Annotated in this window: 116 protein-coding genes (2 of these 116 running past the window's edge); 26 read left to right on the plus strand and 90 right to left on the minus strand. The window is 34.9% G+C overall.

Translation table 11 applies throughout. From position 1 onward, the window contains the following. Nucleotides 1–619, plus strand: partial view of a twin-arginine translocase subunit TatC gene (gene tatC, locus ACTF54_RS02980; protein WP_347197149.1) — the 3' portion only. Its footprint begins 221 nt before the window's first position; 619 of the gene's 840 nt are visible here — the last part of the coding sequence; its start codon lies beyond the left edge, outside the window; its stop codon occupies nt 617–619. A 1-nt stretch (nt 620) separates the two neighbouring features. Further along, complete coding sequence (locus ACTF54_RS02985) at nt 621–977, plus strand: carboxymuconolactone decarboxylase family protein (RefSeq protein WP_438968714.1); 357 nt, start codon at nt 621–623, stop codon at nt 975–977. A gap of 101 nt (nt 978–1,078) precedes the next feature. Here ACTF54_RS02985 and ACTF54_RS02990 read toward each other — a convergent pair whose 3' ends face one another. The 18 genes from ACTF54_RS02990 to ACTF54_RS03075 all read right to left on the minus strand — a co-directional run bounded on the left by ACTF54_RS02990 (nt 1,079) and on the right by ACTF54_RS03075 (nt 19,828). Continuing rightward, a complete protein-coding gene (locus tag ACTF54_RS02990; RefSeq protein ID WP_438968715.1) occupies nt 1,079–2,152 on the minus strand; it encodes a glycosyltransferase in 1,074 nt (357 codons plus the stop codon). Continuing rightward, nucleotides 2,149–3,318, minus strand: a complete 1,170-nt coding sequence (locus ACTF54_RS02995) for a glycosyltransferase family 4 protein (protein WP_438968716.1) — start codon at nt 3,316–3,318, stop codon at nt 2,149–2,151. Before ACTF54_RS02995 ends, ACTF54_RS02990 begins: the two co-directional genes overlap by 4 nt. Then, nucleotides 3,315–4,310 (minus strand): glycosyltransferase family 2 protein, encoded by a 996-nt coding sequence (locus ACTF54_RS03000; protein ID WP_438968717.1) that lies wholly within the window; start codon nt 4,308–4,310, stop codon nt 3,315–3,317. Before ACTF54_RS03000 ends, ACTF54_RS02995 begins: the two co-directional genes overlap by 4 nt. A 14-nt stretch (nt 4,311–4,324) precedes the next feature. Beyond that, complete coding sequence (locus tag ACTF54_RS03005) at nt 4,325–5,839, minus strand: glycosyltransferase family 2 protein (protein ID WP_438968718.1); 1,515 nt, start codon at nt 5,837–5,839, stop codon at nt 4,325–4,327. Next, nucleotides 5,836–6,969, minus strand: coding sequence for a glycosyltransferase family 4 protein (locus ACTF54_RS03010; RefSeq protein WP_438968719.1), 1,134 nt, complete (start codon nt 6,967–6,969; stop codon nt 5,836–5,838). The genes ACTF54_RS03005 and ACTF54_RS03010 overlap by 4 nt, the downstream gene beginning before the upstream one ends. Further along, a complete protein-coding gene (locus ACTF54_RS03015; protein WP_438968720.1) occupies nt 6,969–8,363 on the minus strand; it encodes a UDP-glycosyltransferase in 1,395 nt (464 codons plus the stop codon). The genes ACTF54_RS03010 and ACTF54_RS03015 overlap by 1 nt, the downstream gene beginning before the upstream one ends. After that, nucleotides 8,353–9,054 carry an acylneuraminate cytidylyltransferase family protein gene (locus tag ACTF54_RS03020; protein WP_438968721.1) on the minus strand — a complete coding sequence of 234 codons (702 nt, stop codon included), beginning with the start codon at nt 9,052–9,054 and terminating at the stop codon, nt 8,353–8,355. Before ACTF54_RS03020 ends, ACTF54_RS03015 begins: the two co-directional genes overlap by 11 nt. Further along, on the minus strand, nt 9,054–10,205 hold the full coding sequence (gene neuC / locus ACTF54_RS03025; protein WP_438968722.1) for a UDP-N-acetylglucosamine 2-epimerase: 1,152 nt from the start codon (nt 10,203–10,205) through the stop codon (nt 9,054–9,056). The genes ACTF54_RS03020 and neuC overlap by 1 nt, the downstream gene beginning before the upstream one ends. After that, nucleotides 10,202–11,200, minus strand: coding sequence for an N-acetylneuraminate synthase family protein (locus tag ACTF54_RS03030; RefSeq protein ID WP_438968723.1), 999 nt, complete (start codon nt 11,198–11,200; stop codon nt 10,202–10,204). Before ACTF54_RS03030 ends, neuC begins: the two co-directional genes overlap by 4 nt. A 2-nt stretch (nt 11,201–11,202) precedes the next feature. Further along, nucleotides 11,203–12,225: a glycosyltransferase family A protein gene (locus ACTF54_RS03035; protein ID WP_438968724.1), complete on the minus strand. Its 1,023-nt coding sequence runs from the start codon at nt 12,223–12,225 to the stop codon at nt 11,203–11,205. A 9-nt stretch (nt 12,226–12,234) separates the two neighbouring features. Beyond that, the gene (locus tag ACTF54_RS03040) at nt 12,235–13,152 is read right to left on the minus strand and encodes an NAD-dependent epimerase/dehydratase family protein (RefSeq protein WP_438968725.1); all 918 of its coding nucleotides are present in this window, start codon (nt 13,150–13,152) and stop codon (nt 12,235–12,237) included. Then, entirely contained in the window at nt 13,118–14,299 is a 1,182-nt protein-coding gene (locus ACTF54_RS03045; protein WP_438968726.1) for a glycosyltransferase family 4 protein, read from the minus strand. The genes ACTF54_RS03040 and ACTF54_RS03045 overlap by 35 nt, the downstream gene beginning before the upstream one ends. Next, nucleotides 14,292–15,356 carry a glycosyltransferase family 2 protein gene (locus ACTF54_RS03050; RefSeq protein WP_438968727.1) on the minus strand — a complete coding sequence of 355 codons (1,065 nt, stop codon included), beginning with the start codon at nt 15,354–15,356 and terminating at the stop codon, nt 14,292–14,294. The genes ACTF54_RS03045 and ACTF54_RS03050 overlap by 8 nt, the downstream gene beginning before the upstream one ends. A gap of 143 nt (nt 15,357–15,499) precedes the next feature. Then, complete coding sequence (locus ACTF54_RS03055; RefSeq protein ID WP_438968728.1) at nt 15,500–16,300, minus strand: glycosyltransferase family 2 protein; 801 nt, start codon at nt 16,298–16,300, stop codon at nt 15,500–15,502. Then, entirely contained in the window at nt 16,293–17,255 is a 963-nt protein-coding gene (locus ACTF54_RS03060) for a glycosyltransferase family 2 protein (protein ID WP_438968729.1), read from the minus strand. Before ACTF54_RS03060 ends, ACTF54_RS03055 begins: the two co-directional genes overlap by 8 nt. Next, nucleotides 17,245–18,225: a glycosyltransferase family 2 protein gene (locus ACTF54_RS03065; RefSeq protein WP_438968730.1), complete on the minus strand. Its 981-nt coding sequence runs from the start codon at nt 18,223–18,225 to the stop codon at nt 17,245–17,247. The genes ACTF54_RS03060 and ACTF54_RS03065 overlap by 11 nt, the downstream gene beginning before the upstream one ends. Further along, on the minus strand, nt 18,213–19,061 hold the full coding sequence (locus tag ACTF54_RS03070) for a glycosyltransferase family 2 protein (RefSeq protein WP_438968731.1): 849 nt from the start codon (nt 19,059–19,061) through the stop codon (nt 18,213–18,215). The genes ACTF54_RS03065 and ACTF54_RS03070 overlap by 13 nt, the downstream gene beginning before the upstream one ends. A 2-nt stretch (nt 19,062–19,063) precedes the next feature. Continuing rightward, nucleotides 19,064–19,828 (minus strand): glycosyltransferase family 2 protein, encoded by a 765-nt coding sequence (locus ACTF54_RS03075; RefSeq protein ID WP_438968732.1) that lies wholly within the window; start codon nt 19,826–19,828, stop codon nt 19,064–19,066. 167 nt (nt 19,829–19,995) lie between these two features. On the opposite strand from ACTF54_RS03075, the gene ACTF54_RS03080 reads away from it, so the two are divergent. Next, nucleotides 19,996–20,739 carry an FkbM family methyltransferase gene (locus tag ACTF54_RS03080; RefSeq protein ID WP_438968733.1) on the plus strand — a complete coding sequence of 248 codons (744 nt, stop codon included), beginning with the start codon at nt 19,996–19,998 and terminating at the stop codon, nt 20,737–20,739. On the opposite strand, the gene ACTF54_RS03085 is transcribed toward ACTF54_RS03080, so the two are convergent. From ACTF54_RS03085 to ACTF54_RS03105, 5 genes are all read right to left on the minus strand, one after another. Continuing rightward, complete coding sequence (locus ACTF54_RS03085) at nt 20,729–21,595, minus strand: FkbM family methyltransferase (protein WP_438968734.1); 867 nt, start codon at nt 21,593–21,595, stop codon at nt 20,729–20,731. The genes ACTF54_RS03080 and ACTF54_RS03085 overlap by 11 nt on opposite strands. 15 nt (nt 21,596–21,610) lie before the next feature. Beyond that, on the minus strand, nt 21,611–22,903 hold the full coding sequence (locus ACTF54_RS03090; RefSeq protein ID WP_438968735.1) for an ABC transporter ATP-binding protein: 1,293 nt from the start codon (nt 22,901–22,903) through the stop codon (nt 21,611–21,613). Then, nucleotides 22,903–23,760 (minus strand): ABC transporter permease, encoded by an 858-nt coding sequence (locus ACTF54_RS03095; protein ID WP_438968736.1) that lies wholly within the window; start codon nt 23,758–23,760, stop codon nt 22,903–22,905. Before ACTF54_RS03095 ends, ACTF54_RS03090 begins: the two co-directional genes overlap by 1 nt. Nucleotides 23,761–23,945: 185 nt before the next feature. Next, on the minus strand, nt 23,946–26,393 hold the full coding sequence (locus tag ACTF54_RS03100) for a polysaccharide biosynthesis tyrosine autokinase (RefSeq protein ID WP_438968737.1): 2,448 nt from the start codon (nt 26,391–26,393) through the stop codon (nt 23,946–23,948). Between the two features lies 1 nt (nt 26,394). Next, complete coding sequence (locus tag ACTF54_RS03105) at nt 26,395–27,219, minus strand: polysaccharide biosynthesis/export family protein (protein ID WP_438968738.1); 825 nt, start codon at nt 27,217–27,219, stop codon at nt 26,395–26,397. Between the two features lie 220 nt (nt 27,220–27,439). Between ACTF54_RS03105 and ACTF54_RS03110 the strand changes: the two genes are divergently transcribed. Beyond that, the gene (locus tag ACTF54_RS03110; protein WP_438968739.1) at nt 27,440–29,323 is read left to right on the plus strand and encodes an ABC-F family ATP-binding cassette domain-containing protein; all 1,884 of its coding nucleotides are present in this window, start codon (nt 27,440–27,442) and stop codon (nt 29,321–29,323) included. Between the two features lie 76 nt (nt 29,324–29,399). Here the strand turns inward: ACTF54_RS03110 and rimO are convergent, their stop codons facing one another. From rimO to guaB, 12 genes are all read right to left on the minus strand, one after another. Further along, nucleotides 29,400–30,707: a 30S ribosomal protein S12 methylthiotransferase RimO gene (gene rimO / locus ACTF54_RS03115; RefSeq protein ID WP_347197127.1), complete on the minus strand. Its 1,308-nt coding sequence runs from the start codon at nt 30,705–30,707 to the stop codon at nt 29,400–29,402. Nucleotides 30,708–31,240: 533 nt separating this feature from the next. Further along, entirely contained in the window at nt 31,241–31,852 is a 612-nt protein-coding gene (locus ACTF54_RS03120) for a DUF1684 domain-containing protein (RefSeq protein WP_347197553.1), read from the minus strand. A gap of 13 nt (nt 31,853–31,865) precedes the next feature. Continuing rightward, nucleotides 31,866–32,201 carry a hypothetical protein gene (locus ACTF54_RS03125; protein WP_347197552.1) on the minus strand — a complete coding sequence of 112 codons (336 nt, stop codon included), beginning with the start codon at nt 32,199–32,201 and terminating at the stop codon, nt 31,866–31,868. A gap of 35 nt (nt 32,202–32,236) precedes the next feature. Beyond that, a complete protein-coding gene (locus ACTF54_RS03130) occupies nt 32,237–33,835 on the minus strand; it encodes an amidase family protein (RefSeq protein WP_438968740.1) in 1,599 nt (532 codons plus the stop codon). Nucleotides 33,836–33,918: 83 nt separating this feature from the next. Next, complete coding sequence (gene ftsY, locus ACTF54_RS03135; RefSeq protein WP_347197550.1) at nt 33,919–34,872, minus strand: signal recognition particle-docking protein FtsY; 954 nt, start codon at nt 34,870–34,872, stop codon at nt 33,919–33,921. Between the two features lie 203 nt (nt 34,873–35,075). Then, a complete protein-coding gene (locus tag ACTF54_RS03140; protein WP_347197549.1) occupies nt 35,076–35,228 on the minus strand; it encodes a DUF4295 domain-containing protein in 153 nt (50 codons plus the stop codon). 7 nt (nt 35,229–35,235) lie between these two features. Then, the gene (gene rpmG, locus ACTF54_RS03145; RefSeq protein ID WP_347197548.1) at nt 35,236–35,421 is read right to left on the minus strand and encodes a 50S ribosomal protein L33; all 186 of its coding nucleotides are present in this window, start codon (nt 35,419–35,421) and stop codon (nt 35,236–35,238) included. A 20-nt stretch (nt 35,422–35,441) separates the two neighbouring features. After that, on the minus strand, nt 35,442–35,681 hold the full coding sequence (gene rpmB / locus ACTF54_RS03150; protein WP_347197547.1) for a 50S ribosomal protein L28: 240 nt from the start codon (nt 35,679–35,681) through the stop codon (nt 35,442–35,444). Between the two features lie 59 nt (nt 35,682–35,740). Beyond that, nucleotides 35,741–36,997, minus strand: coding sequence for a CinA family nicotinamide mononucleotide deamidase-related protein (locus ACTF54_RS03155; RefSeq protein ID WP_347202083.1), 1,257 nt, complete (start codon nt 36,995–36,997; stop codon nt 35,741–35,743). After that, nucleotides 36,998–37,333, minus strand: coding sequence for an Hpt domain-containing protein (locus ACTF54_RS03160; RefSeq protein ID WP_438968741.1), 336 nt, complete (start codon nt 37,331–37,333; stop codon nt 36,998–37,000). Then, on the minus strand, nt 37,330–37,944 hold the full coding sequence (locus ACTF54_RS03165) for a fumarylacetoacetate hydrolase family protein (protein ID WP_347195593.1): 615 nt from the start codon (nt 37,942–37,944) through the stop codon (nt 37,330–37,332). Before ACTF54_RS03165 ends, ACTF54_RS03160 begins: the two co-directional genes overlap by 4 nt. Before the next feature lie 3 nt (nt 37,945–37,947). After that, on the minus strand, nt 37,948–39,420 hold the full coding sequence (gene guaB / locus ACTF54_RS03170) for an IMP dehydrogenase (protein ID WP_347195592.1): 1,473 nt from the start codon (nt 39,418–39,420) through the stop codon (nt 37,948–37,950). 149 nt (nt 39,421–39,569) lie between these two features. Between guaB and ACTF54_RS03175 the strand changes: the two genes are divergently transcribed. Beyond that, a complete protein-coding gene (locus ACTF54_RS03175) occupies nt 39,570–40,508 on the plus strand; it encodes a DNA topoisomerase IB (protein WP_347195591.1) in 939 nt (312 codons plus the stop codon). Between the two features lie 173 nt (nt 40,509–40,681). Here ACTF54_RS03175 and ACTF54_RS03180 read toward each other — a convergent pair whose 3' ends face one another. The 3 genes from ACTF54_RS03180 to ACTF54_RS03190 form a co-directional block, all read right to left on the minus strand. Continuing rightward, nucleotides 40,682–41,116: a PH domain-containing protein gene (locus tag ACTF54_RS03180; protein WP_347195590.1), complete on the minus strand. Its 435-nt coding sequence runs from the start codon at nt 41,114–41,116 to the stop codon at nt 40,682–40,684. Nucleotides 41,117–41,132: 16 nt separating this feature from the next. Continuing rightward, complete coding sequence (locus tag ACTF54_RS03185) at nt 41,133–43,568, minus strand: hypothetical protein (protein WP_438968742.1); 2,436 nt, start codon at nt 43,566–43,568, stop codon at nt 41,133–41,135. A gap of 64 nt (nt 43,569–43,632) precedes the next feature. Further along, nucleotides 43,633–44,232 (minus strand): ribonuclease HII, encoded by a 600-nt coding sequence (locus ACTF54_RS03190; RefSeq protein ID WP_347195588.1) that lies wholly within the window; start codon nt 44,230–44,232, stop codon nt 43,633–43,635. A gap of 196 nt (nt 44,233–44,428) precedes the next feature. Between ACTF54_RS03190 and ACTF54_RS03195 the strand changes: the two genes are divergently transcribed. From ACTF54_RS03195 to ACTF54_RS03210, 4 genes are all read left to right on the plus strand, one after another. Next, entirely contained in the window at nt 44,429–46,396 is a 1,968-nt protein-coding gene (locus tag ACTF54_RS03195) for a putative porin (protein ID WP_438968743.1), read from the plus strand. Between the two features lie 44 nt (nt 46,397–46,440). Continuing rightward, the gene (locus tag ACTF54_RS03200; RefSeq protein ID WP_347195586.1) at nt 46,441–46,728 is read left to right on the plus strand and encodes a hypothetical protein; all 288 of its coding nucleotides are present in this window, start codon (nt 46,441–46,443) and stop codon (nt 46,726–46,728) included. Between the two features lie 204 nt (nt 46,729–46,932). Further along, a complete protein-coding gene (locus ACTF54_RS03205) occupies nt 46,933–49,392 on the plus strand; it encodes a TonB-dependent receptor (protein WP_438968744.1) in 2,460 nt (819 codons plus the stop codon). Between the two features lie 17 nt (nt 49,393–49,409). Continuing rightward, nucleotides 49,410–49,964 carry a type 1 periplasmic binding fold superfamily protein gene (locus tag ACTF54_RS03210; protein ID WP_347195584.1) on the plus strand — a complete coding sequence of 185 codons (555 nt, stop codon included), beginning with the start codon at nt 49,410–49,412 and terminating at the stop codon, nt 49,962–49,964. Nucleotides 49,965–50,173: 209 nt separating this feature from the next. On the opposite strand, the gene ACTF54_RS03215 is transcribed toward ACTF54_RS03210, so the two are convergent. The 6 genes from ACTF54_RS03215 to ACTF54_RS03240 form a co-directional block, all read right to left on the minus strand. Further along, complete coding sequence (locus ACTF54_RS03215; protein ID WP_347195583.1) at nt 50,174–50,314, minus strand: hypothetical protein; 141 nt, start codon at nt 50,312–50,314, stop codon at nt 50,174–50,176. 29 nt (nt 50,315–50,343) lie between these two features. Beyond that, nucleotides 50,344–50,511, minus strand: coding sequence for a lmo0937 family membrane protein (locus ACTF54_RS03220; RefSeq protein ID WP_438968745.1), 168 nt, complete (start codon nt 50,509–50,511; stop codon nt 50,344–50,346). 174 nt (nt 50,512–50,685) lie between these two features. After that, complete coding sequence (locus tag ACTF54_RS03225) at nt 50,686–52,227, minus strand: cryptochrome/photolyase family protein (RefSeq protein ID WP_438968746.1); 1,542 nt, start codon at nt 52,225–52,227, stop codon at nt 50,686–50,688. 150 nt (nt 52,228–52,377) lie between these two features. Continuing rightward, nucleotides 52,378–53,712 carry a DASH family cryptochrome gene (locus tag ACTF54_RS03230; RefSeq protein ID WP_438968747.1) on the minus strand — a complete coding sequence of 445 codons (1,335 nt, stop codon included), beginning with the start codon at nt 53,710–53,712 and terminating at the stop codon, nt 52,378–52,380. Nucleotides 53,713–53,814: 102 nt separating this feature from the next. Then, nucleotides 53,815–53,958 carry a DUF2256 domain-containing protein gene (locus ACTF54_RS03235; RefSeq protein WP_347195579.1) on the minus strand — a complete coding sequence of 48 codons (144 nt, stop codon included), beginning with the start codon at nt 53,956–53,958 and terminating at the stop codon, nt 53,815–53,817. Nucleotides 53,959–54,028: 70 nt separating this feature from the next. Further along, a complete protein-coding gene (locus ACTF54_RS03240) occupies nt 54,029–54,682 on the minus strand; it encodes a flavin reductase family protein (protein WP_347195578.1) in 654 nt (217 codons plus the stop codon). A 113-nt stretch (nt 54,683–54,795) separates the two neighbouring features. Here ACTF54_RS03240 and ACTF54_RS03245 point away from each other — a divergent pair, with 113 nt between their 5' ends. Beyond that, on the plus strand, nt 54,796–55,590 hold the full coding sequence (locus ACTF54_RS03245) for a class I SAM-dependent methyltransferase (protein WP_347195577.1): 795 nt from the start codon (nt 54,796–54,798) through the stop codon (nt 55,588–55,590). 207 nt (nt 55,591–55,797) lie between these two features. On the opposite strand, the gene ACTF54_RS03250 is transcribed toward ACTF54_RS03245, so the two are convergent. The 4 genes from ACTF54_RS03250 to ACTF54_RS03265 form a co-directional block, all read right to left on the minus strand. Then, nucleotides 55,798–56,124 (minus strand): YegP family protein, encoded by a 327-nt coding sequence (locus ACTF54_RS03250; RefSeq protein ID WP_347195576.1) that lies wholly within the window; start codon nt 56,122–56,124, stop codon nt 55,798–55,800. A gap of 55 nt (nt 56,125–56,179) precedes the next feature. Continuing rightward, the gene (locus ACTF54_RS03255; RefSeq protein ID WP_438968748.1) at nt 56,180–58,390 is read right to left on the minus strand and encodes a TonB-dependent receptor family protein; all 2,211 of its coding nucleotides are present in this window, start codon (nt 58,388–58,390) and stop codon (nt 56,180–56,182) included. A gap of 256 nt (nt 58,391–58,646) precedes the next feature. Then, on the minus strand, nt 58,647–59,342 hold the full coding sequence (lipB, locus tag ACTF54_RS03260) for a lipoyl(octanoyl) transferase LipB (protein ID WP_347195574.1): 696 nt from the start codon (nt 59,340–59,342) through the stop codon (nt 58,647–58,649). A gap of 51 nt (nt 59,343–59,393) precedes the next feature. Next, on the minus strand, nt 59,394–59,552 hold the full coding sequence (locus ACTF54_RS03265) for a YqaE/Pmp3 family membrane protein (protein ID WP_347195573.1): 159 nt from the start codon (nt 59,550–59,552) through the stop codon (nt 59,394–59,396). Between the two features lie 210 nt (nt 59,553–59,762). On the opposite strand from ACTF54_RS03265, the gene lysS reads away from it, so the two are divergent. The 3 genes from lysS to ACTF54_RS03280 all read left to right on the plus strand — a co-directional run bounded on the left by lysS (nt 59,763) and on the right by ACTF54_RS03280 (nt 62,788). Continuing rightward, nucleotides 59,763–61,454 (plus strand): lysine--tRNA ligase, encoded by a 1,692-nt coding sequence (gene lysS, locus ACTF54_RS03270; RefSeq protein ID WP_438968749.1) that lies wholly within the window; start codon nt 59,763–59,765, stop codon nt 61,452–61,454. A gap of 216 nt (nt 61,455–61,670) precedes the next feature. Continuing rightward, entirely contained in the window at nt 61,671–62,252 is a 582-nt protein-coding gene (locus ACTF54_RS03275; protein ID WP_347195571.1) for an OmpH family outer membrane protein, read from the plus strand. A gap of 131 nt (nt 62,253–62,383) precedes the next feature. Continuing rightward, nucleotides 62,384–62,788 (plus strand): hypothetical protein, encoded by a 405-nt coding sequence (locus ACTF54_RS03280; RefSeq protein ID WP_438968750.1) that lies wholly within the window; start codon nt 62,384–62,386, stop codon nt 62,786–62,788. A 235-nt stretch (nt 62,789–63,023) separates the two neighbouring features. On the opposite strand, the gene hemL is transcribed toward ACTF54_RS03280, so the two are convergent. From hemL to ACTF54_RS03300, 4 genes are read right to left on the minus strand one after another with little or no spacing between them, the layout of a single operon-like run. After that, a complete protein-coding gene (gene hemL, locus ACTF54_RS03285) occupies nt 63,024–64,316 on the minus strand; it encodes a glutamate-1-semialdehyde 2,1-aminomutase (RefSeq protein WP_347195569.1) in 1,293 nt (430 codons plus the stop codon). A gap of 8 nt (nt 64,317–64,324) precedes the next feature. Then, nucleotides 64,325–65,152, minus strand: a complete 828-nt coding sequence (locus ACTF54_RS03290) for a glucosaminidase domain-containing protein (RefSeq protein WP_438968819.1) — start codon at nt 65,150–65,152, stop codon at nt 64,325–64,327. Further along, complete coding sequence (locus tag ACTF54_RS03295) at nt 65,142–66,089, minus strand: 1-aminocyclopropane-1-carboxylate deaminase/D-cysteine desulfhydrase (RefSeq protein ID WP_347195567.1); 948 nt, start codon at nt 66,087–66,089, stop codon at nt 65,142–65,144. Before ACTF54_RS03295 ends, ACTF54_RS03290 begins: the two co-directional genes overlap by 11 nt. Further along, nucleotides 66,082–66,423, minus strand: coding sequence for a hypothetical protein (locus tag ACTF54_RS03300; RefSeq protein ID WP_438968751.1), 342 nt, complete (start codon nt 66,421–66,423; stop codon nt 66,082–66,084). The genes ACTF54_RS03295 and ACTF54_RS03300 overlap by 8 nt, the downstream gene beginning before the upstream one ends. Nucleotides 66,424–66,606: 183 nt before the next feature. Here ACTF54_RS03300 and ACTF54_RS03305 point away from each other — a divergent pair, with 183 nt between their 5' ends. From ACTF54_RS03305 to ACTF54_RS03315, 3 genes are all read left to right on the plus strand, one after another. Next, on the plus strand, nt 66,607–66,768 hold the full coding sequence (locus tag ACTF54_RS03305) for a DUF5522 domain-containing protein (protein ID WP_347195565.1): 162 nt from the start codon (nt 66,607–66,609) through the stop codon (nt 66,766–66,768). 6 nt (nt 66,769–66,774) lie between these two features. Continuing rightward, a complete protein-coding gene (locus tag ACTF54_RS03310; RefSeq protein WP_347195564.1) occupies nt 66,775–68,778 on the plus strand; it encodes a urocanate hydratase in 2,004 nt (667 codons plus the stop codon). A gap of 67 nt (nt 68,779–68,845) precedes the next feature. Beyond that, on the plus strand, nt 68,846–69,388 hold the full coding sequence (locus tag ACTF54_RS03315) for a DUF4136 domain-containing protein (RefSeq protein ID WP_438968752.1): 543 nt from the start codon (nt 68,846–68,848) through the stop codon (nt 69,386–69,388). Nucleotides 69,389–69,442: 54 nt separating this feature from the next. On the opposite strand, the gene ACTF54_RS03320 is transcribed toward ACTF54_RS03315, so the two are convergent. From ACTF54_RS03320 to ACTF54_RS03385, 14 genes are all read right to left on the minus strand, one after another. Beyond that, nucleotides 69,443–71,851 carry a hypothetical protein gene (locus ACTF54_RS03320; RefSeq protein ID WP_438968753.1) on the minus strand — a complete coding sequence of 803 codons (2,409 nt, stop codon included), beginning with the start codon at nt 71,849–71,851 and terminating at the stop codon, nt 69,443–69,445. Continuing rightward, on the minus strand, nt 71,823–72,827 hold the full coding sequence (locus tag ACTF54_RS03325) for a hypothetical protein (protein ID WP_438968754.1): 1,005 nt from the start codon (nt 72,825–72,827) through the stop codon (nt 71,823–71,825). Before ACTF54_RS03325 ends, ACTF54_RS03320 begins: the two co-directional genes overlap by 29 nt. 129 nt (nt 72,828–72,956) lie before the next feature. Then, a complete protein-coding gene (locus tag ACTF54_RS03330) occupies nt 72,957–73,364 on the minus strand; it encodes an OsmC family protein (RefSeq protein ID WP_347195560.1) in 408 nt (135 codons plus the stop codon). An 18-nt stretch (nt 73,365–73,382) separates the two neighbouring features. Beyond that, a complete protein-coding gene (locus ACTF54_RS03335) occupies nt 73,383–73,760 on the minus strand; it encodes a hypothetical protein (RefSeq protein ID WP_438968755.1) in 378 nt (125 codons plus the stop codon). A 29-nt stretch (nt 73,761–73,789) separates the two neighbouring features. Further along, on the minus strand, nt 73,790–75,892 hold the full coding sequence (locus tag ACTF54_RS03340) for an alpha-ketoacid dehydrogenase subunit alpha/beta (protein ID WP_438968756.1): 2,103 nt from the start codon (nt 75,890–75,892) through the stop codon (nt 73,790–73,792). Then, nucleotides 75,885–76,253, minus strand: coding sequence for a GIY-YIG nuclease family protein (locus tag ACTF54_RS03345; protein WP_347195557.1), 369 nt, complete (start codon nt 76,251–76,253; stop codon nt 75,885–75,887). Before ACTF54_RS03345 ends, ACTF54_RS03340 begins: the two co-directional genes overlap by 8 nt. 43 nt (nt 76,254–76,296) lie before the next feature. Next, nucleotides 76,297–77,655 (minus strand): dihydrolipoamide acetyltransferase family protein, encoded by a 1,359-nt coding sequence (locus ACTF54_RS03350; RefSeq protein WP_438968757.1) that lies wholly within the window; start codon nt 77,653–77,655, stop codon nt 76,297–76,299. 99 nt (nt 77,656–77,754) lie between these two features. Then, a complete protein-coding gene (locus ACTF54_RS03355) occupies nt 77,755–78,354 on the minus strand; it encodes an acyltransferase (protein ID WP_347195555.1) in 600 nt (199 codons plus the stop codon). Nucleotides 78,355–78,468: 114 nt separating this feature from the next. After that, nucleotides 78,469–78,849 (minus strand): four helix bundle protein, encoded by a 381-nt coding sequence (locus tag ACTF54_RS03360; protein WP_438968758.1) that lies wholly within the window; start codon nt 78,847–78,849, stop codon nt 78,469–78,471. Between the two features lie 45 nt (nt 78,850–78,894). Continuing rightward, nucleotides 78,895–79,647 (minus strand): enoyl-CoA hydratase/isomerase family protein, encoded by a 753-nt coding sequence (locus ACTF54_RS03365; RefSeq protein ID WP_347195553.1) that lies wholly within the window; start codon nt 79,645–79,647, stop codon nt 78,895–78,897. Nucleotides 79,648–79,764: 117 nt separating this feature from the next. Further along, a complete protein-coding gene (locus tag ACTF54_RS03370) occupies nt 79,765–80,073 on the minus strand; it encodes a GIY-YIG nuclease family protein (RefSeq protein ID WP_347195552.1) in 309 nt (102 codons plus the stop codon). Nucleotides 80,074–80,127: 54 nt separating this feature from the next. Continuing rightward, nucleotides 80,128–82,665: a phenylacetic acid degradation bifunctional protein PaaZ gene (gene paaZ / locus ACTF54_RS03375; protein WP_347195551.1), complete on the minus strand. Its 2,538-nt coding sequence runs from the start codon at nt 82,663–82,665 to the stop codon at nt 80,128–80,130. Nucleotides 82,666–82,983: 318 nt separating this feature from the next. Further along, nucleotides 82,984–85,314 (minus strand): hypothetical protein, encoded by a 2,331-nt coding sequence (locus ACTF54_RS03380; protein WP_347195550.1) that lies wholly within the window; start codon nt 85,312–85,314, stop codon nt 82,984–82,986. A 124-nt stretch (nt 85,315–85,438) separates the two neighbouring features. Next, on the minus strand, nt 85,439–86,647 hold the full coding sequence (locus ACTF54_RS03385) for an acetyl-CoA C-acyltransferase (protein WP_438968759.1): 1,209 nt from the start codon (nt 86,645–86,647) through the stop codon (nt 85,439–85,441). A 266-nt stretch (nt 86,648–86,913) separates the two neighbouring features. Between ACTF54_RS03385 and ACTF54_RS03390 the strand changes: the two genes are divergently transcribed. Genes ACTF54_RS03390 through ACTF54_RS03400 form a run of 3 tightly spaced genes read left to right on the plus strand, consistent with a single transcriptional unit; the run spans nt 86,914 to nt 90,694 of the window. Beyond that, nucleotides 86,914–87,183: a hypothetical protein gene (locus ACTF54_RS03390; protein ID WP_438968760.1), complete on the plus strand. Its 270-nt coding sequence runs from the start codon at nt 86,914–86,916 to the stop codon at nt 87,181–87,183. 9 nt (nt 87,184–87,192) lie between these two features. Then, nucleotides 87,193–88,047 (plus strand): GLPGLI family protein, encoded by an 855-nt coding sequence (locus ACTF54_RS03395; protein WP_438968761.1) that lies wholly within the window; start codon nt 87,193–87,195, stop codon nt 88,045–88,047. Beyond that, nucleotides 88,040–90,694: a hypothetical protein gene (locus tag ACTF54_RS03400; RefSeq protein WP_438968762.1), complete on the plus strand. Its 2,655-nt coding sequence runs from the start codon at nt 88,040–88,042 to the stop codon at nt 90,692–90,694. The genes ACTF54_RS03395 and ACTF54_RS03400 overlap by 8 nt, the downstream gene beginning before the upstream one ends. Nucleotides 90,695–90,715: 21 nt before the next feature. On the opposite strand, the gene ACTF54_RS03405 is transcribed toward ACTF54_RS03400, so the two are convergent. From ACTF54_RS03405 to ACTF54_RS03415, 3 genes are all read right to left on the minus strand, one after another. Continuing rightward, entirely contained in the window at nt 90,716–91,135 is a 420-nt protein-coding gene (locus ACTF54_RS03405; protein ID WP_438968763.1) for a PaaI family thioesterase, read from the minus strand. An 84-nt stretch (nt 91,136–91,219) separates the two neighbouring features. Then, the gene (locus tag ACTF54_RS03410; RefSeq protein ID WP_438968764.1) at nt 91,220–91,591 is read right to left on the minus strand and encodes a four helix bundle protein; all 372 of its coding nucleotides are present in this window, start codon (nt 91,589–91,591) and stop codon (nt 91,220–91,222) included. Nucleotides 91,592–91,608: 17 nt separating this feature from the next. Continuing rightward, nucleotides 91,609–92,808, minus strand: coding sequence for a 3-hydroxyacyl-CoA dehydrogenase NAD-binding domain-containing protein (locus ACTF54_RS03415; RefSeq protein ID WP_438968765.1), 1,200 nt, complete (start codon nt 92,806–92,808; stop codon nt 91,609–91,611). Nucleotides 92,809–92,990: 182 nt separating this feature from the next. Between ACTF54_RS03415 and nhaA the strand changes: the two genes are divergently transcribed. After that, on the plus strand, nt 92,991–94,316 hold the full coding sequence (gene nhaA / locus ACTF54_RS03420) for a Na+/H+ antiporter NhaA (RefSeq protein WP_347195810.1): 1,326 nt from the start codon (nt 92,991–92,993) through the stop codon (nt 94,314–94,316). A gap of 32 nt (nt 94,317–94,348) precedes the next feature. Here the strand turns inward: nhaA and ACTF54_RS03425 are convergent, their stop codons facing one another. Then, nucleotides 94,349–95,131 carry an enoyl-CoA hydratase-related protein gene (locus ACTF54_RS03425; protein WP_347195809.1) on the minus strand — a complete coding sequence of 261 codons (783 nt, stop codon included), beginning with the start codon at nt 95,129–95,131 and terminating at the stop codon, nt 94,349–94,351. Between the two features lie 262 nt (nt 95,132–95,393). On the opposite strand from ACTF54_RS03425, the gene ACTF54_RS03430 reads away from it, so the two are divergent. Beyond that, a complete protein-coding gene (locus ACTF54_RS03430; RefSeq protein ID WP_438968766.1) occupies nt 95,394–96,383 on the plus strand; it encodes a T9SS type A sorting domain-containing protein in 990 nt (329 codons plus the stop codon). 33 nt (nt 96,384–96,416) lie between these two features. Here the strand turns inward: ACTF54_RS03430 and paaD are convergent, their stop codons facing one another. The 7 genes from paaD to ACTF54_RS03465 all read right to left on the minus strand — a co-directional run bounded on the left by paaD (nt 96,417) and on the right by ACTF54_RS03465 (nt 101,336). Further along, entirely contained in the window at nt 96,417–96,920 is a 504-nt protein-coding gene (gene paaD / locus ACTF54_RS03435) for a 1,2-phenylacetyl-CoA epoxidase subunit PaaD (protein WP_347195807.1), read from the minus strand. A 55-nt stretch (nt 96,921–96,975) separates the two neighbouring features. Next, complete coding sequence (locus ACTF54_RS03440; protein WP_347195806.1) at nt 96,976–97,323, minus strand: four helix bundle protein; 348 nt, start codon at nt 97,321–97,323, stop codon at nt 96,976–96,978. 92 nt (nt 97,324–97,415) lie between these two features. Beyond that, the gene (gene paaC / locus ACTF54_RS03445; protein WP_347195805.1) at nt 97,416–98,216 is read right to left on the minus strand and encodes a 1,2-phenylacetyl-CoA epoxidase subunit PaaC; all 801 of its coding nucleotides are present in this window, start codon (nt 98,214–98,216) and stop codon (nt 97,416–97,418) included. 63 nt (nt 98,217–98,279) lie between these two features. Beyond that, on the minus strand, nt 98,280–98,627 hold the full coding sequence (locus tag ACTF54_RS03450; RefSeq protein ID WP_347195804.1) for a four helix bundle protein: 348 nt from the start codon (nt 98,625–98,627) through the stop codon (nt 98,280–98,282). A 46-nt stretch (nt 98,628–98,673) separates the two neighbouring features. Further along, the gene (gene paaB, locus ACTF54_RS03455; RefSeq protein WP_347195803.1) at nt 98,674–98,958 is read right to left on the minus strand and encodes a 1,2-phenylacetyl-CoA epoxidase subunit PaaB; all 285 of its coding nucleotides are present in this window, start codon (nt 98,956–98,958) and stop codon (nt 98,674–98,676) included. Between the two features lie 92 nt (nt 98,959–99,050). After that, nucleotides 99,051–100,013: a 1,2-phenylacetyl-CoA epoxidase subunit PaaA gene (gene paaA, locus ACTF54_RS03460; RefSeq protein ID WP_347195802.1), complete on the minus strand. Its 963-nt coding sequence runs from the start codon at nt 100,011–100,013 to the stop codon at nt 99,051–99,053. 246 nt (nt 100,014–100,259) lie between these two features. Beyond that, nucleotides 100,260–101,336: a 2Fe-2S iron-sulfur cluster-binding protein gene (locus ACTF54_RS03465; RefSeq protein WP_347195801.1), complete on the minus strand. Its 1,077-nt coding sequence runs from the start codon at nt 101,334–101,336 to the stop codon at nt 100,260–100,262. Between the two features lie 180 nt (nt 101,337–101,516). On the opposite strand from ACTF54_RS03465, the gene ACTF54_RS03470 reads away from it, so the two are divergent. After that, nucleotides 101,517–102,107, plus strand: a complete 591-nt coding sequence (locus ACTF54_RS03470) for a hypothetical protein (RefSeq protein ID WP_347195800.1) — start codon at nt 101,517–101,519, stop codon at nt 102,105–102,107. 96 nt (nt 102,108–102,203) lie between these two features. Here the strand turns inward: ACTF54_RS03470 and ACTF54_RS03475 are convergent, their stop codons facing one another. The 8 genes from ACTF54_RS03475 to ACTF54_RS03510 all read right to left on the minus strand — a co-directional run bounded on the left by ACTF54_RS03475 (nt 102,204) and on the right by ACTF54_RS03510 (nt 108,243). After that, on the minus strand, nt 102,204–103,724 hold the full coding sequence (locus ACTF54_RS03475) for a GH3 family domain-containing protein (protein WP_438968767.1): 1,521 nt from the start codon (nt 103,722–103,724) through the stop codon (nt 102,204–102,206). Between the two features lie 405 nt (nt 103,725–104,129). Beyond that, complete coding sequence (locus ACTF54_RS03480; RefSeq protein ID WP_438968768.1) at nt 104,130–104,993, minus strand: hydroxymethylglutaryl-CoA lyase; 864 nt, start codon at nt 104,991–104,993, stop codon at nt 104,130–104,132. Nucleotides 104,994–105,038: 45 nt separating this feature from the next. Then, complete coding sequence (locus ACTF54_RS03485; protein ID WP_438968769.1) at nt 105,039–105,371, minus strand: type II toxin-antitoxin system PemK/MazF family toxin; 333 nt, start codon at nt 105,369–105,371, stop codon at nt 105,039–105,041. Then, entirely contained in the window at nt 105,358–105,609 is a 252-nt protein-coding gene (locus tag ACTF54_RS03490; RefSeq protein WP_347195796.1) for a ribbon-helix-helix domain-containing protein, read from the minus strand. Before ACTF54_RS03490 ends, ACTF54_RS03485 begins: the two co-directional genes overlap by 14 nt. Before the next feature lie 211 nt (nt 105,610–105,820). Next, nucleotides 105,821–106,438: a LysE family translocator gene (locus tag ACTF54_RS03495; protein ID WP_438968770.1), complete on the minus strand. Its 618-nt coding sequence runs from the start codon at nt 106,436–106,438 to the stop codon at nt 105,821–105,823. A gap of 54 nt (nt 106,439–106,492) precedes the next feature. Then, a complete protein-coding gene (locus ACTF54_RS03500; RefSeq protein WP_438968771.1) occupies nt 106,493–106,822 on the minus strand; it encodes a hypothetical protein in 330 nt (109 codons plus the stop codon). After that, nucleotides 106,819–107,166 (minus strand): hypothetical protein, encoded by a 348-nt coding sequence (locus tag ACTF54_RS03505; RefSeq protein ID WP_438968772.1) that lies wholly within the window; start codon nt 107,164–107,166, stop codon nt 106,819–106,821. Before ACTF54_RS03505 ends, ACTF54_RS03500 begins: the two co-directional genes overlap by 4 nt. Nucleotides 107,167–107,196: 30 nt before the next feature. Continuing rightward, nucleotides 107,197–108,243, minus strand: coding sequence for a quinone-dependent dihydroorotate dehydrogenase (locus ACTF54_RS03510; RefSeq protein WP_438968773.1), 1,047 nt, complete (start codon nt 108,241–108,243; stop codon nt 107,197–107,199). A gap of 75 nt (nt 108,244–108,318) precedes the next feature. Between ACTF54_RS03510 and lpdA the strand changes: the two genes are divergently transcribed. After that, nucleotides 108,319–109,710 (plus strand): dihydrolipoyl dehydrogenase, encoded by a 1,392-nt coding sequence (gene lpdA / locus ACTF54_RS03515; RefSeq protein WP_347195792.1) that lies wholly within the window; start codon nt 108,319–108,321, stop codon nt 109,708–109,710. A 237-nt stretch (nt 109,711–109,947) separates the two neighbouring features. On the opposite strand, the gene ACTF54_RS03520 is transcribed toward lpdA, so the two are convergent. From ACTF54_RS03520 to ACTF54_RS03530, 3 genes are all read right to left on the minus strand, one after another. Then, nucleotides 109,948–110,547, minus strand: coding sequence for a hypothetical protein (locus ACTF54_RS03520; protein WP_347195791.1), 600 nt, complete (start codon nt 110,545–110,547; stop codon nt 109,948–109,950). Nucleotides 110,548–110,602: 55 nt separating this feature from the next. Beyond that, nucleotides 110,603–111,208, minus strand: a complete 606-nt coding sequence (locus tag ACTF54_RS03525) for an outer membrane protein (protein WP_438968774.1) — start codon at nt 111,206–111,208, stop codon at nt 110,603–110,605. A gap of 71 nt (nt 111,209–111,279) precedes the next feature. Beyond that, nucleotides 111,280–112,173: a hypothetical protein gene (locus ACTF54_RS03530; protein ID WP_347195789.1), complete on the minus strand. Its 894-nt coding sequence runs from the start codon at nt 112,171–112,173 to the stop codon at nt 111,280–111,282. A 46-nt stretch (nt 112,174–112,219) separates the two neighbouring features. Here ACTF54_RS03530 and ACTF54_RS03535 point away from each other — a divergent pair, with 46 nt between their 5' ends. Further along, a complete protein-coding gene (locus ACTF54_RS03535; RefSeq protein WP_347195788.1) occupies nt 112,220–112,576 on the plus strand; it encodes a TM2 domain-containing protein in 357 nt (118 codons plus the stop codon). A 249-nt stretch (nt 112,577–112,825) separates the two neighbouring features. On the opposite strand, the gene aroQ is transcribed toward ACTF54_RS03535, so the two are convergent. Together aroQ and ACTF54_RS03545 are read right to left on the minus strand one after the other, a co-directional pair. Beyond that, nucleotides 112,826–113,242 (minus strand): type II 3-dehydroquinate dehydratase, encoded by a 417-nt coding sequence (gene aroQ, locus ACTF54_RS03540; RefSeq protein WP_347195787.1) that lies wholly within the window; start codon nt 113,240–113,242, stop codon nt 112,826–112,828. A 94-nt stretch (nt 113,243–113,336) separates the two neighbouring features. Beyond that, complete coding sequence (locus ACTF54_RS03545) at nt 113,337–113,837, minus strand: hypothetical protein (RefSeq protein ID WP_347195786.1); 501 nt, start codon at nt 113,835–113,837, stop codon at nt 113,337–113,339. A gap of 325 nt (nt 113,838–114,162) precedes the next feature. Here ACTF54_RS03545 and xerD point away from each other — a divergent pair, with 325 nt between their 5' ends. Both xerD and ACTF54_RS03555 read left to right on the plus strand, forming a co-directional pair. Beyond that, the gene (xerD, locus tag ACTF54_RS03550) at nt 114,163–115,059 is read left to right on the plus strand and encodes a site-specific tyrosine recombinase XerD (RefSeq protein WP_347195785.1); all 897 of its coding nucleotides are present in this window, start codon (nt 114,163–114,165) and stop codon (nt 115,057–115,059) included. Nucleotides 115,060–115,206: 147 nt separating this feature from the next. Beyond that, on the plus strand, nt 115,207–115,343 hold the beginning of the coding sequence (locus ACTF54_RS03555; protein WP_347195784.1) for an aldo/keto reductase. Its footprint extends 811 nt past the window's final position; only the first 137 of its 948 coding nucleotides appear in the window; the start codon lies at nt 115,207–115,209; the stop codon falls past the right edge of the window.

Raw genomic sequence — 115,343 nt, forward strand, 5'->3', positions numbered from 1 at the left:
AAGTGACTTTTGCAATCCTGATTTTAATTTCAAAGTACAGTCCAAAGAAATGTCTGATGAGTTTTCTACCCATATTTGGACCTGTGTACTGGTAGGGTTTGTGGTTGCCTTTCCATGGATATTGTACCAAGTCTGGAGCTTTATTGCACCAGGATTAAAGTCTACTGAAAAAAAGTATAGTGGTGGCTTTATTATCATTTGCTCCTTATTGTTTTTCATAGGCGTGACCTTTGGTTATTTTGTTATAGCACCTCTATCAGTGCATTTCATGATGACCTATAACTTGAGTGCTGAAATTTCTACAGAACCTAGTTTAGCTAGTTACATAGGGTATATAAGAGCTTCCATCCTTGCTTCGGGACTACTATTTGAATTACCTGTAATCATATACTTTCTAACTAAAATAGGTCTTGCGACTCCAGAAGGATTGAGGAAAAATAGAAAGTTTGCGCTAGTTATTGTTTTGATTGTGGCAGCTGTGATAACGCCACCGGATGTAGCGAGTCAAATAATCGTTGCCATACCTGTGTTAATTTTATATGAAGTGAGCATTTTCATATCTAAATTTGTCCTTTACCGAGAAAAAAAGAGAAATAAAAAATTAGCTACCTTAAAATAATATGAGCAATCAAGTAGAAGAATTTAATGCGTATCGTGCAAAAATGAATGATGCCATTATTGAAGATAACAACAAGATTATCAAACGTATTTTTAATCTAGATACCAATGCGTTTGCAGCTGGTAAATTAGACAAGAAAACTAAAGAATTGCTAGGCCTTGTGGCTAGTACCGTTTTAAGATGTGACGATTGTGTAAAATACCATCTAGAAGCCAGCCATAAAGAAGGAATTTCTAAGGAAGAAGTAGTAGAAGCGCTTTCTATAGCCACTCTTGTAGGAGGAACTATTGTTATACCACACTTGCGTCGTGCTTATGAATATTGGGATGCTGTGGAGAAGAATGCTACGGAAAAATAAAAGTAAAAACAAAATCAAAACGAAAATCAAAATTGACGTTTGCATAGAAGGCTAATAGGGAACCATCAATTTTTAAAGGGTTTTAAGCGCAATTAAAGTGCTTAATGGATTTGATTATAAATTTCTAAAAGCTTCTCCACATAACGGTCACTACCATAATTCTCCACAATATGATTATGAAATTGAGTAGCATAGTTTTCTCGCAACTCTTTGCTTGCTATCATTTTTTTAATGGCTGTCGCGAGTAATTCGGCATTTTTAAGTGGCACTACGATTCCATAATTTTGAACGACCTCAGCACATGCACCTACATCTGTAGTGATTACTGGCAATTGATGAAGCCCATATTCTAATAATGCAACTGGCAAACCTTCTGATTTAGAAGATAAAACCGCGATATCACATTCCTCAAGAATCGAACTGACATCAGATCTAGATCCGAGAAGAAATATAGCATTCTGCATATTCTTTTCTGAGATAAGATTTTTCACTTTTGAAGAATAAACGTCATTAAAATCCTGACCACATAGATGTAAAGTCCATTCGGGATAAGTCTTATAGACTATTTCAAAAGCATGAATTAAATTAAAATGATCTTTTTGCTCTCTCAAATTGGCGAGACAAATAATTCTTTTGCCCTGATTTCCTATTAGAGAAGATGCAAGTTGAGAATCTGTTGATTTCACGGCAAAGTTCTCTAAGTAAGTAACTTCCTTAGTTCTTAATTTCTCAATTGCCCAATCTTTAAGTAACGAGTTCACACTAATTATATGATCAAAAAAACGAGATAGATAATTAAGTAATTTAGTTGGCCGACTATGAAGTTGATTTGCTTTTCCGTAGTGATCATGCCATATGAACTTTGGTTTATTTTGTAAAGTAACAATACTCGAGACTGTTATAAATGCCGATGTGCTATGCGCATGCACAACTTCAATCTTATTTGTTTTTAAGTAATTTCTAAGTTGTAAAATGGCTGTCCATCCTATTCTACCTTTCCTTTCAAGAAATAAGTAGCTGACTTCATTTTGGATAGATTTTTTTAAAAGTCCTTCTTTCCTAGTAACACATAAATGGGATTCATGTCCAGCGTTTTGCAAATCGTTTGCGATATTAACTGCCATACGTTCTGCTCCGCCAGCATCTAGACTATCTATGATTTGAAGGATTTTCATGACTGAACTAGCTTAATTATTTCACGCTCAAACTTTTCAATAGTATAATCTTGCGACCAATCTTTAGCATTTTGAGACATCATTTTGATTACCGCAGGATTACGTAATAAACTTTTTAAATTTAAAATTGTTTGGTCTTTATCTGTATAAATTAATCCTCTAGAACCTATGCTTTTGAGGTCTAAACCATTTGTAAAATCTACCTGATCATTTTCTTCACCAAGCTTTTCCTTAATCCCAAGCATCCACGGCACACAACTTACTGGTGTCGCAATTGGTATACATCCATACCACATAGATTCTGCAACGGCTTTGGGCCAGCCTTCACTTTTTGATGCTAAAAAACAAAAGTGTGCCTTTTCATAAGCTACCTTAAGCACTTCACTAGATTGATTTCCATAAAAATAGCATGGTGTAGAATGAGAATCAGTCATAATTTTTAATTCCTCCATCATAGGTCCATCTCCATAAAAGTGAGCTTGTGCAGCAACACCTTCTTTATTTAATTGCTTTATAAGTTCCACCAACAATTGCGGATTCTTATTTTGAGAAAGTGTACCTACAAAAATGAACTGGTAAAGTTCTTTGAAATCTTTTGTAAAATTACCTCTATCGTTCTCTGAATAAGTGGCCGTAAAAAAAGGTTTTATATTTATAGTTTGTTGAGGCCACTCACCATAAACCAAAACATCTATATTTTTAGTTAAAAAGGTATTTGAAAGAATTCTCTTTTGCCATCTATAGGCCATCGGTTGTGTCGCATTGGGATCAAAGTTGCCAGCATATTTAACCGTTTTCTTTTTAGTTGGAAAAAAAACTTGAACCATACTGGCTAGTAAAGCTAGATTTCCAGGACAACGTAGATGGATATGATCCGCTTTCGCGAAAGCGAAACACAAAACAAAAAATTGATAAGGTACTGTAAACATAGAAATTAAAGCAGACCATAACGTATGAAATTCTAATCGCCGTAGACCTATCTGTTTAAAATCCTGATTCTTGAACTCTTGAAATAGGATATGACCATTAAAACAATCTGGAGAAATAAAAGTAGTACTATCTACGTGATGCATCCATAGATCCATTTCTTTAACATAAGGTGCATAGGCTACTTTCTTACCATTTTGCTGGATCAAATGTGCGTCTGAAATAACAAGAAAATTCATTTTTTAGGATTATTGAATAACAAGCTTATTATCCCAATGCTTCTTCCCATTGCTTCGGTAAAAGCTTCTTTGCGCTCACTGGTGGTAAAGATATTGAGAAATCTAATAGCTGTGAGCAAAAGGGTGATTTGATACCATTTAAACTTATTTTTTAAAGATGGTTCAGGATGCTTGATACGCCACACATACCAGCCATTGCGCACCACCATTTTACCATAACTGTATTTATTAGGCCTAGCAGCAGCATCGTGATGGTGCTCTAATTGGGCTGCTGTGTTCACATACAAATCACCTATATGAGATAATCGCAAGGTAAAATCGGCATCTTCATAAAGACCGTAACCTTCAAAATATTCTGAAAATTGATGCTGTTTTAAAATGGACAGTGGAAAACTAGAAACACCACCCATTAACTGTTCTACCTTATAAATTTTACCAGATGGAGGCAAAAAACTTATCGACCTGCCGTGACCAAATTCTGGATAAACAGCGGGTGGTGTTTTTTGATCTAGTCCTAATTTTCTTCTTAATTGATAACGACTGCTTTCTTTACGTTGATAGCCGTCGTGATAAAAATAGTTCAAATCTGCTGGATTTTCTACTGTCACTTGCTCCCATGTTACCTCATTTGTAATAAAGCCGCCTACACCTATTGCATTTGGGAATTCCTTATACGTATTTAAAATTTGTTCAAAATAATCCTGATCCAGAATCGTATCATCATCTAAAAATGCGACAACCTCCATATCTTCAGATACTCTTTCGATACCGTAATTTCGTTGCTTGGTAAGACCACGATGTTCTGGTGGTACTTGGTAATATTTGATGATGCTGTTTATGCTTTCGCCAAAGCGTGATTTCGTAATATCATCTGTTGAACCATCAATTATCAAAACCTCATCAGGAACAACAGATTGTTCCATCACAGAATCCATCAATCTAGATAATGGTTCTGGACGCATGTAGGTGCAGATGATTAGGGATAGTTTCAAAATAATTTCAAGTTCTATAAATTATTGGAATAATTTAAACTAAGACTCCACATTTTTTTAAAACGCTTGTAATACGCAAATGGATTTCTTAAAGTTTGTCTTTTATAATAGTTTACAAATAATAACCATTTAAAACCTATAAGTTGCTCCTTAGTCGTGTTCTTTTTACGATGATACATAATTTGTGGCGATGGTTTAGGCTGTAATCCTTGATCAGTCCACGGAAACTCGACTTTTTTTCTAAAACCACCTACTGGTGCTTTTAAATGTAAGATCTCAATTTCTGGAGCATAAAAGACATCATAGCCAGCATTACGTATTTGCATTCCATAATCCACGTCTTCTCCATAGCCGTGTTCTAACGCCATATCAAATTTACATTTTTCTAATACCTCTCTATGAATCATAGAACATCCTGAGCCAAATGTGGACCATTGCATAGGTGTTGTATATTTTTCTACCTCATTTTCCTGTAAATAGGATGTCGTTAACACTTCACACTTAAGCTTGTTGATTTGATCAAATATAGATTCAAACGTGTCTTTTTCAAATCGATTATCATCATCAAAAAGCATGACCCAATCTTCTGTAGTTTTTGAGATGGCTAGATTTCTAGCATTACAAGCACCGGTTTGATGAATAAAAGTATGATCAATTTCAAAAGGCCATTTTTCTTCTGAGATATAGTCTAATTGAGATACCGCAGTTACATCTGGATTCTGCTCTACGATAATTATGCGTTTTGGTAAGTGCGTTTGCTTAGAAAAGTCTAATAACACATCTTTTAGATAATCGCGTCTGCCCATCGTTGGAATAATGACTTCGTAGGAGAATTCAGAATAATTCTTCAAGAGCTTTTTGGTATGAGCTAACTCTAAATGTGTGTTTAACTTGGTTATAAATTGTGCTTTCGCGAAAGCGGAAAAAGAAAAAACATTCTCATATCTATTCAATAAAAAAAACAAAACAAAACTCCATACTCGTTTGTAATGCTGTACCACAAACTGAAAGAGTGCTAAGTGACTTTCATGTAAGTCCTTAACGATTTGAGAGCTTAAAGGAATGTGGTAGCAAAACAATCCTTGCGGTTGTCCTAATCTCGCAACTGAAGTTAAGAAATATTCTAACGACTTATGTTTATAATTATTCCCATTGAATTGATTAATGACGGATGCTGCAACAATTCCCGCCTTTTCTTGCATTAACCAAGTAGGATATTTGAATTGTTGAGAAACTGAGACAAATGGTCCATCAGTAACATATCCTATTTCAGGATATAAAAAATGGTGGTTCATATTCCCTATGCTAACCATATAACGAGAAGTCTTATAATGAATTAATAGGTCTTCCTTATTTACCAAATCTGCCACCGATTCTTCTATCCATAAGATAGATTCATTAGGAAATTGAGACGCAACATAAATAAATTGTTGTATAATATTTGCATCGCTAGGTAATGGCAATTGCTGATTGTTATCATTCAACAATCGAGTTGCCTTCTTCTTATTATGATAAAAATAGATAATCAAGTTAAGAGGTTTTTGTAGTAAGATATATTTTGCTTTACAATAACCTCCGTAGAAAAATGTTTCTGAACTCTTTGTCTAGCATTCTTACCCATTTGAGCTCGTAAATTTTTATCTTCCAAAAATTGGTATAGATGGTCAGCCAAATCGCTGTGTTTTGAAGGATGCACCATAAAACCAGTTTGTTCATGTACCATCATTTCTTTTGCCCAACCTATGTCTGAAGTTACCAGCGCTTTTTCCATGCTCATAGCTTCTAGCCAGGTCATAGGGTAAGCCTCTGCATAACTAGGTAAACAAATTACAGTTGCAGCCGCTAGATAATCGTGAACTTCTTGATAGGGTACTTCTTTTATAAATCTAGTGTTTTGTATAGCTTTTTGGGTTAACGCTTTTTTTATCAATTCTATGGTGGACTTGTTTTCTTTATAATCTATGGTATCCTTACCTAGAAACAACAATTCTGTTTGTGATCTTTTTTCTATTAATAAATTGAAGGCTTGTGCAAGATCTAGAACTCCCTTTTTCCTAATACAAGTCCCGAAGTATAGTATTTGATTTTCTACCTCTTTGTCTTGTGGTAGGAAAGCATGGTCATCGATGGCATTATGAATGATTGTAAACTCTCGATCTATTTGAAAAACTTTCTTGGTTATTTGAGCAGTAAAGGAACTAGCAGAAAGTAAGCCCGCAGCATTTTTAAAATTCAATTTTTCTAATAAAAAGTTTTTCTTTTTTTGTGGCCTTCCATCGATGTGACAAAAGTAAGCGTCGCTCCCATTAAGTCGTACACTAATAGGGCAATCTAACTTCATAAATGCCGTGATACCTGTCCAGTCTGGCGCTTCTATTAAATCAATTTGATATTCTTTTATAAAAACATTAATGGTTTTAGAGACCTTCTTTTTATAAAAATACCAGTTGGCAATAGGATAGTTTTCTTTTTTAATTTTAAATAAAGTTATACCGTTTCTTTCTATTACTTCAGTTTTATCTTGATAAGGTACAATAACACTAATCTTAACGCCATTTATTTGTAGCGCAATTGCTATATTTTTGATGCTCGTACCTAGCCCACCACTTTTTCCTGTGGCAGTATCTGGATATTCTGGAGTTAGAAATGCTATGTGCATTAATTTAAAATATCAATTAAGCTATTCACAATTCTTTGAGATGCATCACGCTGTGGAGAGGCAACTATTTTATTAAACCATTCTTGTGCAGCATGAACAGTAGCTTTAGGATTTGATAAAAGTACTTCCATTTTACTTTTAAGTTCCTTCTTATTATTTATCCATACGACTGCATCGGGACTGGTCATGGATTTAAAATGAACGTAGTTATATATCACATTCACATCTTTTTTAAGCGGCACAATTTCAGCTGGATTATAATTGAAATAAACACAAGGCTTGTCGTGTATGACATAGTCAAAGACCATACTTGATCCTATATTCATCACAAAAGCTGTATAATGAACAATACTGGCTTGTAACTTTCCATCTTCTAACAATGGCAATTTTTCATCCCAAGAAGAACCTCGCATTTCCCAAGCTGGATCTATTTTAGTAATAACGTCGCTATAAGCATCCACTATAGTATCAAATCTATTTGAAAAATCAACAGGGCATCTCCTAAATATGATACCCAATTTCAATCCGTTACTATTAAGTTGGGTTACCGCTTGCGCCACATCTTCTAAATAAATAGGATCATAAGGAGAAGTAGTAATATCATCTCCCGAAAAACAGATATACGTAGTTTCTAGGTCTAAATTAAACCTGTTGTAAAATTCTGCTTTTTCAATAACTGATTCTTGCTTATAATGATTCTCAAACTGACCTGTTCCTGTTACATAGGTATTGCACGCTTTTGTAAATGGATAGTAAGTCGCTAGTTCTTCTTTCATGTGATCTGACCACACAAAATAATGGGAAGCCTCAACCAGCAATGTGGATTTAGGTAAATTATCCCATGAAAACACAGAACAAACGGTTTGAATACCCAATTCTTTTGCAGCTTCTAATGAAGCAATCGCCGCCGCAGATCGCTGACTGGTGGAAAATACGAGATCTGGCTGTAAATCTTCAAGCATCAATTTCCAACTTTTGTAATACTGCGTTTTACGTTCTTGGGATTTGATTTTTTCTCTTATTTCTAGTATTGATTTTTCATTGGGATTAGAAGTAATGAAAAGCTTGGTAATACTGTTTTTGATGTAGTTTTTACATCCTCTTTTATTGTTCTTAAAGATGTATTCTCTGTAAATAGGGTTATCAAACTTATTTTCAAACCAAGTTAATTCATTAATCTTAAGCGCATTTTTTAGACTATCTGTAAATTTATGTAACTTAATTTTAGGCCATGGCATCGAGTTTAAGCCATACATCCTTAAATCAACTGACGTATTATTTAAAAAAATAAGATCTAAGTTTTGTGACTTTGCGATAGCTGCAAAATCAGTATAAACATAATTACGTAAGCATATACCATCAGGTAATAACACAACAATCTTTTTATTTACCATATGTTAGTTGATATCCTAATTGTTCAGCAAGCTTCCAGTCTTCTTGTGTGTCTATATTTAGGTGGTTTCTACTACTAGATTTAAAATATCCTAAACTCTTACCAAAAAAGCTATTTTTATCAAGAAGTAATTTGCAACTCGTCACATAAATACTTCCATCTCGATAAAAGGCTGGTGGCAGCTCTTGCCTACGAGAAACGATCTCGTTTTCTCCTGTACTTATTTTCAGCTTACCGTCCACTTCTTCAAAAACCCAATGCGGGTTAAACTGATGTGGAACTTCTAGCACAGATATTAAAGAATCGTTTTGATTTTTTATAAATGATTCGATCGCTGTATCGATACTACCTTTTTCTCTGAATGGAACGGTAGGTTGTAATAAACAGATCGCGTCAAAAGATTCATCTATGGACTTCATGTAATTTATGGCGTGTACGACCACATCAATAGATTTTGCAGTGTCAGACGCTAGTTCTTCAGGTCTCAGAAATGGCACGTCAGCTCCAGATTTTTTGGCGATTTCTACTATTTCTTGATCTTCGGTAGAAACGATTACTTGGGTCAATAAACTAGAATTCAGAGCTGACTCGATCGTGTAGTTAATGAGTGGTTTTCCACAAAGTAGTTTTTTGTTCTTCTCAGGAACTCCTTTTGATCCACCTCGTGCTGGTATAATGCCTAAAACTCTCATTAATAAGTAATGGTTTTATGAAACGGCAAGTCTATAGTCGCCAATAAATCTGCAATTTTTTTTCCTGCATTTCCATTACCGTAAACCGTAGAATTTGTTAATGAACTATGAGTCATTTGCTGACTAATCGCATTTTTAATCGTCTCTTTATCATAATCTATATCGAGCACATTATTACCGCGTTCTCTCCTATTCTGTCTAGTTCCTATATTGACCACTGGAACACCTAAAAAAGCACATTCCCTTATTCCTACACTACTGTTTCCTACCAGACATTTTGAGTTGACCAGCAGTCGCAAAAAATCATTCGACTCCATATTTTTGAAAAATCTCATTCTTCTAGGTTGTGCATTTTCTCGATAAGAGCGTATTCCGTTACTGGTTCCATCGCTACCAGCATCTACATTGGGCCAAAACCAGAAACAATTGAAGTCAAGCTCGTCCACTGCTTTTAATGTTTTGAGTATATCTTCCTTTGCACGAGCATATTCTGTTGTAACAGGATGTTGCATGACCACTATATATGGCTTCTTAATATCAAGATCTACGCCCACGCCACCATATTTTTCAATAGGATCAAAATCCAGTGCTGGAGATTGTTTAATTTCATTAGCAAGGTCTATAGATGGACATCCTGTATTGAAAACCATATCTGGATTTTCTCCTAATTTAATAACACGTTCTTTGGCGTTTTCACTTGCTACAAAATGAACGTCTGCCAGCTTCGTGTTAGCATGGCGTACTTTCTCATCTATATTTCCAGTCACTTCTCCACCTTGAATATGTACTAAAGGAATGTTTTGATACGCCGCCGCTATACTTGTGGCAATGGTTTCATAACGATCTGCAATAGTGATGACGGCATCTGGTTGTAAATTGTAGAGTACATTAGAGAGTTCCATGACACCTAGACCAGTGGTTTTGGCCATGGCGGTTTTATTTTCTCCTTCTAGTACCATAAAAACTTTTTCGGTTATCTCAAAACCATCTTTCTTGATAAATTCGATCGCGTTTCCATAACGATCCAACAATGCAGCGCCAGCAATAACGAGTTGTAACTCTAGATTTTCATGATCTTTAATGGCCTGCAAAGCGGTTTTGATCCTACTATAGGAAGGCCTAGCGGTAACGACTACACAAATTTTTCTCATGAGATATCTTTTTGATTTAAAAACTCATAGGCTTTTAAATCCTTATTTAATTTTAAACCAATTACCGACTGAAATTCGGAAGCTAAGATTCCGAATCCTTTTGGTTTTTTAGATTCCAGATCATCAAAGGTAAGGATATGGTTTTTTTTCAGGTCTTTGTTTATGGCAAGTGATTTTTCAAATATTTGTTTCACTTTCGCGAAAGCGGTAGTATCATCCTTATTTATAGGACTGGAAATGGCCTTATCAATATTTCTAACATCGGTAACCAGCTGGCTGATCTCATCGATATTAAGCGACGCCATCGCATCTGGTCCAAACATGCGCTTGTCCCAAACAGCGTGAAACTCCAGCACCTTAGCACCCAATGCAACAGCTGCAACATTTGCGGCGATCGTGGCGCTGTGATCAGAAAAACCTATGGGTTGCTTATAACGTTGCCTGAGCTGAGCGATCACATGAAGCCCGTATTGCTCTGGTGTTGTGGGATATGCGGTGTAGCATTGTAATATCTTGAAGTCGGCATTTTTGCTTTCTAGAAAGGCTACCGTTTTATCGAGTTCTTCGAAACTAGACATACCGCTAGAGATGATAATGGGTTTACAAGTCTGGCATATTTTTTCCAATAACAGAAAATTATTTACCTCGCCACTGCCTACTTTATAACCATCCACACGAGCTTTTTCCAAGAGATCTACCGCTGCATTACTAAATGGCGAAGACCAAAATTGTAAACCTACACTTTTACAGTGTTTTCCTATCTCGATCCATTGCTCTTGGGTAAACTCCAAGCGCTGCCAGTAGTCATATCGAGTGTTATCCTCATAAGAAAAATTGACGCGGAATGGCTCATGCTCACTACTTTCTGCATGTGCGATGTGTGTCTGAAACTTGATCGCATCTACTCCAGTCGCTGCAATTGCATCGATATAGGATCTTAAAATCCCGAGACTGCCATCGTGGGCTTGTGCTATTTCGGCTATAATGAAGGTCATTTTTAGTATGTTTTATGTCTCAAACCTATTTTTTTGAAATAAGTATAACGTATCGATTTTTTCTTTCTAAAGATTTTTAAAATAAGCCATCCAGCTTTTTGATACCACCATGGCAAACCTTTTTCTTGTAGATGTAATTCTTCTAAGTTTAATGCGATAATTTTTTCTTTATTTTTAGGCACCTCATCATGCATCCACTGTTCTGGAACGTTGCCCATGTGGTACGCATGATTATCCAAGGTAGCGAGTCTTAAAAAACCGCTATCATTATTAGGCTTATCGATATAGGTGCGCTCGCTGCCACCTACTATTTTATGTTGCGATGGTCTAACCGGAGCTAGATCAAAACTAGAACGTTTCATAGTCGCTACAAAGTGACCACAACCTATTACGGCTCTGGCACCATGACATTCAAGTATGGGATATTGATCTAAATGTTCTTTAAAATAAATCTCCCGACCTATACTTTCTTGAAACCGATGCAATCCCTGCGGATTTACAACATCGGCAAATTCTATTTTTCCATTTAGAACACCATAACCTACAGTTGTACTAGTCATCTCGTTTTCATAAGCGATACTAGATGGCACTGGCGCTACCATACCGGCTTTAGGAAACTGTTTAAAAATAGTTTCTGTTTTGGACTGCCATTGAGGTAAGAACATCACATCAGCATCGGTAATCGTGATTATCGGCTCTAAGGTACTTTTTAAGATGCCATAAATAGCATTTACCTTACCTAAATTAACCTGCGAGTTATACAGCTGATCTATTTCGTTTTCTGCTTTATATAATTGATTCAAATAATCTGTAACCTCTGTACAACATTCATTGTTGATAATGGAAACTCTGGTTTTATTATGAATGGTGTTTAATAAAGAGCTGATGCATAACTTTAAAACCTCAAGAGTTCCTTTAAAATAGTCTTCTTCTAGATTGGGTATATATACTGGAATGATGACACGATGGTAGGTATCTATCTCTAGTTTAGAATTTTGCTTTGCTTTACTTAAACCTATTCTCATAAATCAATTTTACAAAGAATTTAAGTACTTCTTCATTCCAGTTTCTACATCTAGTAATTCTCTACCTAATATAGATTTCATTTTACTGATGTCTGGGCAGCGACGTGTCATATCCCCTTCTTTAAGTGCCGGTAAATGTATAATTTCTGAATCGCTGTTGCATATCTTAATGACCAATTTTGCCAGTTCCAAAACAGATACCTCTACGTCATTACCTACATTAACTACCTGAGCAGAAAGTAAGTTATCTTCTAATATTTTTACCAAGGTATCAATATTATCATTTATATAACAAAATGTTCTGGTCTGTGAGCCGTCACCATATATGGTAATCGGTTCATTATTTTGAGCTAACTGTATAAATTTAGGAATAACAAAATCCTCGCTTTGATTAGGGCCATAAGTATTGAAAAATCTAAATATCGTATAATCTAAACCATATCGCTCATAGTAAGATTTTAAAAAGGCTTCTCCCACATTTTTAACGATGGCATAAGGCAGTCTGGAGTTGAGTGGCGTTGTGATTTCATTCTGTGGGAATTCTACCGGTTCTCCATACACTTCTGAAGAAGAAGAGAAAAATACCTTTTTAACGCCTGTGTTTTTACATAATCCTAATATATTTTCAAATCCTTTGATGTCATCCAGTACCCATAGCGGATTATCCAGCGTACGCTTTACTCCTACTACCGCAGCAAAATGAAATACGTAATCAAATTTATTTGCATAAAATACAGGAGAAATGTCTTTATAGATATTTACGCTAGCATCTATAAAATGAACATTATCTCGTTTGGGAACTTTTACAATACTACCAGTAAGTAGATTGTCCACTATAGTAATTTGGTAGCTTTGCTTTTCAGAAAGTTTTTTCGCTAGAGCGCTACCTACATTACCTGCTCCACCTGTTATGAGTATTTGTGCCATTTTGTATATTCAATTGTTGTAAAGAAATATAGAACTCTTTTTTAGTTTCTATTAGAGCAGCATTCATTTCCTGCTTCCATACTTCTATATTGTATTTATTTTTAGGCAAGTTAAATTGCTGTTTTAAATGCCCGTCATTCTTTAAATGATACGCATTCTTCATGTGTTGTAACCATAGGTCTTTATTCCAGGGATCTTCCACCAAAACTCCATAATTTCCATGACCCAAAACCTCTGGAACGCCACCTATTTTACTAGCTATGCAATAACAGCCGCAAGATAACGCCTCTACCAGTGACAGTCCAAAACCTTCTTCCCACAAGGTAGGAAATAAATATACATCAATCATTTGGTAAATGCTGGGCAATTGTTCGTTAGGTATTCTACCCAATACCATAGTTTTATCTAAGACTACGTCTCTATGAGTCCCAATGATTATCAACAAAGAATCTGGATATTGTTCTATAAAAGTTTCCCAGAAAGAAAGTAAAAAACTCAATCCTTTTTTTTCTCGATCTTGTGACAACCATAAAAAAACTGTTGTGGATTCATCTATCAGATATGATTTTCTTGTATCTGAAGAATCATCAAATGATATCGGTTTAAATTTATTCTTATCAATACCATTATGAATCACTATAGATTTGCTGTTGTAAGTAGGATAAGATTTTACATGATAATCCTTAGAAGATGCTGTTAAAAATATATGTTCATCAATTCCTTTTAGAAAATCTTTCGCTGTTTCCCCATCATAAAATGGAAGAAAACCATGATAATAATACTGGATAAAACATCGATTTCTGAGCTTATTTTTTACAAGGTAGGTATGTAAATCAAATACAAATCCTGCGTTATCAACCACTTGTATAACTACAGCATCACTCGTATTATTCAAATAATTACGCAATTGCCCATAATAAGGATCGTACTTTTTACTCCATCCCAGTTTCCTTTTAAGTTTATGAGTAAAACCCAAATTTGGTTGTAAATAGGCCACATGTTTATATTTAGATTGCGGTTGAGGACATAAAATGACATCTATTTCGCTTTTCTCGCGAAATAAGGTATCAAACATCGTCGTCCAGCTTCCTATTTTATAATAAGGCAGTGGCAAATGAGAACAAAGAATGGTTATAATGTTAGACATAATTTACCGTATATGAAAATGTTCCTTTTTCTTCATTAACCAAATATGAATACGGTAAATCTCTCCAATTATTTATATGATAAGTGAGTACTTCATCACTAATAAATTTTTCGGCAGTAATTCCTTTAGTGATTTTAAATAGAAGTGCCGTTAAACTATTTACCTTTTTTGCAGTAAACTGAATGGACTTACTAGCATAGTCTGTTTGTTCTAATAACCGCAATCGCTTCTTTTTATTTAAAGGTAACTCTACGTAAATTTCAGGATGGTCCAGACTAGATATCTGTTCCTTAGTCCATAAGTGTCCCCAATTAAAATCTTCGTTTGCTTTTGTATAAGGCTTTGCTTTAAGATCATCAAGATATTTCATATTGTGCCTAGCAATACCTCTTACTGTAATTCTAGAAGTAAAAACGGTATCGATTCTATTCAGATAAATCTCATGCCATTGATGTAAAATCTTAACCTTAGCATTATAAAAATTCACATTACAACCAGCAGCAAAAGCACGTACATGAACGTCGGTATCTTCAGAACCCCAAAGATGGTAATACTCATCAAAGCCATTTATTATTTTCAAAATCGATACAGGAAAAAGACTCAAACCGGTAGCTTCTTCCGTAGAGAATCGTTTAACCGTATAATCTTGAAAAGCCTTTTCTGTAGCGCTTTCTTCTTTAGTTAAATAACCTACTTTAAAATAGGTAATCGTATCTGCTTCTGAAAGATCATGTAGTGACTGTACAAAGTCTGGTGCAAAAATTCCATCTACGTCTGCCACAAAAAAGTAATCTGTTTCTACTTGTTTCAAAGCGATATTGAGTACTCTGGATTTATTCCATAACGTATTTTGCGCTGCAATGTATTGATAGCTTGCAAAATTATATCCAGAAACCAACTTTTCAACCTGTGCGGCAAGCTGTAAATCACTACCGTAATCTATAAAAAGCACTTGAAAATCTTGGTTACTCTGAACCGATAAGGAATTTAAACTTATCTGTACACGTCTAATGTCACGATCTTTGAAAGGATAGACTATGGTTAGAGAATTGGACATAAATTGTTCAGCATCTAAAGTGAAATCAAAATCAGTTACAAATAACCTAATTTTTTATCACTTAAAGGATGCTTTTTCATCTTATTGCTTTCTTATTAAGGTAAAATAATGGTGTTGTTATCGCTTTCGTGAAAGCGTACTCATTAACCCAACCAAGTCAAAACACGCAACCATGCAGTAGTTAACTTTCTCCTTATAGAGGTGTTTTCAAGAGTTTTGAGTAATTTAAATCTAGGGATATTCATATAATTTAACTGCTCATAATCTTCGTAAAACAATGCATAATCTCTACGAAGTATGAATTCACGCTCCTGCTGTCCTAACTGCAAACCTGCTGTTGTGGAGCTCATTCCATCCATATAATAAGTAGAGAGGACCTGATGCACCGCTTTATAAGTTGCTTGATTTTTAATAATGGCGTCTATAAAAAGCTTCCAGTCGGCAGTGATTTTTAATGACGTGTCGTATAATCCAACTTTTGAAAACACATCTCTATTAATAAAAACAGATTGATGCGCTAGTGTTTGTTTGAATAAGAATGAAGCTTTTATGAAATCTGGATGTTTTTTAATTCGTTTTTGTACACCTACTAGTTCTATATCATAAGCAATGATATCTTCTACTGTAAGTTGTGGCATCGCTTGTTCTAAACTAGAGTCAGCATAAAAATGGTCGCCACTATTGAGAAATAAAATATAATCTCCACTACTTTTTTCTATGCCTTTATTCATCGCATCATAGACACTTTTGTCTGGCTCGCTTATCGAGTAAGTGATAATATCAGTAAAAGAATTCATAACCTCTACAGAGCCATCACTAGAACCGCCATCTATCACAATAAGTTGCACATCAATTTTTTGAGAATTAACTGCAATACTTTCTAAGGTTTTTTTTAAACCTGAAGCATTGTTGTAGTTGATGGTTATGATGGATATTTTATACATGTTTTTTTACTTTAAAAAGCGACTCTCCTTTTCCAGTTAATAACATTATTGGCACAGAGACAAAAACCACTTTTAAAACTTGGATTTTGTAAAAAAAACTCATATTCATAAAAATCAGTTTCAAACTAGATTGCAAAGCCTGTTTATAAAATCGATAACGGCTAATTTCTCGTAAAGGTCTAATCAAATCTCCGATCAACATAAATTCGCAATCATTTGTCAATTTATTTAATTCTTTCAGCTTGTTATAAATAAATAATCTTGAATTAACAGTTGACTGATATTTTATAGAACTAATTTGAGTTCTAGTTTGCACTAAATGTTTTCTTACATAACTTGTAGGTTGATTTAATATTTTAAATTTTGCTCCTGCTAATATGTGTTCTAAATGTAATACCCAATCTTCTGAACTCCACAAATAATCCTTAAATGGTTTTTCTATCAACAAATGCCTGCGCCACATGACAGCACAAATAGGCCAAGCCATAAAATGACAAACCATATCTTCATAAGGTTTGTTGCTAACTGGAACTATATTAGACCGATATACAGAAGTCACAAGAGAATTACCATCAAAAACTCGAGCGTTGGAAACTGACATTTGATAGTTGGAATTATGATTTAAAAAGTTAATGTGAATTTCTAAATGATTTTTATCAAATAAGTCATCACTATCTAAAAAACATATGAGTTCACCACTAGAATGTTGTATCCCAAAATTGCGACATGATGCTGCGCCTTTAGTCCAATGTTGAGGTCTACTATAAATTTTTATCCTAGACTCAAATTTTGAAATGGCTTTTACCACGTCAACACTAGCATCTGTAGATCCATCATCTACAATAATGCATTCCCAATTTTGATAAGATTGCTGCACTACAGAATTTAAGGTCTCTAGAATTAAGTCTTCACGATTGTAACATGGGATGATTATGGAAATTAGATCAAACTTCATGATGATAATTTTGCCTAATCTGTGAATTTTTTTTGAAAAATCTAACTATTCCATGTTTAAAAAAAAGGAATAAAAATTTTGAAAAATATTTTAAATTGAAATTTTCAAAGTAAAATTTAAAATGATTTCTCCACCGTATGGTATTAATTGGCTCATTATGAACCAAAAGAAGCTCATAATTACGGAATAAAATTAATCTTTGCTTTTTGCTCAGTTGCTCTAAATAATTATCAATAACATACTTTCTAAATAAAAATTTGCTTTTATTCTTTTTCAGATAATTCATGTTAGTTCCAGAAATACTTTCCGAGGATAACCTAATGTAGACTTGACTCTTATCAATACTATAGATGGGTTTACCATTTGAAAATTCCAACCAAGCTCGATCATCACTATGCCAAGCTAGTGGATAATCAAAAAATCCGAATTTTGAAAAAGCTCTTTTTGAAAAAATATGCTCTGACAGGGAACTTCTCGTTTGATAGAAAAACTTTCTTAAATATGAATCGATTGGGCTTTCCAATTTAGGATGACTATACCTTTTGGATATAATTTGACCTTTAGCATTTATTAAGCTTGAAGATAATCTGACAACATTCGAAACATTTTTAAAATTCTCATATTGATTATAAAACTCTTGTACAACTGTATTCTCTAATATATCATCATCACCTAGAATAAGAATCCATTCTTCTTCTCTACTTAACTGAATACATCTATGCCATTGGGAAACTAGTGAGGTAGAGCCCTTGTTAGACTCAAATACCGTGTATTCAATATTTAGATCATTAGAAAAGTTTTGGAGAATTCCTAGTGGATTTTCTAGACTAGCGTCGTTTCCTATATAAACATTGAAATTATTATTAGTTTGTGAACTTAGCGATTGTAAAGTGTCGTAAAAAAAAGTTTTTTTATAATAAGGAATTATTATGGCAAGTTTAATTTCTTCAACTAAATTTATTTCATCCATTTTTTGAATTGATTCTTCTGCTTTAGAAAAAAACTAACCCCTAAAAATTTGTTAGTAATAATATTAACTGCATGTTTTATGCTACTCAATTGTTCTAATAGCCTGATTTTTTCTACTATTATTTCATTATGAAATTTAGGATATGAACCATAATATTTGACATAGGTATCTAAGTGTTTCTTAAAAATATACTGATAAGAAAATTCAGGATCCTCTAATAAAAATGTAGATGTTCGAGATGACTCTAATATACGATAATAAAATCCTATAGAGTTCAATTTAAACACTTTTCCATTTAGCTTTAAAATCGAAATCCAAAATTCCCAATCCTCAACACCGTTTGTCAAATTCTCATCAAATCCTCCAACTCGTAAAAAATCCTCTCTTCTAAATATTGCTGCGTTAAATATCATGTTTTTTAATAGCAATTTTTTATATGAATATTCTTCTAAATTCCACCTGCCACATTTTAAGCCAAAATACTCTGCTTCACTGTACACAATTTTAATTTTAGAATTTTTCTCTAATATGTTTATAGCCTCTTCAAGATAAAATGGAGCAATCTTATCATCTCCATCTATAGTTATAATATATTTCCATGCAGTTTTACCTACACCGGTATTTCTTGCTATGGAAACCCCAGAGTTTTGCTGCCGAATTAAAGTAAATCTTTTATCGTCTTGTATAAAGTTTTTGATGACTTTAAAAGAGCTGTCAGTACTTCCATCATCAATTATTATGCACTCCCAACTCTCTAAGGTTTGGTTATTTATTGATTTTAAACAATCTTCTATATAAAGTGCTTGATTATAACACGTAACGATAATCGATATCATTTTTATCTTTTTAAAATTGACAAAAGTATCCTCTTTATCACTTTATTAAATTTGTTTTTACTGTCATTTTTCTCAAAATGTTGCAAATGGTTTCGAATGAATTGCGGCGCATATTTTAAAATTACTTTTTTACGCTCGGAAATTAATAATTTACTTGATGTAGAGCTAATACCATCTAAGTGAAAAACTGAAATAACCATATCTACATGAGAATATGATGCCTTTTTAACACCTATTTCAATTAGAAAAAATTTCCAATCTGCAACAATTTTCAATTTGGAGTCGTATAGATTGTTCTGAAAACGATCCTTCAATATTATGGTAGCAGGATGAGGAATTGATTCAGTAATAAAGTATTCCAAATTTAATATACTTGAATATTTTTTGATCCATTTATCATTTCCATTAACTTCAATGTTTCCATAAACAAAAACTGGAAAATTTGTCTCAATCGCATGATCGTGGAGAATCTTTACAGAGTTTGGTTTAAAAAAATAATCGCCACTATTTAAAAAAAGTAAATAATCGCCACTCGCAGCTTTTATACCTTTATTCATAGCATGGTAGATACCTTTATCAGGTTCACTTACCCAATAGCTGAATTGCTCTTTACATAATTCAATTAATTCCTTACTACCGTCTGTACTATTACCATCAATTATGATATGCTCATAATCTACAGCGGTTTGTTCTTGAACGCTTTTTATCGTGCGCTCTAGTCCTACAGCGTTGTTATAATTTATAGTAATTATAGAAATAGATATCACGCTTTGTTCTTTCTTAACATTTAAACTTTATAAAATCCTTTATCTACTAATAGGTTTAAGCAAATTATAATTAAACTATTTGTATAATTATATATAATTAATTTATAAATTGTGAGTTTATCTTAGTTAGAATAATTAGAATCAATCTCCCTCTTCAATTAAAATCTATGACTATATATCGTATTAAACGTAAAATACTTAAAGTTTTAACTCAACAATTTAATTTAGCTGAAACCCCAAAACTTTCAAATGATTTGTCCAGACGCAAAAAAATTCTAAACCATTGCAAGATAAATAAGATTTTAGATATAGGTGCAAATAGTGGTCAATATGCAGTAGAGCAATTAAATAAATTAAATTATAAGGGAGATATTGTGTCTTTTGAACCGATGAAAGAGCCTTATGATCAAATTTTAGTTAAATCAGAATTATTGCCTAATTGGAAAGTAGTAAATATCGGGATTGGGTTAAAAAAAGAAAAAGCATTTATAAATGTCGCAAAAAACTCATTTAGTAGTTCTTTGTTAGAAATGTTGCCATCTCATTCTAAAAATGCCCCTCAGTCCATTTATATTAATAAAGAAGAAATTACGATAGATACATTATCAAATGTATGTAATGAATATTGCTCTGTTGAAGATAATATTTATTTGAAAGTTGACACTCAAGGCTATGAATATAATATTTTAGAAAGTGGGCGTGACTACTTAAAAAACATCAAAGTCATTCAAATAGAAATGTCAATCATACCACTTTACCTAGGAGAAAAAACATTTGAAGACATGCTTTCATACTTAAAATCGCTCAACTTTAAACTGGTGTCAATTGAGCCAGGGTTCTATAGTGATAAGACTGGGCAATTATTACAAGTAGATGGAATATTTATAAATGAAAAACTTATTAAAATGTAGGTTTTTTGGCGATTAAATTTGAATATGGATAGTTTAATTTTTTACGATGTTGCTTTAGTGATAAATCATCTTGTATATCAAACCATGCATATCCTAAATCTTCCATTATTTTAAAAATTTCTTGCACGTGATAATTAGCATTGAGCGTGTTATCCTCACCAAATTCTATAATTAAAATAGGATTATTATTTTCTAAAAAATTAGAGCCTCCATTCAAAACAAATTTCTCCCAACCCTCAACATCGATTTTTAATAATTTAATCTTTTTAGCATCCAAATGTCTAATTTGGCTATCCAAAGTTTGAACTTTTACTCGTATATTTTCTTGGAGTTTTGATGGTTCAGCTGCAAATGAATTCCAAGCATCGTAGCCATTATTTGAGATGTGGAAATCTAATTCTTTTTCTGAGTCTGATAAACCCAAATTATAAGTAATTATATTTTTTATATCATTGAGTTTAATGTTTTCTAATAAGCGACTATATGTTTTAGGATTAGGCTCAAATGCAATTACTTTACCAGTATTACCGACCACCTCAGACGCTACTAAACTAAATAAGCCAATATTAGAACCTATATCAATAAATGTGTCACCAGTGCTTAGATTAACTTTTAAAAAGTCTAATTCTTTTTGCTCAAAACCATCTAGAATTAATTTTGAAAGTATACTATCTGCATATAACTTAATTTTAATATTCTTATTCAATGGATGTAACAAATAACTCTTTCCGTCTAAAAAATTAATTTTTGACTGATTTTTTATTTCAGTTTTAGACAAATCCTTTCTTATGATAAATTCTGATAATTTAAAAATTATTTTTTTTGCTAATCGGTATCTTAAATTTTTAAAATTCATTTGTTAATTTGATTATTATACATCTTGCATTTTCCAATCCATTAATGGCATTATCACACCTGGGCGATTTCCAGCATAAACCGAATCAACACCTCCTGTATTTTCAATTTCAAAATGGATCAATAATTTATCATCATTTATAATCCAACGATTATTATGAATACCAACTAATGGCTTCAAAGAATATGCACCCTTCTTTAATAAATTTTTTGGTATTTTTACATGCAGTGACCTCTTCCCTAGAGCTACAGTTTGAAATTCATTTGAGTTATCATCATGATAAGATCTCCAAAGAATAATACCTGATTTCATGTCATATAAATCAAAGCCTATTCGCAATCCGATAACTTCCTTTAAAACATTGAACGAATAAGTAATATGAATATTCCTATGAGTATAAAATACTAAATTATTTACTTTCAATTGATGCACCTTTATTTCATTCAGCTTGAAGACATTATCTTTTTGATTAGATATAATTTTTTTTAAGTCTACATCTTTAACTTTCAACCTATCTTGAACTAAATATTTATTAATTGTTTTACTCGTGTCACCAGAATATGTTATTTCTCCATTTTCTAATAAGATTGCTCGTGTACATAACTGTTGAACGCTCGCCATATTATGACTCACAAACAAAACCGTTCTACCACTTGTACTAGAAATATCCTTCATTTTACCGATGGCCTTCTTCTGAAACTCAGCATCTCCTACTGCAAGAACTTCATCTACTACAAGAATATCAGGTTCTAAAAATGCCGCTACTGCAAAACCTAATCGTACACGCATACCGCTAGAATAGCGTTTTACAGGAGTATCTATATACATTTGACAACCAGAGAACTCTACGATTTCATCTATTTTACTAGCTATTTCGCTTTTAGTCATTCCTAGTATAGCTCCATTCAAGTAAATATTCTCTCTACCGGTAAGTTCTGGATGCATACCTGTTCCTACTTCTAATAAACTGGCAATACGACCCTTTGTTTTTATACTTCCTGTGGTAGGACTCGTTACTCTAGAAAGGATTTTTAATAGCGTAGATTTACCAGCACCGTTCTTACCTATGATACCTAGAATCTCTCCGCGCTTCACTTCAAAGTTGATATCTTGTAACGCCCATACATAATCTGAGCTTGCCGTCGCACTGCGATCGTTTACTGCACCTATTTGTAAATACGGATCTTCTTTACCTCGTATTTTGTGCCATAATCTATTAAGGTCATGAGTTAAAGTTCCAGTACCTACTAATCCTAAGCGGTATTGCTTAGAAATATTTACAGCCTTTAAAATAACATCATCTTTCATTATACAGTATCTATAAAGGTTTTCTCCGTACGATTAAAAATCACCAAACCAAAAAATGAAGCTATAAGAGCGACTACAGTAGCATATCCCAAAGCTGAGTAATCTATCTGTCCTGTTCCTAGCACTGCATTTCTAAAACTATCTATAATATGGGCTAACGGATTGTAATCGATCACCCAAGAATAGCTACCCAATTTAATTTGCGCTTCTTGAATAGTAAAGGGTACGGCACTCAAATACATTAACAGCGATAATCCAAAAGTGACTAAATTTGTCAAATCTCTATACTTAGTAGTCAAAGCACTTAATACAAGCCCAGTTCCTACACCTAGTAAAATGATAATGATGAGTAAAAAGGGAAACAATAAGACCTCAACACCAGGCTTTAAAATCGATCCATTATATTTATAAAACACGTAAAAAAAAACTAATATACACATCTGAATTAATAACTCAAGTAAGCCACTAGTGGCCTTAGATAATGGTACAATTATCCTAGGAAAATATACTTTACCAAAAAGAGAAGCATTGGCTGTAAATGTTGTGCTTGAAATGCTTAAACATTTTTTAAAATAGTTCCATAAAATTACACTGGCTAAATTAAAGAGGAATGGTGGGGTGGTGCCATAATCCAGATTTGCAAGATTGCTAAAGATTAAGGTAAGTACTACCGCAGTAAGTAATGGCTGGATTAAAAACCATAAAGGCCCTAAAATGGTTTGCTTATAAACCGTTACGATGTCTCGTTTTACAAAAAGCACAAAAAGATCTCTATATCTCCAGATTTCTTTAAGGTTCAAGTCGACAAACTTACCTTTGGGCTTTATTTCATATAACCATTCTTGCTGTCTACTCATAATTCTACTAACTTTTAACCTGCACTAGGATATGTATAAATATTCTCTCAACTAAAATAATATTTCATTTTTTTATTGTTTAACAGTATAATCTCTCGATACTTTATCCTTAATGGTCCCTTTTACTTTTTGTTATGCACAATTAATGATTTATTATTTGCTTACGCGAAAGTAGTTTTACCCAATTAACCTTTTTTAAACAACTTTCTTATTTTGGATAACAAGCTGATTTTCTTACCATTTTCATGATATCTATTCCCATAAGCGCCGTAACCATAGCCGTAACCATAGCCGTAACCATAGGTGCCTTTTGCATTGAAATGATTAAAAATGATGCTTAGGTTTTTAATTTCCTTGCGCTGGTATTTTTCATTCACCACATCTAGCATTCCCTTTTTAGTATAGCCTTGTCGTACAACGTACAAATTTGCGTCAGCATATTTAGCTATTTCTAGTGCGTCTGCCACAAGACCTAAAGGTGGTGTGTCTAAAATAATGTAATCGTAATCTTTTTTGAGCTGCTCTATCATCATTTCTGCTCTTTTAGAAACAATTAATTCGCTAGGATTTGGTGGGACAGGACCTGATAATATAATATCTAAATTTTCCATCCCTGCAAATCGTACCATTTCATTAAGACTGCAATCGTTTACTAAATAATTAGAAACTCCTAAATCATTATCGATTTCAAAATCGTCAAATATCTTAGGCTTTCTTAAATCCATTCCTACGAGAACTGTGCGTTTACCACTTAGTGCAAATACCGTTGCCAAATTGATACTAGTAAAAGTTTTTCCTTCTCCACTAACACTACTAGTTACCATTATGGTGCGAGAACCATAATCAGATTCTTGATCATAAATAAAGTGCAAACTAGATCGTATTCCCCTAAAAGATTCTGCAATAGTAGATTTAGGTTTATCTTTTACTACAAGATTTGTAGGATGATCCATTTTCCCTATAACTCCTAAAAGTGGAATTTTAGATAATTTTTCTATGTCTTTAGGTGAATTAATAAAATTATCTAGAATAGTTAGAGCAAAAGCTATGGATATTGGAAGAGCAAGTCCAACTAACAGTGCTATTAAATAGTTGATATTAGAATCTTTTCTAGTACCACTACCACCAGTATCTTTTGCCTCATCAATCACAAAAATATCAGACACATTTGCTGCCTTAACTAATTCTGCCTCGGCTCTTTTTGCTTTGAAAACATTATAGGCATTTTGATCGATGGTAAATTGGCGTTGTATTTTCAAATACTCTTGTTGTTCTTTAGGCAATTTTTTAATTTGGGCTTCTACCTTATTAATTTGGCTATAAAGCTCATTTAATTCTCTATTTATTAACCCTTTTGAACTAATGATGTTTTCATAAATAATATCCTTAATGGCATCAATGTCACGATCTATCTCCCTAAAAATAGGTGCGTCAGATCGCATGGCAAATTCACGTTTTTTGCGCTCTTCAGAAAGTAAAATTAATCTAGTTACAGCTTCAGATATACTTCCTTCATCTATTCCTACCACTGATGGTGCTTGAATAAGCGTGTAATCCTTCTTATTTTGTAGGTAAGTTCTTAAATTATCATAATAATTTAATTTACTCTGTAAGCCTCTTTTTTGAATTTCAAAATCGGTAAGTCGTTGATTGAAATCAGAATTTTGAGAGATAGCATCGAGCATTTGAGACTTATCTTTAAAATCTTCCATATCCTGTTCGGACTTCTCTAAAGCTTTTTCTTGTAAAACAAGCGAGCTATCAATATATCTAATAGTACTTACGGCAAATTTATTTTTGCGTTGTAATTCGCCTCTTTCTAGGATTAAAGAACTGGTATTGATGTAATCGATCAATCGTTGTTTATTCCCACCTGACAGACTCAATTCAAGTATAGAAGAACCTACTGGCTTTTGTAATATAGCAATGCTTTTATACTTATTTACTGTATTCCAATAGTTGCCAAAATTAAACAACCATTCTCCGCCAGTTCCTATGGTATTTTCTCTTTTTTCAATGACAACATTTAAAAATGGTAGTTTAATAGAGTCCCCAAATTTAAATTGTTGTTTCCAATCTCCTACAGGTATATTAACAGCAACACTTTTCTTCTGACCATAATGAAAACCTTCTGTACTATCTGAGTTAGGAAAGTTTGCTGAAAGCTCAAAGCCCTCTTGATCTATGACCTTAATTCTTATAAACTTACCATAAATCTGCGCCTTACTGCTGTCTGAATAAATGTAAAAAGGAGTTTGCTTATAAGCATCTGTATTATAATATTCACCTTCTTTAATATAATTAATGTAATACTGTAATTCATCTACTACGCTCTCTGCGTGCGTCCGTGATTTAAATTGAACTATAGCCGTAGTTACCTTATCGGTTGTTCCACCCCAATTAAAAGTAAGACTTTGATTACTTGTAAATAATGGATTAGAATTGTCTTTTATACTTATTAAAGAACTCGCGTAATGTATCGTTTGTATAAACTGATTTTTATAATAAGCATAACATAAACCTATACCTATAACAAGTACAAAAAGCCACCATAACTTGAGTATTTTAACTAGAAATTGACGAATATCAAAAATTCCAGATAAGGAATTGACTTCTCTTTCTTCCTCTTCCATATTATAAATTAGTTACAAATAACAAAGTGGTTATCAAGGTAGTGAATATAGAAATGATAGTCGTAAAGGATGCAAGACCTGTTGTTCCTGTTCCTATTGCTTTTTGTGGTAATGGATCCACTATAATCATATCATTAGGTTGAATCAGATAGTATGGTGAGTATACAACATCTAGTTGTGTTAAGTCTAAATGATGCACTTTAACACCATCTGGATATTGACGTACAATTCTAACATTAGTTAAATCACCAGTAATAGGAACTCCACCACCGTTTGAAATGGCTTCTACGATTGTGACCTGATCTCTAAAAATAACCTGTTCTCCTTTTCCTCCTACCTCGCCAGTAAGCACATAACGTAAACCTCCTAATCTAACAGTTACAAACAAGTTAGCATTATCTTTAAAATACTCTGTAAATAATCGCTTTTCTATAAGTTCTCGCAGTTCTTCTAATGTCAGACCTAAAGCTTTAATTTTACCCAATTGAGGTACTCTTATGTCTCCTCTTTGATCTATAGTATAACCATTGAAATATAAACCAGCTCCTTGAGAACCTTGATTAGCTTGCATACCTTGAGCACCTGCATTTGTATCACCAGATACATTGAACATAGAAACTAGCTCTGGATCAAAAGGAGCTTTTATCTGTATGCTTAGAATATCATTTATTTGGAGGCGATAAGGCGATTGTACTTTTTGAAAAGTAATTAAGGAATCATTCTTAAATTGCTTTGATTCTTGTAAATATGTTATTTTACGAGTAGGTACACATGAGCTAATGAGTAACAATAAGAATAATAACGATATACCTAAAGACTTTCTCATGCTTACTAAATAATTTAAGATGCAAATATAGAATTATTGCAATTAAAAAAAGGGTTTCACCTAGTCTAGTATGTGAATGGATGCTGCATATTACCTTAGGAGCTGTTAAAGTCTCCGCTTTCGCGAAAGCGGAACACTACCTACTAAAAGAACCTATAAAAAGTTGAAATAGATTATGATACTGCCGTAATATTGCAATCTCTAATTAAGCAGAATAAAAATGAATTACATAACCGTAGAAAACGTATCCAGAGCCTTTGCAGACAAAGTCCTTTTCAAAGACTTATCCTTAGGTATCAACCAGGGACAGAAGATAGGTTTTGTTGCAAAAAACGGTTTCGGTAAATCTACATTACTCAATATTATTACTCGTGCCGAAGAGCCAGATAGCGGTAATGTCTCTTATAGAAATGATTTGAGAATGGCGTTCTTACCTCAAGAACCCAACTTAAATCCAGAAATGACTATTGAAGAAGTCATTCTGGACAGTGACGTTCCTACTATGAAGATCATTGCAGATTATGAGCATAGCATGGCAAATCCAGACGATGCTGACATGATGCAAAAGGCACTGGATGCCATGGATGCGGCAAATGCATGGGATTTTGAAACTAAATACCGTCAGATCCTTTCTAAATTAAGACTAGATGATCTGACTCAAAAAGTAGGTAAATTAAGTGGTGGACAAAAGAAACGTATCGCAATGGCAATGGCGCTACTTTCTGATCCACAATTGTTAATCATGGATGAACCTACTAACCATCTGGATCTGGAAATGATTGAATGGTTAGAAGCTTATTTCAAACAAGAAGACTATACTATCCTTATGGTGACACACGATCGTTATTTCTTAGATCGTGTCTGTAATGAAATCATAGAACTAGACCAAGGTCAATTGTATACCTACAAAGGAAATTATTCCTATTATGTAGAAAAGAAGCAAGAACGCATTGAGATAGAGCAAACCAATCAAGAAAAAGCACAACAGCTTTATAAAAAAGAATTGACCTGGATGCGTCGCCAGCCTAAAGCAAGACGCACCAAATCAAAATCGCGTATCGATGATTTCTACGTAATTAAAGAAGCTGCAAATAACCGCCGTAAAGATCATAAGGTAGAACTAGAGATCAACATGCAGCGCATGGGAACTAAAGTGATAGAATTACATAAAATCAGTAAATCCTTTGGTGATAAAAATCTAATCAACGATTTCTCCTATAACTTCCTACGTGGTGAACGTCTAGGTATTATCGGTAAAAACGGTACTGGTAAGTCGACATTCTTAAACATGATTACCGGCGCTCTTGCGCCAGATACTGGAAAAATTGTCACTGGAGAAACGGTAAAAGTAGGATACTACACGCAAAGCGGTATGACCGTAAAGCCTGGTCAGAAAGTCATTGATGTTGTTAAAGAATATGGAGAATACATCCCTTTAAACAAAGGTAAAATAATTAGTGCGAGCCAGTTGTTAGAACGTTTCATGTTTGACAATAAAAAGAAGCATGATTTTGTAGAAAAATTAAGTGGTGGAGAGCGTAAGCGATTGTATTTATGTACGGTTTTAATTCAAAACCCTAACTTCTTGATTCTAGATGAACCTACGAACGATCTTGATATCCCTACCCTAAATGTTTTAGAGAATTTCTTAATGGATTTTCCAGGCTGTATTATTGTGGTAAGTCACGACCGTTATTTTATGGATAAGATTGTAGACCATTTGTTTGTATTTAATCAGTCTGGTAATATAACAGACTTTCCTGGGAACTACAGTGATTTCAGAGCTTACGTAGGAAATACTGATATCGCACTAGATAAAGATGCCGAAGAAGTTGCTCCAGAGCAAATTAAAAAAGTGGTTTCAGCACCAGCCGCTCCTACCTCTGGTCCAACAAGAGAGCAGCAAAAAATGCTTTCTAGAATGGAAAATAAAATCAAACAACTAGAAGAAACAAAGAAAAAATTACAAGACAGTTTCTTAGATCCAGATATTCATGCAGACCAGATGACTGAAAATTCCATTCAGCTAGAAAAGACTAAATCACAGTTAGAAGAATTAGAAATGGAATGGTTGGAATTAAGCGAGCAAATTGCAGCAAATTAGAATTTAAAAATATTGTAAAAATCAAAAGGGGCGGAATTAATTCCGCCCCTTTTTGATGGATTCTAATTTTAGAATTTTACCCTTCTACTGGAACTGCAAAAAGATCAAAGTCTTCTGCCTCAGTAATTTTTACGTTTACAAAAGAACCTACTGATAGGTAATGCTTTTCAGCATCAATCAACACTTCATTATCTACATCTGGACTATCAAATTCTGTACGACCTACAAAGTGATTACCGCGTTTGCGATCGATCATCACTCTAAATTCTTGACCTATCTTCTGCTGGTTCAATTCCCATGAGATTTGAGATTGAATTTCCATGATCTCATTAGCACGTTCTTGCTTAACATCTGCAGGGACATCATCTTCTAGTTTATAAGCATGTGTATTTTCTTCATGCGAATACGTAAAACAGCCCATACGCTCAAAACGCTGGTCTTTCACCCATTGTTTTAAGATTTCAAAATCTTCTTCTGTTTCTCCTGGATAACCTACGATAAGTGTTGTACGTATCGCCATTTCAGGAACCAAAGTTCTGAATTTTTTTAGAAGTGCATTGGTCTTTTCAAATGTTGTACCACGACGCATAGACTTTAATACCGGTGTAGAGATATGCTGTAGCGGTATATCTAGATAATTACAAACCTTAGGTTCGGTTTTCATCACATCTAGAACATCTAGTGGGAAACCAGTTGGGAACGCATAATGCATTCTGATCCATTCGATTCCTTCTACTTTTGCCAGCTCGCGTAATAAGTCTGCAAGTCGTCGTTCTTTATATAAATCAAGACCATAATAGGTCAGATCTTGAGCAATCAATATCAATTCTTTAACACCTTTTGCAGCAAGCTTTTCAGCTTCTATAACTAAATGCTCAATAGGCGTGCTTTTATGACCACCACGCATTAAAGGGATCGCGCAAAAAGAACATGGTCTATCACAACCTTCGGCGATTTTAAAATACGCATAGTTCTTTGGTGTGGTTGTTACACGTTCACCTATCAGCTCGTGCTTATAATCAGCACCTAGAGCTTTTAAAAGTGACGGTAATTCTGTAGTTCCAAAATACTGGTCTACGTCTGGAATTTCTTTTTGAAGATCTGGCTTGTATCGCTCAGATAAACAACCTGAAACAAAAACCTGATCCACCTCGCCTTTTTGCTTACGTTCTACAAAATCAAGAATTGTATTCACAGATTCTTCCTTAGCGTTATCGATAAAACCACAAGTGTTGATCACCACGACATTACCTTCTTCTTCATGCACGACGTCCTTACCACTAGCCTTCAACTGCCCCATCAGCACCTCACTATCGTACACATTCTTAGAACAACCTAAAGTTATTACGTTGATCTTATTCTTTTTTCTTGTTTTTGTTCTCATAAGCGGCTGCAAATTTACGACTTAGTGATGTTAAAATGGTTGTTTTTATCTCGCTTTCGCGAAAGCGGAACACTTATCCTGTTATTCCTTAAAACTAACTTCAAAAAAATCAATTAGCTTTAATGCAAGTTTGCAACAAAGAACCTTACCGAGATGAAGAAAAATAAATAAAAAACTCCTTTCCTTGGCTCTTGCATCCGACGAGAGTAGTTTATGGAACGAGAGGAATGCACTAGTGGGCAAAAGGAGCGGTAGCGCGCTTTGGCCGGAAAAGATAAGTGCAATTTTACTTACAATTAGGTTATAATTTCTACTTTTAAAAATTTCAAAGGTATCAAATCAAACAAATAAAAACCATATAAAATTTGACATGCCAACTATTCGTGTGGGCATGGTCTGAATTTGATCGGGATCTTAGAATCTAAGTAAATGTGGTTTTTTCAACAATTTCAAGATCGCGACACGCAACTAAACATGCCAAGAAAAATACTTTGCATGTTGGTTTCTAAAAGCTTGTTTGAAAATAAAAGATTTTAAAACTTCCTAAAGCTCTTAAATCCTTTCTTTACTCCAGCTTTCACTGATAGCGGTAAATGATTTTCTTTAGGTGGTACAGCACAAGAAAAACGCTTACTGTATGCACAATAAGGATTGTAGGTATTATTAAAATTGAGTATCACCTTCTCACTTAAAGGAGATCTTAATTCCATATATCGGCCAATATCATAAGATCCTTTACTGTTAGTTTCATCAGTAAAATACACCGATAAATAATTGTAATATTCTGGATCGTCTTTTAAGTCAGGACTTGAAAGAACCAGAAGTTTACATTTCTTTCCTTTTAAAGTAAAAAATAAGTAACCGTATTTTACGTAAGAAGCAATGCGAGTCGTAGAAGTTTCCAACTTTAATTCTTCAGTATTACCTAGTGGTTCAAAAGTAGCTTCTACTACAAACTCTGGATCAAATTCATAAAAATTGAGATAACCGAAGTTCTTCTTTTCTCTTTCGGTTAGCACATTGTTCTCACCAGATTTATATTCTTGAGAAAGCTTTTTGCGATACTCTACAGATTCTTGTTCATAATCTTGAGCAAATAAGATTAAAGTGTGGCACAAAAATAATAAGGTCCATAGGTTATTCATCTCAAAGCTTATTTTAAATGGTTGTAGTTAAACTCCAAATATACTCGGCTATCTCGTTGTAATAAAACCTTGTTAAGGCAACTACTAAGGCACAAGATAAAGTAATCGCCCAATGAAATTTCTTTTTTAAAACGCTAACACCACATAGTATAAGAACAACTGCGTGAACAGCAGCCATAAAATAAAAGGGGTCATAGGCATTTTGAGGTGTCAACGGATTATCATCTAACGGATTTGTAAATAGCTGTACAACAATTACACAAAGATAGAATGCTGAATAGATGGCAATGATCTTTGTAATAAGAGCAATATTTTTACTGTTAAGAATAGGTGGCTTGTTGTCTTCCAATGTTAATTGTGTTCTAAGGTTGAATAATGAATTATTTAATTTCTATACTCTTTAGGCATTACACGATGTTGAGTCATTCTCTCATAAGCTGCTGCCCAATTAAAAAGTAATGAATCTTCTTCATTAGGAGCGATAAAAGTAAGGCCATAAGGTTGACCTTTGTCGTCATACCCCATAGGAACTGTCATCGCAGGAAAAAATGCTGCCGCAGCCGCTCCAGCTGTGTAATTATTAATCGATATAAAACCACTTAGATCATGACGTTTTATGTAATCTTCAAAATATTCTTTTACTTTTGTGGTCATGTCTGTTTTGAACTTCCAAAAATCCTCTTCTGAAATAGTTGGTTCATCAATAATACCTTGAAAAAGTTTTTGCCCATAAGGCATTGTTTTTATAGAGTCTTTCTTATTCCATTCCATCACTTTCTCAACATCCCAACCTCTGTACTTAGGATTTGACAACCCTGAAAAGTAAGCTGGTAGATCATTTTTCATATCTGCATTAAGTAGCTTTAGAAACCCATTTAATTGCGGTCTCATATCATCTAGCTCTATAAGCACCGCGCCAGCTTTTTCAATATTTGTAAGTGCTTGCACGTACAATGGATTTTCTTTAAAAGAAGTCCACACTCCAAAGCGAACGCCTTTTAAACTTGCTTCTTGAAAATTATTTGTTCCCGATGCAGTAATTACATCATAAGGTGCGCCCAATGCTTGTGTTAAAATAGCATTATCCATCACGTTTTTTGTCATAGGTCCTGCGGTATCTAGGTAACTAGAAATAGGTATAATGCCTGATCCACTAAAGGTACCAGTTGTTGGTTTATAACCGACCACACTGTTTTGAGAAGATGGAGATAAAATAGAACCAGAAGTTTCTGTTCCTATAGCTGCAACTGCAAAATTTGCTGCCACGCTTACACCACTTCCACTACTCGATCCTCCAGTATCTATCGTTCTCCTACCATAAGGATTCAACGTTTGTCCTCCTACAGCACTATAACCACTAGGACAATCGCCACAGAAAAAATAAGCCCATTCACTTAAATTTGCTTTCCCTAAAATTACCGCACCTTCTTGTCTCAAATTATTTACAATTTTAGCATTTTGTAAGGTTGTATTATCCAGCAATGCAGCTGCTCCAGCCGTAGTAGGCATATCATCCGTATTGATATTATCTTTAAGAAGAATAGGCATTCCTTTTACCGTATAATAAGATAGATCTTCACCTTGTTGTTTTGAGTAGGCTAAATCCTGATCTGCAGCATCTGCTTGTTTTAGAGCGTTTGGATTAATGGCAATGATGGAATTTAATGACTTTTTATTCTCTCTATCGTATCTATAAATTCTCTTTAGGTAAAACAAAGTCAATTCTCTGTAGGAAAACTGCCCGCTAGCGATAGCTTCTTGAATTTCTGGAATGCTCTTTTCGAGAATAAGCTCTTTGAGTTTCTCGCTTTCGCGAAAGCTAACCACTTCATCCAATAAATCTCCAAAAATATCCTCTTTCACTAAGTACATAGAATCTATTACCTTAAAAGTTCTAAAGTCATTGCTAGAAGTCTGCACTTTAGTATCAGAAGATTTACAAGCAATAAAAAGAAAGGGTAAAAAAAGTAGTAAATATTTCATGGATCAAATTTCCATAAAAATAAAACTCTCGTAGATATATTATACTATATCAACGAGAGTTTAAATATAATTTATGGAGTATTTTAATTAAAGAAGCTATCTACAAACTCTACTTTATTAAAAACTTGAAGATCTTCTACGCCTTCTCCTACACCTATATAACGCACTGGTATTTGAAATTGATCTGATATTCCTATCACCACACCACCTTTTGCCGTACCGTCTAATTTAGTAACAGCGAGACTGGTTACCTCTGTCGTGGCCGTGAACTGTTTTGCCTGTTCAAATGCATTTTGACCTGTAGATCCATCGAGAATTAACATCACATCATGAGGAGCGTTAGGAACTACTTTCTGCATAACACGCTTTACTTTAGAAAGTTCGTTCATTAAATTTACTTTGTTATGTAAACGTCCTGCCGTATCAAGAAGTACCACATCTGCATTTTGTGCAACTGCGCTTTGTAAAGTATCAAAAGCAACACTAGCAGGATCACTACCCATGGCTTGCTTTACAATATCAACACCTACACGCTGTGCCCATATATCTAATTGATCTACTGCAGCCGCTCTAAAGGTATCTCCTGCACCTAAAACTACTTTCTTACCTGCCTTTTTAAGTTGATAAGCTAGTTTACCTATGGTAGTAGTTTTACCTACACCATTGACACCTACTATCATGATCACATAAGGTCCATCTGTTTCAGGAATTGTAAATTCAGTTTCATCACCGTGATTTACTTTGCTCATTAATCCAGCGATCTCTTCACGCAAAATTTGATCTAATTCTGAAGTGCCTAAATATTTATCCTTTGCAACTCGAGCTTCAATACGATCAATAATTTTAACTGTTGTAGCAACACCTACATCACTAGAAATCAATACGTCCTCGAGATCATCAAGAACATCTGCGTCTACCGTTGATTTACCAGCTACCGCTTTACCTAATTTATCAAAGAAGCTGGTTTTTGACTTTTCTAAGCCTTTATCTAGGGTATCTTTTTTCTCTTTTGAGAATATTTTTTTGAAAAAACTCATGGTTTGTTTATAATGAGCACAAAAATAGGAAAGTTAATGGCAATTACGACTATATAATTGATTAAAGGAGAGATAAGACCGAAACGAAAAGATAATAAATCGCTTGTATTATACTTAAATAGGATGTGCCGTTTTAGAAAAAATAATCGCAAAAAAAACGTCCTACTTTTCAGTAAGACGTTTTTACGTTTTAATTTATCAACTTATTTTTTATTCAAAAAGTCGTTAACCATATCTGGAGCCATGATAGCAGTTACAAAAGTATAGGCTCCTGTTTTAGGAGATTTTACCATTTTGATTGCTTTTGTTAATCTTACATTTCCCGTTTGTAGGGATGCGATGGATTTCTTTGCCATGTCTTAATTATTTAATTTCTTTATGGAGAGTCATACGCTTAAGAACCGGATTGAATTTTTTAATTTCAAGACGATCTGGCGTGTTTTTCTTATTTTTAGTTGTAATGTAGCGAGACATTCCTGGCATACCAGATTCTTTGTGCTCTGTACATTGAAGAATTACTTGAATTCTATTTCCTTTACTTTTAGCCATCTTATATTACTTTTAAAAAATTACTTAGTAAGGAAACCCTTTGCGCGAGCTTCTTTCATTACCTGAGTAATTCCTTTTTTATTGACGTTTTTTATTGCTCTAGTAGAAACCTTAAGAGTTACCCACTTATCTTCTTCTGGTAAATAGAATTTTTTCTTGAAAAGATTAACGTTAAATCTACGTTTTGTCTTATTCATAGAGAAGGAAACGTTGTTTCCAGTCATTGCTTTTTTTCCAGTAAGTTCACAAACTCTAGACATGATTATTGTTCTTTAAAATCGGAATGCAAAATAACGATATTTTATTTAATCTCACAAGACTAATTTGAAGCCTTTTTTAATATTTCTTTTTGAAGCAATTCAAATGACTTATTTACGGTCTTTTGAATCACTCGTTCTCGATGATTTCCCATCATAAATTTAAAGGCAAAACTTTCATTTTCAGTAGCGATACCTATAAAAACAGTTCCGACACTCGCATCACTATCACCCTTAGAAGGACCAGCATTACCAGTGGTTGCAACAGCATAGTCTGATTTAAATTTATTCTTTGCAGCAACTGCCATTGCCTGAGCTACTTCATGACTTACCACAGAATGTTTCTCAATTAATAATGGATCAATCCCTAAAATATCAACTTTGGACTCTGTAGCATAAGTTACTGTACTACCCCTAAAAAATGCTGAAGCTCCTGGAATTTCCGTTATTAAGTTAGCTATTTTCCCACCTGTACAACTTTCTGCCGTGGCAAGTGTTTTATTTTGTTCCTTAAATAATCTACTTATTTGGTTTACTAGACTCTCTTCATTACTCTCTCCTACAATAATATCTTCTATTAGTTGATAAAGCCTGACAATTTGATCATCTACAGCTTTTTCTATGGCATTTTTATCTTTTCCAGTAGTAGACAATCTTAATCTAACGGTACCTAAACTGGGTAAATAAGCTAACTTAATGTCTAAGGGCAGATTACTTTCCCATTCTTCAATTCTTGTAGCAATCGTGCTCTCACCTTGACCAGCTGTTAAAATAGTTCTATGATGTATAAAAGGTAAATCTGGCACAGCCATAATTCTAGGCAACACACCACTGCTCATTATTTCCTTCATCTCAAAAGGAACTCCTGGCATAGAAACAAAAATAACCTTGTTGTTTTCTAACCACATACCTGGAGCCGTCCCAAAATCATTCTTAATTATCTCAGCCCTAGATGGAACCATAGCTTGCGCTTTGTTCATATCGACCATTGGGTCTTTTACATATTTTGCAAACAACCGTGTGACGTGTTCCAGCACTTCCTGATTAAGCACCAGCTCATCATTTAAATACTCACAAATAGTTGTTTTTGTAATATCATCTTTGGTTGGACCTAATCCACCGGTAATAAGAACTAGGTCTGATTGTGATTCCGCTTTCGCGAAAGCGGATAAAATATGCTCTCTCTCATCACTTATAGAGATAATCTCATGAACATGAACACCTATTTTATTAAGTTCCTGAGCCATCCACGCAGAATTTGTATCAACGATCTGACCAATAAGAATCTCATCTCCTATAGTAATTATAGTAGCTTTCATTTAAAAATCTCTTTTGAGCTGTATCAGCGTCTCTTCTAACTCTTGTTGTAATTTCATGAAGTCCTCGTTAAGATCTTCTGGACCGTTATTTTTTGTCCAAGCTTCTAAAACTAATGCTTGTTGATGCCCTTTTAACCCAAATAATTCTAAAGAAGGTTTTATCTTGTGAGCAAAGCGATGAACGTTTACTCTGTCTTCTTCCACAACTGCGGCTGCAAGTCTTTCTAAATCGACAGGCATTTCTTTAACAAAAGTATCCACCATCATTTTTATAAAATCAGGATCGTTATCAGAAATATTTTTGATTTGAGATAAATCGTAGGTCATTTTTTTCATTTGACCTTGATTTCAAACATTTCTTGACCATTGAGAACGCCTCTTAACACGTCGTTCTCTTCTACTCTAGAAACACCAGCTGGCGTGCCTGTATATATCAAGTCTCCTATTTTGAGGGTAAAATACTGAGATACATAAGCGATGATCTCGTCTATTTTCCACAGCATGTGCGATGTATTACCATCCTGTTGCAACTGACCATTCTTAAACAATTTAAAATCTAAATTATCTAATGCTGGAAGATCTTTCTTATTAATAAAGTCTCTAGAAATCACAGCTGCTCCATCAAAGGCTTTGGCCTTTTCCCACGGCAATCCTTTTCCTTTTAATTTTTGTTGCACATCTCTTGCTGTAAAATCAATACCTAAACCTATTTCTTCATAATATTTGTGAGCAAATTTCTGTTCTATATGTTTACCGATGCGATTGATTTTAACGACCACTTCTACCTCATGATGCACATCATCACTCCATGGCGGAATGAAAAATGGTTGCTTATGTAGTAAAATTGAAGTATCTGGTTTTAAAAAAACAACAGGTTCTTCAGGTCTGTCATTTGCCAATTCCTTTATGTGGTCTGTATAATTGCGACCTATGCAAATAATTTTCATTTTTTAACGGCTATAATTAGGTGCTTCTTTAGTGATGGTAACATCGTGAGGATGACTTTCCATCATTCCTGCACTAGTGATCTTTATAAACTTACCATTACTTTTAAGGGATTCTATATCCTTTGCACCACAATATCCCATTCCAGCCCTTAATCCACCTATAAACTGCGTCATACTTTCATTTAAATCTCCTTTATAAGGAACGCGACCTACAATTCCTTCTGGAACTAGCTTTTTAATATCATCTTCTACATCCTGAAAGTAACGATCTTTAGAACCATGTTGCATCGCTTCTACAGATCCCATTCCTCGATAAGACTTGAATTTACGACCATCATAAATTATAGTTTCTCCAGGAGACTCAGTCGTTCCAGCAAGTAAAGAACCTAACATAACACAGTCTGCGCCTGCAGCAATTGCTTTTGGTATATCACCAGTATAGCGTATTCCACCATCTGCAATTACTGGCACACCAGTTCCTTTTAAAGCATGCGCCGCCTCCATAATCGCACTTAATTGAGGAAAACCTACTCCTGCTACTACACGAGTGGTACAAATAGATCCAGGACCTATACCTACTTTAACTGCGTCTGCGCCTGCATCTGCTAGGTATTTTGCAGCCTCTGCGGTTGCAACATTACCTACTACAACATCTAGGTCTGGGAAAGAGGCTTTTACTAATTTTAAAACATCTACCACACCTTTAGTATGTCCATGTGCCGTATCAATAACAACTGCATCTACACCTGCATCTACTAGTGCTCCAGCTCTTTGAACAGCATCTCCAGTAACACCTATAGCAGCGGCTACTCTCAAACGACCGTATTGATCTTTGTTTGCATTAGGCTGTAAAGTTAATTTGGTAATATCTCTAAAAGTAATCAAACCTTCTAATTTCCCTTCTTCATCTACAACGAGAAGCTTCTCGATTTTATATTCTTGAAGAATAACCTCAGCTTGTTGTAAAGAAGTTCCAGCTTTTGCAGTCACCAGATTTTCTGAAGTCATTACTTCAGTTACTGATCTAGAATCATTTTTCTCAAAACGCAAATCTCGATTAGTAATAATTCCTTTAATATAGCCTGCTGCATCAATAATAGGTATACCACCTATTCCATGTTCTCTCATACTGGCTTTTGCATCACCAATAGTCGCATTTTCTGTTAAAGTGACTGGATCTATGATCATACCACTCTCTGCTCGTTTTACACGACGTACTTTTTGCGCTTGAGCCTCGATCGTCATATTTTTATGAAGAATCCCAATACCGCCTTCCTGTGCCATAGCTATCGCCATGCGACTTTCTGTAACGGTATCCATTGCTGCAGAAATAACTGGAGCGTTGAGCGTTATGTTTCTAGTAAATTTAGTTTTAATACTTACTTCTCTAGGAAGCACCTCGCTATAAGCTGGTACAAGAAGTACATCGTCATAGGTTAAACCTTCACCTAAAAACTTGGAATTGTGAGAAATCATGCAATAATTTTTTATTGCACACAAAGATACCTTTTTAATTCTTGTTACCTATTTATATTATTCTTAATTAAATATGAATTATTTCCCTAAGATTTACTAATTGGTTTTTCTTTAAGGATCAATGACGTTTGTTCATTCTAAATTTAACTATGACTTTAACTGCAAACCAAATTAAAGAATACCTCACACAGCCAGAGGCAGCAGCGCACCTGGCGGACCTTGTGTATATTCAAGACCAACATTTATCTATACATCGTAAGAAATACGGTCGTGGTTTTACTTACCTCATAGATAATACAACTAGATTAAATGATAAGGTTCAATTGAAACGGATCAAATCACTAGTGATTCTTCCAGCATGGCAAAAAGTAAGGGGAAGTAAAATTCCTAATGGCCACCTTCAGGTAGTAGGTCGTGATGAAAAAGGCAGGAAAGTGTATTTATATCACGATATCTGGTCTTTATTGCGCAATCAAACTAAGTTTTTCAAAATGTCCGCTTTTGCAGAAGCGTTACCAAAAATCAGAAAAAGACTGCACAAAGATCTTGATCAAGAGGATATGTCTAAAGAAAAATGCCTTGCTATCGTTCTCTCTATTATGTATGAAACGTACATAAGAATTGGAAATCAACACTATGCAGATAAAAATAAAACTTATGGATTATCAACATTAAGAATGAAACATATCAACGATAGCAAAGACAAAATTCAATTCTCATTCACCGGCAAGAAAGGTGTTTCACAAAATACAACTATTGATGATCCAGTATTAGTCGAATTAATTCAAGAATGTGAAGGAATCCCTGGCTGGGAACTATTTCAATATTATGATGAGAAAGGAAATCACCACTCTATAGATAGCACGATGGTTAACCAGTATATGCAGGAGATTGCAGGAGACATATTTAGCGCAAAAGATTTTAGAACTTGGGGAGCGACGAGAGAATTTTTCATAAAAATGATAGAACTTCCTGAACCAAAAACTATTAAAGAAAGAGAGAAGAATATCTTGCGTGGTTATGACGCCGCAGCAACGGCACTAGGAAACACAAGATCTGTTTGTAAACAATATTATGTACATCCGTAATTACCTAATATTTACACTGAAGGCAGGTTTGAAGCCTTTAGAACAAAATTAAACCGTTATTCAGACACCGACACATTTGCAGCTTCTGAACAATGTATACAAGATATTATTGATCAATTTGAAATTGAATTTGCCCTAAATATAGATAAATAATCAACTAATATCCTAGCCAACTATGGAATAGTGATTTTAATATCCTTATTTAATTCTAATAACTTTTCTACTAATGTGTCATTAGTTCTAGGGCTAATGTAAATTTCCTGAAAGCCTTTATATTTAATAATCAAACCTTTTCTAGCAGTAGCAGGTTTAATGCCTGACCAGAGAGTCTTTCCTTTAATCACTTCTCTAATATCATCAATTGCTATAGAACCTCTTAAAGGACCACTTTTATATTTAAGAGATGTCGCTGTTAATTCATAACTTGTATCAAAGTAAATCCAAAGTAAAAATGCTACAACTAAAACGCTTAAAATATCACCCAATACAAATGCACTGAATAAAGGTGTTTCAGATGTGATTCTATTGACTACTACCACGCACAAAGTTATACAAACACCAAAGGTGACTAACTGAAATAATGGATCTTTACGACTATTAAATTTCATTTTTTCATTTAAACAATTACCATTTATATATAATCACATCATCACCATCTAATGTGGATAGGTATCGATTATGAGATTGAGATAGTTTACTAACAGACTTTCCATAAACTGGCAAATTTGATACAACCTCACCATTTTTATTAAGGATATAAACTTGATGTTCTCCATTTTCAATTAAATGAATAAAATCACCACTTTTTAAATGTGTTACTTGTGCTGGCAAATAAGTACCATAAGGTAGCGTGACTTTATTGCCATTAATTGTCAAATCGTTATTGTATTGAACAACCATCAACTTTTCATTTGCATTTATGATAGATTCTGACCCAAAGGTTTCTAGATATTTAATTGATCCGGTCATTAAATCCAGTTGCATTAACTTTCCTACTTTAGTCATTGCTACTACCTTGTTATTATGAAAGTACAAATCACTTTTTAAGTCTATTTCCTCTTTAACTTTAGTTCTTATTTTGCCTGTTCGACTCAATAAAGCTATTGTTTTGTCCGCTTTCGCGAAAGCGATATAATCTTTAACTCCTAATCTAAAATGCTTAGGTTGGGTAGTAATTTCAGAGTTCTTTTTGTAATTAAAACCCTTAATAGTTTTCCCATCCCTATCCAGCATAGTAAGCTCTTTTCCTTGCGTTACCAAAAATCGATACTCACGTCTATTGTCATAATCAAAAACGCTAAGAGGCTGTGTAATCGTGTTTTTGAATCTTTTAGGATAGGTATTCACATCCTTACCATTTCTATCAAGGAAATAAACCGACGTACTAGTGGCAAACGCCATTTGATTGCGGCCATTTTTATAGGCATCAGTGGCCTCTATCTCTCCTAGAATAACACCATCTAGCTTTTTACTCCACCATTTCTTACCTGTTTCCGATAGTAAGTGTAAAGTAAAATCTTCATCTTGAAAAGCAACGTCGTGTCTTTTACTGATATGATTAAAAAATAGAAAAGGTCCAGCAATGATTTTATTAGGTGATTTATAAGTTCCTAATTGACTCACTTTCAATTCTATATTAGAGTTACCAACTGCAGGTATAATCATGTGGTAGTGCGCATATTCATCTTGATGGACAAACTGACTTATTAATAAAGGAAAATCATTCTCATTGATTTTTTTAATTATTTTCAAATCTGTTGTTGCGGCTGTTTGGGCTTGCTCCTTTAATTCTTTTGTACTAGTAATTTTTAACAAACTGCTACTACTACTCAATGCATCACTTACAGGTTGCCACCATGATTGTTCTGCAAGCACTGTTTTATTTTGATAATTTGAAATAAATTCTTCTGAGGTTGTAGAACTATTTGAGAATATAAGATGCTGGTCTAGGATGGTGACAAACTTATAACTTTTGGACTGCACAAGAGGTTGAAGGGCGCTGGTGCTTACCGGTTGCGACAGTTCATAAACCATGTGATCGCGATAGGTAAATTTTGCCGTAGAAAGACTGTCCAGATTCATAAAAATGGCTTCATAAGGCTTTAAGGTAAATACCAAGGCATTAGACTTATCTAAAACTACCTCACTCATTTCTTGAGTATTATCTAGAATTTCAAGAAGCTGACTTCCTATTCTTACATCTTTACTATGATACCTTCTCAAATTATCTATAAGCTGAGAAGGCTTTTTGTAAGTTACTGCCTTTAGATTTAAGAAATTAACCGGTACAACTTCTTGAATTTGATTTTGTGCAGCATCAATGTTATTGTAAAGATCATGATCCATTTTTAGACTATCCTTATAAGTAATTACACCATCTAATTGTAATGCGATATCATCACCAGTTTGCGCTTCTAGTTGATACCATTGTGCATGGTTACCATTGTCATTGATATTATTGCCTATAATAAATTGCTCCAACCACTTTTTTTCTGTCGCTTTTACGTAAATAGTGTTTCCACTTTTAGTGCGTTTATAGATATCCTCAAAACCATCGTCAAACAAATATTTTGAAACATCTCGACGCACCAGACTTTCTATAACTAATTGTGAAGAACTCGCTAGATGAACACCTTTGTGATTAATGGAATAATAAGGTATTTTATCTTTCTGTCTTTCTATAATCTCTACCTTGTTGTAAGAAATCACTTTTGTTGCTTTAGTAGAATCAATTACCTTATCGACAGGTGTCGTTATTAAAGTAATCACCACTTCATTTTTCCCTTCTATACTTAGGGCGATTAAGGAATCGTCAGTAAGATTATAATCTCTTAAAAAGGCACTTGCCTTTTTTATTTCCTGTATTCTAGAGAGGCTTGATAAATTTTCAAACAACTCATTAGAACTAAAAACTTGATCAAGATCTTTTAAATTATCAGTACGGATAATAATTTTGGAGTCTGTAGGAATGCGATTGATCAACGCGTGATTCACCTCTGGATCTTGTTCACAACCTAAGAGACTAAAAACAATAAAAATAAGGGCAATAAAATGGCGCATGAAAAAAAATTAAAGTGTAAAAATAAAAATGTTCTTATTATTAAAGCTCATAAATAACAACAAGTTATAAGTCTAAAGCAGTTTGATCTGGCAGTAATCTAAAAGTCATGCGGTGATATGGTGTTGGGCCATATTTTTTTATAGCAGCACGGTGTTTTTTTGTAGGATAACCTTGATTATTTTCCCAATCATATTGTGGATACTCCTTTGCTATCTGTAACATAAAATCATCTCGATAGGTTTTTGCTAATATTGAGGCTGCGGCAATATGCAAATATTTCCCATCTCCTTTTATCACAGTCGTGGAAGGTATATCTGGATAGGCATTAAATTTATTTCCATCTACGGCTATATGTTCTGGCCTTAACTTCAAACCATCTATAGCTTGATGCATGGCGAGAATACTTGCTTGCAAAATATTAATCTGATCTATCTTTTCCATCATCACATGCGACACATGATAATCCAGTGCTTGCTCTTCAATCAATGATCTTAAATAATATCTACGCTTTCGCGAAAGCTTCTTACTATCATCTAAAAATACCGATTCAAAGTCTAGTGGTAAAATTACAGCCGCAGCGGTTACAGGCCCAGAAAGACAACCACGACCAGCCTCGTCTGTACCGCATTCTATTATGTTTTTATGAATTTGGTTTAAAAGCATTTTAATAAATTTTTAAAAAGTCACCATATTCTTATTACTAAGATGCCATTCATCTAGATCAGTTTAAAGTCCTTACTTCTATCAAAGATCAAAGATAGACTGGATTTGATTGAAGAGCATTATCAAAAGTACATAATAGCTAGAGTTTAAAGTCGTTTAAATCGTTACTTTTGAACTTTGAGCGACTACTCCATTTATGAAACGATTTGTATTTTTATTATTCTTGATTCCGGTGAGCCTTTTTGCGCAAAAAATAAAACAACCTATTCAAAATAATGATCCTAATAACCCTAATAGACCGTTAAATAATAAAGAAGTAACTGTTGAAGGAGAAAAACCACCTATCACAGATTATTTAATTATTACCCAAAATCGTGACACAACACACCTGGACACAACGCTTACCATGGTGAAAGATTTTAAATTCAATTACTTACGCAAGGATGACTTTGAACTAATGCCTTTTCATAATGTAGGACAACCTTATAACGAACTGGGTAAAAACTTTGATCTAGAGTTACTATTACCTCGATTAGGATCTAGAGCTAGACATCAAAACTATTATGAAATTGATGATATTCTTGATTATTATGTCCCAACACCTCTTACAGATCTCTATTTTAAAACAGTTGTTAATCAAGGGCAACAATTAGAAGCGCTTTTCACCTCTAATATTTCACCACAATTCAACTTTTCTATCAGTTACAAAGGCGTGCGCAGTGCTGGAGATTATGTAAATACACTTACAAGTTCAGGAAACTTTAAGTTCACTTCAAATTATACTTCAAAAAATAATCGATACCGATTGAGATTACATACTGTTTTTCAAGATCATTTAAATCAAGAAAATGGCGGTCTAGAAGAAACATCTCTACAAGGGTTTATTGATGACCTTGAAGATTTTAACAATCGCGGCAGATTAGAACCTAATCTTACTGATGCAGAAAGTATTCTAGACGGTAGACGCTTCTATATCGACCATGATTATGAATTAATAGGCAATAAAGACAGTACATCTTACTACAGCGGCCGTATTTACAATAAAGCCTATTATGAAGATAAGTTTTATGAATTTAGACAGACCACTGCTGACGAGGCTTTTCTAGGAGAATCCTTCATTTCTTCTAACCTTAGAGATAAAACCAACCTAGAAGAAGGAATGATCGAGGCAGGTGTTTCTTACGACCATCATCTTTTAGGATATTATAAAGCAGGAATTGCCAGGCATAAATACAATTATGGATATGACAGATTAATCAATCAAAGTAACGAAATCATTACCAATCGATTGATAGGTGAATTATACCAGTTCAAAGCCGAGTTTGCAAAACGAATTGGTAAATTTAATGTAAAAGCTAACGCAGGTTTAAATGTCGCTGGTGATCTAGATGGACAATACATTAATGGTCAAGCTTCGTATCAATTTAATGATTTTAATGTTAAAGCTGGACTTGCTATAAATTCTCGAGCACCAGATTTTAATTACACCTTGCATCAAAGCGATTACATTAATTACAACTGGCAAAACAATTTTAATAATATTGAAAAACAAGAATTAAGCTTTCAGGTAGATTCTGAAAAGTTTTTTAATGCGCAAATAACCTTAACAACAATCCAAGATCACGTTTATTTTATACAAACCTTAGTTACTGATACTAATGATGAAGTTACTGGTTATAATGCGACACCACTTCAAGCTACAGGCGATATTACTTATTTGAAAGTAAAACTTAATAAAGACATTAAGTTTTTTAATTATTTTGGTCTTGATAACACTGTCATGTATCAAAACGTAACACAAACAGAAAATGTAATCAACGTTCCAGATCTTACTGCGAGAACTACTCTATATTATAAAAACAGGTTCTTTAAAAAAGCACTTTTATTACAAACAGGAATAACTGCCAAATATTTTACAGAATACAATATGGATGGTTACGATCCTGTTCTAGGAGAATTTTACACCCAAAACACAGATCTATTAGGTGGATTTCCAATGATTGATCTTTTTATAAATGCTAAAGTGCGACAAACCAGAATCTTCTTTAAACTAGAACATGCTAATCAACTTTTTGCAAGCAATACGAACTATTTTAGTGCGCCTCGCAATCCATATCGTGATTTCACCATTCGTTTTGGACTAGTATGGAATTTCTTTTTGTAAAATTTTAGATATTTTTAGGAATACATATTACTATATTCGCACCAGTGAAAAACTATACATCTATAATTGCATCTTTTCTATTGCTGCTATTCACCGCAGCACAGATATCTGTTGTGCATGAATTTGCTCATGACGACGAAGAAAGCATAGAATGTTCTGTATGTATTGTTGCTCAAGAGTTTCAATCACAATCCTTTGACACTTCCTTGCCTGTAAGTTATGATCTTGCAGCGCCAGTAATTATCAAACATGATGTTGTTGCTGTTCTCGCTTTTGTGAAAGCAGATTCTCATCCATCTATACATACTACCAGGCCACCGCCATTTTCTTAACTGTTTTTGTTGTAGATCAGTATATTACTATAATTTTATCTATATAGGTGAGACATTATGGTAACAAAATAAATACATGTATTTGATTACTATATAGTTACTAAAAATTTTGTATTTAGGTTATACAACATTTATTTACAAATGTACTACTCATAAATTGGGAACATCTCGTTCCTGTATTAAGTTGTAATTTAATTTTACCACATGTTTTCTAAAACACTTGTGACAATAGTCCTTATCATAGGATTTTGTTACAGTAACGCACAAGAATGTGATTACGTCCTTCAAGGAAAAGTCACAGATTTTCACGATTCAAAGCCACTAGAATTGGCTCAAATTTATATCGTCCAACTGCAAAAAACTTTTATTACAAAAGCAGATGGATCTTATAGAATTGAAAAGTTATGCGCCGGAACTTATGATATAAGTATTTCTCATTATGACTGTGATACAAAGAAAATCATAGTCGATTTAAATGATGATATGATAAAGAACATATCATTAGAACATCACGTGAACGATCTAGAAGCTGTACAAGTTATTGCAGATGTTCACGATAATCATTCCAGTACACAGTCCAGTACAAGAATAAAGTCAGAAACCATCCAAAAATATAGTGGCGCCAGTCTGGGCGACGCACTAGCAACGGTTCCTGGAATTTCTTCTTTAAAAACCGGAAATAGTGTGGTAAAACCCATAATTCATGGACTTTATGGAAGTCGTGTTAGCATTGTAAACGATGGATTAAGGCAACAAGATCAAGAATGGGGCGTAGAACATGCACCGAATATAGATGTAAATACAGCTAGCAATATTCAAATCATAAAAGGTGCCACTGCGTTACGTTACGGCGGCGATGCAGTAGGCGGAACGATCATTATTGAGCCAGCTCGCGTAATTTCTAAAGACACCTTGAACGGTCATATTATTGCACAAGGACAAACCAATGGTCGTGGTGGTAGCATCACATCAACCGTTAATAATTATAGAGCTTCTGGATGGTACGAGCAAGCAACACTTACTTATAAAAAATTAGGTGATTTTGAATCTCCAGATTACGTTTTGAGCAATACAGGTAGTGAAACCGTAGCTGTAAATTTTGGCGTTGGTTTTAAAAAGTTTGAATATGGTGCAAGTTTGAAATACTCTTTTTATGACACAGAAATAGGAATACTAAGAGCGTCCCATATAGGTAATGCGGCAGACCTTGTTACGAGTATCAATTCTGGACAGCCTACTATTATCAACGATTTTACCTATGATATTGACGCACCTAAACAAGCTGTACAACACCACGGTCTTCAGTTAAATACTTATAAAAGATTTGCAGGATTAGGTAAATTAGATATCGATTATTCTTTTCAATTTAATAACAGAAAAGAGTTTGATATACGCCGTGGCGAGAATGCTGGTAGAGCTTCATTAGACATTGATTTACAAACGCATAACATAGCTGGTCATTTCTTGATGGATGCTATGGATCAATTTACTTTTCAAATAGGAACAGATGCCATGTATCAAGTTAATCAACCAGATGCTGCAACTGGCGTAAGACGTTTGATACCTGATTACACAGCTTTCAAAGTAGGTGGCTTCACAAGTGCACTTTATGAACCAAATGAAAAATGGATCATCGATGCCGGTTTTCGTTATGACTATTATAAGATTGATGCAGAGAAATTCTATTTTCAAAGTCGTTGGGAAGACTTAGGCTATGATACACAGTTTCCACAATTTGAAGTAGAGCGACAAGGAAACCAATTACTCACTAATCCAGTTTTGGATTATAATTTGATAGCATTTACAGCAGGTGCAAAATATATTTTTAGCAATCATTATGATCTGTCCATAAACTTAAGTACCGCAAATCGTGCTCCTAATCCTAGTGAGCTTTTCAGCGATGGGCTGCACCACGCACTGGCTACTATAGAATTAGGAAGTCTGGATCTTGAAAAGGAACAATCGTATAAAATCAATACAAATTTTCATGTGCAACAAGGCAACTTTGATTTTGAGTTAAATCCCTATTTAAATAGTGTTCAAAACTTCATTCAGTTGATACCTACAGGAGTTGAAACTACTAATCGTGGCGCTTTTCCTGTTTTTGAATACGAGCAAGTAAACGCTCTTTTGTATGGAATAGACGCTCACGCTACCTATGATTTTTATACAAAAAAGCCGGTAAGAAAGATGAATTCTAATCCTAATGAGATCATATATAACGTTGAAAAATTGATATCTCTTTCTACTAGCTTTTCATACATCTATGGTAATGATACTACAAATAATGAAGCACTTATAGATATGCCACCTGCTCAAATTCAAAATGACTTCACCTGGTATAATGTGGTTGATACTGGATTTGATTTTCAACTTACGCATCAATATGTATGGCAACAGTCCAGATTTCCAGATAATGATTATGAGGCTCGAGTACCGTTAGATGATGGTACTTTTGAAACTAGAACAGTTCAAATTTCTCAATCTCCAGAAGCTTATGGTTTATGGAATGCTGGTATAAGTTACGCTTTCGCGAAAGCGAGATTATCAGTAACATCTAATAACATATTTAACACCTCTTATCGCAACTACCTTAATCGACAGCGTTTTTATGCTGATGAAGTAGGTCGCGATATACAAATTCAATTTATTTATAACCTTTAATTTTTAATTTTTTAACTATGAAAAAAACAATTCAAACCCTAGCAATGGCTGCAATCGCAGTAGTAAGTATGACCTCTTGTGAAGACGACGACACTCCACAAATTATTAATGAAGAAGAAGTAATTACAACGGTAACGTACACGTTAACAAACGCAGTTGACAATACCGATAGGGTAATATTAAGATCTGTTGATGCAGATGGAGATGGTACTATCGATATGGAAAGTGTTTCTGGCCCATTAACTTCTGGAGCAAATTACAATGGTGAAGTTCGTTTTGAGAATGAATTAGAATCTCCAACAGAAAATATTACTGAAGAAGTAATTGAAGAAGGAGATGAGCATGAGGTATTTTACACTACAACTGTCTCAGGAGTTTCTATCTCTAAGACAGATACGGACGTAAATGGTGATCCTTTAGGTGTAATGACTACTATTAATACTGGTGCTGCTGGAACTGGTGTATTGACAATCGTATTGCGTCATGAGCCTTCTAAGCCTAACGACGGTACTTTATCAGGCGCTGGTGGAGAAACAGATATACAAGTAAGTTTTAATGTTGCTGTACAATAATATTTTTATTAATTAGCCCGTCGGAAGCCTTTCAAAACAATTGTTTTGAAAGGCTTTTTTTTTAAAGATTATTCACTTTCTCTCTTCATGTAAATTATCTAAATACCATTTAAGATTTTTATGCTGTAGGGTTCATGTAAAAAGTTATTAAAATAAAAAACCGCCTCAATAATTTGAAACGGTTTCATTCACTTTAATATAAATGTTAATTAATTCACTGCATCTTCAACATCATCTGCTACATTCTCTGCAGCGTCTTCAATTTTCTCTCCTGTAGAATCTTCTCTACAGCTTACAGTTCCTAATGTAAACATGGCAGCTATTGCTACTACTAAAACTTTTTTAATCATTATAATAATTTTTAAGTGAGTGAATATGACTATAATGGCTTTCTACCAGATATAATATTTATTAAAACTACAATTACAGCAATTACTAATAAAATGTGTATTAAGTTTCCCATTCCCATTCCATCGCCGACACCTACCAAACCTAAAACCCATACAATTATACAGATAACGGCTATAAGCCAAAGTATACTTCTCATAATATTTAATTTTATTGATTCACTTTAAAAATCAAAGATGAGAGCGGTACTTATTGTTAATGAAATAGCAATTGAAAAATAATTAACAGAAATATGTAAGGAATAGTCATTAAAACGACGTGGTTAATAAATTTAACATAAACACATTTAATCCGTTGTAGATAAGTTATAAGATTAATATTTTTCAGGGTTTGAAATTATGTCATTTGCTCTAGATTGATGCTTTTTTAACAAATCTGGATCCATTTTTTTAAGCAAAGCCATCATCATATTCATACGCTGGTTATTTTTAAAATAATCTTGCTTTTCTGAAAGGAAATTCCAGTAAAGTGAATTGAATGGACAGGCATCTTCCTCGGCTTTTTTCTTTGTGACCTTGTAGGCACAACCTTTACAATAATTACTCATTTTGTTGATATAGCTACCGCTAGAAACGTACGGTTTTGTCGCTACAATACCGCCATCTGCCCATTGAGACATACCTCTGGTATTCGTTATTTCCACCCATTCTATGGCATCTATATAGATTCCTAAATACCACTCGTCCACATAACTAGGTTCTGTCATAGTAAGTAGCGCATAATTTCCAGTAATCATTAATCGCTGGATGTGATGCGCATATGCATTATCTAGAGAGTTGTTAATGGAATGTTTTAGACAATTCATCTTCGTCTCTCCTGTCCAATAAAAATCTGGTAATTTATTATTATTCTCTAGCACATTTTTAGATTGATAATCTGGCATTTCTTTCCAGTAAATACCACGCATAAACTCTCGCCAACCCAAAATCTGCCGTACAAAACCTTCTACTTGAGAGATGTCTATATTTTCTTTTCCGCTTTCGCGAAAGCGAGATAAAACCGTCTGAATCACCTCTAAAGGAGAAAGTAATTTGCAATTCATCGCAAAACTTAGTCTAGAGTGAAATAAATAATCTTGATCGGTGTGCATGGCATCCTGAAAATCACCAAAGTGAACTAACAAATGCTCGCAAAAATAATTGAGAACATCAAGTCCATCCTGCCTAGTTGTAGGCCAGTTAAAATTTTCTGAATCTATACGACCGATGGTTTTGACACCTTCTTTTTCTAATAAATCAGTAATTTCATTTACATCTTTTCTAAAGCCTCGCTCATGTGGAATCTCTGTTTTTTCGTCCCATTTCTTACGATTGCTCTGGTCATAATTCCATTTGCCGCCTTCAGGTTCTTTGTCACCTTCTATCATGATATCGTATTTCTTACGCATGTCGCGGTAGAAATACTCCATAGTTAGACGTTTCTTTCCCTCAAAAAACTTCTCTACATCTTTTCTTTTGGTCAAAAAATGCTCGGTATCATAACCTTGCCATTCCATATCTAACGATTGACAAAAATCTTTTAGTTGTTGATCCAGTCGCCACTCGTCAGGAGCGAGGTATTCAAATTTCTCAATATCCTGATCTTTAATCAACTGTTTCAAGTTTTCAATCAAATCCTGTGTGTTATTATCGTCATCAAGATTATAATACACGGTGTTCCAACCACGATCCTGCATCCATTCATTGAAACCTCTCATAGCCATGAAAAACGCGACTACTTTTTGAATATGATGCGTCACATAATCTGTTTCTTGACGCATCTCGGCCATGAAATAAATGTTATTATCTTGATCACCATTGAACCATGAATGCTTATGGTTTAATTGATCGCCTAATATTAACCTAAGTGTTTTCATATGTTATTTTGTCAAGCCGTCGCAGGACGGATTTGCTTTATTCTATCTACGGTACTTTTAAAATCTCAACTTCAATATCACTTGCTCTGTAATTGATATTCAATATTTTTTTTTAACCTGATAGATTCCTGCATACGCAGGAATTGGGTTTTAAAACAATTCCTCTTGCAACCATAAGTTTTGAAACTTTCCATCACCATCATAGCGATCTGCTTGAGATTTGATATTAAAAGTTCTATTTCTAGGATCATTTCCTACACCACTATTATACATCCAGTTTCCATAATTAGAATGCACGTCATAATCTATAAGTATATGCTCAAAATAGGCAGCACCTATTCTCCAGTCTTGCTCTTTGTGCATGGACCAATAACTAGCTACATTTTGTCTACCTCTATTACTCATAAATCCTGTTGCTGCTAGCTCTTTCATGTTAGCATTCACAAATCGCTCATGTGTTTCTCCGTTCATCCATTTACTCAACTCGCGTTCGTTAGATTTCCATTCATAATCTGTCTTTAGAATACCGCCTAATTGAAAAATATCACTTTCATGTTTTAGCGATACGTATTTGAAGAAATCTCTCCAGATCAGTTCAAAAATGAGCCAATATGTATCCTGATTCTTCTTAACTTCCTTTTCAAAATGTTTTACTTCCCAATAAATTTCTCGTGCACTGATAGCTCCTACCGCTAGCCAGGCACTGAATTTGCTACTGTAATCTGTACCGACTAATCCATTTCTAGTTTTCTTATAATATTGAAGCTTTTTAGTGTCCCAGAAATAATGATCGAGTCGCTCCCATGCAGCAGTTGCACCACCTTTCCAAGGAAATGCGCTGCGGTGATCCTTTTCAAAACCTTCTAATCCTAAATCGTTTAAAGTAGGAAGTTTTGTTTCCTCTACTTCTGGCAACTCTTGTTTATAATCGTCAATATTGACTAAATCTCTAACCTCAGACTGCTTTTCACACTTCTTGCGGAATTCTGTAAAAACTTTAGGGATTTGATTAAAGTTTTCAAAAGGAACATCATCAGGATGAAATAAAAACTGATCGTAAACTCTTTGCCCTTTTACCTGATCTTTTAAACCTGCAGCTTCTAAAGCCTCACCTAACTTTTCTTCTTGCCTTACTTCATCTCGTGTCCATTCTTTTTGTAAAAAAATATGTTGAACCTCATATTCCTTAATTAAGTCTGGAAATACTTGAGCAGGTGATTTATGAAAAACTAGTAATGGAATTCCATGATTTTGAAGTTGTTTATTTAGATCATCTACAGCCTCAATGATAAATTGTGCTCTGTATTTGCCAGTTTTAGAAAATGGCAATTTGAAATCTATATCAAATCCAAAGTCACTTTCTTGATAAAAAGCAGGATCAAAACAATAAACTCCTATGACATCGCCTTCTTTGTCACAAGCTGCCTTTAGGCTATGGTTATCGGTTACTCTTAAATCATTTCTAAACCAAACTAGGTTACTCATACTCTATAAATTAAATTTTTATAAATGGCAGAATGAATTCTGCCTCTTTTAAATTAAGCTGTCCCCTAACGGCGGTGTTTTATTGAGCCGAATAAATTCGGCCTATTTATTAGAACTACATTTTTTACTGCAATACTTTACCGTTTCCCAATTTTTCTCCCATTTCTTGCGCCAGGTAAATTCACGTTCACAAACGGGACATACCTTAGTTGGTAAATTGTGTTGATTGCGTGCTTTTTGCTTCATAACATTTTCCGCGCATGCGGAGATCATTTATTAATTCTAAATACACCTAACGGACAGATAGACATCTTAATCATTTGCCAGTCTTTATAGCAATCTCTTCTAGCTTTTTATCTACCTGCGCATAACTTAATCGCTTTTCCATTTTTACAGTTGCATAGCCATCTAAACCGTTTATAGTCAATGTACCAGCCTTATCTAGATTGAGCCAACCATCTTCTTGTTGTATATCTTCAGGAATAAAAATATCCGTAATTTTACAAATCACGAGAATACATTTATTCTCTTCTAGATAGTACTCGCTTACGTATTCTGCAGCAGCTTGTACTTTTGCATTTTTTACAAATGGTGCATAAAAACCTTCTCTACGGTCTTTTTCTATACTCAATTCTTCAAATTCTGAGGTGTTTTCTGGATATTTTGCACTGGATTGATGTGCACGATCCATTAAATCAATATTCACGTGATTGAGTGTGATCTTACCAGTTTCTTTCAGGTTTTCATAAGTATGACCTACACCATAACCCAAAGGCCTTTGTACAAAACTAAACATCGCTGGATTACTACCTATATGCGTCACACTACTAAAAATAGCCACATTATCCAGACCGTCTTTTGATCGAGTTGCGAGTAAATTAGCACTTTTAAAACCTGTAACACTATTAATTAAATTGCCGCGATAAAAGCGATCCATTTCATTAATGTCTTTTTGAGAAATATGTTTCATATAAAATCAAAATTACGTTTAATAATTTTATCAAATCGTTAAACAAAAATTAATCGTTGAAATTTATACCACTATCTTAGTCACCATAATTAAAATAAGTAAGTGGTCGAGATATGGATTTTAAAAAAGCATTTGCCATTAATAAAGAAACCTGGAATACTAAGACCTATATTCATTATGAAAGTGGTTTCTATGATAAGCACGCTTTCGCGAAAGCGAGAAACTCATTAAACTCCTATGAACTAAAAACATTAGGAGACGTAAACGATAAAAAACTTTTGCACCTGCAATGCCATTTTGGTCAAGATTCTTTGAGTTGGGCAAACAAAGGTGCCCAAGTTACGGCTATAGATATTTCTGATAAAGCCATTGAATTAGGTAAAACACTGAGTGATGAATTAGACTTGCCTGTAGACTTTGTGTGCTGCAATGTTTTAGACACTTCAGCACACATAGAAAAGCAATTTGATATTGTTTTTACCAGTTATGGAACGATAGGCTGGCTGCCTGATTTAAAACCATGGGCAAAAATGATTGCTGAACGTTTAAAACCTGGAGGCATTTTCTATATTGTAGAATTTCATCCAATTATATGGATGTACGATTACAATGAGCAAATACCATTACTTAAGTATCACTATTCTCAAAATGAAGCTATTTACGATGAATATTCTGGCACGTATGCTGCGCCAGATTCTACTATAATCTCTAAAGAATACGGCTGGAATCACTCGTTGAGTGAGGTCATTCAATCACTTATTGAAGCAGGATTAACGATAGAGTTATTTGCAGAACATGATGGTAGTCCTTATGATGTGTTTCCAAATATGGAATTGCGAGATGATGGACTTTACTATTTAAAGAATCAGTTGTTTCCTACTTTATTTGAGCTTAAAGCAAGGAAGTGAAGTTGAACTTGAGCTTAAGCTTGTGTTTGAAAACTAAAAAAAGTAATCAGTTGGTAATTAATATAAAGTTTTAGCACCCTTTAGGTTTGTAGAATGAAAACTTGATAAGGATGCTTTACATACACTTAGCATAATAAGGTCTAGATAAAACAAAAAATCCCTTTTCAGTTTTGAAAAGGGATTTTAATTAACTTAAAACATAGTTTTCTAAGACTCTACAATCTCTGCATCTGGAGCGTTTTTCATAACGCTTTGAATACCGTTATCGCATGCCGCATCTGAGTTGTACATTTCACTTTTACCTATTACCTGACCGTTTGTAGCAGTAAGATTAAAATATGGCTGTTCTGATTTACTCACGCCTTTCTTAAAGCGTTTCTCATCTTGAGAATTCTTACGTACAGATTCTATACCGTTATCACGAGCTGCTTTAGTAGTATAACCTTCGCTTGCCAGAATACTTTGTCCATTAGATGCTTTTAACCTAAAACGAAACTCGCCTGATTTATTTGTATAAATTTCAAATTTTCCCATATCACAGTTTTTAAATTATGATGATAAAGATAAATAGTTTTATATTTTCTTAAAATTAAAACCTAGCAATAAGTCCCGCATTGATACCGAATGGATGTCCAGGTCTTAAACCAGCTGGTTGTCTGGAAACAGCATATTCATTATCCAGAACATTGATCATATTTAAAGTTCCTGTTAGGTTTTTATTGAAGTTATATCTACCAGAAACATCAATTAAGAAATTACGATCTACACGTTCTGCAGCAGCAATACTTCCAGTTCCCGCTTGCGTTCTCATTTCTCCTACAAATCTTGCGTTTGCATTAATATCAAACTTTTCGTGAGAAATACCTGCTAGAAAATTCCATTGATTTTGTGCGATATAAGGGATCTCATCTCCTACTGCTACTTCTCCATAAACATCACTATCAAATGCGGTTTGAAACTCTGTTTGTGTATGAGTATAATTTAATGTTAGAGGTAATGACCATTTGCTATTATTTTCCAATAGGTCGTAAGAAAAACTAACTTCTATACCTGCAACATCCACATCACCAGCATTAAACATGTCTGTTGTACCGCCGCCACCGCTAGCTGCAAGATCACTTCCTAAAAGGTTACTGTAATCATTAAAGAATACTGTTGTTTCACCTCTCAATCCACCAATTAAAAATCGAGAACCTAATTCATAATTTACACTTTCTTCTGCATCTACATCTGGTGAACTTCCCGGTGGAGAAAAACCTTTATGCATCCCACCAAAAAACGACCAAGTATTATTGATGCGATAATTTGCTCCTACACCTGGGATAAAAACACTTACCGTGTTCTCTCTAGAACTTAAATCGATACCAGTACGACCTGGATCGTTACTTCCGTAATTATCTCTAGTAAGTGTAATATCTTCATATCTCAATCCTGGAGTTACTGTTAACTTCCCAAAATTAACTTTGTATAAAGCATGAAGCGCGATCGCTTGAGCTTCGGAAATGCGATTTGCATCAGTACCTCTTGTTGCAGGAGAAGTTAATGCCATTCTTCCATTTTCAATACCGTATAAATCTACCCATTGGAAACGGTCTTCTTGATCTTCATGGTATCTCACACCTAATTCTAAATCACTTAAAACATTGTTACCAAATCTTATATTTGCCTTAGTTTGTACACCTCTGGAATAATAAACTCTATTGTTTGCTTTTACACCAAAAACGTCTTCTGCCGTATCAGCACCGCTAGCTACAGCATTGTATTCGTCTTGAAAAGTTACTGGATCTACTAGCAAATTATTGATTCCTACGTTTCCATTTCCTGTATTTACATAATCTAACTTATACCAGTTTCTTTTAAAATTATTTGAGTAAGCAGTAGATTGAATCGTTACATTAGACCATGGCTGGATAATATGAGTTAATTGGATCTGATCGTGTTCTGTACTTATAATATCTGCAGCACTAGCTAGATACCTTCTATAAGGGTTCTCTTCAAAATCTGCATCTGCAAGACCTAGGTAAGTTTCATTATCTAAACCTTCACTATACTGCAGCTTTAAAGTTACCGATTGTTGGATTTTTACATCTTTCTTTGTTCTCCAACTTAACTTACCGCTATAATCATTACGATCAAATCCAGTATTGCCACCACCATCTAGATCTTTAAAACCGTCACTACTGAAGTTTAAAAAATCAACCATATAACCCCATTGTTCTCCACTATCGCCTATACGCAACTCTGTCTGTCTAGAATTATAGTTTCCAACGTTCATTCTCGCATAGCCTTTTCTCTCATTAGGTATAGAGCTAGAAACAAAATTAATAGCACCACCAGTAGTGAATGGGCCATATTGAACCTGACTACTTCCTTTCAATACTTCTATGGCCTCCATGCGCGCTACATTTGGAAAATAATAAGCCGCTGGAGCAGAATATGGTGCTGGTGCTATAAGAACACCATCTTCCATCAGTGTGATTTTTGAAGAACGCTCTGCTTGCGTACCTCGTAAAGAGATATTAGGGCGTAAACCAAAACCATCTTCTTCTGTAACATTAACACCAGGAATCGAAAGTAATGCTCTATTGACATCGGTATAATTAAATTTAGTCAGATCTCTTTCTGACATGTAAAAGGAAGAACCTGTTCTATTTTGAGCTTCAAATTTACTTCCTAAAATAGAATTAGGCTTTAAGCGTATTACTTGAAGGTTCTCAACAGAGTCTGCCGGTTTTGTATCTTGAGAATAACCCAAAGAAGAAATACCTACAAAAAGTAAAATGGTATATAATTTATTCATTTATTTAGATTAAATATAAATAGAATTTGATTTGCGGCTGCAAATTTAAAACCCTTATTTAGATTAAATAAACATAAGCCAATTTATTATTAATTGTTATTTCTTATAGTTTATATAAAAGACTATAAGAATATTGTATAGAATTATTCTAAATAGAATAAAGGCAAGTTTTAACAAAACGTATTTTATTGTGTGAATGGATAGAATATTATAACTGTTCTGCTTTCGCGAAAGCGGAATAAAAAATGAATAAAAGCTAAACTAATTGTGCCTCAAAAAGTTCAGAGAAATACAGTTTAATCTTTTCTTTAACTTCATCAAGGTCTACTTCTCTCTTTAGTTCTGCAGCCAAAGAAGTGACTGATTTATCATCAATCCCACAAGGAATGATGTGATCAAAATAACCCAAATTTGTATTAACATTAAATGCAAAACCATGCATGGTAACCCAGCGACTAGCACGCACGCCCAGTGCGCAAATCTTGCGAGCAAAAGGAGTCCCAACATCTAGCCAAACGCCAGTCTCGCCATCACTGCGTTCTCCTTTTAAACCATAATCAGCTAGAATTTTAATAAAAACCTCTTCCAGAAAACGTAAGTATTTATGAATGTCAGTAAAAAAATTATCTAAATCAAGAATAGGATAACCAGTAATCTGTCCTGGACCATGATAGGTAATATCGCCACCACGATTAATTTTATAAAATGTAGCTCCTATATTTTCTAACAATTGCTCGTTTGCCAGTAAATTTTCAAGATCGCCACTTTTACCTAAAGTATAAACGTGATCGTGTTCTACAAATAGTAAATGATTTTCAGTAACAAGCCCAGCTTCTTCTCTCCTATTCTTGATTTTGGTATCTAGAATAGACTTAAAAAGCTGTTCTTGAAAGTCCCAGGTTTCTTTATAATCCCTGCGACCTAAATCCTGGAAGTTTACCTTTTTATTCATGATGCAAAGGTAAAATTATACATGCGGTTTACCTTAATTAAGATACAAAGTTTACTTATCAGGATTATTCAAAATAATCAAAGCCGCAATCACACCAGGAATCCAGCCCAAACAAGTAAGAATAAATACTATAATTATAGAACCACAGCCTTTTCCTATAACGGCTAACGGTGGAAAGATAACGGCAAGAATAACACGCCAGATGCTCATAAAAATACAATAATAAAATTAATAGTTTTGTTTATAAACCAGCAGTTATTGAATAAATAAATAACAATAATTGAAGATCAAAACAATAACAATACGACGATTTAATTACAGTTTTGTTACATCTTAAAAACACTAGTATGTTTTAGTTTTATATTTTGATTTTGACTTTTATTTTATTTTACCTTTGCAAGCTTAATTCAAACACAAATTATGCAACTTTCTGAACAAGAAATCGTACGCCGTGAGAAACTAGGCAAGCTGCGCGATATGGGAATAGATCCTTATCCAGCAGCACTTTATCCAGTAGATATTACTTCTAAAAAGATTAAAGCCGATTTCAAAGAAGGTAAACAGGTGGTTATCGCTGGGCGTTTAATGCGTAAAAAGATTCAGGGAAAAGCTTCCTTTGGAGAGATTCAAGATGCAGATGGTCGCATACAAGTCTATTTTAACCGTGATGAGATTTGTCCAGGTGAGGATAAAACGATGTATAATGATGTATTTAAAAAGCTACTAGACCTAGGTGATTTTATAGGTATTAAAGGAGAGCTTTTTAAAACACAAGTAGGAGAAATTACTGTTAACATAAAGGAATATACAATTCTTAGTAAAGCCTTGAGGCCTCTTCCACTTCCTAAAACAGATGCCGAAGGAAATACCTACGACGAGTTTAACGATCCTGAAACTCGTTACAGACAGCGCTATGCAGATCTTGCAGTAAATCCACATGTAAAAGAAGTATTTGTTAAAAGAACAAAACTTTTTAATGCCATGCGATCGTTTTTTAACGAGCGTGAATACTTTGAAGTAGAAACACCTATTCTACAGCCTATTCCTGGTGGTGCTGCTGCACGTCCATTTATGACGCATCACAATTCACTAGACATACCGCTCTATATGCGTATTGCTAACGAACTGTATTTGAAACGATTGATCGTCGGTGGATTTGACGGTGTGTATGAATTCAGTAAAAACTTCCGTAATGAAGGAATGGATCGCACACACAATCCAGAGTTTACAGCAATGGAAATTTATGTAGCCTATAAAGACTACAACTGGATGATGGACTTTACAGAAGAGTTGTTAGAAAACTGCGCTATAAAAGTGAATGGAGCAACTACTAGTAAATTTGGCGAGCATACCATTGAATGGAAAGCACCTTATCCTAGAGTTACTATGCGTCAATCTATCATCGATTTTACAGGATTTGATATTCATGGTAAAAGTGAGGAAGAGTTGTACGCTTTCGCGAAAGCGGAAGGCATAGACGTAGACGCTACCATGGGTAAAGGAAAGCTTATTGACGAGATTTTTGGCGAAAAATGTGAAGGTAATTACATACAGCCTACGTTTATCACAGATTATCCCAAAGAAATGTCACCGCTTTGCAAGCAACATAGAGATAATCCAGAACTAACAGAGCGTTTTGAGTTGATGGTTTGCGGTAAAGAAATTGCCAATGCATATTCAGAATTAAACGACCCTATAGATCAAAGGGAACGTTTTGAAGCACAACTGGCACTGGCAGATCGTGGTGATGACGAGGCAATGTTTATCGATCAAGATTTCTTAAGAGCTTTAGAATATGGAATGCCACCTACTTCTGGTTTAGGAATAGGAATGGACCGATTGATTATGTATTTAACTAATAATCCATCTATTCAAGAAGTGCTATTCTTTCCACAAATGAAACCAGAAAATACGGTTTCAGTAGAATTAAACGATGATGAGCAACTGGTTTATGACCTTCTCAAAAAAGAAGAAAAAATGGATCTAAATACTCTTAAAGAACAAGCCGGACTCAGTAACAAAAAATGGGATAAATCCATTAAAGGGTTAACTGGTAAAAAAGTAGCCAAAGTAGAAAAAACAGATGCAGGACTATTTGTAGAAATAGTTTAATAATCTAGTTTTAGGCTTTATCAATCTGCTAGTTAACCCTAACTAGCAGATTTTTTGTTACAATTATATTTTTTTTACAAAATGTTTCTTATAGAGAGAATTAATAACCATTAATATAAAATTTAGGAATAAGGTTAAGTTGACTAATATCATAGTCCGTTACGTTGCTTTGAATAATTAATATGAATACATTTGCTGAAATTTAAAAATTTAAAAATGAAGAAATTTATCGCATTAGCAGTCATTTTAATAGGTGCAGCATCTTGTCAAGAATCTCAAAAAGTAGCCTTTGTAGATAGTGAGAAGGTATATGAAGAATATCAAGAAAAGATTGATATCGAGGCAGAAATCACAAAGAAACAAGAAGATTTTAAAAAGAAAACAGATAGTCTAGGTATGGCTTACCAGATGGAAGCAGCACCGATGCAGGCTAAATTTGGTAAATTGAGTCAACAACAACAACAGTCTAATCCGGAAATTGTAGCTTTTGGTCAAAAATGGCAAATGATTGAATCTCAGATTAAAGCGCAAGAGCAAAGCATGCAAGATGAATTGCAAAAAAAGTTGCAAGAACTAGATACTAATGTAGAAGAATTTATTGCCGCTCACGCAAAAAAGAATAATTATTCATTTGTACTAGGAAAAAATAAATCTGGCGGATTAATTTATGGTAATGAGGCTAGTGATATTACAGAAACAGTTATCAAGGAATTAAACGAACAATATAACAGTAAAGAGGTTGTTAAGTCCACTAATTCTGAAACATCAACAAAAACTGATGAATCTATCAAGGAATAAATAAGAAGAATTATTTTATTTTTCACCTATCAAAGTCATGCCTAGTGCATGACTTTTTTTATGTCTTAATTAAACTTAACTAAAAATTCCAAGTCATAGATTTATAACACATAAATTAAAAAGAGAAAGAAATGAAAAAATTAATGATTCTAGTTGCGATACTAACAGTAGGATTAATAAACGCACAACGTGTAGAAAGAAATTTGACACCTGAACAAATTGCATCTTTAAAATCCAAAAATATGACCCTCGTTCTTGACCTTGACGAAAAACAACAGATCAAAGTTGAGCAGCTTTTATTAAACAATGCTAAAGATCGAAAAGCTAAAAAACTAAATAAAGAAGAGCGTTCAAAATTGACAAGCAATCAAAGAATTGCCCTCAAAGAACAAATGCTAGAAAAACAAATCGCTATGAAGAGAGAAATGAGATCTATTCTTAATGCAGATCAATATACACGTTGGGAGAAAATGATGGTAAAGATTAAGAATGGTAAAAAGAAAAGTAGAAAAAAGAAAAGTGGTAGAGGTAATTAATACTGTACATAATTGAGTAAGTCTCAATATTAGATTTAAAAAACACGTCTTAGATATAGAGTTGTTAATACCACTTAATAGATTACTTATTTCACTCTTAAAAAAACGTAAGAATATTAAATGAGCCTATAAAAAACCGTTCTTAGGTAGAACGGTTTTTTTGTGCCGTTTTCATTCAGAATACACTATTTTGATTGAAAAATTAACTCTGGGCTGTACTTTAGCTAAAGCGCAATTACCATGCTGCTACTACTTCTTTACTAGCTTCTATAGTTTTGTCTAGATCATCATAACTTAAAGCGTCGTTCAAGAAATAAGATTCAAAAGCACTAGGAGGTAAATAAATTCCACGCTCTAACAAACCATGGAAGAATTTTTTAAACCAATCATTGTTTCCAGTTGCAGCGCTTGAAAAATCTACCACGTCTTGATCTGTAAAATGCACAGACATCATCGATCCATAACGGTTTATTTTGTAATCAATTCCTTTGTCAGAGAAAACTGAATCTATTCCCTTGTGTAAGTATTCTGTTTTTGAAGCTAGACTATCATATATTTCTGGATGGTTATTAAGATGTGTTAACATAGCCATACCAGCACTCATCGCCAGTGGATTCCCACTTAAAGTTCCTGCTTGATAAACTGGCCCTAAAGGCGCAAGATGATTCATAATTTCTTGTCTTGCAGCAAACGCTCCTACAGGAAGTCCACCACCGATTACTTTTCCATAAGTAACAATATCTGCTTTTACCCCAGTTGTCTCTTGTGCTCCACCACGAGCTAATCTAAAACCAGTCATTACTTCGTCAAAAATGAATAAGGCACCATGTTGATCACACAAAGATCTTATGCCTTCCAGAAAACCAGAATTAGGAACTATACAGCCCATATTACCTGCTATAGGTTCAATGATTACACAAGCTATTTCTCCTTCATTTTGCTTAAAAATATCTGCAACTTGATCTAGATTATTGTATTGCGCTAGCAAGGTATCTTTTGCAGTGCCTTGTGTCACGCCTGGACTATTAGGACTTCCAAAAGTTACTGCACCACTTCCAGCTTGGATTAAAAATGAGTCACTATGACCGTGATAACAACCAGCAAACTTGATTATTTTATCTCTTCCAGTAAAACCACGCGCTAATCGCACAGCACTCATACAAGCTTCTGTACCAGAATTCACCATTCTTATTTGATCGATATTAGGCGCCATGGAAACAGCAAGCCTTGCAATTTCAGTTTCTAGTGCAGTAGGCATTCCATACGAGGTGCCTTTTTCTGTAGCTTTGATAACGGCCTCTACAACAGGCTCAAAAGCATGTCCTAGAATCATCGGTCCCCATGAAGCGATGTAATCTATGATCTGATGTCCATCTTCTGTTTGTAAATAAGCACCTTTAGCTCGCTCTACAAAAACAGGATCACCACCGACCGCATTAAAAGCTCGTACAGGAGAATTGACTCCGCCAGGGATATATTTTTTTGCTTCTTTAAAAAGCACACTACTTCTTTGATATTTAAATGACATGAAAATAATTATTTTACGATCAACACTTGACCTATACTTAAATCGTTAGATTTTAAATTGTTGAGTTTTTTGATATGCTCGACAGTTGTACTGTATTTTTTTGAAATACTATAAAGACTTTCTCCTTTAACGACCGTGTGCTGTTTCACTAGTTCTGGCGTGGTACTTTCTTGAACTTTTTCAATAATTCTAGGCTTTTGATCAACTGTTTTGCCTAGAGTGATGTTATCATATTTATAAAGTTCATAGCGTTCTATAAGACTTATTAGCTTTTGTGGGTATCTTTTATCTGTTGCATATCCTGCTGTTTTTAAACCTTTTGCCCAACCTTTATAATCATCTTCATCAAGTTTAAAAAGTCCTGCATATCTTGGACGATCTTTCAGGAACAACGAATGGTCTCGATACGAATAATTAGCATTATTATAAGTTCGGAAACATTCTTGATCTTCGTCATCATCATGATAAATTCTTCCACCAGTCCATCCTGTATGGCACTTGATACCAAAGTGATTATTTGCTTCTACAGCCAGTCTACCACTTCCAGAACCGCTTTCTAATATTCCTTGAGCAAGAGTAATACTTGCTGGAATTTTATAAAGCTTCATTTCTTGCATGGCGACATCCTTAAAATCTTCTACATAATTAGCAACATTATCTGCACTCCTAGGTGTTGAAGTTGTCGTTACTTTATCATTTTCTTTAACAACCATAGGAGATTGCTTGGTTGTACGTGATTTAGATTTTCTTTTTGTAGTAACCACATTGCTCTTAGAACCGCAGGATACTAAGAAAACACCTAAAAGGAATAAGGTGAAAAAATGTCTATAATTCATTCTCATAACTTAGATTAAGTCGTCGTTTTTTATCTAACATTTTGTTATAACCGGTAATGGATTGCAAGCCGCCAGTATGAATAGCTAAAATACGAGTTTTACCTTTGATAACGCCACTTTCAACCATTTGTTCTATTCCATACATCATTTTTCCTGTATAAATAGGCTCTAATGGTATTCCGCTTTCGCGAAAGCGAGAGTTCATATAATCAATCAATCTATCATTAGATTTTGCATAACCGCCAAAAGTCGTTTCATTTACTATCTCAAAATCTTTTCTTCTCGTGTATTTCTCAATTTCAGCCTGCATAAAGTCGCCTTTCAAAGAAGAGAAAACGATTACTTTTTGGTTTATTGCCGCACTATTTATGATGCCTGCTGCTGTACCACCAGTTCCTGCTGCAACACAGATAATGTTATAATTGATTCTATCAAAATCAGTTAAAACTTCCTCAGTTCCTTTAACAGCCAGTGCATTAGTACCACCTTCTGGAATAGAATAAAAAGCACCAAAAAGAGCAGACATTCTATCCAAAAATGTTGCAGCTACTTTTTCTCGATAATCCTCGCGTGAAACAAAATGAAAATGCATACCGTTATCATGAGCTAATTTTAAAGTAGCGTTTCCTGCTAGGGTTTTCTTTAAATCAATTCCTAATTCTTCACCACGTATAATACCAATAGTTTTTAAACCTAATATCTTTCCTGCCGCTGCTGTTGCTGCAATATGATTAGAAAAAGCACCACCATAGGTAAGAATAGTATCGTGACCTTGATTTTGGGCTTCTATCAAATTGTACTTTAACTTACGTAGCTTATTACCAGACACCTCTTTATGCAGTTGATCTTCTCGTTTTATATCGATTTCAATATCAATATTACGAAAGGATTTAAATTTTTGATTGATAGATTTTTGAGGTTTAAAAAGTTTATCCATCACTATACTTTTTATTGTAAAATTTCAAAAAAGAAAAAAAATTACGAGTAATTAAGTAATCTAAAGAGCACTCATAAAAATAGGACTCTCTTTCAAAAACGATATTGCGATAAGCCTTATGATGATTTTTGTACTTCAATAATTGAATTAAATAATCAGATACATACCACAAATAAAAAATCACAATCAATAATTCTTTTTGTTGTTGAGCATGAATCTTTTCATGATTCATGAAAACTACATCCTTACCATACTTACGATCTTTTACCAACAAAAAAGGCCATAACATCATGCCTTTATAGTTTTTGAGAAGTGAGGTTTTGATTAAAATCATCGTGCAAAGTTATGGATTAAATAAGTGTGGCTTTCTAAGTTATTTTAAGTTTCATAAACTAGAAATACTGATGAGAGAAAGGCAATCTTTACAGGTTACTTCCCTCAATATTTTCGTAGGATTTATTAATACTTTATAAATAAACAAGTTTACATACTGCACTATCTGTCGTATTTTTATGGCATGAAAAAAATTGTACCTGTAGAAGAAGGTGATTATTATTTGACACCACAAGGATACCGCTGTTTTACAGAGCAATATCATCTTAAGCGAGGATATTGTTGTGAGAGCGGTTGCCGTCACTGTCCATATGGTTATGATAAGAAAAAAAACAGCCAAAATTAGATTTTTATGAGTTTAGATAGTTCGTTACAACGCTTTCGCGAAAGCATACAACAAGGAATCCCTAACGATTTGCCTCCTGCACATCAATATGATACCGCTGTAAATCATGCTCCTAAACGTAAGAAAATTCTAAGCCCTGAAGAAGAAAAGCTTGCCTTACGTAATGCTTTGCGATATTTTGATGTGAAACATCATGAAGTTTTATTGCCAGAATTTAAAGAAGAACTGGATACTTACGGTCGTATTTATATGTACCGATTTATGCCAGATTATGAAATAAAGGCTAGAAATATTAGTGATTATCCTGCACAATCCCAACAAGCAGCAGGGATTATGTTAATGATTCAAAACAACCTGGACCATGCAGTAGCACAACATCCTCATGAGTTGATTACTTACGGTGGTAATGGTGGTGTTTTCTCAAATTGGGCACAATATTTACTGACCATGAAATATCTGAGCGAGATGACTGATGAGCAAACACTAGTCATGTATTCTGGTCATCCTATGGGCTTGTTCCCTTCTCATAAACTAGCGCCTCGTTGTGTAGTCACAAATGGAATGATGATCCCTAATTATTCACAACCAGATGATTGGGAGAAATTTAATGCTTTAGGCGTGACGCAATATGGTCAGATGACCGCAGGTTCTTACATGTATATAGGACCGCAAGGAATCGTTCATGGAACAACGATTACTGTTTTAAACGCATTTAGAAAAATAAAAAAATCGCCTACTGGTAACATTTTTGTAACCTCAGGCCTTGGTGGCATGAGTGGTGCGCAACCCAAAGCTGGAAACATAGCAGGTTGCATAACGATTTGTGCAGAAATGAACCCTAAAGCTGTACAAACCAGACATTCTCAAGGTTGGGTAGATATTGTGATTAAAAACACTCATGATCTTATCGCAAGAGTTCAAAAAGCGCAAAAGAATCAAGAAACTGTTTCAATAGCTTACGAAGGAAATATTGTTCATGTTTGGGAAGCTCTGTATCAAGCAAATATTCATGTTGCTATAGGTAGTGATCAAACTAGCTTACACAATCCTTGGGCAGGTGGTTATTACCCTGTAGATCTTACATTTGATGAAGCAAATGAGATGATGAGTAATGATCCTAAACGTTTTAAAAAAGAGGTTCAGCATTCATTAAGACGTCACGTAGAAGCTATCAATAAACATACAGCAAAAGGAACCTATTTCTTTGATTATGGTAATGCTTTCTTACTAGAATCTAGTCGTGCTGACGCTGATATTTCTGGGATTGATAAGGAGTTTAGGTATCCTTCTTACGTTCAAGACATTATGGGACCTATGTGTTTTGATTATGGTTTTGGACCGTTTAGATGGGTTTGTGCATCAAATAATCCAGAAGATCTTAAGAAAACTGATCAAATCGCAACTGGTGTTTTAGAACGATTATCAAAAGACGCACCAGAACGCATCCAGCAGCAAATGCAGGATAACATTAAGTGGATCAAAGGTGCGCAAGAAAATAAACTCGTTGTAGGATCACAAGCTAGAATCCTATATGCAGATTCTGAAGGAAGAATAGAAATCGCAAGAGCTTTCAATAGAGCAATTTCAGCAGGAGAAATAGGACCAATTGTTTTAGGACGTGATCATCACGATGTGTCAGGAACAGACAGTCCATACAGAGAAACTTCTAATATTTATGATGGTTCACGCTTCACCGCAGACATGGCTATTCAAAATGTAATAGGAGATAGTTTTAGAGGTGCTACATGGGTTTCTATTCACAATGGTGGTGGCGTTGGTTGGGGCGAGGTTATGAATGGTGGTTTTGGAATGGTAATTGATGGTAGTAAAGAATCAGAAAATAAGTTGGCATCTATGCTTTTTTGGGATGTAAATAATGGTATTGCTCGTAGAAACTGGGCGAGAAATGAAAATGCCGTATTTGCAATTAAAAGAGCCATGGAAACAAATCCTTCTTTAAAAGTCACTATCCCTAATGAAGTAAGTGATGATTTGATAAATAATCTTTAATCTGTTTTCAAAAATATAGTAGTAGATTACTGCATTAGAGAAAGCAGCCATATAAAAAATAATAGCTATGAAAAAAGTATTTACTCTACTTGCAGTGGTAACCTTCTTGGTAAGCTGTAAAACAGTGCGTGTTTCTCAAGATTATGCTTTAGGAACAGATTTTAACAATTACAAAACCTATGCTTATTTTAAAGCGGGAATAGACGAAGCAGAAGTTTCTGAATTAGACAAGAAACGTATTCTTAGAGCTATCGATAGTGAAATGAAAGCTAAGGGCTTTTCTAAATCCAGCAATCCAGATATTATGGTAAGTATTTTTACTGACTCCAAAGAACGTGTTGATGTTTTCAACAACATGGGCTGGGGTTGGGGCGGCGGCTGGGGCTGGGGCTGGGGCGGCGGCTTTTGGGGCGGTGGTTTCAATAATAATGTAAGCCGCACTACAGAAGGCGTGTTATACATAGACCTTATCGACGCAAAGAATAAAGAATTAATCTGGCAAGGAGTTGGTACAGCACCTTTAAAGTCTACTCCAGAGAAAAAAGTAGAGAGAACTAATGAAATTGTAAAAGAGATTTTAAAACAGTTCCCACCTATGCCTAAAAATTAGATGGCAAATTTGAAATATCTATAACCTCATCTTAATTAGAAAAGATGAGGTTTTCTAGTTTTTATACCTAACGTAATTGCTGAACCAACTACACTCTTTTAAAACATTTTGAGCATATTCTGTATCTAGATATTCTTGTTCTAGCAGGTCAAAATACTCTTGATGATCATCGCAAAGTTGAAATGTGACGTTATTAGTATCTGAATTGTAACCTTCATTAACGCAGCTATTGGTTTTTGCAAGCATAAATAAAATGGCAGCATTAGTTTCTTTTGAACCTTTTTCAGACGCTAAGCCTTTCAAAAGATACGCATTTGCCTGTTCTAGAATAAAACTATGGTCAGATTCAATTGTTAATTCAACATCACCATATTTTGAACCAATTACCGAATTGCGTTGGTCATTAGTGATATAAAAACTATTGTTCATAAACCAACCTAGGTGACTCATATTGTACCAGGCGTTACCCATCATATAGTAATAATCAGCTGTATTGTTTTTATCTCTTTCTGCTAATTGCTTTAATCTTGTAAGTACCTCGGTAAGTTTTATTTTATTATCTCGATAGGCTTCTCTTTCCATACTAGAATCTGCAATAATTACATTCTCACCCAGAACTTCCTCATATTTAATATGAAAATCATTTGAAATATCAGCAAATGTTATATTCATCCATTCTTTAATAGATGCTGAAAACAGTTCTGTTCTCAATCCATTTTCCCAAAAGACCTCAGGAGTCTTTACTTTTATAAATTCTTGCATTGCTTTTTCCAACTGATCTGTTCTTAAATAGTAGGTACCTCTTAAATCATGAACATAATCCTTTGGAGCAGTTTTCATTCGTTTTAAAATTGTTTTTTCAAATAAAGTTGGATTTTTAAGACTTACAAAAGCATCAAAACTATTGATGTACTGTTCATTTAAGTAAAAATATTTAGAATTATATTCCCAGCTATCACCATGAAACTTTCCAACCATATTCCAATCATAAGAATCCTTATTTGAATAGGCATCATAATTAATAGAAGCTAAAACACTAACGATGGGATTATTTGCTTCTTTATACAAGGCACTAATATGATTAAAAAATGCCGCTACTGTAGGTTGATGCGTTTTTAAATCTACATCACTAGAAATACGTTCATAACTTTGATTGATCCTTATTCTATCTAAATACTTGATATCCATAAAAACAACAGCTTCTTTAAGTCTTTTAAAATGCTTAAGGTTTTTCTGTTGAGGATTTAAAGTGGTAATGTAGTTTAAAGCTGTTGTATTCTCTTTTAAATATAAGTGCGTGGTTGTTACAACCAGCGACCATAAATCTTTATTTTTAAGCTTTGTATTATTAAGTAGTCCCTTTGCAAAAAGCTGAAGTTTCTTAGGATACTTTTCATCAATTTCTGCGTCCTCGTAATAGCCGTATGCATTGTGCTCAAAAATAGCAGCTTGCATTTGATCTAGATATCGTACAGCAAGTACCTCTAGATAAGCTGAATTTACATTGAACTCAGCTATATGTTCCATTTCTCTTATAGCATCACCTCTACCATGAAATGTTTTGAAGAAACTTTTGATGTCGCTATTTTTCTGGGCAGTTAGAAATTCTTTATTATTTTCTAATAATTCCCAATTTAAAAATCGCAAGCTAATCGCACAAGTGTTACGTCTATCTGGTAACTGCTTGTATACTTCTAGATAAGAATTTGCAGCAAGTGTTTGAAGATTCTCATTATATGCAGCACCAGCCATTTCTTCCATAGCTCTATAATAAATGTAATTATTAGAAGATTCTTTTTTGAGAATTGTATTAAAATATCTAATAGCAGCTTCATTTTCTTGTAAATAATGCGCCATTTTTACCGCTTGAAAACCTGCACGATTCTTCATGAAATCATCTGGTGCCATGGCTACTAGCTCTAGTGCTCTAGATAACAGTTCTCTTTTATCCACAGATCGTTGTTGATACTCATAATCATATGACTCACCTTGATACCAACCTATGCCACTTGAACTATCACTGGATGTATTTTGAGTTTGCTTTGCAAGAATGAGGTATTCCTTGAAAAAATGATACTTTGGTTTATTAAACCGCTTACCTAAATCGTCATCGTACTTTTCAAAACCTTCTTCACCTAACAACCATTCCACAGGTCTTTTAAAAATAAGATCTACTAATTCTTCTTTGGTAAACTCACCGTTTAAGTAAACAAACCATTCCTGCAAATTACTGGAAGGACTATCACTACTTATCGTATCACAAAAAGGTGTATTAGGGCAGTTTAAAAACGCATGATATTCATTATTAACTAATGAATATTGATCAATGATAGGGTAATAAAAATCATCCCAAGATGGATCCCATCCACAAAACGCACCATTTGAAGAAACCGTACTTCCAAAAGCAATTACTGGCAAAAGCATCAACCAGATTCTACTTAGCAAAAGACGAAAGTTCTTCATGAGAAAATTGATTAGTTAATGGTGAATTTATATGATAAAATATGGTTTCGTACTCCAGGTTTGATTTTGAAGCATCCTTGATCATGGACGCCAGTTCCTCCAGTTTGCTTTTAGTAATCGTTTCAAGTCTTAATACATCATCAGAGTACACAAAAACTCCATTCACGTAAGAGTCAGATGTTGCGATATAAAAATTTTCTTTTTCCGCTTTCGCGAAAGCGGAACTTAACAAATCAGGAGTCACATCTTTAAGAATTCCTTTCAATTCTCCATCGCGATACAAAACACCCCATTCAAAAAGTGGCAACGCAACATCAAAAGGTAAAGGATAATCAGACAATTTTTTCAAATACTGAGATGTCAAATCGTTACTAATAATGGAGTTGGTTTCTTTTACATTACCTAAATCGCCTACATTATAAGCCATCAAAACAACTCGATCTACTGGCGGCACACCTGTTCGTTCTTTAAATTTGACTTGATGCAATCTTAAAGTAGAACTTAAAAAATAACCAGGTAACTGAATCTTTAATTCTTCCAAAAATTGGAAAAAACGATCACGTGTACTAGCCGTCCAATCACAATCTAACTGGATTTGCTTAACAGCAGCTTTTCCTATCAAGTGCTTGTTTTGAATGCGCTTGATTTTATCAGCAGTGTTTTTTGCAAGCTTTTTTAAATTTTCCTCACTTCCATCTTTATGCAAAAATACTTCATTGCGTATATAAATTACTGGTACAATTTCTTGCGCTGTGAACACCACGTTTTGATCAAACTGTACCGTTGCTACCGGAAAAACTTTATCTGCCTGCTGATTGATAACTAAATCAAAAAATCGAACATATTCCTTTGAGGCGCCACCTTGAGAAATTAATTCTTTAGAAATTTTAGTAGGTTGATATGAAGTTTTCCAGTGATAGAAATAATAGTTCTTGTCAGATGAATTTACAGAATCACAAGCTACAATGCTAATCATACAAAGCGCTAGTAAAAAAATGATACGCATAGAAACGTTAAATGTTAGACCGTAAATATACTAATAAAGAGTAATTTAGTATTATTATTTAAATAAACTAACTAATACTTTAGGCAGATTAAAAAAGCTTTATTTAACGATAACTTCCCAACTTATTTTTACTTGTTTATCAAAACTTTTAGAAACAGAGCAATATTTTTCAAAACTTAAATCGGCTGCTTTTTGCGCCTTTTGATCATCTATTTCACCTTCAAGAATTACTTTAACATGCATTGAATTGAATGGCATAGAATCATCTAGTAGGTAACGTTCTCCATCTACTTCTACTTTATAGCTGGTAATTTCTTGACGTTGTTTTTTAAGAATATGAATAATATCAATAGCACTACAAGAACCTACGCCCATAAGTAATAGTTCCATGGGACTTACACCTTGTACCGTTTCCATACCACTATGATCTACCATTACGGTATTACCAGAAACTCCTTTTGCTTCAAGTAGGTATTCTGTATTTTTTCTTTCTAAAGTTACTTTCATAATTGTAATGGGTGAATTTTATAAAAAGCTATTTTTAACTCTAATTCTTGGTCTGTAATACGATATGGTTTCTGAAGCACCCCAATTAATTTTAAGTTCGTTGAAGGTTTGAAATATCAACTTCCCAGAATAAACGTTGTTTTGCTTCAAATAGAAAATACTATCTTTTTTCAAAAAGTATTTATAATTCTCATTTTTAGTAAAGTTGTTTTCTTTATTCAACTCATAACCATCTTTGTAAATAATATATCTCTTGTCTCTCATATAATTAGCAAGCCACTTCCCTTGAATAGCTTCTTCTTTAAATGAATATAGAGTATCTCCTTGCTTTATTTCATAAGTTGATGATTGTAAATATTGATAATTCTTTTTTGCACAAGAGGCAAAAATTATCAATACGATAAGAACTAAAAAATTCTTGATATTTAATAATTCAATAGCTCCTCAATCTTCACCTTCACCTTCTCCGTAGTAGGAATCATTGTTTCTTCAAGAACAGAATTTAATGGAATCGCAGGCATGTTTTCAGAACCTATGACCATTACTGGCGCATCGATGTATTTAAAACATTCTTCTTGAATGCGTCCCTGTAAAGCACGAGAGAAACTATTATCACTAGGTTCTTCAGTCACTACCAGACATTTTCCACATTTTTTTACACTGGTAAAAACGGTTTCATAATCCAGCGGATGCAACGTTCTTAAATCCACTACTTCTACTCTATCCTGCACACCTAATTGCTCTGTCGCATTCATTGCCCAGTGCACGCCCATTCCGTATGTAATGATGGATAACGTCTCTTCTTCCTCTTTTTTCCAGATTTCTTGTAAAACCCATGCTTTACCAAAAGGCAATACATAATCCTCTGATGGCTCGATGCTTGTTGCTCCTTTGGTTCCTTTTACTTTACTCCAGTACAAACCTTTATGTTCAAAAATCACCACTGGATTAGGATCATAATAAGCTGCTTTCATCAATCCTTTTAAATCTGCACCATTAGATGGGTAAGCAATCTTTAAACCTCTGATGTTAGACACCACACTTTCCATAGAACTGGAGTGATAAGGTCCACCGCTACCATAAGCACCTATGGGCACACGCAATATCATAGAAACCGGCCATTTTCCATTACTTAAATAACAGGAACGTGACACCTCTGTAAACAACTGGTTCAGTCCTGGCCAGATGTAGTCTGCAAACTGAACTTCTACAATCGGTTTTAAACCTACGGCGCTCATTCCTACCGTACTTCCTACTATAAATGCTTCTTGAATAGGCGTATTGAACACTCTGTTATCACCAAATTTTTGTGCCAGCGTTGCTGCTTCTCTAAAAACACCGCCTAATCTACCTCCTACATCTTGTCCATACAACAAGCATTCTGGATGTTTACGCATTAATTCCTCGATTGCAAATAAGGCACAATCTACCATCACCACTTTTTCTGCTCCTTCTGGAGATCGCTCTCCTTTTTCTTCGGTAATTGGTGTTGGTGCAAAATCATGTGTGAACAAATCTGCTGGTTCTGGATCGGGCATGTTCATGGCATCTTGTAATGCTTGTGCTACTTCCGCTTTCGCGAAAGCGTCATAACCATCCACATCCTGCTCACTAAATCCATTATCAAGTAATAATTGTCTCATACGCGGATATGGATCACGAGTCCTTGCCTCTTCTAAATCATCGCGATAAAACTCCATTCTTACACCACTAGTATGGTGGTTTAACAATGGTACTTTAGCGTGGACTAAAAATGGTCTGCGCTTTGTTCTTATTTTTTCAATCACCTCATTTAAGGTGTTGTAACTTTCTTCAAAATCGGTCCCATCGATAGAAATAGCTTCTATTCCATGAAAACCTGCAGCATACTCAGCAGCATTTTGGGCACGAGTTTCAGCAGCATTTGCGCTGATATCCCAACCGTTATCCTGCACTAAATAGAGAATAGGTAATTGTTTCAACGCTGCCATTTGAAAAGCCTCGGCAATTTCTCCTTCAGTTACAGATGCATCTCCTAGGGAACAAACGACTATTGAATCTGAACTTGAACTCGAATTTGAACTTGAATCGATTGCCTCACGTTGCTTGCTAGTTAAACTCTCACGGTAATGGAATCCCAATGCGACTCCAGTAGCAGGAATGGCCTGCATACCAGTAGCACTGGACTGATGTGGAATTTTAGGCTTATCGATATCATTCAATGATGGATGCGAGTAATAGGTACGTCCTCCAGAAAAAGGATCATCTTTTTTGGCCAGTAATTGCAACATGAGATCATAAGGTTTCATCCCTATAGCAAGTAACATCGCATCATCACGGTAATATGGAAATGCATAATCTTGTGGCAACAATTGCATTCCTAGTGCCGTCTGAATCACCTCATGACCACGACTGGTGGCATGCACATACTTAGAAACTGTTTTAAAGTTCTCTTCGTAGAGCTCTGCCATGGCTTTGGCAGTAGTTAGGTTTTTGTATGCTTTCTCTAAATTCCTACAAAAGTGGGAATCTGCTTGATTCTTACTCATAACTGTTCTTATTATCTGATATTGCCTTGGCATTTCTATGAAAATCCAAAGTAGCTTTAACTCGTTTACTCTTTAAAGTAAGATGATTGGATTCGTTCCAATTAATCGCTATGTCCATCCATTCTGGATTAATAGTTTCAATCAATTCAATTTTCCAAACTCTCTTCCATTTCTTTAATTGAGACTCTCTTTTTTCAGCATCTTCCTTTGAATTGTGTTTTTCTAGATATACTAATTTATTACAATTATATCTGGCTGTAAAAGATTTACGATTCACCTTAGTTTTATGTTCAATCACTCTAGATTCAATGTCATTAGAATAGCCTATGTACAAAACACCACACTTTTTGTTTGTCATCATGTAACAGTAGTATGTAGGTGTTGAACTCAATTTTCAGTGTATTTTAGTCAGAGATTCCTGCGTGCGCAGGAATTTCAGATAAATTATCAGCCACTTGCTTTAAAAAACTACCTCCTAAAAACCCATCTACTACTCTATGATCAAAAGATAGCGATAGCATCATCATACTTCTTATCTCAATGCTATCTTCTCCATCACGAGTCATCACCTCAGCACGTTTTTTAATAATTCCTGTTGCAAGAATAGCTACCTCTGGCTGATTGATAATAGGTGTTCCCATAAGTGAACCAAAAGTTCCCACATTTGATATGGTAAAAGTTCCTCCTTTTATATCGTCACCACCTAACTTGTTTTCTCTTGCTAGGTTTGCCATACGATTGACATCAGCAGCGATTTGTTCTAAGGATTTTTGGTCTGCATTTTTAACTACCGGGACAATTAAATTCCCTGATGGTAGTGCCGTTGCCATACCTACATTAATATTTTCTTTTACGATAATATTATTACCATCTACACTAGCATTAATATTAGGATATTCCTTTATTGCTCTAGCTACTGCATCTACAAATAATGGTGTAAAGGTTAAACGCTCGCCATATTTTTCTTGAAATGGAGCTTTGTTTTTATTACGCCAATTTACTAAATCAGTAAGGTCTGCCTCCACATAAGCTGTCACGTGTGGACTGGTATGTTTAGAATACACCATATGATCTGCAATCATAGAGCGCATACGATCCATTTTAATAATCGTACCAGTTCCTTTATCCAGTTTAAGTTGTGGAATACGGTATGCCGTAGGATCTGGCTCATTACTTACTGCTTGTGCAAATTGAAAAGGTCTGCCTTCATTGATATAATTAATCACATCACTTTTGCGCAATCTCCCTTCATGACCAGTGGCAGGTATGCGTGCCAACTCCTCATAAGACATGTGATTCTTGCGTGCGATAGCGTCTATTAATGGACTTACGAAAAGATTTTGATTGACGAATGAACTTGAAACTGAACTCGAAGATAAATTTGATCGAACAGGATTTTGCGTTTTTAAACTGTTCTCGACTGCGCTCGAACTGACAGCACGTTGTGAACTTGAATTTGAACTCGAACTCGAATTCACAATCTTCAATTGTTTAATATTACTCGACTGTTCTTTTTTTACAGCTGCTCCTTCAGTTTCTTCAAAAGTCGCAATAGCGCTTCCTATTTCTACGACGTCGCCAGCAGTAAATAAATGCTTAGACATAATCCCTGCCGCTGGTGCTGGCACTTCATTATCTACTTTATCGGTACCTACTTCTACAAGAATATCACCTTCTTCAAAAGTTTCTCCTTCTTGAACGAGCCAGTTAAGTATTGTTCCTTCTGTAATTGATTCTCCCATTTTTGGGAGTAAAAAATCCATAGTCTTTGCCATGGTATAAAAATACAAAACTAACAGTTGTTAGTAATAAAAAGTTTGTTGTAATTCTGCTTTCGCGAAAGCAAACTAAAAACTACTAAACTATTGTCCTTTTATCTCATTCAAGGTTTTATAAAAATCCTCTTGCACCGGTCGGTTTTGTGGAATTTCTCTGAGTGGTTGTACTTCTTTCATCGTTTCATGACAGTCTGCGGGAAGTTGCTGGTACAATTTTGTTCCAGCGGTTTTCCAGGCAATCATCTGGTCAGAGACTTCTTTGATTTTTTTAGCTGGATTGCCTACGATTAGCGATCGTGGTTCAAAAACAGCTTCGGCTTTTACGAATGCCATAGCGCCTACAATACATTCATCACCGATAGTTGCATCATCCATAACGACACTATTCATTCCTATCATACAATTGCGACCTAGATTGGCTCCATGAATAATTGCTCCATGACCTACGTGTGCACCAGTTTTAAGAGTAATACTTTTCCCTGGAAACATGTGAACGGTACAATTCTCCTGAACGTTTACGCCATCTTCTAGTATAATCTCGCCCCAATCGCCACGGATTACAGCACTAGGTCCAACGTAGCAGTTTTTACCAATGATTACATTACCTATTACCGTTGCCTGTGAATGGACGAAACTGGACTTGTGGATTACTGGAATGTGGGATTTGAAGGAGTAGATGGGCATGTGGTATGTGGTATGTGGTATGTGGTATGTGGTATGTGGTATGTGGTATGTGGTATGTGGTATGTGGTATGTGGTATGTGGTATGTGGTATGTGGTATGTGGTATGTGGTAAAATTATTTTTTCTTCATTCTTAATAGAATTTTACCTCTCAAACTTGTCAACATTTTCTGAATTGTTGTGACTTGTTTTCGCACTTCTTCACTTTGTTCAAAATTGACATAACCTCGTCTTCTTGCTTTTTCATTTGCACTTACACATTCGTTGGAACTATAAATTGTATGATTGATATGCTTGACAAACTGTGCGTCGCTTCCTAGATAGCCTTCGGCTATGTTTAGACCGATGGAATCAGATGCTCTTCTATATTGAGAACTTAAAGCATATAATTCTCTTTGAGGGAAACCTTTTGTAATCTCATCAACTAATTCAGCAAAATCCATTGCTTTTTTATAGACTAATAAATCTTCAAACTTAAAATGGTAATCACTTTTCATGTTGTATTATTCAAAATCTCATTCCTCATCCCACATACCTCATTCCTATTTAAACCTTTTCAACGTCTCTTTAGTAAAATCACTCAACACTAATCTTCCTGAAATCTTTGCTCGTTCAAAGAGTAATTGATCCCAATTCTCGCAACCGGTCCAAAACATCTTCTTCATCTCTGCCATGGCGTCTGGATTATAAGTGCATAGATTTTCTGCAAATGCTTGAATACCTGCGTCCATTTCTACTGTGGATTCATAAACCTCAGCAAAAAGACCATTGTCTTTTGCCCATTCTGGTGTATAGAATTCGTTTGCGTTAATGGCAATCTGACTCATTCCAGTAAGTCCTAGTTTGCGTTCTACCGCTGGACCTACTACAAATGGCCCAATACCTATGTTGAGCTCACTTAACTTGATACTAGCAAATTTTGTAGCAAAACAATAATCCGTCGCCGCAGCAACACCTACGCCACCGCCGACTGTTTTACCTTGTACGCGACCTATAATGAATTTAGGGCACTTGCGCATCGCATTGATCACATTTGCAAATCCGGAGAAGAATACTTCGCCAGTTTTTTCATCGTCTATAGCAATCAGTTCTTTAAAACTAGCTCCTGCACAAAAAGTGCGTTCTCCACCAGATTTAAGGATGATCACTTTAGTTGCATCATCAGTTCCAGCATCAGTAATCGCTTGAGCGAGTTGTGCAAGAATATCTCCTGGCAGCGAGTTGTGCGCTGGATGGAAGAATTCTATGGTTTGTATTTGATTTTCTGTGGTTGTTTTTACGTAGGGTTGTGTCATGGCTATAATTCTCCGCGCAGGAGGAGATCTTTTAATTAGTATTTCAAATCTATATTAGTACCGCGTCCCCATCTGCATGAGGATTAAGCGGAAGTCTTTAAATTTTATTCTCAATCATTATACATATATATCTAAATCCCAGTCTTCACTCAAATCCAACCAGTCTTCATTTTGTTCTTGAATCAATCGCATTTTCCATGCACGATTCCATTTCTTAATTTGTTTTTCTCTTTTATGCGCTTCTTCCCAAGTTCCATCGAGTTGTTCATAATAAACCAACCAATCCACATTATATCTGGCAGAAAACGATGTTTTATACTTCTTAGTTTTGTGCTCATGTGTTCTACGTTTTATGTCATCTGTCGCTCCAACATATAGTATCCTGTTGTTTTTACTGGACATTATATAAACGTAGTACGTTTTCACTGTTGTGGATATTAGGTTTCAAGAAGCATTACGATTGTACTTAAAGATTTCCGCCTACGCGGAAATTTGGAACTGCTCAAAGTGATGCGTCAAATGCTTCCGCTCCAGCAACGTCCATTCATACTTACTCAACTCTCCAAAAACAGCATTCTTTGTAGTTGCTTTTGGGTTCTTTTTAAAGTACTCTAGGTATTCTTTTCTAGCTTCTAACATTTTAGCTTTTGCAGTTTCTAGATCTTCATGTTTTAAATCTTCTAGCTCACCATCTTTCATAAGTGGCATTTTGTGGTTTTGTGGCATTTTATCGTAATTCCACAAGGTTGCTGCAACTTTATCCAGGTATTTCTCTGGTGTAGCAACTTCAAAATCTTGTTTCTGGCCAGCAGCAATACGGTAACTCATTTCTAAATGTTCTACCATGTGTTGTGGTGTCATAGTTCCCCATTGAGGTGTCGCGTCAGCGTTTAATTTCGCGAAAGCGGAACGGATATAATCCTCAGTAATCTCTGGAAAAACGGTTTGTTTTTTCTCTACCATGGTAAGAATGGTAGCAACGGCAACTAGTGATGTTGCTTCTTCATCCGTCTTGCCGTTTTCATAGTCTACAGGCTCAGCATCAAAAACTTCTACATACCATTTTACAATTCCAGATGGATGCTCACGACCAGCGACGTCACGTTCGCGTTTTTCTTTACAAGTCAATCGTACATAAATCGTGTCATTATGATACAGTGGTCGTAAAAAACGGATGTCTTCTAGCCCATAATTTGCACTTACTGGTCCTTTATTAGGATACACAAATAATCCTGCGGCCGCACTAATGATGAAGTAACCGTGAGCGGTACGTTTCTTAAAAATACTTCCATCCAGACTGGTAATATCTGTATGCGCATAGAAATGATCCCAAGTAAGATTTGCAAAATTCTGAATATCAGTATCGGTTAATGTGCGTTTGTGCGTTTCCAGACTCATTCCAGGTTTGATATCCTCGTAATGGTATGAAAACGGATGATGTTCCGTCTTTTTGTAATCTGAATTAGGCTGGTAAATTCCGGTGATTTCTGTTAATGATGTCGGACTTCCTTGCACGGCGCATCGTTGCATGTAGTGCTTAATTCCTCGCAGTCCACCCATTTCCTCGCCACCACCAGCACGTCCTGGTCCACCGTGAATCAACAGCGGTAATGGTGAGCCGTGACCGGTAGATTGTGGTGCGCTATCTTTATTTAAGGTCAATATCCTACCGTGTGACGATGCGGCGTTTATGGTGTACGCTTTCGCGAAAGCGTCATCACCAGTAACCACACTGCTCACTAGGGAACCTTTACCCATGTGAGCAAGTTCTATAGCTTCATCTATATTTTTATATGGCATCAAGGTACTGACCGGACCAAAACACTCAATCTCGTGAACGGCAGTGTTTTTAAATGGCTGATCTTCTCGCATCAAGATAGGCGACATGAATGCACCTTGCTGTGCGCGATCACCATGAATCTCTACCTCATCTAGGTTACCATAAACCAGATTTGCAGTTTTGGCTATTTTATTGATTTGAGAAATGGTGGTTTCTTTTTGATCATTGTTAATCAATGCGCCCATGCGTGTTTCTCTCAATAATGGATCACCTATCACGGTTCTAGCAAGTTGTTTTCCAAGAGCAATTTGCACATCTTCCATTAGGTTTTCAGGCACTAGAATACGACGTATTGCGGTACATTTTTGACCAGCTTTACTAGTCATTTCTTTACGAACTTCTTTAATAAAAATATCAAACTCGGCTGTTCCAGGAACCGCATCTGGTCCTAAAACGGATGAGTTTAGAGAATCTGCTTCCATAGTAAATGGCACGGATTCTTCTAGCAATCGTGGATGCGCTTTTAATTTTCTTCCTGTATGTGCGCTACCCGTAAAGGTCACGACATCTTGCGAGTTCACCGTATCTAGAATGCTAGTGGTAAGTCCGCTTAATAATTGCAAAGCGCCTTCTGGTAAAATGCCTGAATCTATGATTTCGCGTACGACAGCTTCTGTAAGAAAGGCTGTTTGCGGCGCTGGCAACACTACTGCTGGCATACCTGCCATCCAGTTCACCGCACATTTTTCTAACATTCCCCAAACTGGAAAGTTGAAAGCATTGATATGTACGGCAACTCCTTTACGTGGTACGAGAATGTGGTGCGCCATAAAACGACCACCACGAGATAAGTCTATAGGATCGCCTTCTACAGCATAGCTTTGATCTGGAAAGAGTTTACGTAAACTAGCATTTGCAAACAAATTACCAAAACCACCTTCTATATCTACCCAACTATCTGCTCGTGTAGCACCAGTTTTATAACTGATGTCATAGAATTTTGCTTTATGCTTATTGAGATACAGCGCTAGTTTCTTAATCATGTTACCACGTTGCTGGAAGGTCATGTCTCGTAACACCTTACCATGATCGCGACCGTATTGCAGTGCGCTAGCAATATCTAAACCTTCTGTACTGGTTAGGCCTATGACTTCGCCAGTAATGGCGTCGTACATATTTTTTGTGGACTTCTCTTCACCAGCTTGCCACTGGCCGTTTATATAGCTTTCTAGGATCATATTATTGCGTGAAAGTTTATGGTAATCTCGCTTTCGCGAAAGCAAAATCGATATGTTCCTACGAAAATACGAAAAGTAGCTGAAAAGACTAACGGTTGTTAGTTGAAGATAATCAAAGTATATTAAAATTTAACGTTGCTGCTTTCGACTTTAACTTCTCTGTATTCATCTATCAATTAAAAAATTAGCATATAGATTCTCTAAGTTTTTATGACTATCAATTTTGAGATCTAATATCTTTAACCGGTCTTGATTAATAAAATTGAAGTTTAAGAAGTAATACCAAGAATTTTATTCATTAATTAGATAATCAAAAGCTTAATTGACAATCAATTCTTTGAACTCATCAATTAACTCTCCATTTTCCGTAAACCCTTGAATATGAAGCAGTAATTTATTCTTACCTAAATAAGGCATTGTAAAAAATGTTTTTCCATCGATTACCTCTAAATCTCCTTGCCAATCAATCACGCCAAACTTATCAAAAAAATCATCGGAATAGCTATAATATGAAGGACTAAAGAAATCAACAGGAGCCGAAAAAGTTAACGGAGGATCGAAAGTACTCAACTTAGTTGATTTTTTTGAAAAGGGATTGAGTAAAGGATTTGTTTTAATTTTAACGACACCTCCTTGACCTTGACCTACTACTGACAAAACCCTTGTCATTGTACTGAGGTCAATTTCAATGTAATCTACATCTGCCATTGAAAAACCTTCCAATACACTGGGGTCTCTATATACTACATCGTCAATTATTATGGTAACATCATAATCCTGACTAGTTCGCCTTGATGTACTATATATCCTTAACGATGTATTTTGCCTTTCTACCCTTAAACCTTCTCTGCGTAGATACTGAAACATACTTACTTCTTTTCTACGATCTTCATCTGTAAAAAAGTCTACTCTACCTTTTGCAGTATTGGTTATTTTTCTTTGTCGTTTTTGGTCGGCCTTTACCTGCAGGACAATTGTATCTAAAGTTTGAGACGAATCTAAAAATGGTTTAAATTCTATATCATTAATCTCTTTTTTAACTTCAATAGGTTTTACATCTTTAGTTGAAACAAAATTTGGAATTTCCTTTGGGAAAAATTGAACCGATAAACGAGGTTTACTAGGCTTACCATTTTTATCCACTTCACTGATTTTAAAATCTTCTTTAGTATACGGAAAATAATTTTCAAAAGAAAAATATTCATCACCCTTGCCTAATTCCACAAAACTAGTTCCTAAATTTGATGAAGGATAAATCATATAACGACCAGTTTTTGTGCTTTTCACATTTGCTTTTACTAATAAGCCTGACTCAAAGGCGTTATTAAAAATCTTTCTCTTTTTGAAAACAAAATCCCAATCGTACATTTCCCAGCCCATGCACAACATTAAATTATCCATTTCATAACGCTTCTTTTTATCTATTCCTTTAAGATAATACAATGGATCCTTAACTTTCCCATATAGATAAGGATACAACTTAAACTCTGCAGCAATACTTTGTGATCGATCTATGGCTAGACTATTTACTGTATGTACAGAAACACTAAGCTGAGCGTTTTTAAACGAATCAAATTCTATAGAAGTTTCCACGCTATCCAATTTTTTGGATGCGAATACAGCATTTGAGTTTTCGATTGAAAACCCTTCAAAATTAAAAAACAATCTTTTTGAAATCACTTTTTCATCTTCTGTCAGTAATGAAATCTGATTTACACCAGGAGCAAAATCTGTACTCGAAAAGGTTAATAAACTACTTACATCTGTAATATTAAGATCATATATATTTAGACCTTTATTACTATTTATTAAAACAGTTAGTTTCTTTGAATCTAATTGATCAAGAGTTTTTTGATTAGTTCTTATCTCTATAAATACTTTATCACTTGATTGATTGCATGACATGACGATCCCTCGATCCTCATAGTTTGGAAGTTTTGTTTTTAACAAAATTTCAGAACCCTCTAGATATACTTCGAAGGAATTATTTATTTTAGGTTGTATGGTAAATCTTCCCATACCGTTTTCATCTAACAGCACTCTATTTCTAGACACACCATCTATAATAACCATGGCGTACTTACCTTTAAGCTCTTGTGAACTTTCTATTTTAAGCCCTACTGTGGTTAACACATTTTCAACTAAGTGACCACCTTCTGGTAGAATATGAGCTATATCGAATTTTGAACTATCCTTTTCACTTCCATCTATAGGACCAGATTCGTCAATTACTTTTATAGCAGTCTCAAAATAATGTGGAGATTTAAAATTTTTCATCCAATTGGTAAAACTTCTAATGGTATAATTACCTGCTGGAATTTGCTCGTCTAAAGTAAATTTTCCATTTGCTTTACCATTTTGAATCAATAGCATTTGCTCTTTTATTATTATTCCCTCATGGTCTAAAACTTGACAATACAAGTTTTTCACATCTAGTGATGGGGTTTGATTTTTATGATCAAAGACATAAGCCGTAAAACCTAAATCCTCACCTTGCATCAATACAGATCTATTTAAATGAAGATAAATATTGGCCTCTGGTATTTTAAGGAAATTACTAAAGTCTTGCGCAATGCTATCATTAGAAACTTGAGCATTTAAGCCTGTAATAGAAAAAACAGAAAGAAAAAGAAAAAAAAATCGTTTCATAGATAAGCCGTTTAAATTTGAAAACAAACTTATTTTATATTACTAATCATAAATATAATTAGGCTATAAATTAATCTTTATTTAACTATCAAAGAATTGTTAGAAATATGAAAAAGAATTTAAACTAACAACTCTCAATCACCATCGCATAGCCTTGTCCTACTCCTACACACATAGTTATAAGTGCAAATTTTTTATTAGTCAATTGAAGTTCTAACGCCGCACTGTAAGCTAATCTAGTTCCTGTTACACCTAGAGGATGTCCTATGGCGATAGAGCCACCATTAGGATTTACACGTGAATCATCATCTGCAAGTCCCCATGTTCTAGTACAAGCAAGAGCTTGTGACGCAAAAGCCTCATTCAATTCAATCACATCCATATCTGCTAGCGTTAAACCTGCCTTTTCTAATGCTTTATTACTCGCTGTAACTGGACCTATTCCCATAATGCGCGGCTCCACGCCTACTACTGCGCTACTTACTACTCTTGCAATAGGTTTTAAGTTGTATTTCTTTACTGCATCTTCGCTGGCAATAATCGTTGCAGCAGCACCATCATTTAAACCACTAGAATTCCCTGCAGTTACAGATCCACCTTCTTTTTTAAAGGCTGGACGCAGTTTTGCTAGAACTTCTTTTGTAGTTGTTGGTCTTATGAATTCGTCATCTTTGAAGATGATAGGGTCCTTTTTACGTTGCGGAATCTCCACGGCTACTATTTCCTTAGCCAGTCTTCCAGATTGTTGTGAAGTGGTGGCTTTTTGTTGCGACCAGGCAGCAAATGCATCTTGATCTTCACGAGAAATACCAAATTTTTCTACTAGATTTTCGGCTGTGTTTCCCATACCATCTACACCGTACATTTCGGCCATTTTGTGATTGACAAAACGCCATCCAAAACTAGAATCATACATCTTTGAGTCAGTACCAAAAGCACTACTAGGTTTTGCAATTACCAGTGGTCCACGAGTCATGTTCTCTACTCCACCAGAAATAAAGACATCACCATCACCAGTTTGTATCGCTCTATGTGCATGCACAATAGCACTCAATCCAGAACTACACAATCTATTTACCGTTTCTCCAGGAACTGTAACTGGTAAGCCAGCAAGTAATCCAGCCATGCGCGCTACATTGCGATTATCCTCTCCAGCTTGGTTGGCACAGCCCATGATCACGTCTGCATAAGCATCTGTTGGGATATTAGGGTTTCTATCTACTAAGGTTTTGATTACGTGTGCTGCTAGATCGTCTGGACGCACTTTTGATAGTGTTCCTTTGTAGTTTCCTATGGGCGTTCTTGCTCCGTCGATTATATATGTATTTTTCATTTGTTTTTTTTAGTCCGCTTTCGCGAAAGCGGAAACTCTTCCATCTATTTTACCCAAAAATACATAAAGAAATTTTCATATCATCTAGTGTTTGTATCGATATACCTCAATTTTGATCTTGATATTTAAGGTTCTACTAAACCACTTTACATCTAAAATCTAGGACATCATTTTAAAAGGTTTGAAATTAATTTGCTTCATAAGTTGGATATTTACTTTACTTTACTTTACTTTACTTTAAGCCATATTAACTAAAACTTTATTTTATGAAAATTTTATTTTTAAGTTTTGCTGCTATGGCGATGTTATCTTTTAGTAGTGTTTCAGAAACAATCGAGGAAGATTTTGGGGATTGCCCTTTTAATTCTTCTGAGGTAGTAGCAACCTGCACAAGTGGTTGTTATTCAACAATGCTTGGTGGCATACAGTTTGCGTTGACTCCAAGTCAACATAAAGAGGCCACAAGAAGATTACAAGAATATTGTAACAATCGTCCAATACTCGAAATCATAGCTCCAGCTCCACCGGTACTTTAAATGAATATAATGACAACTGTTTTAAAAACATTCCTAGCAGCATTTATGTTGCTAGGAATTTACTTCTCAGGTCTAAAAGATCAAAAAAAAGATTTTCAGGTAAAATCTCACGCATTTCTGTACAAATTTGATTTTAAACACCATACGAATCGCCCAGATTTAATTCTTACAGATTACATTATAGTAAACAAAAAAGGTGATACGACGTTTACACAATTTTACAATCAGATGAAAAGAGATTCTTTGTCTTCACTTAGAAGGTTATCTGGTCAAGAACTTTTCGATTATAGAGTTAATGAGTATCCTTACTCCATAAAGACAGTAAAAAACAATAGCGTATTTACTGCCGAAGTAGGAGATCAATATTTTCAATATGAAGAGCAACTTCAATTCAAATGGAATATCACTGATTCTATACGCAAGATCAACTCCTATACTTGCCAACTTGCTACTACTACTTATGCTGGCAGAAAATGGAAAGCTTGGTTTACAAAAGATTTACCTTTTGATTTAGGTCCTTATAAATTTAAAGGATTACCTGGAACCATTGTTGAAATGAATGATTACGATAACATTTTTAAATATTCCTTAACTGCTTTTAAAGAAAAAAAAGAAGTTAGATTAGAGCATTTTCCTAGTGTAACTCAACAACCAATAGAAACGACGACTCGTAAGGATTTTAATACACACCAGCAAGCATATCTCGCCTTAGGTTTTGATGAACGCATGGCTTATCTTAGTAGAGGTAGCGGTGGTATCGTCAAACTACAATCTGCATCCGATGATAATGAAGTGGATTTGAATAATAAATCACTTAATGAGATGGATGATTATCAATTTATTGAAATAGATCATATTGAATAATTCTCATATCTCCAATACCATTTATGTAGTGGCGCTCTTTTTATGGGTGCCATTTTTTTGTAACGCTCAAAATATAATAAAAGGAACGGTTATCGATTCTGTAAAACAGCCTTTATCGTATTCGATCGTTACGGCTTACAAAGATTCAAATTATGCATCTATTGTTGGTTTTAAAACAACTGATGATTTGGGAAAATTTTCCATAGAAATCTCAGAAAATATAGACACACTATTTCTTGAAGCGAGACATATCACCTATAAATCAGAGCAATTCATCATTACTGATTTTAATAGAGAGCATGATTTAGCACTTTACAGGCCCAACAATGATTTAAAAGAAGTTCTCATTAAAGCCAAACGCAACATAACGATAAAAGGTGATACGGTACGCTATGATGTAGAAGCACTTAAAGAAAAAAAAGATTATACCATAGAAGAAGTTATTGATCGCATCCCTGGAGTTACTATTGCAGAGAATGGACAGATTTCCTACAACGATAGACCCATAAGTCATCTTTACATTAATGGTGTTGATTTGTTAGAAGATCGTTACAATATCGCAACTCGTGGCATACCAGCTGGCGCTGTAGAAGACATAGAATTATTAAGACGTCATAATCATGCACGTATTGAAATAGGTAAAACTCTTAGCAGTGAAGTTGCTCTCAATTTAAAAATTAAAAAAAATCAAAGTCTGGTTTTTGGCTCTTCAAAGGCAGATGTAGGAACTCCGCTGCTTACTGCTCGTGGCGAGGTTACTCCTATTTATTTACAAGAGAAGTTACAAAACATTGCTAGCTTACATGCTAATAACTTTGGTAAATCTTTACAAGACTTTGGCACATCGCTAACCAGAGGAAATCGAGATATTTATCAATTAAAAATAAACAAGACCTCAGTTATAACACCACCAGAAGTTAATGGCAATACTATTTCTAACAGATACTGGTTAGACAACAATTCCATATCTGCAACAAATGATATTCTAACCACTTTACCCAAAGACCTAATCGTTAAAGGCTCTGTGGATTATAATTATGAAGATAGTGAAATAGAAAAAAATAACAGAAGTGTGTTTTTTACTGGAAGTGATAGTTTACAAGTGGATCGCAGTTCAAGAAATAAGTTATTGCAACGACGTTATCAGTTAGGGAATACCATAGAGTTAAATAGAGACGATTTATACATCAATAATAAACTTTCTGGTAAATTTTTAAATCAAAATGGTAGTTCTTCAAATCTTTTGAATGGTAATACTATACAAACAGGTTTTAACAACACCGAAAAAGCCATTACTAATATTTTAGAGCTCAAAAACAGCATCAATAATCAAATAGTAGATAGTGGTTTTTTATTTGAATATAGATCAACAGACGAACAACTAACAACAGATCCTGCTGTATTTAGCGATTTAATACCTGGAGCAAACGCTACTTCTACAACACAAGGTGTAGCAATGGAGAAAATAAATTTAGGCGCATATACAGGTTATACATTTCAACTTCTAGATATAGAATGGAAGGCAAAACAACATGTGCGATGGTCTAGAGAGCAACTGGAAAGTTCTCTTAAGAACCAGAATATCGATAACAATACATCGCCATTTGTTACCGACTTCAGTCTTGATACTTTTGAATCGCAAACACAGCTATCTTCAGCATTTAACTGGAAAAGGTTTCGATTCAATCTAAACCCAGAACTTTCTTACTTTAATATCAATCGCTTAGAACAGCTAACTGATTTCAATGAAAAAGACAATTATCTTTTTATGAATATGAATGTGCAGGTATCTCGCAATTTTAACAGGAAATGGGATCTAGGCATAAGCGGTTCTATCAAAAATTCTATTTCTAGTTTTGAAGAATTGTATCCAGGAATTTTTTTAAGACAGTTTGATAATTTGAGTACAAACCCACAAGATATAAATGTAACTCGATCCAATGACGCTTCCATTTTCTTTGGTTACAGCGATGTTCTATCTGGGATTCTTTTAAAAAATAATACGTCTTATAATAAGGCTACTTCTCAATTCATATTTAATAGATCTCTGGATGATAATGGATTGATACAAATAAATGCGATAAGACAGGATAATGAATTCAGCACCCTAAGAAATACAACTACCCTTACAAAACGATTTTTCAAACACTTATCTACTCAAACGAGTTACAACTTTGATCTTTCAAAAATAGAACAGATTTTTAATGGCACAGCACAAGACAACACCATTATTAATCATACAATAAGTACAGAATTGAGCTGGAGTACCGGTGGTTCTTACGCTTTGAATTATAGTGGTACGATTAACTTTGGCTTATCACTAATAGACAGCTCACGAGCAACTAATAATTTTCAGTTGCACAATGTAGGTCTAGATCTTTATTTATCAGATAAAGCACGATGGAATTTTAATACAGAAACCGCAGTCAGTTCTTTTTCTAGCAGTGAAAATACTAATATCAATTCTTTATTCAACACCAGTTTTTATTATAAACCTCATAAAAAGCTCATTCTACGAGCAGAATTATACAATATTTTCAATGAGCGTTTTTTCACGACTGCAACGAGCAGTTCTAACTTCATAAGCCAGAATCAGTTCTCCTTACGTCCATTACAATTTACTCTCGGATTAAATTATACGTTGTAACTAATTGACTATACCACATGCCTAATTTCCCCAATCCTTATTAGTTCTATAAACCACTCCTTTAAAAAGCGCAACAAGTTCATCGCCTTTTTTTACCTCAACGATGTTGAAACCTACTTTGGTTTTGGTTTTGTCTAGAGTGCATTCTGCAGTGATGTAGTCGCCTTCTTCCAGTGCCTCAATGTGATTGATACTCGTTTCTATAGAAACAGCAAATTTACCGTGCGTGTTTGATGAAAAACCAAAAGCAGTATCTGCCAGCGAGTATGTGATGCCACCATGAGCTTTTCCCATACTATTGAGCATTTCTGGTCTTATGGTCATTCCTAATTTTACACAACCTATTTCAACCGACAGGATTTCAATACCCAACCATGTAGAATACGGATCAAGCGAAAGCATTTTTGCTGGTATCTCAGTTCCTTTTAGTTTTTGAGTCATGGAGTTTGTGAGTTTGTGAGTTTGTGAGTTTGTGAGTTTGTGAGTTTGTGAGTTTGTGAGTTTGTGAGTTTGTGATTAAATGTTCTACTTATTCTTGAGACTTCGTCTCAATGCCGAAATCATTTTTCCCATTTCTGTCAACATTCTCCTATTTTCTTCAAACTCTTCGTGATCTATATATTTCCTTAAGAAAGCTTTGGTGTTCCAAGTGACACATTCATGACTGCTATCCCAAGCCATTTTTAGATATCTATTAAAATTTGCATCAGTACTACCGTAACCTTCTGAGATATTTGCGGCAATAGAATCAGCGGCACGAGCAAATTGTGATGATAAGCGATATAATTCTTTTTTAGGAAACTGTTCGGTTATCTCATTAATTCTCTCTCCAAAAGCCATCGCCTTTTGATAAACAATTAAATCCTCAAACTTAAAATGATATTGACTTGTAAACATGATCCTAAATTTTAAACTCAAAGACTCAAAGACTCAAAGACTAAATTACTTGCTTTCATCTTACGCAATATCGGCGAGCATCTGTAGCGATCTTCTCTGTATAAATCATACATCGCGTCCAGTCCGTTTACACACCATTCGATTCCTTTTTCATTTGCCCAAGCGAGCAATCCTTTTGGATAGTTCACACCTTTAGTCATCGCGCTATCTATTCCTTGAGCCGTTGCGATGTTTAAAAACAAGGCATCTGCTGCCTCATTGATAAGCATTATGAGTACTCGATCTTGAATTTCTTTTATGAGTTCAGGAGATTTTACTGGGTCCGCTTTCGCGAAAGCGTGCTCACTTTCCACATCCTTATAATCATAAAAACCTCTTCCAGTTTTACGACCTAACCAGCCAGCTTCTACAAGGCGTTTTTGAGTTAAAGATGGTTTATAACGAGGATCAAAATAGAAGGCCGCAAAAACAGTTTCAGTCACCACATAATTCACATCATGTCCTATATAATCCATCAATTCAAATGGCCCCATTTTAAAGCCTAGTCCTTTCAAGGCATAATCTATAGTGGCAAAACTGGCCATTCCTTCTTCATGAATACGTAAGGATTCACTGTAAAAAGGTCGCGCTACTCGATTTACTATAAAACCTGGAGTATCCTTTGCTACCGCAACTACTTTTTGCCATTTTTCAATAGTTTGAACACAAATATTTGTAACCTGTGGAGCAGTTTGCACTGCAGGAATCACCTCTACAAGCTTCATTAATGGTGCTGGATTAAAGAAATGAATACCTATACATCGCTCTGGTTTCTCAAGAGAACCTGCTATACTCGCGATACTTAAACTAGACGTGTTAGATGCAATAATACAACTGTCAGACACGTAAGATTCTAGTTCTTGAAACACCTTTTTCTTAATATCTAAATTTTCAATAATCGCCTCAATAGTAAGATTAGAGTCAGCTAAATCTTTCACCGTATTCACATAAGAGATATTAGATTGAATGCGAGATTTCTCAGTAGCATCTATTCTACCTTTCTCAATAAGTCGGCTCAATATCTTTTCAAGAGCAGCTTGGGCTTTATCCAGTTGTTCCTGATTGACATCAAACAATTTCACCTGACAACCAGCTGTAGCAGCTACTTGAGCGATTCCACTTCCCATAGTTCCTGCACCTATGACTCCTACTTTATTGATTTTGTTATCTACTTCCATAATATATTTTAAAACAGCATTTCATACATCAAGCAATTAATTGGACTGAATACGTTTGTAATCATTAAAATCGCTACTGCACTTCAAAAATAATGATATGATTATTCAAAAGGCTTTCTTTTACTACTTTTTAAGAATACTGTAAACTTTAAATAAATATATTTGAGTATCAAAAAGCTCATATGCCTAAAAGACTTCTTACGCCGTTTCAAAAATTTATTCAATTAGAATCTTTTAGTGGTATCCTACTTTGTATTGCAACGGTGATCGCACTTATCTGGGCAAATAGTTCTTATGCTAGTGGTTATGAATACCTACTTAACTTAAAAATAGGTTTTGAATCAGATATTTTTAGTTTAAAAAAGCCTCTTATTTTATGGATTAATGATGGTTTTATGGCCATATTTTTCTTTCTCATAGGTCTAGAAATTAAAAGAGAGTTACTAGTAGGCGAATTAAACACTGCAAAAAAAGCAATGTTTCCATTATTTGGTGCTATAGGTGGCATGAGCGTTCCTGTTATTTTATTCTTCATACTCAATAATAATCCAGATACATCTAACGCATGGGGAATTCCTATGGCGACTGACATTGCTTTTTCACTTGCGATTTTAAAAGCTTTGGGCAACAGAGTACCGCTAGCTTTAAAAGTGTTTTTGACAGCGTTTGCTATTGTGGATGATATAGGTGCTGTACTTGTAATAGCCATATTTTACTCTACTAATCTTCAGATAGATTTACTCCTTTACGGTCTAGGATTGATTGCAGTTCTTACTTTTTTCTGTTTGAAGATACGATACTCAAAATTTATCATCGTTTTTGGCGGAATTGTAGCATGGGTTTTATTTTTAAAAGGCGGCATTCATCCTACTCTTGCTGGGATTTTAATGGCATTTGCAGTTCCCATGCATCGTAGAATAAAAGGAAGCGGATTCATAGAAAAACTAGAGCTTATAACTAAAAAGATCACTGCTAAGTCTAATCCTAAAGCGGCACTACTTACTAACGATCAAATTAAAAATATTAACGAGTTAGAAGATTTAACTGATCGTTATCAATCACCACTACAGAGATCTGAAAACAGGTTACATGATTGGGTAGCCTATTTTATCATCCCAACATTTGCACTCGCTAACGCTGGTGTTGCATTATCTAGTGACATACCTCTCAACTGGACTCTTGCTATGAACCTCGCTATTTGTTTAGTCCTAGGAAATAGTATAGGAATAAGCTCTATTGTATTGACAGCGGTAAAACTAAAGGTAGTTCAAGTTCCAGAAGGAATTACCAAGCGTCACATTATTGGTGCATCTTTCATTGCTGGTGTAGGATTTACTATGTCTATATTTATAGCAACATTAGCTTTTGTAGAGTTTCCTCAATATGTAGACAGCGCCAAAGTTGGCATTTTAATAGGAAGTCTGTTAAGTGGTATAATAGGTGCTTCTATTCTCTACTTCTCTGGCAATAGAAATGTGACAAAAAAAGTTGAAAGGTACACTAGTTAATTTTCAGAATAAATTTATAAATAAATTAGAAGTTACTTTCCTTTAAAAACAGGCTTTCTCTTTTCCATAAAACTCGCAACACCTTCAGTATAATCTTCTGTACAGGCACTTTCAATTTGCAATTTACTTTCCAGAGCCAGTTGTTTTTCTACAGTATTGTAATAAGATTGATTAAGAGCCTTTTTAGTATTGGCTAATGCAACGGTAGGTAGCGCTGCTAGTTTTTGAGCTGTTTTTTGAACCGTTTCCAGAAAATCGGCATCAGCAACAGCTTTATATATCATTCCCATTTGGTCAGCTTCTATAGCCGTGATTTTATCTGCTAACATCATCGCTGCACTTGCTTTTCCAAAACCTATTAATCTAGGCAGGAAGAAGGTTCCTGCACTATCTGGAATCAGTCCTATTTTAGAAAACGCTTGAATAAACGCAGCACTTTCTGTGGCAATAACAACATCACAACACAAGGCGATATTTGCACCTGCACCAGCTGCAACGCCATTAACAGCTGCAACCACTGGCTTCTCTAGATTTCTTATTTTTAAAACAATTGGATTATAATGATCGTCTAGAATCGCTTTAAAACCAGGATTTAGTTCTGGATCTGTTATTTCTTGTATGTCCTGTCCTGCACAAAATGCTTTTCCTTCTCCTATGATTAAAACCGCTCTTACCTCATCATTAGATGCACATTGATCTAACGCATCTTGCATGGCAAATGCCATTTCACGATTAAAAGAATTGAATACTTGTGGTCTGTTTAGAGTAATGGTCGCAACGCCATTATCGACTTGCATTAGGATAGATGCTGACATACAGTAAAATTTGATTGATAAATATCAAGTTTAAACAGAATTTGACAACACTTGAACGACACTTCGACAAGCTCAGTGTGACAGAATCGTGTGACAGCTTCATTTAATAGCTTCAACTGATATTTTATAGATTAAAATTGAACTGTAAAGTTAATGGAAGTTCCGCTTTCGCGAAAGCGAGATCGCATCCATATTCAAAGAAATAAACAACCATTTACTTTAATCTAATTTTCATTTCCTATTTTTAAAAGAAATTACTGCCATGAAACTTTCTCAATTTCTGCTATTTACTTTACTTACGGTTTTTGCTACCGCTCAAAACGAACTCGATTTTGATATGGATGTGACGTACGGTAGAGTCGGTGGCTATGCAGACGTAACTTATACAATAACCAATATTTCTAATAATTCAATTAATAGCCTTACCATAAATCATACCGACGCAATAAATCCTGTATTGACGTTAAACCCTTCAACACTTGTTCCTGGTGCAACCGTTTCAGCCACTGGTAAAATCGCCATATCTGGAGACCGATTTAATGGTTCAATTCCTTTTTTAGGTTCTACTCAAGCAAGTGTGAGTGGTATTTTAAACGGTAACACGATTACTGAACTATCTGACGGAATTGATTTTCAAGGTAATCGAGTAGATGACAGCTCTTCTGATTATCAAATCTCTACGCCAGAAAGAATAGGAGTTATCTATATAGATGATGACGGTGATGGTGCTTACACTCAGGGAACAGATACTACTATTTCAAACGCTACCATAAACTTAAGTGATCAAAACGGGAATATGTTTTCAGTTATGACCAATGAAACTGGATGGTGGTATGCAGAAATACCTAGTAGTATGTTAAATACTGCAGGAGATTTTTTTGGCACGATAGATCAGATTTCATTCCCAACAGCATTTACTAATTATTTTTTAATAGATGGTGAATCACCTTTCCCATTAGCTTTCCCCTTAGCCTTACCATTTGACTATGCTCATGGATATTCTGATCAACCAGCGAGCATTGAAGATGTAAACAAAATTTCAGCTTATCCGATACCTATGACAAACAACACACTTTATTTGAATAATTTTGAAGCTGGATCGGCACATCTTTATTCCCTAGATGGTAAAGAGATTTGGAAAGGTAATGTAGAAGATGGAACTATAAAATTCGACGCAATTAATTCTGGATTTTACATTTTAAAAATTATGTCAGATCAGAAGGTAACCACTATCAAATTATCTAAGAAATAATTATTTGGGAATTCCGCTTTCGCGAAAGCGATATTATTTCAAACACTTAAAATAATCGAACGGTTCAAGACAGTCTTCACATTGAAACATCGCCTTACAAGCTGTAGAGCCAAACTGGCTGACTAACTTTGTATTCTGTGAACCGCAGTTGGTGCATTTAACTAATTTCTTTTCGTTTAGAAGGACATCTTTATCGGCTGTTTCTTCTAGCGGTGCAGCGATTCCATATTCTTCTAACGCTTTGCGACCACGCTCAGTTATCCAATCCGTCGTCCACGGTGGACTCATGATCAATTGAATATGTGTTGTATAACCATGAGTTGCAAATGCGCGTTCTAAATCATCACCTATAACATCCATAGCGGGACAACCGCTGTACGTAGGCGTGAGTTTTATGGTGATTTCTTTGTCCTCAACCACAACTTCCCTAATCACTCCTAAGTCTACTACATTAAGTACAGGTATCTCAGGATCGGCAACCTCTTCAAGAATGGTAAGAACCTCTTCTGGCAAGGATTCAAATATTTGATTTGCCATTCTTGAAGAGATTGAACTAGAATTCGAACTCGAACTCGAACCTGAATTTGATAAATTATTCATTTGAATTTTTAATTAGAGTTACTACGATTCTTATCAGTTCATCATTTTCCTTGACTAAATTGTCACAATCCGTTGTACTAATTAAATCAGCTTTCTTTTGAATATTAAGATTTCGTAGACTTTCACGTAATTCTTTTAGAGAAATACGCAACTTATTTATGCGATCTTTACTAGTTCCTGCACCTAAAGCTTCACCATAGTTCAAAGCGGAAGAACATGACGAACGAATGATTTGTTGAGCCAGATATTGACCTGCATAAGAATTTGGCATTTTAGCATACAATTTTATAATCGCAGCGGCAAAATCTTCTAATCGTTCCGCTAAGTCTTGATAAGCCATTTTAGTTATTTTAAGTATCCCGTTTGCGAAATCTGTGATTTAGTAAGCTTTCAATTTCCTTCAAATTCGAGTTCAATTTCAAGTTCAAAAAGTTACCATTTAGAATCTGGATACGTTCTCTGCATATATTGCATATCTGCAAGAATATAGCCCATATGCTCGCTATGCAAACCTTCTTTTCCTCCTTTTTGGAAATATTCTACTTCTGGTATTTTTAGAGTTGCAACTGAGAGTAAATTTTCTACTTTTTCATAATAATAGTCACGCAATTGAAACATATCTGGTGCTACTCCAGCGGCAATCATAGCATCATCTGCTTTTGTAGAGTGAAATAATTCATCTGTAAAAATCCATAGATCGTTTACAGCTTGTTGTACTCGTGATTTACTTTCTTCTGTTCCATCACCTAATCTTTTTAACCAGTCTCCAGAAAAACGCTCGTGATAACTAGCTTCTTTGATTCCTTTAAAAGCGAGTGCTCTCAAAGTCTCGTCAGCACTTTGTTGTAAAGCATTTAAGAATAATCTATTGTAAACATCAAAGAAAAACTGACGTACAATGACATAACCAAAATCTGTATTGGGTTGTTCTACCAGTAATACATTTTTATACTCACGTTCTTTACGCAAAAAGGCAATATCATCTTCAGTGGTTTTATCACCTTTCAATTGTGCGATATACTGATAAAAACTACGCACCTGACCGAGCATGTCTAAAGAAATATTAGTTATCGCAATATCTGGCTCCAGATTGGGTCCATGACCACATAATTCTCCTAGACGCTGTCCTAAAATAAGATAGTTATCTGCTACTCCTAAAAGATAGTTGATCAAGTGTTCTTTGTTTTCCTTGGACTGCAGGAATTGTGGGTTTAGTTCTTTTATAGGTTTCATTATAAAAATAAAATGAGTTAAAAATCAAAACGAAAATCAAAATCAAAATCAATTTTGAGACGCCTATTTTTGGTTCTTAATTATTGTAGCGACGATTTTACTCAATTGCAAAGCTTCGTCGACTAAATTTTGTTGATCAGGTTTTAAAAGATCAGCCTTGAGTTGTATCCTTAAATTGTTTTTGCATTCTTTAAGTTCTTTAAGACAAATTCTCAATTTGTTAATTCTATCTTTTGAAGTTCCTGCACCTGCAAATTCTCCGTAATTCAAAGCAGCACTTCCAGAAGAACGAATTAATTGTTCTGCATAATATTTTGAAGCGTAGGTTTTAATCGGAAAATCAAAATTTCTAACAACATCTGCTGCAAACAGAATCAACCTATCTTCCACATCATAAGGTTTCTTGCTCATTTCTGTTTGATTTTGATTTTAGTTTTGATTTTGATTTTTCTTCCTCCTACATATGCTTCAACTCATCAGGCAATTCATAAAAAGTAGGATGTCTGTACACTTTATCGCTAGCTGGTTCAAAAAGCTCACCGCTATCTTCTGGACTACTAGCAGTAATATTTGCAGACTCAACAACCCAAATGCTGACACCTTCATTTCTTCTAGTGTAAACGTCACGTGCATTGTTCATTGCCATTTCTGCATCTTCGGCGTGTAAACTACCGCAATGTCTGTGTTCTAGTCCGTTTTTGGAGCGTATAAACACTTCCCAAAGTGGAATTTCTTGACTCATAATTAGTTGGAATTGAATTGTCGGCTAGAGCTTGTCAAAGGCGATCATAAAATAACCCAACCTCGACAAGCTCAGCTTGACAAAAATATTATTTAAACCGCTTGTGCAGTCTCTTCTTTTCTTTCTCTTTGTTTTGCCGCGTATGCTGTGGCTGCTTCACGAACCCAAGCTCCGTTTTCCCATGCATTACGACGGTCGTCCAGACGTTTTTTATTCATCGGTCCGTGTCCTTTTACCACTTGCCAGAATTCGTCCCAGTCGATTTCACCAAAATCATAACTTCCAGTCTCTTCATTCCATTTTAAATCTGGATCTGGAATAGTAAGTCCTAAAAGCTCTGCTTGTGGTACTGTTTGATCTATAAATTGCTGGCGCAACTCGTCGTTCGTCTTGCGCTTCAACTTCCATTTCATAGACTGCTCTGTGTGCGTACTTGCCGCATCTGTAGGGCCTAACATCATTAAAGATGGCCACCACCAGCGATTCAATGCATCCTGAGCCATTTCTTTTTGCTCTTCACTACCGTTACATAGCGATAACATGATTTCATAACCTTGACGCTGGTGAAAACTTTCTTCTTTACATACACGCACCATTGCACGAGCGTAAGGTCCAAATGACGTACTACACAAAGGCACTTGATTGATAATCGCAGCACCATCGACTAACCATCCTATCGCTCCCATATCTGCCCAAGTCATGGTTGGGTAATTAAAAATAGAAGAATATTTTGCTTTACCAGAATGTAAATCTTCATAAAGTTGTTCACGAGTGATTCCTAAAGTTTCACAAGCGCTGTATAAATATAATCCGTGACCAGCCTCGTCTTGCACCTTTGCAAGCAATGCTACTTTACGTCGCAATGATGGTGCACGAGTAATCCAATTACCTTCTGGCAACATTCCTACAATTTCAGAATGAGCATGCTGGGAAATCTGTCTGATATGCGTCTTGCGATACTTTTCAGGCATCCAGTCCTTAGGCTCAATCTTTTCATCTCTCGCAATTTTTGCATCAAATTGCGCTTCTAAACTTTTGATTTCTGCTTCACTCATGTTATTTATTTTAAATTCCTGCGCAGGCAGGAATCTCTGTGGATTCATCACCTGCAATTAATTTATACTTTAATTTGTTAAGCCATTTCACAAAACGACTTTAATTTATTTTTCCTTATTGCTTACTGTAATTCCGCTTTCACGAAAGCGAGATGACAACAATCCATATATATCAGTTCAATCTGAGTTACTAGAACCAAGTTCGGGCAACTTAGGTTTGAGATTCCTGCCTGCGCAGGAATTTAATCACACATCATAACTTACTACCAGTTTTTTACTAGTTGGCACGCTCACACAACTCAACACGAGTCCTTTTTCTACTTCTTCTTCGGTCAGTGCATAGTTCACTTTCATCTCTACAGAACCTTCAATGACCTGGCACTTACATGTACTGCAAACACCACCTTTACAGGCGTATGGTAAATCTGCTCCGGCGCCTATCGCACCATCAAGCACGTTATCGTAATCATCGCCTAAAACAAAATTAAACTCACGACTTCCATCTATAATCGTCACCTCTACACCATCTACCTTCTTCTCTAGCGCTGCTGCGGCACGAGCTTTATCTGCATCACTTAATCCACTTACAAAAAGCTCAAAATGAACATTCTCTTTCTTCATTCCAGCAGTGACCAGCTCGTCTCTTATCAAAAAGATCATCTCCTCAGGTCCACAAATAAAAGCATGATCCGTATGTGGTGCGTTGATTAAGGTTTTGGTAAGCATTTGCAGCTTTTCTTTATCAAAGCGACCATTAAATAATTCTGTATCTCGATGCTCACGACTTAAAAAATAAAACACCTCAAAACGACTTAAATATTTATTTTTCAGTGCTTCTATCTCTTCTTTAAATATAATAGATTTTACTGTCCTATTAAGATAGAATAACTTGAATTTAGCATTTGGCTCACTTGCCAGGTGTGTTTTTATAATACTCAGCATAGGAGTAATTCCACTACCTGCGGCAAATGCTACATAATTTTTAGTCTCCTTCTCATCATAACAATCGATGCCAAAATCACCACTAGGTGCAGCAACTTGCAATGAGTCTCCAGTTTTCAATTCTCTATTTACATAAGTAGAAAATTTACCTTCAAAAATTTCTTTTACCGCTACTTTCCACTCATCATCTAGTGGACTACTACATAAAGAATAGCTACGTCGCACATCTTCATCATTGATCATGGCGCGCAATGTCAGAAATTGACCTTGACGGTATTTAAATTCTTCTTTCAGTTCCTGAGGAACATCAAAAGCTAATACTGTCGTGTCATCTGTCTCTTTATAGACTTGCGATAATTGTATGTTATAAAAATTACTCACTTATATTAGGTCGTTGATTCCATACAAAACTAACACTTGTTAGTTTGGAAAACAAATACTGAATTTAGAATTAAATAATTATAATAGTTTCGCTTTCGCTAAAGCGATATTTCCAACAACCTCAAACCTTTAACGCTATTTTCACGACCATAAATAGATAGCTCTCGTATATTGCTAGGTATGCATTATCCTAATCTACAAGCACCAGATTCTATTCTAAAAGAGGCAGAAAAAGCGATGTCTTTTTATCCTGCCTTAAAAAACACTGAAATCGAATTCACGTTTAATGATATGGTGCGCAAAAACTTCATGCAGGCGCAACCTACCTATAAAAGTATTTTTAAATCTCGTAAAAACCGCAGTTACATCATTCTAATAAGTAAAGAATTTAAGGTAGAAAATGAGATTTTTACTATTAATGAAATTCCTAGCGATGTATTAACGGGATGGTTAGGTCATGAATTAGGACACGTGATGGATTACCGTTCTAGATCTACTATAGGAATGATATTTTTTGGACTGAAGTATTTGTACTCACATTCACATATTCAGGAAGTAGAACGTGCAGCTGACGATTATGCCGTGCGTCAGGGAATGGGTGAATATATTTTAAAAACGAAAGAATTTATTCTCAATCACACCAGTCTATCTGAGAAGTACAAACAACATATGCGCAAATTTTATCTCTCTCCAGAAGAAATCCTAGAATTGATTAACCGTTATGGAGAAACTGGAGAAAAACCTAGTGATGAAGAATTAGCGCCTAATTAGTTGGTGAGTTGGTGAGTTTTTTTTGCTTCGCAAAAAAAAATGAATTGGCAACAGCCTTATTTTATCAAGGACTCAAAGACTCAAAACCTAACATTCTCAAAGACTATTAACAAATTCTTCCCATGCTTTGAACTTTTCTTCATCCATAACCTTTTCCATTTTTACTTGACCACCTTTTTTCTTATTGTGATCGTTCCATTGAGCAAACGTTTCTGGTTGCACCTTATAAACTTGCACACCTTTTAAAGCCTTAGTTCTTGCTACTATATAATTCTTATTAGCTTCTTGAAGCGATTGATCAAGTGCCTCAGCAAGTTCTTTTTCTGAGGTTTCAGTTTCAGTTCCTACATACCAGACATGATGAAAGTCTCCATCTATTTTCTTTGCAGAAACTGTAAACTCCTTAATACTAGTATTGAATTTTTCTTGCAGTTCTGTAATCGCGGTTTGCATTTTTAAAACTGATAACTGACTACCTACTACGTTTAAGAAAAACTTTGTTCTACCAGTAATTTTGATTTCTGCCTTTTCTACATCGGTAAACTTAATAGTATCACCTATTAAATAGCGCCATGCACCAGATACCGTAGAGATGATTAGTGCATAATCTACCTCTGGCTGTACTTCATCTATAGTTTTTATTGGAGCATCATTAGAAATACTTCCGTCTTGTTCTACATATTCTGGTTGAAAAGGAACAAACTCAAAATAAATACCGCCATCGGTTATAAGTTGCATAGAACTAGATTCAGGACGTTGCTGGCAGGCAATAAATCCTTCACTAGCAAGATAGGTATCTACAATTTGTACTGGTTTTGTGAAAAGCTTTTCAAAGCTAGATCGATAAGGTTCAAAAGCCACGCCTCCAGAAGTGTACACAGAAAGGTTAGGCCATATTTCATGTATGGATTCAACATTGTGATGATCCATCACTTTTCTAAGCATCATTTCTAACCAAGATGGAATACCACTCAACATTCCTATATCCCAATTTTTTGCTTCATCAGCAATTTTTTGTACGCGCTCATCCCAGTCGTCTATGGACGATATTTCTTTTCCTGGTCTATAAAATGAATCTAAAAATTCTGGAATATTACTGGCAGATATTCCACTTATTTCACCTATTGTAAATCCATTTTCTTCACTCAAATCAGTGGAACTTGCTAACGCCAGCACTTCGCTTTCAAAAACGTCATCAGGCAAATCAAAATTAGTTAGCGCACTTACTTGCTTTGTTCCTGCAGCTTTTATAGCCGCAATCATTTCATCAGTTACCGGAATAGTTTTAGATTTTTTTCCTGTAGTCCCACTTGATCTGGCCAAAAAATTAGGTACACCAGGCCATGTGATATTTGGTTTACCTTCTTTCATACGAGACCACCATTGCTCGTCCATTTTATGGTAATCATAAAACGGTATCGCTTCCGCGAAAGCGTGCTCTAAATCATCATTCTCTAAAATACTGTTGAAATCATAGTACAGTCCGAAAGATGTATTTTTGGCTGTTTTCAATAAATTATTCAGCACCTTTCTTTGAGCTTCTGCATGGTCGGAAGTAGAAGTAACGGACTCGTGTATATTTAATGCTGTTTTAATGATCGGACCTAAAAGCGCCATGAAATTATTGTTTTTTCAAAAATACAGCTAAGCGTTTTTACTTTGGGTTAAGAATGTGGTAAGGTTTGAGGATTTAATATGAGGAATGAAATCAGTCATTGAGTGCACTTCGACAAGCTAAGCGTGAAACCTCAAACCTCATTTATTTCTAAATAAAGTTATAAAACTCCTCGTCTTAAAAAAGGCGAGGACAGGTTTAGCAGCTTTGCTGTAAATCAGGAGTGGTTGAAAATACTAGTTTTAAACTCCATCTTTTTTACGCGATCGCGATTAATTTCTAGCAAAGTTTTGATCCTTTCCGACCAAAGCTCGCTATCGCTCACTTTGCCCACCTTTCCTTTACCAAGGAAAGGAATTTTAAAAACCTCTTTTGTAAGCATTGAGGTTTTCGAAATGCGAAAGTTACTAATGGTACTTACTAAAGATCTTAGTCGCTTCATTATAGCTGCTTTCAAATGACATCGCATTTACATTAGAATCTGCTTTTGCTGTGTTAAAATAGCTTACCATTTTCTCGGTAGGCATGTTACCTGTAAGTTCATCTTTGGCCATCGGGCAACCACCAAAACCTTGAATAGCGCCGTCAAAACGGCGGCATCCAGCTTTGTAAGCTGCATCTACCTTTTCATGCCATTTTGTAGGAGTGGTATGTAAATGAGCACCAAATTCAATTTCTGGATATTTAGGGATCAAATTAGAAAATAAATACTCTATCGTTTCTGGATCAGAGGTTCCAACAGTGTCAGAAAGAGAAAGGATTTTTACACCCATGTTTGACAATTTCTCAGTCCATTCTCCTACAATCTCCACATTCCATGGGTCACCATAAGGATTACCAAAGCCCATTGATATATAAACCACTAGCTCTTTATCGTGCTTTTGTGCAAGATCAATAACCTCTTGTAATAACTCTACACTTTGAGCAATGGTTTTATGCGTGTTACGCATTTGAAAATTCTCTGAAATCGAGAATGGATAGCCTAAATATTGAATCTCTGGATGCTGACATGCTGCTTGCGCACCACGCAAATTTGCAATTATTGCAAGTAGCTTTGAATCGGTTTTAGAAAGGTCTAGCTTAGAAAGAACCTCAGCCGTATCTAACATTTGAGGAATGGCTTTGGGAGAAACAAAACTTCCAAAATCAATAGTATCAAAGCCGCAACGCAGTAAAGACTGAATGTATTGCACTTTCAAATCTGTAGGGATAAATTCTTTTATTCCCTGCATCGCATCACGCGGACATTCTATGATTTTTACCTTTTCCATTGAGATGCAAATATAAGCTTACGCAAAGGTTTGCGGAAATTGAGTTTAATACTTTAATAATTTATTCAATGTATCTTTAATCTGCGCCAATTCTTTACTAGTAATAGTACCCAATTTCTTTTTCAACCGTTGTTTAGAAACACTACGTATTTGAAAAACCATAACTTCTGATTCCTTAGTTAAACCATTATTAGAAGTTGGTTTTATTATAGGATTGCCTCGGTAATATTTTAAACTACTGGTTAATGGACAAATCAAAATATTAGCAGCTTGATCATTAATAACATTCCCAGATACAATGACTACTGGTCTTCTTCCACCTTGTTCGCTGCCAATAATTGGATCTAGAAAAGCCTCATAAACATCATTCTGTTTCATTATCTAATTCTTGTAATTGTGTAAAATAGTCTGCCATTCCTTCTTCTGCCATGGCGATCATATCAGGATCATCACCAGCTCTCTTATAGGATTTTATGTATGCAGCTTTATCTAATTGTTCTAAATAGATAGACAGTGCCTTTTCAATAAGCTTATTTTTAGGAAGCTTGAGTCGTTTTGCAGTATGTGCTAGCTCTTTAAGCAGATCATCTGGAAGTGAGGATGTGAAAGTTGCCATTATGTTTTGTGTTTAAGAATTGTAAATATAAAATATATTTTTAAATGGTAATATATATTTAGAATAGCTTATTGTGCTTTATAACTTTAAATCAACCGCGAAACGCTTTTGGTTGCTCGCGCTGCTCGTCGCCCATGCCGATCTTCATCGGAACAAGCTCTGTTTTCCCTTTGAAGAAAAGGGATATGCTTCCTCAATAAAAAAACAAAAACTATGGAATCAAAATCGCCACTGCAATCCCTATAAAAACCACAATCTGCGTCCATTTCATCGCTGGAGCAAACCATCGTGAAGATTTTATAAAACTTGCTGCATTTCCCGCAAGCAAGGCTATCGTATAAAACGTAAGTAAAGAAACAAGCATAAAAACACCACCTAATATATAGATCTGAATCCAATCTGGATAAGAGTTAGCAATAACAAATTGTGGTAAAAGGGCAAGAAAGAACAAGGTCACTTTAGGGTTGAGCAAATTCATGGTGATTCCAATTTTGTAGAGTTTCCATAAACTTTGAGAAGAAGCTTTTGAATCGCCAAATTCAATGCTCGCGTCAGATTTGAAAATTTTATAAGCGAGATAAAGTAAGTAAACGGCACCAGCTATTTTTATGGAATAAAGTAACCAATCGTTATCTCTAATAATAACCGCAAAACCTAAGGCAACAATGGAAGTATGAACGATGCAGCCAGTTATCAAACCGCTGGCGATTGCTATTCCATATTTAGAACCTCGAGCGACACTCTGAGTTAAAACAAAAATATTATCTGGTCCTGGACTTAGTGCGAGGAGTAAGGTGGCAAAAGCAAAAGAGATTAAGGTTTCTAACATAAAAAGGCTGCCTTTTTGTAGACAGCCTAAAAGTATAACAACTTACTTAATCTGCTAATTTTTATATGCTATTTTAGAAACTCGCCCTTGATCATTAAAAGTAAAATAAACTGGCGTAGTTCTATAAACTTCTATTTCATTTGTTTCTAAGTTTAACCTCTCAGCATCTATCATGAAAGTATGAACTTCATTTCCATCCTTCGACTCAATGTTTTCAGGCTCTTTTCCAAAAGAATCAACTAATTCAGCTTTAGTTAATCCAAGGTACTTATTCTCCATTTTTGCCTGACTATACGCTCTCATTTTAGATGGAAAAGTTAAAAAACTGCAACTTGTTATAGTGCACAGAAATACTAACAGTGATAAAATTTTAATATTTTTCATAATCCTCGAATTTCTTTAGTATCTGTCCACACTGTATCCCCTGCAGGCATAGACTTGTAAACTAAACCTTTATGATTAATAAAATAAGCCGTAGTGGTTGTAATTTGATTTTTAGGAGCTCCAGACGAAGTAGTAAGCCCACCTCTTGTGGTAGTTACAAAAATCAAAACCTCTTCTCCATTTATTATTCTTGTTTCAGAAGGTTGTTCATTTCTTTTATTAATTAATTGAGTTTTAGTAAGACCATTAAACCTTTCTGGGTCAAAATCTTCTGGTTTAAGACTAACACAACTAGATAAAAAGAATAAAAACAAAATGGGCAATAAAAATTTAATGTGTTTCATATTTCTTAAAGTTTTATCAAAAAAAAAAAACTAGCGACTTAACCTAATTATTTCTCGATTAATTTTTTTAATCAACGCAGGACCTTCATATACAAAACCTGTATACAACTGCACAAGACTTGCGCCAGCATTCAGTTTATCTATAGCATCTTGTGCGGTCATGATACCACCTACTCCGATTATAGGGAAAGCACTGTTGCTTTTTTTATGGAGAAATGAAATTACCTCTGTAGCACGATTTGTGAGCGGTGCACCGCTCAGTCCGCCGGCTTGATTTATAAGTGAATCTTCAGATTGCAAACCTTCTCTAGAGATGGTTGTGTTGGAAGCGATCACTCCATCGATTTTAGTGTCTGCTACTATTCCTATGATATCTAGCAACTGATCATCAGTCAAATCTGGGGCAATTTTAAGCAGAATAGGTTTTCTTTTAGGCTTTTTATTGTTTAAGTCTTGAAGTGTTTGAAGTATATGCGTTAGCGGTTTGCGGTCTTGAAGTTCGCGCAATCCTGGAGTGTTAGGCGAACTTACATTTACTGTAAAATAATCCACATGATCAAACAGTTTTTCAAAACAGATGATGTAATCATTTACCGCTTCATCGTTAGGAGTGACCTTGTTTTTCCCTATGTTTCCACCTATCAAAACATAATTAGGTTGTCCTAATTTTGGGTTTTTCTTTAATCGTTCTACCGCTGCATCTACTCCACCGTTATTGAATCCCATTCGGTTTACAATCGCTAGATCTTTCTTTAATCTAAAAAGTCGTTGCTTGGGATTTCCATCTTGCGGTTTTGGTGTAAGCGTTCCTATCTCTATAAATCCGAAGCCTAAATTAGAGAATTCTTTAAATGCTTTGGCGTCTTTATCAAATCCAGCAGCCATTCCTACTGGATTCTCAAACTGCAAACCGAAGAGTTCTCTTTTAAGGGCAGGATGTTGTTGTTTGTAACGCTTTCGCGAAAGCGCACTAAAACCAGGTACCTTGCTCAGTAATTTGATACTCTTAAACGAAAAGTGATGTACCGCTTCTGGATCGAATGAAAAAAGCAGCGGTCTAATAATGGATTTATACATAAGAATAAGGTTGTGCAAATTTACAATCCATTGGACTTTATTCCATATTTTTGTTGCTCTTAAAAAATGACTGATATGAGTAAATATGATGTGATCGTTTTAGGTAGTGGACCTGGCGGATATGTAACGGCAATACGTGCGTCTCAACTGGGATTAAAAACGGCCATCGTAGAGAAGGAATCTCTAGGTGGTGTATGTTTAAACTGGGGTTGTATACCTACAAAAGCGCTGATTAAAAGTGCTGATGTATTCAATTACCTCAACCATGCCGCAGATTACGGTCTTAAGGCTGATAATGTAGATAAGGATTTTAATGCTGTTGTAAAACGTAGTCGCGATGTGGCAGACGGAATGAGCAAAGGTGTGCAGTTCTTATTAAAGAAAAATAAAATAGACGTAATCATGGGTTACGGTACAGTAAAAAAAGGTAAGAAAATCGAGGTGAAAGCTGAAGATGGATCTACCTCTACTGTAGAAGGAAACCATATTATCATTGCAACTGGAGCAAAATCTCGTGTTCTTCCTAATTTACCACAAGATGGTAAAAAAGTAATAGGATATCGTGAAGCAATGACGCTTAAAGAGCAGCCTAAGAAAATGGTTGTTGTAGGGTCTGGAGCAATAGGTGTTGAATTTGCTTATTTCTATAACGCTATGGGAACTGATGTTACTATAGTAGAATATGTAGATCGTATTGTACCTGTTGAAGATATTGATGTTTCTAAGCAAATGGAGCGCAGCTTTAAGAAGTCTGGAATTAAAGTAATGACTTCTAGTGAGGTGACGAGCGTTGATACTTCTGGCGATGGTGTTAAAGTAAACGTGAAAACTAAAAAAGGAGAAGAAGTTCTTGATGCTGACATAGTTTTAAGCGCTGTAGGAATTGAGACCAATCTTTCTAATATTGGACTAGAAGAAGTAGGAATTTCTACTGATCGTGGTAAAGTTTTAGTGAACCAATGGTATCAAACGAACTTACCTGGATACTATGCAATAGGTGATATTACTGCTGGTCCAGCACTAGCACATGTTGCAAGTGCCGAAGGTATTTTATGTGTTGAGAAAATAGCTGACATGCATGTGGAACCACTTGATTATGGAAACATACCAGGTTGTACTTACTCTACTCCAGAAATTGCAAGTGTAGGAATGACAGAAGCTCAAGCTAAGGAAGCTGGATACGAGTTGAAAGTTGGTAAATTCCCATTCAGCGCAAGTGGTAAAGCAAGTGCTAGTGGTGCAAAAGATGGTTTTGTAAAAGTAATTTTTGACGCTAAGTATGGTGAGTGGCTAGGATGTCACATGATAGGTGCAGGTGTTACCGACATGATTGCTGAAGCTGTCTTAGGTCGTAAACTAGAAACAACAGGTCATGAGGTACTAAAAGCAGTACATCCACACCCTACAATGAGTGAAGCGGTGATGGAAGCTGTTGCAGATGCTTATGGTGAGGTGATACACCTTTAGAACTTGAACTCGAACTCGAATTTGAAATCGGACTTGAATTTGAATTTGAAAAGTGAATATCTGGTTTGCTTATTGCTACTTGAATAGTGCAACTAACTAGCGTTCAACTTTAATCTTAAAAAATCCCTTTGAAACAAAGTTTCAAGGGGATTTTTATTTTGAGGGTTTCCCCTTTGGGGAAATATCCGCTAGGACAAAGGGCTACGATGTTAGTACTTTTAAAGTTTTCACACAGTTCTAAAACCTATAATTAATTCCTAAACTTACAGTTCTATTGCCTCCTAAAGTAAAATCTCCTATGTTGCCTGTTCCTTCTGCACGAGGTAATACATCATGTTGGTATCTTAAATCCATAGCCCACTTTTGATTAATTCTATAACGTGTTCCTATCAATAAAAAAGGGTTTACTCCTAACTCTCCATCACTATCTCTTTTAAAGACACTTGTCGTATCTGGATTATAGTAAATTCCCGCCCCTGCATATAAACTCCAGTTATTGCCTATGAAATGTTCTGCTTGAAGATTTAGGTAAGGTCTTAGAAAGCCAGTAGCGTTTGCACCAATTTCTGATCTCAAACCCAATTGTTGATTGATTCTATAATCTGCAAATGCACCTAGACCATATCCTAATTCTGTGTCTCTATCTTCAAAATTATTTAATTCAAATTCTCGTTTTGAAAAACTTACAGATCCATTTGCAATAAGTCCAAAACTCCATTTGGTCTCAGAATTTTCAAAATCTAGTTGGGTATTTTTATTGCTTGGCAAATCTTCTTGAGCCTTTAAAAAGTTAATGGCACAAAGAAATAATAAAGCGAAGATTAATTTATTTTTCATAATGGCTAGTTTATTTTAAGCATGGTATTGTATTTCAAAAAAAGGATATAATACCTTAAAACCTATAATTAAACCCCAAACTAAAAGTGGCTAGTGGACCATCTTTGTTAAAGTTATTAAAGTTAGTAGCTCGTTTTCTAGCATATAAATCTTGCTGATACCTCAAATCTACTGTCCAATTTTTACTCATTTTATAACGTAAGCCCAATTGTACATATGGATTTAAAATAGCTGTTCCATTTTCATCTCTTTGAACCAGATGATCTGCGCCAGTATTAAAATAAGTTCCTGCTCCAGTGTAGAAGCTCCAACGGTTAGTAAATTGAAATTCTGATTGTATGTTTAAATAGGGATCAAATCCTAAATAGGCATTGATTCCAGCCTCAGCTCTTAATTTCCAAACTTTGTTAATTTTATAATCTGCATAGAATCCTACACCTAGACCGATACATCCTTCATTAAAAGAATCATAATTTCTTCCTCCAGATTTAATCTCTCTAAAACCGGTGAGAGCTTGAAAAGTCAAACCTGTACTCCATCGATTTACTGGTTGCTCAAATTCAAAAAGATGATTGATAGAATTAGGTGTGTTTTCTTGAGCCTTTGAAATTTGCGAAATTAAAATAAGGCACAGAATACAAAAAGTAAATTTAGTTTTCATAATTTGATTTATCGGTTAGTTAAAACAAATAAACCTCAATCAACTTTATTAACTACCTCTATTAACGCTTGTTATGATTTCTTAACTTTGGGTTTTTCTTTATAAAACACAAAAGTGACTTCTTCGTTTAGCTTTAGATTAGATGCTAGATCAATGACCTCGCCGTTTTTGTCCACCAGTTGAATTTTTGCAGTGTTGGGAGGTTTAGTCCCTAGGTTGATTGCTTTAAGTGAAACGGTGTTAACAGAATCTTTCAAAGTAAGAATCATTTCTTTCTTTTTACTTACCGGACTGTAAGCACTCAAAATCTTATTACCATTGATCACCAGATCTATCTGGTCTCCATCTACTTCACCATCGTCCCATATCACAAGTTTTAAATATTTATCTTCCCACAATATATTAAGTTGTTCACCACCTTTAAGATCGTTTTTTGAGTACCGGTTAAACATTTTATCCATGTTTATTTTTTCCTTTATACTATCTGCAATACGATCCATACGGTTGACTCGTCTTTGAAACTTATCCGTGCGTTTTTGAATTTTCTTTGCAGCTGTCATAACTAGTTCGCCGTTGACACAACTGGTAAAATCATCGTAAAATCCTTTAAATGTTCCCTCTATTTTAGATTTTCCATTCAATCTTCTCATTTTCCCGGTGAAGTAAACGTTACAAAAAGTAGTTTCCATCATATCAGACTTTGTATACACCAGTTCTACTTCTCTAAACTCTAGAAGATCTTCTTTACTATCGTATTGACCTACCACTTTTGATTTAGTTTCATGCTCACCGTTAAGATCTGTGTAAGAATATCCAGAAACCTTACCTTCCATTTCCTTAAAATCAAGTCTAAATGGAATCAAAGAACTATCAGGTAACTTTAGTAAGCCCAAATATTCATACGTCTGTCCATAAAGATGGCTTGCAGAAAACAATAGGAACAACAACAAGAGTCTACATTTCATATTTTGATATATATTTGGGTAAATATAACTAACTAAATAAGTTCATATGAAAACAAAATTAACTCTTGCTCTTATGAGCGTTTTTATGATGGTAAGTAGTTTTGCTTTTGCCTCATTTCCAGTAGAAAGGCAAGTAACTACTCAAGTAGTAACATTAGAAGATGGTACTACTATGGAAGAATCGACAGCTTCTTTAACTTCTCCTGCTGCGGTTGCCTGGTCAGAAGATCAAACAGTTGCGATATTATTATGGTTTTTCTTAGGAGGATTTGCAGGTCACCGCTGGTTTTTAAAGAGTCCATGGTATTGGAATGTATTGTTTATCTTAACAGCTGGATTCTTTATCGTAGGATATATAATAGATGGTATAGAAATTATCACAGGTAGTTATCCTGGATTATAATTTATAGTGTTTAAATAAAATGCCTGCTAGATTTGATCTGGCAGGCATTTTTTGTTTCTACTGTATTCTTATTTAGAGAATCCACCTAATATTTGGAAATGTTGCAAAAATTAACACATCTACCTATCATTAGCGATATAATAATATAAATGATAGATGTACTACTTATTTTATTGAAAATCTATCGTTTACACAAGAAGTAAGCGATGACAATAATAAAGGTTTAATAAGGAAATTAGATTATCTGAATTATTTAAAACTTTCCACAGCAAGATCATAGCCTTTTAATCCAAATCCACTTATAACTCCAGCTGCGTGTTTTGAGATATAGGATACGTGTCTAAAATCTTCACGATCCATCACATTAGAAATATGCACTTCAACCACTGGTGTGGCAATACCAGCAACTGCATCACCTATACCTATTGAGGTATGTGTGTATGCCCCAGCATTTAAAACGATAGCATCAAAACCTTCTTCTTGGACGGCATGAAGTTTGTTGATGATCTCACCTTCTATATTAGACTGAAAGTAACCCAACTCTATATCTGTGAACTTAAATTGTAGTTCTGTAAAATATTCTTCAAAAGTTTGTGAACCATAAATTTCTGGTTCACGTTTTCCTAGCAAGTTCAAATTAGGACCATTAAGTATAAGTATTTTCATGATGTGAAGATATTGGTAATTCCGCTTTTGCGAAAGCGAAAAATAAAAAAAGCCGATTCAATTGAATCGGCTTTTGAAAAAATATGGAAATGAATTAAAACTTATAAGCTGCACCTATTTGAATTGAATCCCAAGAATCACCATCATTAGAAATACCTTGATAACCGACAGAAAATAATAACATTTCCGTATTAAATACAACCTTAGGTTCGTACATTATACCACCGTCATTATCTTCATTTACTCCTACAGCATAACCCACGTCAGCTCCAACACCGAATCCTGAATCGCCAAAACTGTATATAGCCTTAAGAGCGATAGGTAAAAAAGCAACATCATCAACTTCTACCGATTGACCTAAAAACTCGATGTCATCAGTAAAATAAGTGGTGTAACCTATTGAACCACCGACCATAAATTCATCTGAAACTGGATGTAAATACATAGCCTCTAGTCCAACACCAAATGAAGATAAATCTCCTGCATCACTAATTGGCACAGCTGCTCTCAGACCTACTCCGAAATTACCATCTTGTGCACTACTAATCCCAATCGTTGCTACTGCAAAAGCAGCTGCTAGTAATAATTTTTTCATGATATTTAATTTAGTTGTTAGTTACTCAAAGCTATTAAGTTAACCGATACTAAACGTTAATAAAATGTGAAAATGAATATATACCATAAAAAATACCCATTAATGGGTATAAAAATAAGCCAGGCTACATTTAGCATAAAGACCTCTATTTTTATCAAAAAATATCTTCCAGTATATATTCGTATTTTATAATCATTCATTATAATCAACCTCTTAATAAGCGATGAAGATATTTGTATTATGAACGATAATAACGTAATTGAAATGCGTATGATAAGCCTTTCATTAACTTTCTAACAAGGCAAAAAGCTACTACCTTTGAAACATGAACTGGAAACCAACTCTTAAAGACTTCAGTATCTACTTACAACTAGAACGAGGTTTATCTCTCAACACTATAAAAGCCTATAGGAGAGATTTAAATAAACTGGTTTTATGGCTAGAGCAAAATGAGATGAAAGATGCACCGGTATCTATTTCACAAGATACCTTGCGCAGGTACGTTTATGAACTGGCAAAAACCGTACAACCTAGATCACAGGCTAGAGCTATAAGTAGTTTAAAAGCCTTCTTTGAGTATCTTATTTTAGAACGCTATAGAGAAGATCAACCCATGACACTTATTGAAGCTCCTAAAATAGGCCGTAAACTTCCAGATACTTTAAGTACCAAAGAAATCGACTCGCTTATAAATAGCATAGATCGATCTACTCCAGAAGGAGAGCGCAATCGTGCTATGTTAGAAACTTTGTATGCCTGTGGCTTGAGAGTAAGCGAGTTGATCACTCTCAAAATAAGCGATTTATTCTTCAATGAAGGCTTTCTTAAAGTAACTGGTAAAGGCGATAAACAACGCTTTGTTCCCATAGGTGACTACACTATCAAAATTATTGAATTGTATAAAAATGAAGTACGTATTCATGTGCCAGTTCAGCCTAATCATACAGACACCTTATTTTTAAACAGACGTGGCGCTGGACTAACTAGGGCAATGATTTTTCACATTATAAAAGAACAGGCTATCAAAGCTGGGATTCAAAAAACCATAAGTCCACATACATTTAGACACAGTTTTGCCACCCATCTTTTAGAAAATGGTGCAGACTTAAGATCTATACAAATGATGTTAGGTCACGAGAGCATCACCACTACAGAAATTTATATGCATGTAGATCGCGCACACCTTTCTAAGGTTATCAATAAGCACCATCCTAGAGCTTAAAGTAGCATATTTATTTTCAATCTACTTCTTTATTCGTAATTGATGCTTCTTACTCATTGCCAGTTATTAAAGTTTTGGTAAAGTAGAAGTGGTTTTTTGGTATGCGCTTTCGCGAAAGCTAACTTTATAAAAAACAAAAACGAATTTATGAAAACTCTAAAATTTAGAAACGGTGATCAAATGGACGCTATAGGCCTAGGAACCTGGAAATCAAAACCTGGAGAGGTTAAGGAAGCCATAATTACAGCGCTAGAGTCAGGATACAAACATATTGATTGCGCTTC

This window comes from Nonlabens sp., assembly GCF_965657255.1.
Classification (GTDB): Bacteria; Bacteroidota; Bacteroidia; order Flavobacteriales; family Flavobacteriaceae; genus Nonlabens.

What these genes read in the sequence shown, in the direction of transcription:
- ACTF54_RS03475 (WP_438968767.1), bottom strand. Translation starts at nt 103,724, where the DNA reads ATGGCGCTTTTAGGTCCGATCATTAAAACAGCATTAAATATACACGAG.
- ACTF54_RS03040 (WP_438968725.1), bottom strand. Translation starts at nt 13,152, where the DNA reads ATGGCACAAATACTCATAACAGGTGGAGCAGGTAATGTAGGTAGCGCT.
- ACTF54_RS03360 (WP_438968758.1), bottom strand. Translation starts at nt 78,849, where the DNA reads ATGAAAAGTGATTACCATTTTAAGTTTGAAGATTTATTAGTCTATAAA.
- ACTF54_RS03045 (WP_438968726.1), bottom strand. Translation starts at nt 14,299, where the DNA reads ATGTCTAACATTATAACCATTCTTTGTTCTCATTTGCCACTGCCTTAT.
- ACTF54_RS03035 (WP_438968724.1), bottom strand. Translation starts at nt 12,225, where the DNA reads ATGAGAATAGGTTTAAGTAAAGCAAAGCAAAATTCTAAACTAGAGATA.
- ACTF54_RS03315 (WP_438968752.1), top strand. Translation starts at nt 68,846, where the DNA reads ATGAAAAAAGTATTTACTCTACTTGCAGTGGTAACCTTCTTGGTAAGC.
- ACTF54_RS03105 (WP_438968738.1), bottom strand. Translation starts at nt 27,219, where the DNA reads ATGAGAAAGTCTTTAGGTATATCGTTATTATTCTTATTGTTACTCATT.
- rpmG (WP_347197548.1), bottom strand. Translation starts at nt 35,421, where the DNA reads ATGGCTAAAAGTAAAGGAAATAGAATTCAAGTAATTCTTCAATGTACA.
- paaA (WP_347195802.1), bottom strand. Translation starts at nt 100,013, where the DNA reads ATGAGTGAAGCAGAAATCAAAAGTTTAGAAGCGCAATTTGATGCAAAA.
- ACTF54_RS03275 (WP_347195571.1), top strand. Translation starts at nt 61,671, where the DNA reads ATGAAGAAATTTATCGCATTAGCAGTCATTTTAATAGGTGCAGCATCT.
- ACTF54_RS03280 (WP_438968750.1), top strand. Translation starts at nt 62,384, where the DNA reads ATGAAAAAATTAATGATTCTAGTTGCGATACTAACAGTAGGATTAATA.
- ACTF54_RS03295 (WP_347195567.1), bottom strand. Translation starts at nt 66,089, where the DNA reads ATGGATAAACTTTTTAAACCTCAAAAATCTATCAATCAAAAATTTAAA.
- ACTF54_RS02985 (WP_438968714.1), top strand. Translation starts at nt 621, where the DNA reads ATGAGCAATCAAGTAGAAGAATTTAATGCGTATCGTGCAAAAATGAAT.
- ACTF54_RS03395 (WP_438968761.1), top strand. Translation starts at nt 87,193, where the DNA reads ATGACAACTGTTTTAAAAACATTCCTAGCAGCATTTATGTTGCTAGGA.
- ACTF54_RS03010 (WP_438968719.1), bottom strand. Translation starts at nt 6,969, where the DNA reads ATGCACATAGCATTTCTAACTCCAGAATATCCAGATACTGCCACAGGA.
- ACTF54_RS03060 (WP_438968729.1), bottom strand. Translation starts at nt 17,255, where the DNA reads ATGAAGTTTGATCTAATTTCCATAATCATCCCATGTTACAATCGTGAA.
- ACTF54_RS03175 (WP_347195591.1), top strand. Translation starts at nt 39,570, where the DNA reads ATGACTTTAACTGCAAACCAAATTAAAGAATACCTCACACAGCCAGAG.
- ACTF54_RS03070 (WP_438968731.1), bottom strand. Translation starts at nt 19,061, where the DNA reads ATGATATCGATTATCGTTACGTGTTATAATCAAGCACTTTATATAGAA.
- ACTF54_RS03195 (WP_438968743.1), top strand. Translation starts at nt 44,429, where the DNA reads ATGAAACGATTTGTATTTTTATTATTCTTGATTCCGGTGAGCCTTTTT.
- ACTF54_RS03520 (WP_347195791.1), bottom strand. Translation starts at nt 110,547, where the DNA reads ATGAAAAATAAATTAATCTTCGCTTTATTATTTCTTTGTGCCATTAAC.
- ACTF54_RS03205 (WP_438968744.1), top strand. Translation starts at nt 46,933, where the DNA reads ATGTTTTCTAAAACACTTGTGACAATAGTCCTTATCATAGGATTTTGT.
- lipB (WP_347195574.1), bottom strand. Translation starts at nt 59,342, where the DNA reads ATGAATAAAAAGGTAAACTTCCAGGATTTAGGTCGCAGGGATTATAAA.
- ACTF54_RS03365 (WP_347195553.1), bottom strand. Translation starts at nt 79,647, where the DNA reads ATGACACAACCCTACGTAAAAACAACCACAGAAAATCAAATACAAACC.
- ACTF54_RS03345 (WP_347195557.1), bottom strand. Translation starts at nt 76,253, where the DNA reads ATGATGACAAACAAAAAGTGTGGTGTTTTGTACATAGGCTATTCTAAT.
- ACTF54_RS03425 (WP_347195809.1), bottom strand. Translation starts at nt 95,131, where the DNA reads ATGTCAGCATCTATCCTAATGCAAGTCGATAATGGCGTTGCGACCATT.
- ACTF54_RS03530 (WP_347195789.1), bottom strand. Translation starts at nt 112,173, where the DNA reads ATGAAATGTAGACTCTTGTTGTTGTTCCTATTGTTTTCTGCAAGCCAT.
- ACTF54_RS03440 (WP_347195806.1), bottom strand. Translation starts at nt 97,323, where the DNA reads ATGGCTTATCAAGACTTAGCGGAACGATTAGAAGATTTTGCCGCTGCG.
- ACTF54_RS03340 (WP_438968756.1), bottom strand. Translation starts at nt 75,892, where the DNA reads ATGAGTAAGAATCAAGCAGATTCCCACTTTTGTAGGAATTTAGAGAAA.
- ACTF54_RS03350 (WP_438968757.1), bottom strand. Translation starts at nt 77,655, where the DNA reads ATGGATTTTTTACTCCCAAAAATGGGAGAATCAATTACAGAAGGAACA.
- ACTF54_RS03415 (WP_438968765.1), bottom strand. Translation starts at nt 92,808, where the DNA reads ATGGAAGTAGATAACAAAATCAATAAAGTAGGAGTCATAGGTGCAGGA.
- ACTF54_RS03485 (WP_438968769.1), bottom strand. Translation starts at nt 105,371, where the DNA reads ATGAAACAGAATGATGTTTATGAGGCTTTTCTAGATCCAATTATTGGC.
- ACTF54_RS03120 (WP_347197553.1), bottom strand. Translation starts at nt 31,852, where the DNA reads ATGAATAACCTATGGACCTTATTATTTTTGTGCCACACTTTAATCTTA.
- ACTF54_RS03225 (WP_438968746.1), bottom strand. Translation starts at nt 52,227, where the DNA reads ATGAAAACACTTAGGTTAATATTAGGCGATCAATTAAACCATAAGCAT.
- ACTF54_RS02995 (WP_438968716.1), bottom strand. Translation starts at nt 3,318, where the DNA reads ATGAATTTTCTTGTTATTTCAGACGCACATTTGATCCAGCAAAATGGT.
- ACTF54_RS03310 (WP_347195564.1), top strand. Translation starts at nt 66,775, where the DNA reads ATGAGTTTAGATAGTTCGTTACAACGCTTTCGCGAAAGCATACAACAA.
- ACTF54_RS03450 (WP_347195804.1), bottom strand. Translation starts at nt 98,627, where the DNA reads ATGAGCAAGAAACCTTATGATGTGGAAGATAGGTTGATTCTGTTTGCA.
- ACTF54_RS03220 (WP_438968745.1), bottom strand. Translation starts at nt 50,511, where the DNA reads ATGAGAAGTATACTTTGGCTTATAGCCGTTATCTGTATAATTGTATGG.
- ACTF54_RS03320 (WP_438968753.1), bottom strand. Translation starts at nt 71,851, where the DNA reads ATGAAGAACTTTCGTCTTTTGCTAAGTAGAATCTGGTTGATGCTTTTG.
- lpdA (WP_347195792.1), top strand. Translation starts at nt 108,319, where the DNA reads ATGAGTAAATATGATGTGATCGTTTTAGGTAGTGGACCTGGCGGATAT.
- ACTF54_RS03505 (WP_438968772.1), bottom strand. Translation starts at nt 107,166, where the DNA reads ATGAAACACATTAAATTTTTATTGCCCATTTTGTTTTTATTCTTTTTA.
- nhaA (WP_347195810.1), top strand. Translation starts at nt 92,991, where the DNA reads ATGCCTAAAAGACTTCTTACGCCGTTTCAAAAATTTATTCAATTAGAA.
- ACTF54_RS03495 (WP_438968770.1), bottom strand. Translation starts at nt 106,438, where the DNA reads ATGTTAGAAACCTTAATCTCTTTTGCTTTTGCCACCTTACTCCTCGCA.
- ACTF54_RS03235 (WP_347195579.1), bottom strand. Translation starts at nt 53,958, where the DNA reads ATGAAGCAAAAAGCACGCAATCAACACAATTTACCAACTAAGGTATGT.
- ACTF54_RS03215 (WP_347195583.1), bottom strand. Translation starts at nt 50,314, where the DNA reads ATGATTAAAAAAGTTTTAGTAGTAGCAATAGCTGCCATGTTTACATTA.
- aroQ (WP_347195787.1), bottom strand. Translation starts at nt 113,242, where the DNA reads ATGAAAATACTTATACTTAATGGTCCTAATTTGAACTTGCTAGGAAAA.
- ACTF54_RS03230 (WP_438968747.1), bottom strand. Translation starts at nt 53,712, where the DNA reads ATGAGTAACCTAGTTTGGTTTAGAAATGATTTAAGAGTAACCGATAAC.
- ACTF54_RS03380 (WP_347195550.1), bottom strand. Translation starts at nt 85,314, where the DNA reads ATGAAACGATTTTTTTTTCTTTTTCTTTCTGTTTTTTCTATTACAGGC.
- ACTF54_RS03265 (WP_347195573.1), bottom strand. Translation starts at nt 59,552, where the DNA reads ATGAGCATCTGGCGTGTTATTCTTGCCGTTATCTTTCCACCGTTAGCC.
- ACTF54_RS03210 (WP_347195584.1), top strand. Translation starts at nt 49,410, where the DNA reads ATGAAAAAAACAATTCAAACCCTAGCAATGGCTGCAATCGCAGTAGTA.
- ACTF54_RS03510 (WP_438968773.1), bottom strand. Translation starts at nt 108,243, where the DNA reads ATGTATAAATCCATTATTAGACCGCTGCTTTTTTCATTCGATCCAGAA.
- ACTF54_RS03015 (WP_438968720.1), bottom strand. Translation starts at nt 8,363, where the DNA reads ATGGTAAATAAAAAGATTGTTGTGTTATTACCTGATGGTATATGCTTA.
- ACTF54_RS03245 (WP_347195577.1), top strand. Translation starts at nt 54,796, where the DNA reads ATGGATTTTAAAAAAGCATTTGCCATTAATAAAGAAACCTGGAATACT.
- ACTF54_RS03255 (WP_438968748.1), bottom strand. Translation starts at nt 58,390, where the DNA reads ATGAATAAATTATATACCATTTTACTTTTTGTAGGTATTTCTTCTTTG.
- hemL (WP_347195569.1), bottom strand. Translation starts at nt 64,316, where the DNA reads ATGTCATTTAAATATCAAAGAAGTAGTGTGCTTTTTAAAGAAGCAAAA.
- ACTF54_RS03325 (WP_438968754.1), bottom strand. Translation starts at nt 72,827, where the DNA reads ATGATTAGCATTGTAGCTTGTGATTCTGTAAATTCATCTGACAAGAAC.
- ACTF54_RS03500 (WP_438968771.1), bottom strand. Translation starts at nt 106,822, where the DNA reads ATGAAAAATATTAAAATTTTATCACTGTTAGTATTTCTGTGCACTATA.
- ACTF54_RS03385 (WP_438968759.1), bottom strand. Translation starts at nt 86,647, where the DNA reads ATGAAAAATACATATATAATCGACGGAGCAAGAACGCCCATAGGAAAC.
- ACTF54_RS03290 (WP_438968819.1), bottom strand. Translation starts at nt 65,152, where the DNA reads ATGAATTATAGACATTTTTTCACCTTATTCCTTTTAGGTGTTTTCTTA.
- ACTF54_RS03535 (WP_347195788.1), top strand. Translation starts at nt 112,220, where the DNA reads ATGAAAACAAAATTAACTCTTGCTCTTATGAGCGTTTTTATGATGGTA.
- rpmB (WP_347197547.1), bottom strand. Translation starts at nt 35,681, where the DNA reads ATGTCTAGAGTTTGTGAACTTACTGGAAAAAAAGCAATGACTGGAAAC.
- ACTF54_RS03470 (WP_347195800.1), top strand. Translation starts at nt 101,517, where the DNA reads ATGCATTATCCTAATCTACAAGCACCAGATTCTATTCTAAAAGAGGCA.
- neuC (WP_438968722.1), bottom strand. Translation starts at nt 10,205, where the DNA reads ATGAGAAAAATTTGTGTAGTCGTTACCGCTAGGCCTTCCTATAGTAGG.
- ACTF54_RS03180 (WP_347195590.1), bottom strand. Translation starts at nt 41,116, where the DNA reads ATGAAATTTAATAGTCGTAAAGATCCATTATTTCAGTTAGTCACCTTT.
- ACTF54_RS03030 (WP_438968723.1), bottom strand. Translation starts at nt 11,200, where the DNA reads ATGACCTTCATTATAGCCGAAATAGCACAAGCCCACGATGGCAGTCTC.
- ACTF54_RS03430 (WP_438968766.1), top strand. Translation starts at nt 95,394, where the DNA reads ATGAAACTTTCTCAATTTCTGCTATTTACTTTACTTACGGTTTTTGCT.
- ACTF54_RS03300 (WP_438968751.1), bottom strand. Translation starts at nt 66,423, where the DNA reads ATGATTTTAATCAAAACCTCACTTCTCAAAAACTATAAAGGCATGATG.
- ACTF54_RS03525 (WP_438968774.1), bottom strand. Translation starts at nt 111,208, where the DNA reads ATGAAAACTAAATTTACTTTTTGTATTCTGTGCCTTATTTTAATTTCG.
- ACTF54_RS03110 (WP_438968739.1), top strand. Translation starts at nt 27,440, where the DNA reads ATGAATTACATAACCGTAGAAAACGTATCCAGAGCCTTTGCAGACAAA.
- ACTF54_RS03155 (WP_347202083.1), bottom strand. Translation starts at nt 36,997, where the DNA reads ATGAAAGCTACTATAATTACTATAGGAGATGAGATTCTTATTGGTCAG.
- ACTF54_RS03355 (WP_347195555.1), bottom strand. Translation starts at nt 78,354, where the DNA reads ATGCCCATCTACTCCTTCAAATCCCACATTCCAGTAATCCACAAGTCC.
- ftsY (WP_347197550.1), bottom strand. Translation starts at nt 34,872, where the DNA reads ATGAGTTTTTTCAAAAAAATATTCTCAAAAGAGAAAAAAGATACCCTA.
- ACTF54_RS03065 (WP_438968730.1), bottom strand. Translation starts at nt 18,225, where the DNA reads ATGGATGAAATAAATTTAGTTGAAGAAATTAAACTTGCCATAATAATT.
- ACTF54_RS03055 (WP_438968728.1), bottom strand. Translation starts at nt 16,300, where the DNA reads ATGTATAAAATATCCATCATAACCATCAACTACAACAATGCTTCAGGT.
- ACTF54_RS03020 (WP_438968721.1), bottom strand. Translation starts at nt 9,054, where the DNA reads ATGAGAGTTTTAGGCATTATACCAGCACGAGGTGGATCAAAAGGAGTT.
- ACTF54_RS03490 (WP_347195796.1), bottom strand. Translation starts at nt 105,609, where the DNA reads ATGGCAACTTTCACATCCTCACTTCCAGATGATCTGCTTAAAGAGCTA.
- ACTF54_RS03140 (WP_347197549.1), bottom strand. Translation starts at nt 35,228, where the DNA reads ATGGCAAAGAAATCCATCGCATCCCTACAAACGGGAAATGTAAGATTA.
- paaB (WP_347195803.1), bottom strand. Translation starts at nt 98,958, where the DNA reads ATGAGTCAAGAAATTCCACTTTGGGAAGTGTTTATACGCTCCAAAAAC.
- ACTF54_RS03080 (WP_438968733.1), top strand. Translation starts at nt 19,996, where the DNA reads ATGACTATATATCGTATTAAACGTAAAATACTTAAAGTTTTAACTCAA.
- ACTF54_RS03100 (WP_438968737.1), bottom strand. Translation starts at nt 26,393, where the DNA reads ATGGAAGAGGAAGAAAGAGAAGTCAATTCCTTATCTGGAATTTTTGAT.
- ACTF54_RS03305 (WP_347195565.1), top strand. Translation starts at nt 66,607, where the DNA reads ATGAAAAAAATTGTACCTGTAGAAGAAGGTGATTATTATTTGACACCA.
- paaD (WP_347195807.1), bottom strand. Translation starts at nt 96,920, where the DNA reads ATGGCAAATCAAATATTTGAATCCTTGCCAGAAGAGGTTCTTACCATT.
- ACTF54_RS03185 (WP_438968742.1), bottom strand. Translation starts at nt 43,568, where the DNA reads ATGCGCCATTTTATTGCCCTTATTTTTATTGTTTTTAGTCTCTTAGGT.
- ACTF54_RS03410 (WP_438968764.1), bottom strand. Translation starts at nt 91,591, where the DNA reads ATGTTTACAAGTCAATATCATTTTAAGTTTGAGGATTTAATTGTTTAT.
- ACTF54_RS03095 (WP_438968736.1), bottom strand. Translation starts at nt 23,760, where the DNA reads ATGAGTAGACAGCAAGAATGGTTATATGAAATAAAGCCCAAAGGTAAG.
- ACTF54_RS03545 (WP_347195786.1), bottom strand. Translation starts at nt 113,837, where the DNA reads ATGAAAAAATTATTACTAGCAGCTGCTTTTGCAGTAGCAACGATTGGG.
- ACTF54_RS03050 (WP_438968727.1), bottom strand. Translation starts at nt 15,356, where the DNA reads ATGTCCAATTCTCTAACCATAGTCTATCCTTTCAAAGATCGTGACATT.
- ACTF54_RS02990 (WP_438968715.1), bottom strand. Translation starts at nt 2,152, where the DNA reads ATGAAAATCCTTCAAATCATAGATAGTCTAGATGCTGGCGGAGCAGAA.
- ACTF54_RS03130 (WP_438968740.1), bottom strand. Translation starts at nt 33,835, where the DNA reads ATGAAATATTTACTACTTTTTTTACCCTTTCTTTTTATTGCTTGTAAA.
- ACTF54_RS03480 (WP_438968768.1), bottom strand. Translation starts at nt 104,993, where the DNA reads ATGGAAAAGGTAAAAATCATAGAATGTCCGCGTGATGCGATGCAGGGA.
- ACTF54_RS03160 (WP_438968741.1), bottom strand. Translation starts at nt 37,333, where the DNA reads ATGAAAAAAATGACCTACGATTTATCTCAAATCAAAAATATTTCTGAT.
- ACTF54_RS03240 (WP_347195578.1), bottom strand. Translation starts at nt 54,682, where the DNA reads ATGAAACATATTTCTCAAAAAGACATTAATGAAATGGATCGCTTTTAT.
- ACTF54_RS03330 (WP_347195560.1), bottom strand. Translation starts at nt 73,364, where the DNA reads ATGAAAGTAACTTTAGAAAGAAAAAATACAGAATACCTACTTGAAGCA.
- paaZ (WP_347195551.1), bottom strand. Translation starts at nt 82,665, where the DNA reads ATGATCCTAGAAAGCTATATAAACGGCCAGTGGCAAGCTGGTGAAGAG.
- rimO (WP_347197127.1), bottom strand. Translation starts at nt 30,707, where the DNA reads ATGAGAACAAAAACAAGAAAAAAGAATAAGATCAACGTAATAACTTTA.
- lysS (WP_438968749.1), top strand. Translation starts at nt 59,763, where the DNA reads ATGCAACTTTCTGAACAAGAAATCGTACGCCGTGAGAAACTAGGCAAG.
- guaB (WP_347195592.1), bottom strand. Translation starts at nt 39,420, where the DNA reads ATGATTTCTCACAATTCCAAGTTTTTAGGTGAAGGTTTAACCTATGAC.
- xerD (WP_347195785.1), top strand. Translation starts at nt 114,163, where the DNA reads ATGAACTGGAAACCAACTCTTAAAGACTTCAGTATCTACTTACAACTA.
- ACTF54_RS03405 (WP_438968763.1), bottom strand. Translation starts at nt 91,135, where the DNA reads ATGACTCAAAAACTAAAAGGAACTGAGATACCAGCAAAAATGCTTTCG.
- ACTF54_RS03190 (WP_347195588.1), bottom strand. Translation starts at nt 44,232, where the DNA reads ATGCTTTTAAACCAAATTCATAAAAACATAATAGAATGCGGTACAGAC.
- ACTF54_RS03390 (WP_438968760.1), top strand. Translation starts at nt 86,914, where the DNA reads ATGAAAATTTTATTTTTAAGTTTTGCTGCTATGGCGATGTTATCTTTT.
- ACTF54_RS03090 (WP_438968735.1), bottom strand. Translation starts at nt 22,903, where the DNA reads ATGAAAGATGATGTTATTTTAAAGGCTGTAAATATTTCTAAGCAATAC.
- ACTF54_RS03250 (WP_347195576.1), bottom strand. Translation starts at nt 56,124, where the DNA reads ATGGGAAAATTTGAAATTTATACAAATAAATCAGGCGAGTTTCGTTTT.
- ACTF54_RS03165 (WP_347195593.1), bottom strand. Translation starts at nt 37,944, where the DNA reads ATGAAAATTATTTGCATAGGTCGCAATTATACAGACCACATAAAGGAA.
- paaC (WP_347195805.1), bottom strand. Translation starts at nt 98,216, where the DNA reads ATGAAACCTATAAAAGAACTAAACCCACAATTCCTGCAGTCCAAGGAA.
- ACTF54_RS03085 (WP_438968734.1), bottom strand. Translation starts at nt 21,595, where the DNA reads ATGAATTTTAAAAATTTAAGATACCGATTAGCAAAAAAAATAATTTTT.